Below are 113511 nucleotides of genomic sequence, written 5' to 3'. Positions count from 1 at the left end.
TGTCATACGACTACGTTACGCTTCAGATAAGGCACCATTAACATAAGAACTGGAATGAAGTATGAATCACTGCAGTATGGAGGTCTATGAGGTTTAACTTCGGGCGCTGATCGTTTGCTTCCTCGCTGTTAAGCTATGTTTAGCTGATCTACCGTCATGCAGAGTTTTTGGGGATGTCTATTTAATCATAGACAAGTTTACCAATTAGAGTCAACCGAAGATACTGTCGAATTGTTGGATATTAAGCAGATATAACCTTTTCTGTAGAAATTAAAATGGCATTTTATCCTACATCTAAAGCCTCCGTTAATAACGGAGGCTTCATCTTTATGCATAGGTATTTTCGGTTATCGGCCTGTCTGATTTGGCTTGATCTTGGATCGTCTCTTGCTCATGACAGCAAGTCTTCGTTTAAGCTCGCTCTCCCATTTATGATCTTCTATGCTCTTAGCAATGGATAGCAAATCCAAGGAAGTATCGATCTGACGCTGTATAATTTCTAGAGGATCTTCGTTCTCCCGGTTTACGCAATTTTCGTAAATCGTATCTTCATCTTCCATGACATAATCCTGAAAATCAATCTCAGATGCACCATCACCATGTGCATACTCAGCCAATATTTCATACTCATTCTCAACCTTATAGTGAACCTCTACCCGATTACATACCGGACAAAAGAGCAGGGGAACATTGTGGACCTGCGTTCGGTAATGCTTTAATGTTCCCTTTGTCCCGATCATACTTGCTCCACAACAAAAACTCATTTTGCTCACCCTCCTTGTAGACACAAAACCGGAAGCATTGTATACATTATGTTCAATAGCGTATTCTTTTACCCTATTCGTTATGACAATCCCAATTCCTCTTTCTTAATCGAATCTCCATAAAAAAAGGGCTATACTCGTTATAACACGAAAAAAACCGACTTAAAACGCCAATTAGTTAAGGATATTGAATATTCCTCGTGTAGACATAGCAATATAAGTCTATACGGTGAAAAAAGCCCTCTCAGCGGTAATTACCGCCTTGAGGGCTTACTTAACTTAGAAGCGATATAACGATTTACAGGTTGCTGTCGCCTGGCTTCCAGTTCATTGCGCACAATCCGCCGGATTGCAGAGCTTGAAGCACACGAAGTGTTTCTTCTACAGAACGACCCACATCGTTGTGGTTAACGACTTGATATTTCAACTCGCCTTCAGGGTCAATGATGAAGAGACCACGTAGTGCAACACCTTCTTCTTCAATCAATACGCCATAGTCACGAGCAACTTGCTTCGTAATGTCGGAAGCGAGCGGGAAGTTAATTTGACCCAAGCCGCCGCTGTCTTTTGGAGTGTTGATCCAAGCTTTGTGGCTATGGATCGAGTCTACACTCACACCAAGAATTTCTGTATCCAAAATTTTGAAATCATTATAAGCATCGCTGAGTGCTGTAATCTCAGTTGGGCATACAAATGTGAAGTCTAGCGGGTAGAAGAAAAATACCAGCCATTTACCACGATAGTCAGACAATTGAACCTTACCAAAATCTTTACCATCACCAGTTACGGTCTCCATTACAAAATCCGGAGCTGTTTTTCCAACCAAACGTTCTGCCATGATAAAAAGTCCTCCTTCTCCTATGTAACCAAAATCGTTTTCTCTTTAGATTGTGAAGAGTATGTGAAACTCTTAAAATTAATGAAGAGTTTATGAAACTCTCAAAAAAGAGCACATTTAAAATCCTATCACCGTCAAGTTTCAAAGTCAATATTATAAACCTTATTTGTTGATAATTATTATAATTAAGAAGAAAAGAAGCACAGTATGGCCGTTAACCTCTCCTACTGTACTCCTGACTTATCATTTTAAATTTAACTTCTCTTCATTCTACAAAGCTTCTATGCACTCTTATTTTACAATCGCCGCTACAATCAGATCTCCCATCTCGGAGGTGCTGATCGCAGTGCTCTTATCTACAGCAATATCACTTGTCCGATGTCCTGCATCCAGCACCTGGGCAACTGCTCTCTCAATCGCATCTGCTGCATCGCTGTATCCAAATGTCAAACGGAACATCAAGGCAACTGACAGAATCGTCGCAATCGGATTCGCTAATCCCTGACCTGCAATATCCGGAGCTGATCCGTGTACGGGTTCATATAGACCAAAGCTTCCTTCACCCATAGACGCCGATGCGAGCATTCCGATTGAGCCTGTAAGCATAGCCGCTTCGTCACTTAAAATATCACCAAACATATTTTCCGTAACAATGACATCAAAGCTTGATGGACGGCGCAGCAGCTGCATTGCACAGTTATCTACGAGCACATGCTCAACTTCAACATCTGGATATTCTGGAGCGACCCGGTTTACCACTTCACGCCATAAGCGGGAGGTTTCAAGCACATTTGCTTTATCGACCGATGCCAATTTTTTTCTACGTTTTTGTGCAATTTCAAAAGCTTGTCGAACAATCCGTTCTACTTCTGCTACATTATATACGCAGGTATCTACCGCTTCTTCGCCATGCTCTCCCTCTCTGCGGAACTTCTCTCCAAAGTAGATTCCGCCTGTCAGCTCTCGAACGACCATAAGATCTGTGCCTTCAAGCACTTCCGGCTTTAGTGTAGAAGCATCTTTGAGACAATCGAATACGACGGCAGGTCTCAGGTTGGAAAATAATCCGAGTGCTTTGCGGATCCCCAGCAATCCTGTTTCTGGACGAAGCTCCTTGGAATTGTTGTCCCATTTCGGACCTCCGACCGCTCCAAGCAGTACTGCATCCGCACTTTGACATACCTCCAGTGTTTCTTTCGGCAAAGGGGTTCCTGTCTCATCAATCGCAATTCCGCCAAATAAAGCGTGATTTGTTTCAAAAGTATATCCGAACACTTCTTCGGTTCGTTTCAACACTCTCTCCGCTTCTGCAACAACCTCTGGTCCAATGCCATCTCCAGCAATGACGGCGATTTTTTTGACTTCTGACATGACTGCACGCTCCATTCTAAATAATATCTGCTATATACCTTTGTAACATAATCACGGTACATTTGACCAAGATATAGAAGCTATCGCGTCTATAGGTATAGACTATAAGGCAGTACGAAGTTGAAAGAGATGGAAGAATCCGATTACAATAGACTTGTTTAGATGGTTCAATTTCCCTGATGAGAGGATGATAGTGGATGCAGTATACGTATTTAGGAAGATCAGGACTCAAGGTAAGCCGTCTGTGTCTGGGTACGATGAATTTTGGACCTGCAACGGATGAGAAGGAAGCCTTTCGCATTATGGATGCTGCCGTTGATGCAGGCCTCAATTTTTTCGACACAGCAAACATCTACGGATGGGGTGAAAATGCAGGACTGACAGAAACGATCATCGGTAAATGGTTTAAGCAAGGCGGCGGACGCAGAGAAAAAGTCGTACTTGCGACCAAAGTATACGGCTCCATGCATGACAGCAACGATGGACCCAATGATGAAGCAGGCTTGTCAGCCTACAAAATCCGCCGGCATCTCGAAGGCTCACTTCAACGACTTCAAACCGATCATATTGAGCTCTATCAAATGCACCATGTCGATCCTAATGTCTCCTGGGAAGAATTATGGGGAGCTTTTGAAGTTGGAATTCATCAGGGAAAAATCGGCTATGTCGGCTCAAGCAATTTTGCCGGATGGCAGATAGCGGTTGCTCAAATGGAAGCCAAGAATCGAAATTTCTTAGGGCTTGTGTCAGAACAGCACAAATACAGCCTGAATTGCCGGCTTCCTGAGCTCGAAGTGCTTCCTGCAGCACATAAGCTTGGACTTGGCATCATTCCTTGGAGTCCGCTTGATGGCGGTCTGCTCGGACGAAATGCACTCAAGAAGATCGAAGGAACTCGTAGTGGTGGAATTGCGGAGCGTGTCGAGCAGCATCGCACACAGTTGGAAGAGTTCGGTGCACTCTGCCGTGAGCTTGGAGAGCCGCAGGATAATGTCGCTTTGGCTTGGCTCCTTGCGAATCCTGCGGTTACCGCTCCAATTATTGGTCCTCGCACACTCGAACAATTCGAAAACACACTAGATGCACTGGAGATCAAGCTGGACGAGTCAGTCCTCAAGCGGCTGGATGAAATCTTCCCAGGTCCAGGCGGTCATGCGCCAAACGCTTACGCGTGGTAATGAAGCAGCAAAAAAAGCGGCCTAAGCTATTACAGCTTGGCCGCCTTTTGTCATTGTCATCACGATTCTCAGAGAATAGAGAGCTATGATCTTATTTATGAGTCCAGTGCATCATTTCACGCAATTGTGCGCCGACAACCTCGATTGGATGATTCGCTTCATTACGGCGAGTCGCTGTCAGGAATGCGCGTCCGGATTGATTTTCCAGGATGAAGTCGCGAGCGAATTTACCTTGCTGGATATCGCTAAGGACTGCTTTCATTGCTGCTTTGGTGTCTTCAGTTACAACGCGTGGTCCAGTTACATAGTCACCGTATTCCGCTGTGTTACTGATGGAATCACGCATGCTGGCAAGTCCACCTTCATACATTAGGTCAACGATCAGCTTCAGCTCATGCAAGCATTCGAAGTAAGCCATTTCTGGAGCATAGCCAGCTTCTGTTAATGTTTCAAAGCCTGCTTTTACAAGTGCGCTTACACCACCACACAGCACAGCTTGTTCACCGAACAAATCTGTTTCTGTTTCTTCACGGAAGGAAGTTTCAATAACACCAGCACGTGTACAACCGATCCCTTTTGCATAAGCCAGACCAATTTCTTTGGCTTGACCCGTAGCATCCTGCTCAATCGCAATTAGACCAGGTACACCAAAGCCCTCAACATATGTACGGCGAACCATATGCCCAGGAGATTTAGGAGCTACCAGCATAACATCACTGTCTTTAGGAGCAACAATTTGTCCAAAATGAACATTGAAGCCGTGGGAGAACATCAGAGTTGCACCTTTTTTCAGGTTAGGCTCAATTTCATTTTTGTAAACGGAAGCTTGTGTTTCATCCGGCATCAGGATTTGCACAACATCAGCACGGCGAGTTGCTTCTGCAACCGGCAATACTTCGAAGCCGTCATTTTTAGCTGTCTCAAATGATTTACCTTCGCGCAAACCGATAACTACGTTTAGACCACTGTCACGCAAGTTTTGTGCCTGAGCATGTCCTTGACTTCCATAACCGATAACGGCGATGGTTTTACCTTTCAATACACTAAGATCTGCATCCTGTTCATAATAAGTTGTAACTGCCATTGTTAAAGCCCTCCTTTGTATTGTAAAGAAAACCCTGCATGAATGAGCGGGTGTTTCAAGGGACTGCAGAACCGTCCGTTAATCTAAGCCTCTAGTCCCCTCAAGCCCCCGCTCATTCTTCAGGACTGCAAATTCCTGTCGCGGTAAATGACTAAAATATGATGTTAAGACAGGCTGGCTAATGAATACGAAAAGTATATTTATACGTTTCCTCGGATCATTGCCGTTACACCTGTTCTAGATAATTCCCTGATACCATATGGCTTAATGAGCTCGATCATCGCGTCAATCTTATCTGTATCTCCTACAACTTGAATCATCAGGCTGGAGTTGCCGATATCGACAACCGAGGCACGGAACGTTTCGACGAGACCCATAATTTCCGGACGAACCGAAGGCTCTGCTTTGATCTTGATCAGTGCGAGCTCGCGTGCAACCATCGGATTGGAGCTCAAATTAACAACCTTGATAACGTCAATTAATTTGTATAGCTGCTTCTCAATCTGCTCAAGAAGATGTTCATCCCCAAGTGTCACAATAACCATTCGGGATAATCCGGCTTCCTCAGACTGACCAACCGTGATACTTTCAATGTTAAAGCCGCGGCGACCGAACAGACCTGATACCCGTTGAAGTACTCCTGGCTGATCATTTACCAGTACGGCAATCGTATGTCTATTCATGATTTATGCATCCCCCATCAGCATTTGATCAATGGTCGATCCCTGCATTACCATCGGATATACGTTTTCTTCCTTGTTAACAACAAACTCTACAAGCACCGGACCGTCTGTTTCGAGCGCTTCTGACCAAATCTTCTGCGCTTCTTCCTTATTCGTGGCACGCAGACCCTTGACCCCATAAGCCTCTGCCAATTTGACAAAATCAGGACTTCCAGCTAGATCAATGTGACTATATCTGTTGTCGTAGATCAGCTCTTGCCATTGTCTTACCATCCCTAGTACCTGGTTGTTGATAACCACAATCTTAACTGGAATCTTGTTAATTGCACAGATGGCAAGCTCTTGAGAACACATCTGCATACCGCCGTCTCCATTAATAGAGATAACGAGACGATCCGGATGCGCCATCTGAGCACCGATGGCTGAAGGGAAGCCGAAGCCCATCGTTCCAAGTCCCCCGGAAGTTACCCATGAACGCGGTTGATTAAACTTGTAATACTGAGCTGCCCACATCTGATGCTGGCCTACGTCCGTAGTTACAATTGCGTTGCCTTCCGTCGTGTCATTCAGCATCTCAATAACCCATTGAGGTTTGAGGACTTCATCTGAATCCTTGTAGTTGTACAAACGGTCGCCTTTCCACTCCCGTATCTGGTTCCGCCACTCATCTGCCTGATCTGCACGCGCAGCTTCATGATTGAGCAATTCAAGTACGGTCTTCACATCCCCTACAATCGGAATGTCTGTCGGTACGTTTTTGCCGATCTCTGCAGGATCAATATCAATATGCACGATCTTCGCTCGTGGGGCAAAACCGTCCAGCTTGCCGGTTACCCGATCATCAAATCTTGCTCCAAAGTTGATCAATAGGTCAGACTGCTGAATAGCTTGATTCGCTGTATACGTACCGTGCATCCCAGGCATCCCCATCCATAGCTCATGACCGCTTGGGAATCCACCAAGACCAAGTAATGTTGTCGTAATTGGAATCTCTGTCTTCTTCACAAATTCGAACAGTGCTTCATGTGCTCCAGCGTATACGATTCCGCCGCCGGCCAGAATTACGGGTCGCTCTGCTTGCTTAATCGCTTGGTGCAGCTTATCAAGCTGCAGCTTGTTAGGCGTAACTGTTGGATTGTAACCTCGCATATTTACAGGCTCTGTCTGTGGAACAAACAGCGTCTTATTAGCGGATACGTCCTTAGGAATATCGATTAATACCGGACCTTTACGCCCTGTGTTCGCAATATGAAACGCCTCATGAATCACTCTCGGCAAATCCTCTACTGAGCGAACCAGATAGCTGTGCTTAGTGATCGGCATCGTAATCCCAGTAATATCTGCTTCTTGGAAAGCATCCGTACCAATCAAGCTGGAAACGACATTCCCCGTAATGACAACAAGTGGTACCGAATCCATGTAGGCCGTTGCAATGCCCGTTACCAGGTTAGTTGCTCCCGGACCGGAAGTAGCGATACATACGCCTACTTTGCCGCTTGCCCGAGCATATCCGTCGGCTGCGTGAATGGCGCCTTGCTCATGCCTTGTAAGCAAATGCTTGAAATCTTCAAATCCATACATTGCATCGTAGATGTATAGGACCGCGCCCCCCGGGTAGCCAAAGACGCATTCAACACCTTCTAACAGCAAGCTTCGAAGTAGAATTTCCGAGCCTGTAATGACTTCCGGTTTCATCCATTTCTCACGTAGTTGATCAGTTGATCGCATTTCAGGATTATGCGCATTCATGAAGATCTCCCCCTTCTTAAGGATTACATTAATCTGACATGTTGAAAAGAAATCAAGTAAGGGTTATCTGTAATTGATGACCCTTGATTCATCTTGCTTTTACAACAAAAAAACCTTCCATCCCTGCGGACATAAAATATGCCTCGCGAGGGACGAAAGGTTGCTGCTTCCGTGGTACCACCCAGATTTGTCAAATTCCTCACGGAATCTGACCTTAGCAAGTAGTAAGAAATGTTGGTCAGATAAGACCTACCCATTCTTCATACCTGTCGTCTGTAACGTAGACTTACGATTTTCCCTAATAGGCAAGAACCTTGCTTGCTTTTCAGGAAAACAGCTCCGAGGTGAGCTCGTACTTAAGGGATTATGGTGGTACTTTCAGCTAAAACTGTCCACTCTCTGCACATAAGTGCCCTTAAAACTTCGTCCTCATCATTGCCGATAAACTATAGCGGTTAAATGTTAGGAACATTATAAGATTCATTTGTAGAAATAGTCAACACTTTATTTTTCAAAATTCAGTCAATCCATGTACAAGCCTTGCTGTATCAGCTATTTTTTGTCCGAAATACCGAACATGACCAAGCTCCTTAGGCATATAATACCCCATCCATATTGTATGCCCCAAAAAGGAGGATTATCCATGATTCGCAATCGCAGACCTAAGCAAGATGATCCAGCTATCATGGAACTGATTCATAGCCAGCTCGTGCCTATCTCACATTTGAGCAAGCAAGAGATCAACCTGATTATTCAGGATATTCCAAGCCGTTTAGCCCGAGGCATTACATTGGTATCCTCTGCTAATTATGAATCCAGCATTTGTGGTTTTGTACATTTTATGATGCATGGTTCTTTACTATACATTGACATGATGGCCGTTTATCCAAAGGAACAGCGCAAACAGCATGGCAAAGAATTACTGAACAAAGCGGAGCAATTTGCGGCTTCACGAGGGTGTAAGAAGTCAAAAGTTATGGTGGATGAAGGAAACAAAAAGGGAATCAATTTTTATCAAAAGATGGGATATAAGATGCTTCGCTATGTTGATATCGGACGGTGCTACGAATTGGAAAAAGTATTAAGTGAAAGCTAGAATATCAAAAGAATGAACACAAAATATTATCAATGCGATAAAAATATTTAATAGAAAAATTTATTTTTGAAGCCATATCCTCCATAACCTTGCCCTGGTCCGTAACCTGGTCCCGGTCCATATCCAGGTCCAGGTCCATATCCAGGGAAGCCTCCATACCCGCCTCCAGGTCCTTTGCCTCCATATCCATACCCGCCGTATCCGCCTGGACCAAATCCGCCTCCGAAGCCTCCGCCGAATCCGCCTGCAAATGGCAAGGTTCCAATTGCCAACAGGTCAAATAGGACAAGCGGAATGAGTGCCCGTGTAGATGCATCTTTCCCTTCCGTCGGCTGGAGCATAATTTTATTCCCTGTCACATTAACAAGTGTACCCGTCACTTTTGTGCCATCTTTGCGAACAGCGACAATACGCTGCCCGACCATTTTTTTTGCGTCATTTAGACTAACAGAATTATTCATTCTTTTCCCTCCTTCTTTACGTAGGATTCAGAATCATCTTATTCGTATGTCGGCATAAATGTATGTTTCAATGTCCTGCATGTACAAAAAAAGTGATGCCTGCATCTTAGAGCAAGCATCACCTTTGTTGATAAATTAAATATTACGTTAACGTTTGCCTGGATCGTATGGCTGTCCCAGTGCAGCAGGTGCTGCTGAACGTCCGACCGCTGCTACGAGTACGATGACAGTAAGCAGATACGGCAGCATGAAAATAATTTCCTGGGGAATAGCCTGAGCCCATTCGAACATTTGAATATAGTTGCGGACAGCTTGGGACAACCCGAAGAAGAGAGCTGCACCAAATGCCCCGATCGGATTCCACTTACCAAAGATCATGGCAGCAATCGCAATATAACCTTGTCCGGAAATTGTGTTGTGTGCGAACACATTTGTAGTCGTCAGCGTAAGAACAGCACCGCCGATACCCGCAAGTGCACCACTGACCATAACAGCAAGATATCTGTACTTCGTCACATTAATCCCCATCGTATCCGCAGCACTTGGATGCTCCCCGACAGAGCGAAGACGCAGACCGAATGGCGTTTTGTACAGGAATAAGAATGTTAATATTACAAACAGCACAGCTAGGAATGTAGATGGATAATGATGAATAAATACATTACCGAAGAACGGAATTTCAGCTAGCTTCACACCGAATAATTCTGGATTCCATTTTTTGAATCCATTAATAAGCGGCGTTTCCCCTGACCCGTCAAACAGAAGCTTAACCATATACAATGTGCTTCCTGCTGCCAAGAAGTTAATGACAATACCACTTATGATCTGGTCCGCTTTAAAAGTGATAGAGGCTACAGCGTGAATCAAGGAAACAACCACACCTAACACGGCTGCTGTAACCAGACCAACCCAAGCCGCTTGCCCACCTGTCATCCCCGCTTCTTGAGCATAATGAGCGGATACCCCTGCAGCAAAAGCACCGAAGATCATAAATCCTTCAATCCCCAGATTCGTTACACCGGAACGCTCTGAGAATATACCACCAAGCGCAGCAAATACAAGAGCTGTTGCAAAGACAAGTGTCGTATTAATCAGCTGTCCGGAGAGCGTTATGAAATCCATAATTACAACACCTTCTCTTTCTTGCGCTTCGCATAGAAGGGCTTAAGCACCCAGCGCACGATACCTTGTGCAGCAATGAAGAATATGATGGAGCCAATTACGATACGTATCAATTCCGGTGGAACATCTGCTGCGAAGCTCATTCCGGCAGAACCGTATGTCAATCCTCCAAATAGGAAGGCTCCTAGAATTACACCAAACGGATGATTCATACCAATCAGTGCTACCGCAATACCATCGAATCCAGTACCCGGGGATCCTTGGAGGATCGTTTGATAGCCGAATACACCCAGAATTTGAAAGGCACCGCCAAGGCCTGCCAAAATACCACTGATAAACATGGCTTTGACAATGTTGCGATTCACCTTCATCCCTGCATATTCTGCAGCATGATGGTTATGGCCTACTGCACGAAGCTCGAAGCCTTGCTTTGTTTTCCACATGAATACATAGAACACTACCGCTGCGAGAATCGCAATCAGTGTGCCCCAGTGAACACGGGAGTTACTCATTAACTCAGACAACCAGCCAATCGCAATAGAGGCGGATGGTTGAATCTCTTCGGAACGATTCTCACCCGGCATCAGCATGAATTGTCTTACGACAAGATTGCCCAAATAAAGTGCAACCCAGTTCATCATAATACTGGTGATGACTTCATTCACCCCGCGTGCTGCCTTGAGATAACCTGCAATTGCTGCCCACAGACCACCCGCTAGAGCCCCTGCAATTAATGCAAGCGGTGCATGAATAATCATAGGCAATCCCGTCAGCTTAATTCCGACAAATGCGGAAGCCGTCATCCCTACGATAAATTGTCCTTCAGCCCCGATGTTAAATAGACCTGCACGGGAAGCAAACGCAAAGGCCAGCCCCGTCATAATGAGCGGAGTCATTTCACGCAAAGTTTCCCCAATATTATAGGTGTTTCCAAATACTTTCTCGACAAGTGCTCCGTATGCCGTTATCGGATTATATCCGCCAATAAGCATTACGACTGCTCCCAATAGAAGACCCAATATAATAGCAACAACTGGATATATAATTGAATCCTTAGTGAACCATTTTAATACGCTACTCACTAGATGCACCTCTCTTCACGGTGCTACCTGCCATCATCAGACCCAGCTCTTGATCATTGGTCTCTTCTGGAAGCACTTCACCAACAATATGTCCCTCATAAATAACCGCAATCCGGTCCGAGACATTCATAATTTCATCGAGTTCGAAGGAAATTAACAGCACAGCCTTACCTTGGTCACGTTGAGCGATCAATTGCTTCTGAACGAACTCAATAGCCCCTACATCAAGACCACGTGTAGGCTGAGCAGCAATAAGTAAATCCGGATTTTTGTTTACCTCTCTGGCGATGATCGCCTTCTGCTGGTTACCTCCGGATAAAGCTCGTGATAAAGTATCAATGCTTGGCGTTCTTACATCAAAGGCCTGTACCAGCTTCTTCGTATGCTCCTGAATTGCCTTGAAATTCAGGAACCCTTTTTTGGAATAAGGCTCCTTGTAATAGGATTCAAGCACCATGTTCTCGCTCACAGAGAAGTCCAGCACAAGACCATGCTTATGACGGTCCTCTGGAATATGCCCGACGCCCGCTTCCGAAACCTTACGAGGCGGCTCATTCGTAATATCCTTGTTATTCAGCGTAATTTTGCCTGAATTTACTTTACGTAAACCAGTAATGGCTTCAATCAGCTCACTCTGACCATTACCGTCAACTCCAGCGATTCCGACAATTTCTCCTGCACGTACTTGCAGATTCAGCTTGTCCAGTACGGCCATGCCTTCTTTATTTTTCGCGGTTAATTCATGGATATCGAGTACGGTTTCCTTAGGTGCAGCAGGCTTTTTGTCCACTTTAAAAGTAACGTTGCGCCCAACCATCTTCTCAGCCAGATCATTAGGAGTCGTCTCTGACGTCTTCACCGTATCGATGACTTTACCTCGGCGGATGATCGTTACCGTATCCGAAATTTCCATGATTTCTTTCAGTTTATGAGTAATAAGAATGATGGATTTGCCTTCAGCGACCAGCTTCTTCATGATCACCATCAATTCTGAAATCTCTTGAGGAGTTAATACCGCTGTCGGTTCATCAAAAATCAAGATTTCCGCGCCTCTGTAAAGGGTTTTTAAAATTTCGACGCGCTGCTGCATTCCTACAGAGATGTCTTCAATTTTTGCATTAGGGTCGACCTTAAGTCCATATAACTCGGATAACCGTTTAACTTCTGCCACTGCCTTTTTATAGTTAATATTGAGGCCCAGCATTCTTTTAGGCTCTGAACCCAATATAATATTCTCTGCTACTGTAAATGGCTGCACTAATTTAAAATGCTGATGCACCATTCCAATACCTAGCTCGATGGCTTTATTCGGACTGTCAATAATTACAGGCTGCCCGCCAACTTCAATTCCGCCCTCATCAGGCTGATATAGACCAAATACAATATTCATCAGCGTCGATTTTCCGGCGCCGTTCTCACCCAGCAGTGCATGAATCTCTCCCTTATGCAGCTGCAAGCTTATAGAGTCATTAGCGACAATGCCCGGGAAGCGTTTAGTAATTTGCTTCAACTCAACGACAGGAGTTGCTGCACCCATGAGATCACCCTTATAAATTTGATTTGATGGTATTAACCCTAGACGTAAGAACAAGGCTAGTTATATAAACCAGCCTTGTTTTACATCCATTACATGTAAAATTCAGTATTATTCTCACACGAAACAATCAATCGTAATTATTACTCTGCAGGAATTGTAATTTCACCGCTAATAATTTTTTCTTTGTATTCGTCAACCAGCTCAAGTACATCCGCTGGTACGTTTGCTGTAGAAGTCTCAGCTACGCCAACACCGTTAGCAGCCAGATCCAATACTTCTAATCCTGGTTCAAAAGTTCCGTTAATCACTTCTAGAGATACCTTCTTAACGGCTTCGTCTACTTTCTTGATCATAGAAGTCAGGGTAATCTCATCACCGAACTCAAGAGACTGGTCTTTGTCTACACCGATAACCCAAACATCTTGTCCGGAATCTTTACGTGACTTCGCTTCGTTAAATACGCCTGTTCCTGTTGCGCCTGATGCATGGAAGATAATATCTACACCTTCATTGTACATCGTTGCAGCGGCTGTTTTACCCAGGTCAGGCTTGTCAAATGCACCTGTATAGTTAGGAACGAACTGTGCATCCGGATTTACTGCCTTTACGCCTTCTCTAAATCCAATTTCGAACTTTTTGATCAGCGGGCTTTCCATTCCACCGACAAAACCAACCTTGTTTGTTTTCGTCATTTTACCTGCAATAACACCAACAAGGAAAGAACCTTGGTCTTCAGCGAACATTACAGATTTGACGTTTGGAGCATCGACTTCACTGTCAATAATTGCAAGCTTAGCTTCAGGGTTCTGTTCAGCGACTGTCTTGATTGCTTCAGCCAGCTGGAATCCAATTCCCCAAGTCAAAGAGTACTGGTCCTTAACAAATGTATTCAAGTTTGTGTTGTAATCTGCATCGGATTTACTTTGAAGATATTTAACATCTGCGCCTGTTTCTTCTTTAACTGCCTCAAGTGCTTCCCAAGCAGATTGGTTGAAAGATTTATCGTTTACACCGCCGACGTCAGTAACCATTCCGATTTTTGCAGAGGATTCAGCTGCGCTGCCGCCTCCCTCACCGCTGCCTTGAGAGCTGCTGTCATTGTCATTGCCGCATCCAGCTAGAGCAACGGAAGCTGCAAGAATCATGCTTAAAGACAAACTTAGTACTTTCTTCATCTTGGAATTGTTCCCCCTTAAAATATTCCCTATCTGATATCATACTTTGTTCTTCAGATTTACGGATTATACACTTGTCCGATCAATCATTATCTATAAGTACAAATCAATAGGACTGTCCTACTAGAGGTGATTATACAATCAACCCATGTTAAAATCCAGCACTTTCATGACTTAATTTTTAGTTTTTTTAAGAATGTTCATAATTGTAAGCGCTTTATCGTTTAAAATTGACATATTCAGGTTGATTATATGTCATATATTATAACATTAAATTCACATATGAATAAGAATTCCGCTTTTTCATTTGCATTATTTGTAATATGTAACTCTGATTTCATTACCCTTTTTTAAGGCTAGAGACCCAGCAAGCCCCTTAACTTTATTTATTCCCCATAAAAAAGCCGCCTATGCGGCGGCTCTTATCACTTAAAGAAATTAAGCATTAATCTTTTCTTTAGCTACAACAGCCAAAGAGTTAAATGCATTAATATCGTTTACTGCAAGATCAGCAAGCATTTTACGGTTCATGTCCACTCCAGCGAGTTTCAAACCGTGCATGAATTTGTTGTAAGACAATCCGTTCATGCGAGCTGCTGCGTTAATACGAACGATCCACAATTTGCGGAAGTTACGTTTTGTCTGACGACGGTCACGGTATGCATATACCATGGATTTCATAACTTGTTCGTTAGCTGTTTTGAAGATACGGTGTTTAGAACCGAAATAACCTTTAGCAAGTTTCAATACTTTTTTATGACGACGACGAACAACGAATCCGCCTTTTACTCTTGCCATATCAAAGACCTCCCAGAGAATATATGTTAGTAATCAGTGGACTATTTCAGGTTAGCCAAACCTTGTTTCAGACGCTTAACGTCACCAGGTGCCATAACCGGGCTGCCTGCAAGAACACGCTTAGTGCGTTTCGATTTATGGGAAAGCAAATGGTTTCTGTATGCTTTGTAACGTTTCACTTTACCAGTACCAGTAACTTTGAAACGACCCTTCAGGCTGCTGTGAGTTTTCATTTTAGGCATTGTGTATTTCCTCCTCCAAGTTTATCTGGCTCAAGATTTAGGAGCCAAAATCATAATCATGCTACGGCCTTCAAGTTTAGGTTGACGTTCGATGCTGCTGAGTTCAGCAACTTCCACTTTCACGCGTTCCAAGATCTTCTGACCGATATCCGCATGGGCGATTTCACGTCCACGGAAGCGGACGGAGCACTTCACTTTGTCGCCATCCTTCAAGAACTTGATGACATTGCGAAGCTTGGTTTGGTAGTCATGTTCCTCGATATTCGAACGGAACCACACTTCCTTGATGTCCACAACCTTTTGATTCTTACGTGCTTCTTTTTCTTTCTTTTGCTGTTCGTAACGGAACTTACCGTAATCCATAATACGGCACACTGGCGGTTTAGCCTGCGGAGCCACGTTAACCAGGTCAAGATTAAGATCTGCAGCCATCTGCAATGCTTCGCGAATAGGCTTGATGCCGATCTGCTCTCCTTCAGCTCCGACCAAACGAACTTCCTTCGACCGAATTTCATCATTAATCATGTGTTCTTTACTAATAACTGTCCACCTCCAGATCGTTATCGATAATCCCTATACAGATAAAAAATAAAGGGATGCCGGTACGCTACCGACATCCCTGAACAATCAACAATTCTTCATGAAATTCATTCACAAATCATTGGATCGTTACCAGTCAGCTTAATGCCGATCAGGTGAGAAGTCGGACCTTCTACTTTTGAATCCATATTCCAGAAACAATCACCTAAACAATAATACATGTTCATAACTGTTTTGTCAACAGCTACATAAAATTTATCCTTGTTTACTCTGAACCTCTTCCAATCGAACGACACGTGTATGCTTCGTGTGGCTCCATTGCTTATTGTTCTGGGTAAAGAAGGCGTACAGCGTAATTGGATACCACGATAATAGATAAATCGGGAACAAGATAAGTGAAGTGTACACTTTCTTGAAGCGCACCTTCTCCAGAGCTAGAGACAACAGGAACGTCACGACGTTCGCCGCAATAGCAAGGAATCCAACCCATAACGGCAGGTAACCGTAAATATTAGTAATGTTCGGTCCATTGAACAAAATAATATCTACGAAGCTGATTGCTGTCATGATGAAGGTCAGCAATACCACATAGACGTTAGCACTGTATACGGCAAGGTCAAATTTCACCAAGCTGCCTTGCTTGATACTTTTCCAGATCAATGGGAAGAAGTATCTTCTGGCTACCGTAAAGTGTCCCTGCATCCAGCGTAGACGTTGTCTTGCCGACGCTTTAAAAGATAAAGGCTTCTCATCAAACACCTTAGCATCATAGTTAAACACCGGATATACATCACGATCTACAGCACGCATCGTAAACTCCAGATCCTCAACCAGAGACGTAGCTCCCCAGCCCATGTCTTTGAGCAGCTTGCTCTCAAAACACATCCCTGTTCCGCCAAGGAAGTTAGCCATATTGAGATTATGACGGGAGAGCTGCCACAAGCGGTTAATGTACCAGTAGGAAATACCATAAGCCGCTGTGATCCAGGAATCCTCAGGATTCTTCGTATCGATATAGCCTTGAATGACTTTAGCTCCTCTGTTCAGGTCATTGTTCATTTCCTGAAGGAAGTTCTTCGCAGCCAGATTGTCAGCATCAAACATAACAACGGCATCATATTGCTTCGGCATGCTCCAGAGCTCTTTAAGCATCCATTCAATTGCATAACCTTTACCGCGCTGATCGGCATTTGTTCTTACACAAGCATTCATCCCATGTGCCCGAACGATCTCAGCCGTATTATCTGTACAATTATCACAAATGACAAATACGTCGTACAATTCTTTGGGATAATCCAGTTTCTTTAAATTTTCCAGCAAAGCTCCAATGACTTCTGCCTCATTATGAGCAGCAACCAATACAGCAAAAGACTTGTTCGGCGGAAACTGTTGTTTCTTCTTCTTCTTAATCAAGCCGAACAGAGAAAAACCAAACTGATACACAGCTAGGAACGCCAAGATCACTTGAAACGTTACAAATATCGCATTAAACATTTGTTCTCTGCTACCCCCTCTTTAAATGTGAGCATCTCTTTTTTTTAACACACATTTCTTTTTAAAAATTAATGACCCTTTTTTGTTTCGTTTTTATCTTTGCCACTTATTCTTTACTGCCTACTCGATTTTGTATGCTTTCTTTAATTTTGTCAAAATCGCCAAAAGTCATCTTCGAGCGAAGAAAACGTTCTTTTGGACTGATTTCCTGACAGAAACTACGGTAAGGCTTTCTTTCACAGCAGTTTGTTCTTATTTTCATCCATTTTCACGATTTTTATTTGGATGCTCTCTTTATTTCTTCTGTTTATTAGCAAGCATACACGTTGAAATTCCATAAAGAGGACAAACTTCTATATCTTAAACGGATCAAAGAACAAAAAAGTTTGAGTATTTAAAACTCAATTTTTTTTAAACCATCTCAAGCAGCTTGAATCATTTTATATTTTTTTGAACCTCAAAGTCAAAACTTCCGTTTTTTTGTATAATACACATGGGTTATTCTTGATAAGGACATGATTAAAAAATATGATAAACTTAGGTTTACACGGGGCATGTCGGTAAATTACCAGCCTGCTGACTCCTATGTGGACAGTAGTACATCAAGCAGGGGGACTTATAATGGACCGTCTTTTCGTACGACTTCAGGCGATGGAGCAAAAAATTTTCATATGGATTAACGGACGTCTACATAACCGTTTTCTCAATTTCTGGCTCTATTATCTAACTCACCTCGGTGGAGCCACCTTTACGATCACAGCTTCCTTGTTCATCGGCTTTATCGCACCCGAACCCTGGGGATCAGCCGGTTACATGGCATTCACCGCACTGGCTATAAGTCATATTCCAGTTGCTGCGGCGAAGAAGCTGTATCCGAGAATCAGACCCTATTTAGCCATGCCGGAAACGAATACGTTTCGCAATCCATTATCCGATCATTCATTTCCATCAGGTCATACAACGGCAATCTTTTCTGTAACGATGCCTTTTATGTTTACGTTTCCTGAAGTGACCATCTTGTTGCTTCCTGTCGCTTGCATCGTCGGTTTTTCCCGAATTTACTTAGGGCTGCATTATCCTTCTGATGTCCTAGCAGGGGCAATCATTGGTACTTCCGTCGCATTTGGCACAGTTGCATTGTGGCCCTAACCTAGAGTATCTTTGAATGACAGAAATCAGAGCAAGGAACAGGTGAACAGAGAGTGAGTAAAAAAAGAGTGTTGTTATTATCTGAAGGATTCGGAGCTGGACATACTCAAGCCGCATACGCACTCTCGAGCAGTTTAAGAAAACTCTCATCTGATGTGCAGACGAAAGTGCTTGAACTTGGGAGTTTTCTCAATCCCCATGTTGCTCCACTGATCATAAATGCATACAAAAAAACCGTAACTAATCAACCCAGGCTCGTCGCACTAATGTATAAGAGTCAGTACAAGAAACCGATCAACCGTTTTACGACTCTTGCTCTGCACAGGCTGTTCTATACACATACTCGAAGCATCATACGGCAGTTAAAACCGGATATCATCGTATGTACCCATCCCATTCCCAGCGCAGTCATAGCCAGATTGAAGAGATTGGGATTACAGGTGCCGTTATGTACCGTCATAACTGATTACGATGTACACGGAACCTGGATTAGTCCCGAGGTGAATCGGTATTTGGTTTCTACTACAGATGTAAAGGACAAGCTGACCCAGCGGGGTGTTACTCTCGAGAAGATCCAAGTAACCGGGATCCCGGTCCATCCTAATTTTTGGGAGCATCCAAGCCATGATGAAATTAGACAGAAGTTTAATCTGAAACCGATGCCAACTGTGCTCGTCATGGGCGGAGGCTGGGGACTGATGACGGACGAAATTGTTAACGAATACTTGGCCAAGTGGCATAAAGATATTCAATTCATTTATGTTCTGGGAAACAACGAGAAATCACGAATTGCCATGGAACAAAGCCCCATTTATCAGCAGCCGAATATTCATGTAATGGGGTTCACGCGAGAGGTCGACAAGCTAATGGAAGTATCGGATCTTCTTGTAACCAAACCAGGCGGCATGACCTGCTCAGAGGGTCTGGCCAAAGGCATTCCGATGCTCTTCCATAATCCGCTTCCAGGCCAAGAGCAAGAGAATTGTCAGTATTTCACTGATCTAGGACTCGGAGAGCCCATCAGCTCGCTTCAAGTGGTTGAAAAATGGATGAACAAGCTTTTGAATAATTATTCTGATATTGTCCAAAAGCGAGAAAAACATATTCGGGAAATTGAAAAGTTACATCCCATGCAGAGTGCTAGAAGCATTCTTGAATTGGTTGACTCAGAAAGGGTGCCCACATAAGGCACCTTTTTTATATTTATGAGGACAAGCTAAAAAAAATGCCACTATGAATTAATATTCCATTTCATATAACAATATCAAAAAACACCTTCTCTCAAGAAGAAAAGGTGTTTAGCAGTAGATCAACTTCATTATTTATGCAGTTGGTTCCTGATAACGATATTTTTTAAGACGAATCTCTTGATATTCCTTAAGAGCATCTTCACCAATCAATACTTCAACGCGGTGAATATTCATCCCTTTACCCATGAACTTCTGCTCATACTCCGTCATGACATGCTCCTCATTCAGCCCATCCCGGTGCAAGTTCAAGGAGATGTTTGTCATTTGGAGCCCATAATCCGCAAACGAATTTAGCGAGAACTCAAACAACGTCTCAGAGTCTGTTTTGAAATGAATTTGACCTTGACTGTTCAGCACTTCCTTATACTTGTCCAGGAAACGCGGATGCGTCAGACGTCTCCGAGCATGCTTAGACTTTGGCCACGGGTCACTAAAGTTAAGATAGATTCGTTCCACTTCTCCCTGCTCAAATACATCCAGGATGTTCTCAATATTAGCAAGAGCCAGCTTCAAATTAGGAGGCGTCTCGATCTCTTCCTCAGCCCAAGCTGTTCTAGCCTTATCGCTGGCACGACGAACAAGCTCATCGTACATATCAATACCGATATAATTCACATCTTGATTGCGGTAACTCATTTGACTAATGAACTGTCCTTTACCCATTCCAAACTCAACGTGGATCGGCTTTCCGTTTCCAAATAAGTCAGCCCATTTGCCTTTATATTCTTCTGGATTTAATATAACCAGATCCGTTTGACTTTCCAGACTTTCGCGAATCCCTTTTCTGCCGCGTAAACGCATGTCTCTCCCCCGATTTTTCAGTAAAATGTTCCGGCATTAATTGTGCCTAAATATCGTTCAAATGTAAAGCCTTTATATACGATTGAAATTGTAACCATTTGAAAAGGAAAAAGGAATCGCACGCTGCACATAGAGTGCACAGCACGATCCCTTCTTCAAATATATTTGGAATTGGGGTCCAACTACTTTAACAGTTCATAGTCTACCTTATCTTGGGTGGAAAAATCAAATGTCTTTTCAAAAGCATTTCTTATTTTTTTCTTAGCAATCGCTTCTACCTGTGGGTTTCCGTTAAATTTAACGCCAGTTAGCGCCAATGCTTCATCTGCAGTAAGCTCGACAGAGATTTTGTGCCCGCCTGATTTTAGACTTGAATTCATGTTAATCACCTCACGAATAGTATGGCCGAGACGAAAAAAATGTATGAATTCTGCGAAAAAATAGTGTGTTTTTCAAGGTCTGACCTCAGCTAAAATATAACATAACTGTGTAATGTTTTGCAAGAGGTAAGCGCTATCTTTTTTGCCCTTTTTATCGAAGTTTTCGCTGTTGTCCTCTACAGGAAAATTCCCAATTACCAGCGCTTTTTGTTACAATAGAAAAAGTGGAAAAAGGGTTGTGTATCCCTTAGTTTTCATTCACCTGTATTTAGTTTGATGAATCAACAAAGGAGTTTCCTAATGAATATGCCAGTTTCAACTCCTCCACTGCTATGGGGAGATAAGCGATTTCACACTTGGAATCATGAGATGCGTGAGCAGTTTGATAATAAAGTATTTAAAGTCATGCTGGATGCTGGATTTACCTGTCCCAATCGGGACGGCTCCATTGCCAAAGGCGGTTGTACTTTCTGCAGCGCACGTGGATCCGGTGATTTTGCCGGTTCGAGACGTGATGATCTAATTACCCAGTTCAATACGATAAGAGACCGACAGCATCAAAAATGGCCAAACGCCGAGTACATCGGATATTTTCAAGCTTATACCAATACTTATGCGCCGGTTGAGCAGCTTCGTGAATATTATGAAGTCATTCTCAAGCAGCCTGGTGTCGTTGGGTTGTCCATTGCAACAAGGCCGGACTGTCTGCCGGATGATGTGGTAGACTATCTGGCTGAGCTTAATGAGCGTACTTATCTATGGGTTGAAATGGGGCTTCAAACGATTCATGAATCCACCTCCCAGCTCATTAACCGTGCTCATGATACGAAGTGTTATGAGGATGCGGTGGAGAAACTGAGAAAACGAAACATTCGGGTATGCACTCATATCATTCACGGTCTCCCTCAAGAGACACATGAAATGATGCTGGAGACGACGCGTGCGGTGGCCCATATGGACGTACAGGGCATCAAGATCCATTTGCTCCATCTCATGAAGAAGACACCTATGGTTAAGCAGTACGAGGCTGGTTTGCTTCGGTTCATGGAACAGGAGGAGTACATTAAGCTGATCGTGGATTCCCTGGAGATTTTGCCTCCAGAAATGATCGTCCACCGGTTAACCGGGGATGCTCCTAGAAATCTGCTGATCGGACCCCTCTGGTCCATGAAAAAATGGGAAGTGTTAAACGGCATTGATGCTGAGCTCCGTGCACGTGATACATGGCAGGGTAAATATTGGAGGAGAGCTTGATATGGGATTTATTTCGGTACTCAGCTGTGCCCATCAATGGATCGCTGCCCGACTGCATTCCGGTGATTATGCAATAGATGCAACACTAGGGACAGGATCAGATGCCTTGTTCCTAGCTCAGACCGTAGGTGCAAAAGGCCACATCTATGGGTTCGATATTCAGGAGGAGGCCATCCGCTTGTCTTCTGCCAAGCTGAACAACGCAGCGAACATGAACAAGCTCGCTCCCTTCTCCCTCTTCTGCTGCAGCCATGCAGATATGAAAGAGATCATTCCGACGGATAAGCATGGACAGATTGGTGCCGTGATGTTCAATTTGGGCTATCTTCCCGTAGAGCATGCCGATCATAGCGTAATTACTGAGACCACGAGCACCATCACGGCTTTGACAGCCGCTCTGGAACTTCTCAGACCCAAAGGCATATTAACAGTAGTCCTTTACCCAGGACACCAAGGCGGAGATGAAGAAGCGACCAGCGTCTCTAAGTGGGCTTCTCAATTGCCTACAGACGTTGGACAAGCGGTCATTTATAGACAGCTGCAGCGAGAAACAGCCCCCTATCTTATCGCCATTGAGAAAAAGTAATCTCATGGTCCCCGGGTAAAATCATTATAAACTTCATATGTTAAGGAGAGGACAGTATGACAGCACCATACCCATTGCAATTTGAACCTGAATTTAAAGAGAGAGTCTGGGGAGGACGCGCTTTAGAGCAATTCGGTTTATCTCTTCCCGAGGGTCATATTGGCGAAGGCTGGATGATCGCCGACCATCCAAATGGAACAACCAAAGTCATGAATGGCGAGCTCGCTGGCACAGGACTTGACGAGATTCGAGAGCAATACGGTAAATCATGGCTAGGCACAAAAGGAGTTTCTGAAAAAGGCGGCCGATTCCCGCTGCTCATTAAACTGCTCGACTGTAATGATGATCTGTCGGTCCAGGTGCATCCGACTGATGATTATGAAGGACTTCCAAAGGGAGAGCTTGGAAAGACCGAAATGTGGTATGTACTTGATGCCAAGCCCGGTGCCAAGATCATATACGGGCTCAAAGAACAAGTAACCTACGATCAGCTCCGTTCTGCCCTGAATAACGGAACAGTAATGGATACACTCCAGGAAATATCCGTCGAGGCGGGCGATTCCTTCTTTATACCAGCAGGTACAGTCCATGCCCTATGCGCTGGAGTCGTCGTCGCCGAAATTCAGCAGAATTCAGACACCACTTACCGCATATTTGATTACAATCGACCAGGACTTGACGGAAAGCCTCGGGAACTACATATTGAAGATTCACTGAATGTAACGAAGTTTGAATCCACAGGGGCAACATCCATGAAGACGAATCATGCCGTTCCAGGAGAGTGGCTTACTCTAGCTTCATGTCCTTATTTTGTGGTGGAAAAAGGCATTGTCTCCGGCACATGGAATCTAAATACGACCGAGGACAGCTTCACTATACTCGTCGTATGTGACGGAACTGGCAGTCTTGCATGGAATGACGGAGCAAGTCTTGCCCTTACAGCGGGTCAGTGTTACTTGATTCCTTCCAGCCTGGGAAGCTACCAGTTATCTGGTGAAGCAACGGTGCTGCGCTCTTATCTTCCGTAAATAATGGCTTGGAACAAGCCAGACATCAAGGAGGGCTACTTGGTCATGCAGGAATCCACGTTTCAGATGCTGGATAGTGACGAAGTCAATATCTATGTATATCGCTGGACTCCGGAGGGTCATATACCGGTCAAAGGGATCGTACAAATTGCTCACGGTATGTGTGAAACAGCGAAGCGTTATGAAGAGCTGGCCAGTACATTGACGGACCATGGATATATCGTCTACGGTAATGATCATCGGGGTCACGGTCTAACAGGCATGGCACAAGGCATGCTGGGCGACGGCGGTCCGGATGTGTTCAACTGGATGGTAAAGGATGTTGCTGAGCTTGGTGAATATATACGCAAAGAACAGCCTGAATTGCCGCTATTTCTGTTAGGACACAGTATGGGGTCCTTTATTACTCAGAAGCTGATGTATGCATATCCTGATCTGTTTGATGGCTACATCCTGTCTGGAACGAATGGCAAACGCGGCCTTCTCAAATTTGGTCAACGGCTGGCTGCTCTGCAAGCCGGCCTACAGGGTCAAGAGCATCGCAGTCTTCTCTTGAACGCAATTATTTTTGGTGGATATAACCGCGCCTTTCGTCCTGCAGCCACTCCCTTTGACTGGTTATCCAATGATAAAGAGGAAGTTAGAAAATTTGTTGAGGATCCAATGTGCGGGGCGATATGCACCACTCGTTTTTTCCGGTGCTTCTTCGATCTGTTAATGGAGATTCATCTGCCTAAGCATATGAGCAAGATCCCCAAGGATAAGCCTGTGTATATCTTCTCGGGTGAGCGGGATCCGGTGGGCATGTATGGTAAAGGGGTCATGAGTCTGGTTGAGAATTATCGAGAACTGCAATTTACCGATCTGCAATATCGGCTCTATCCTGATGGAAGACACGAGATGCTGCACGAAGTGAACCGTAAGGAAGTCGAGCTGCATCTCGTAGATTGGCTGGAGCAGCATGTGCAGCAGTGACGCTAGCTTCTGTATCTTTGGATTGGGGTAAACAGCCCATCTGACGTGATGCCACAACAGACAATCTGATTCATCTATTAAAAAGAAAGCCTCAGATCGTATTCTTAGTATCAAAAAAGCCTTTCTGCCAATGCCGTCCAATCGTTGCATTGAGCAGAAGGGCTATTCTTCTTTACCAGTTCATACGTTCACGCAGAGAAGTGATGTGTGCCGTATGATGCAGACTATGCCAGGAGTACAGTCTCACACATTCTCCCAGAGTCAGCGTCTTCTGTAATCCAGGATGATAAAAGGTGCGATCATATTGTTCAGCACTCATGGACTCCAGCAGAGCGGTCCAACGCGAATGCAGGCCTTCTAGAATCGACAAGGAAGCGTTAATATGCACATTGGATACATCTGTTGTCTCTGCCCACAAAGACTCTTCATAGGGTTTGATAGCGGGTTCATTCTCGGTAAGCGCAAGTTTGAAACGAATAAAACTGTTCATATGACTGTCTGCAACATGATGAACGACTTGATGCACTGTCCAGCCTTCAGGCCGATAAGGCGTAGCGAGCTGTTCCTCCGATAGTCCTGATATTGCATCCTGCAGTCTCGCTGGCAGCCTCTTGATGTTGTCTATCCAAATCCTACGGTTCTCTTCAGTAGTGGGATCTTCAACTTCCAAGCCAATCGGATACCTCAGATCATTTTTCATTTCCAATCTCCCCCTTGAAATATTTCTCATTTAATTACTTCACAGTATAAAAAAGACAGGCGCAGCAAACGATGCGGCCTGTCCTTATTTATTCTAGAGAACCTTCGCTTTATCCTTCTAGCAGAAGAGATTCCGGGTCTTCAAGCAATTCTTTTACAGTAACCAGGAATCGAACTGCATCACTTCCATCAATGATTCGATGATCATAAGACAGCGCGATATACATCATAGGTCTGTTCTCCATACGCTCATCATCAATCGCTACAGGGCGTACCTGAATTTTGTGCATACCGAGTATACCAACCTGCGGTGAGTTCAATATCGGTGTAGAGAGCAATGATCCGAAGATTCCACCATTCGTAATTGTAAATGTTCCGCCTTGCAGCTCATTGAGAGACAACGAGTTACTACGTGCTTTGGAAGCCAGCTCTCCGATATTCCGTTCAATTTCAGCAAAGCTGAGGCGATCTGCATCGCGTACCACCGGTACGACAAGCCCTTCCTTCGCCGATACCGCAATACCGATATCATAGAACTTCTTCACGACAATGTCGTCCCCGTCGATCTCAGCATTAACAAGCGGGAATTGTTTAAGTGCTCCTACAACCGCTTTGGTAAAGAAAGACATAAAGCCAAGTCCGACATCATGCTTTTCTTTGAATTTGTCTTTACGCCGTTTACGAACATCCAGGATAGCTGTCATATCAACTTCGTTAAAAGTTGTAAGCATCGCCGCCGTCTGTTGAGCTGCAACCAAGCGTTTAGCGATGGTCGCACGTCGACGAGACATCTTGGAGCGTTCAACCGGTTTCCCAGGGTTTGCTTCTGCTGCTGGGGCAGGTGCACTAGCAGGCTTGCTTGGAGCTGCTGCAGGAGCAGCAGGTACAGACCCATGAGATTTTACGTCATCAGAATGGATGCGTCCGATCGGATCCCGCGTTTGTACTTGGTCGAGATCGATTCCGCGTTCACGCGCTAATTTACGAGCAGATGGCGTGGCTGTATAGCCATTGGCGCCTTCATCCTCTGCTTTGGGAGCGGACTCATTCTTCACAGGTGCCGAGACCGGCGCTGCTTCTGAAGCTTGTGGCGCAGGTACCGGTGCTGGTGGTGCAGAAGCCGCTGCTGATTCTTTGGCTCCTGCTCCTGCTTCTAACTGTGCAATCGTCTCACCAATCTGAACCGTATCCCCTTCTTGATGAAGGATGCTTGTAATGACTCCGCTCTCTTCCGCACTGATCTCAATGTTGACCTTATCCGTCTCGACCTCAAGCAGTACATCTCCTTGATTGACGGTATCCCCTTCTTTAACGATCCATCTGGATATTGTTCCCTCCGTGATGGATTCTCCCATAGCCGGTACTTTAATTTCGCTCACAGCAAGCTACCTCCCCAGTGGAATATTTTTCTTTGAACTTTGCTTCAATACTTTGGACAAAATTTGCTGTTGCTCTGCGACATGTACATGTTGGAAGCCAGTCGCCGGACTAGAACGCTCAGGCCGTCCTGCATAATCAAGCTTAACACCTGCAGGTAATAGCTCACGAAGTCTTGGCTCCATATATGTCCATGCTCCCATATTCTTAGGTTCTTCCTGTGCCCAGACGATTTCCTTCACATTACGGAATCTGGCGAGGAAGCGACGAATTTCTTGTTCAGGGAAAGGATACAATTGTTCCACACGCAAGATGTGCAGCCAGGACCAATCTTCACCTTTTTCCTTATCAATTGCCTCTTCAAGATCGATCGCGATCTTGCCGCTGCAAAGAAGGATACGCTCCACCTTATCAGGAGCTGCTCCAAGAATAGGCTCTTCGAGCACTGTTTGGAAGCTGCCTTCGCTAAACTCTTTAGCTGGAGAAGCTACACGCGGGTTACGAATCAGACTCTTCGGTGACATCAGTACGAGCGGTCTCGCATCATCTGTCTCCGTTAGTGCAGCCTGACGGCGAAGCAGATGGAAGTACTGCGCGCTGCTGGACAGATTGGCAACAATCCAGTTATCATCTGCACACATTTGCAGGAAGCGCTCTAGTCTTGCGCTCGTATGCTCAGGTCCCTGGCCTTCACTTGCGTGAGGCAAGAGCATCACCAGGCTCGAGTTCTGGGACCATTTTGAACGTCCAGAAGATACGAATTGGTCGAACAATACTTGAGCACAGTTGGCAAAATCACCGAATTGAGCTTCCCATATTACCAGTGTCTCTGGTGCATAAACGTTGTAGCCGTACTCAAAGCCTACTACAGATTCCTCTGACAGAGGGCTGTTATATAGGGCAAAAGAAGCCTTGGCTTGCGGCAAACGATGAAGTACATTGTAGGAATCTCCCGTCTCGGAATCATGCAGCACCAGGTTGCGATGAGCAAATGTAGCCCGCTGGGAATCCTGCCCCGACATCCGAATCGGTTTACCGTCAGCCAGAATTGTAGCAAAAGCGAGTGTTTCCGCCAAGCTCCAATCTACTTTTTCACCTTCGTTCAGAGCATTCTGGCGTCGCTGCAGAATACGCTGCAGCTTAGGATATACCTTGAAGCCTTCCGGCCACTTGAGCAGCTCAGCGTTAATCTCGCGCAGCTTCTCAATCGGAACTGCCGTTTGCGCATTTGTCAGCCGTTCCGGTCTTTGCAGTTCAGTGCTGCCGGCATCAACCTTGTCATGCACTTCCTCATGGCTTACCGTTCCTTGCTTCACTTCATCATAAGCCTGCTTGAGCTGATTCTGAGCCGCATTTCTCAGATTCGTAAGCAGATCCTTCTCACCAGCTCCAGACTGAACCAGAACATCCGCATACAATTCACATACGGTTGGATGATTCTTCACTTTACTGTACACGAGTGGTTGGGTTGTTTCCGGATCATCGGTCTCGTTATGTCCATAACGGCGATATCCGATCAAGTCGATCAGGAAATCTTTGTTGAATTTGTTACGATATTCACTCGCAAGGCGGATCGCTGCCATACACGCATCAGGGTTATCCGCGTTCACATGAATGATTGGGATTTCATATCCTTTGGCCAAGTCACTGGAGTACATCGTTGACCGAGATGCCTCACTGTTCGTTGTGAAGCCGATCCGATTGTTTACGATAATATGAATCGTACCGCCATTTTGATATCCCTTCAGAGATTTCAAGTTCAGCGATTCAGCAACGATCCCTTCTCCTGGGAATGCAGCATCTCCATGCATTAGAATCGTTGCTGCTTTAGTAACGTCCTGCTTCGGATATCCTGCCTGTCCTCGGTCATCCTGAGCTGCTCGTGCAAAGCCTTGAACCACTGGGTTCACATATTCAAGATGACTCGGGTTATTTGCCATCGTAATCTTAGCTTGAACGACCTCGCCTTTTTTCACATAGCGCGTTGCACCCAGATGGTACTTCACGTCTCCCGTCCATCCGTAATTAACGCCAGATGAGCTCTCAGACGGAACAAGATCTTTATTGTTCGTCTGGTGGAATTTCGAGAAGATCTTGCCATATGGTTTGCCGAGTACGTGCGCAAGCACATTCAGGCGTCCACGATGGGCCATCCCCATCAGAATATGGCTGGATCCTGCTTCGGCCATGATCTCAATAATTTTATCGAGCATCGGAACGAGCACATCGTTCCCTTCAATGGAGAACCACTTCTGCCCCACAAAATTTTTGTGAAGGAACTGTTCGAACTGTTCCACTTCCACAAGTCTGGCCAGGAGTGACTTCCGCTCATCTGCGGTCAGTTGAACAGCCGATGAACCTGACTCAATGCTCTGATACAGCCAGTTGCGTTCTTCTTCATCTTGAATATGATTAAACTCGTAAGCCAGCGGCCCTGTATATATATCACGCAATCGCTGGATTGCGTCTAATCCAGTCATGGTCTGTGAATCTGCATTCTCCCAAATGATTGAGGCAGGAATAGCTCGTAGATCTTGCTCGCTAAGCCCCAGTTTGGATGGTGTGAGCAGGCTCTCTTCTGTCTTGACATCCAGCTGGAGCGGATCAATATCAGCAGCCAAATGTCCGAATCTTCGGATATTTTGAACTAGCTTGCCCGCTGTAACCGCTTTCTGTAACAGCTGTAGATCTGCAACTCCCGAACTTGCATTACTCCCTGTAACTGATGAAGCAAGTCCTTGATTGTTCTCGGGGCCAATATCCATCGGAGGCGGTCCCCATTCTTTAAAAAGCGTGCGGAATTCAGCATCAACTGCCTCTGGGTCAGCACTATAAATCTCAAACTGTTGTTGTACGTAACCGAAGTTTGGTCCGTAGTATGTTTTCCATGGGCTTTGCATATTGCCATCTTCGTTAGCCATTTAACGTTCCCTCCGTCAAAATATTTGGTTTGTGCCAGGACGGAAAATCATTCTTAATTTCATTCTTAATTTCATAAAATTAAACTCAATCTCTAATTATAAATCAATTTCTCGAAGAAAACATCTATCGCTGCTTTCTCCAGAGTTTCCTCCGAGCTGGAGGATTTTGTGAATAATGCTTCTAAGCTGTAAGATTCTACCCTTATTCTATAAACTATTGCTCCTGAGAGCATTTCCAATTTTAAAGGTAATCAATGCATTTTTTAGATGAATCACTTCAAACCCCTGCTGTACCAGCAAATATTGATTCTATCAAAATGTCATGAGGATGACAAAAAAATAAAGCCCTTTCATTTAAGAAACAAATTTGTTTTGAAATGTGGGCTTTATTTTGTAAAATTTGTCTTCTATTCCATCTTAACTAACTTAAAAAGTTTTTATACTCAGCTAAGCTCCCTGAATTGTGCCGTATGCAGGCGGCTGTATACTCCGCTTCTCGATACCAGCTCCTCGTGACTTCCTTCCTCTTCAATTCCATTCGGCGTAACCACGATAATGCGATCTGCATTTTTGATCGTAGCCAGTCGATGGGCAATAACGAGTGTGGTTCTGCCTTGTGACAGCTCAGCAAGGGACTGCTGGATCGCCGCTTCTGTTTCTGTATCCAGCGCTGAGGTCGCTTCGTCGAGAATTAGGATCTTCGGATTTTTCAAGAACATTCGTGCGATGGCAATTCGCTGCTTCTGCCCTCCCGATAATTTAACGCCTCTTTCCCCGATCACAGTCTCCATTCCTTCCGGCATCGCTTCAATCGTTGGAGCAAGCTGTGCGAGTCTTGCTGCTGTCCATATCTCTTCATCACTTGCATCAAGCTTGCCATAGGCGATATTCTCCCGCACCGTACCCGCAAATAGAAACACATCCTGTTGGACGATGCCTATCTGTTTGCGAAGGGAGGCCAGCGTGATCTTGGACGTATCCACACCATCAATAGTGATCCTTCCTTCTGTAGCCTCATAGAATCTCGGAAGCAGACTGCAGATTGTCGTCTTGCCAGCGCCCGAAGGACCCACAAAAGCTACGGTCTCTCCTGCTTTAATGCTAAGATTGATCTTATTGAGCACTTTGGAGCCGTCGTCGTAACCGAACGAGACTTTCTCATAATGGATATTGCCTTCAAAATCCGGTGCTTCCCTGGCATCCTTACTGTCCTTAACATCCGGCTCTGTGTCCAGCAGTTCGATGTATCTCTGGAATCCGGCAATGCCTTTTGGATAGCTCTCAATAATCGCATTAATCTTGTCGATTGGACGGAAGAACACATTGGTCAGCAATAAGAAGGCAGCAAACTGTCCGTAGGTCAGCTCCCCTTGTAAAATAAACCATGTTCCGCAGATCAGCACAAATAAGTTGATGCTTCTGGTCAGCATGTAGCTGATCGTAATATTCTGGGCCATAATCTTGTAGCTGAACAGCTTGGTCAGCCTGAACTCACGATTATCCTGCTCAAAGCGCTTCTTTTCAAAGCCCTCGTTAGCAAATGCTTGTACAACACGAATTCCGCCAATTGTATTCTCTACACGGGAATTGAAGTTAGCAATGTTACCGTAAAGCTTGCGGAAGGCCTTGGTCATCTTGGTATTGAAGTACAGGGCCAGCCATATGACGATTGGTACAATAATGAAGGTAAGTACTGCAAGCTTCCAGTTGATCCCGAGCATGAGCAGAAATGCACCGATTAAAGTCATGACCGCGATAAATAAATCCTCTGGGCCATGATGCGCCATCTCGCCGATATCCATCAAATCATTGGTGATGCGTGACATAAGATGCCCTGTCTTGTTGTTGTCGAAGAATCGAAAGCCAAGCTTCTGGAGATGGTCAAACATCCGGCTTCTCATATCCGTCTCGATATTGATACCGAGCATGTGGCCCCAATAGGTCACTATAAAATGAAGAAACGCAGTAATAACATAGACTGCAAGCAAGCCGGTGCAGGCAACGATAATGCTCTCAAAATTACCTGAAGGGAGCAGCTCGTCCACTACATAATTGACCGCGAGAGGAAATCCGAGCTCCATTAGTCCAGCGATAACTGCGCACATAAAATCAATAGTAAATAGAAGCCGGTACGGCCTGTAGTAGGAGAAAAATCTGCGGAGCAAAACCATCACTCTTTTCAGTATTTATTAGGTGTGTCTTAATACTCACATAAAAGAGTTTTAAGACACGCCTTAGTTGACTCGAATATTACAAATTTTACTATAGCTTTTCACTTCATTAAAGAAAAATATGACACATCTCCATACGGCTAAGAATCTGCCTGCATATTTTGGATAGGTAAGCGGAGAATAATAACAACAATTTATTGACATCCGTTATTCACTGCAATTGAACACCAGCAGCTGATTAGCATGTTTTTTTATCGTATACGTTCAGATTAGGTTTCAATTCGCTTCGTGGTGGTAAGGAGCATAAAGGAGGAATGATGCTTGAATCGTATAATTAAAATAGGCATTATTGGCAGCGGCGGAATTGCCAGAGCCCACGCCGAGGCCTATAAACAACTTGATTATGTTGAAGTAGTAGCCGTAGCAGATATTATCCCCGGAAAAGCCGCGCTGTTTATTGAACAAACGAACCTTCCGACAGCGAAGGCTTTCGACGATCATCAGCATCTGCTCGAGCTGGATCTTGACGGAGTCAGCATATGTACACCTAATTTTTCGCATCACAGCATTACCATTGACGCATTGAATGCGGGTAAGCATGTCATGGTAGAGAAGCCCATGTCTGTTACATTAGACCAAGGTATTGAAATGGTGGAGACCGCACAGCGTACGGGGAAAATGCTGTCCGTCGGGTTCCAGCCTCGTTATGACCCTAATATGCAAGCGATTCGCAGCCTGATACAGGACGGTCAGCTCGGTAAAGTGTATTATGCAGAAGCAGGCGGCGGCAGAAGACGCGGGATGCCGGGCGGTACCTTCATACGAAAGGATCTGGCCGGAGCAGGAGCCATGGCCGATATTGGCTGCTATTCGCTTGATATGGTCCTTCATGCACTCGGGTACCCTAAGCCGCTGACCGTGTCTGCTTACACCTCCAATTATTTTGGCACGAACCCCAAATATCATCCAGAGTCCCACATCTTTAACGTTGAGGATTTTGGTGCAGCCATGGTTAGACTTGAAGGCGATATTCTGCTCAGCTACAAAATTTCCTGGGCTATGCATATGGACACTCTAGGCCCTACGATGTTTCTCGGGACAGACGCCGGGCTTAAAGTGACACCCGCCGGAAGCGGTCCCTGGAGTGGAGGCTGGGAAGGACGTGTCGGCAGCATGACCTTGTATCACGATATCGCCGGCCATCATACAGAGAGCCCGATACCAATACAGCATCACCAGATCAACCTGTTCCATGCCAAAGTGTTTGATTACGCCGAGGCGATCCAGAAACGACTGCCTGCGCCTATTCCTGGCGAGCAAATCCTATACAATCAGGCGATTATTGACGGGGTGCTGCGTTCTTCCGCTGCCAAAAAAGAAGTCGAGATCGTCATTCCGGATTTTTAATTCACGAAGCCTTGTTCTCATTTAGAGAAGGAGGCTTTTTTTCTTCCCAAGTCCTTCACTTTGTTATATTCTAATTAAATGATGATTTATTGACAACAAAGGAGCGACCTAATAATGACTTCATCCACAGCCTTAATGATCGTTGATGTCCAGAATGCCATGTTTGCTGATCCCGAACTACCCTTACATAATGGAAAAGAAGTGCTGAGCAATATCCAGCGCCTCCTTCAAAAAGCTCGTGAGGACGGATTGCCTGTCATCTATATACAGCATACGAGTACATCAGATGACGAATTTAGCGAAGGCAAACCAACCTGGCACATTCATCCAAGCATTGCCCCCCAGCCGAATGAAAGTGTGGTCAGAAAATCCAGCTGGGACGCCTTCTATCAAACAGAGCTGCTAGCCAAGCTGCAAGAGCTGAATATTCAAAAGCTCGTTATTTGTGGAATGCAGACTGAATTCTGTCTAGATACCACGTCACGTGGCGCATACAGTCTAGGATATCATCATAATGTGCTGATCTCCGATGCACACAGTACATTCGACAGCAAAGTATTGCCTGCCGCAGATATCATCAAGCACCATAATCAAATGCTCGGTGGACGTTTTGTTCAATTAATGAAGACAGAAGACATCCTTGCCAAAGGATTCAATTAATCCACATTAATATACAAACAAAAAAGAGTCATCCCAGCTGAAGGGATGACTCTTTTTTCGTTATCGGCTATTCAATATTAGTATCTAATGGATAAAAAAACTGACTACAGCTCCATCGCCAGCCGAATCATATCCACACAAGGAATGCCGTTCTCAACAATCTTCTCCTCATAATGCCTAGTGAAGTAATCCCTGTCAATACCAGTCATTCGAAAACCCATTCGCTGGTAAAGACCTAATTGTGTAAGACTCGAATTTCCAGTTCCGATCTCAAGCGTGCCTGTCCCTTGCTGCCTGCCTTCAAATATCGCATGTTGAATCAAAGCTGTGCCAATGCCCCGGCCCTGCCAGTCTTCTGCAACAGCAATATTCACAATCTCGATCGTACCCGGTCTGGTATCCAGCAGAACCATTACACCAACGATCTCCTGATCGATCACAGCAACGTATAATTTGCCGCGGTCAATATATTCATCCACCATAGTGCGTGAAGGATCGGCTAATAGCAGCATGGAATACGGCATCGACTCGTTATGTTGCAGTTCACGAATATTTATATCCAAGTTGCTCTTCAAAACGGTTCCCCCTTGATGTGAGCCGCCATCTTCCATATTATACTTGGTTCAGATTAACTCTCTGAAAATGCTCAACCACTGGAAACGGCTCGTAATAATGATGGAGCAGCTGCTTCCACTCTCCATATTCAGCCGACTCTCTGAATCCGATCGTATGATCCTCCAGCGTCTCCCATCTGACATGTAACAAGTACTGATGATCCGACTCCATACATTTATACAATTCATGCCCGAGATAACCCGACATGCTGGAAATAATAGCGGATGCTTTGGCAAAATCCTGTTCAAAATGGCTCTCTAATCCTGCTTTGATGTATAACATTGCACTTTCTAGAATCATAATTTTGTATCCCTCCGATGAATGTAACCTAGTCCTTGTTACGCCTCAAGCTGCTGCATCGCTTCAAGCTGCTTCATATGATGCCTGTCGTGCCAGATAAAATCCTCTACATAGCTCTGTAATGTAAAGGGGTTACCATCCAGCCCTTTATATGAGTAAGACCAATCTTCATCCACAAGCTCATATAAATTTCTAATAATCAGTTCTCTATATTTCAACGTTTCCTGCATGAGCTCTTCTATTGATATCTTACGGGCATACTCACGCGCAGCTTCATTAAACAGATCATAATCCAGATGCTGAATCTGAACCTGTTCCTTCTCCCCCGACGCGATGATAGATATGGCGCCCTCCCAAAAATAACGGTCCCATCTCATCATATGGCACACCATCTCACGAGCGGTCCACTTGCCTTCTGCAATTGGCTCATCCCAAGGTGCATTCTGCTGCATGCTCCATCTGCGAATCCAATCATGCCATTCATGAAATGAAGCGATCAACGAATTTTTCTGCACTCTATTCACGGCTTTCATCCCCTCTTCTAGAGAATTCAGTCATTAATCAATCTTGTAAGAGTGGATATTCGTCAAAAAGTGCGGGGTTCCTGCTTTTATTTTACTTCTGCCTGCTGAATCACCTTAATGATATTCGTCATCGCATCAGATGTACGATAAGTACGCATATTCTGAATGTATTTCTCTTGGTTCCGATCAAGATCATGGATGGCATGCAGCAAACTGGATGCCGTCAGATCCTCAGCAAGTAAGACACGGGCATAACCAGAAGCCTCAAACGACCGGGCGTTAATGATCTGATCTCCGCGGCTGACTTTATCCGAAAGAGGGATCAGCAGCATCGGCTTATGAAGCGCCAGAAATTCGAAGATAGAATTCGAACCGGCTCTCGAAATGACCAAATCCGCTGCGGCCATCAGATCAGGCAGTTCCTCCTGCACATATTCAAACACGTGATATCCATCAGTGACTGGAGCCCCCGTCTGCTGTCCTTTACCGCAAATATGAATAATTTGATAATCAGAAATTAAGTCCGGAATAATTTGATACAGGGCATCATTCAAGTTCTTGGCGCCCAAGCTCCCTCCCATAAAGAGCAGTACGGGTTTATCATCAGAGAAACCGAGCCGGCTTCTGCCACGCTGACGATTGCCATCTCTCAGCTCCTGCCTTATCATTGCCCCTACATGAACCACATTTGGTCTCCTAAGCTGCGCTGCTGCTTCCTGAAAGGTCGTGCATACATAATCTGCCCAGGGAAGTGCAATGCGGTTAGCAAGCCCCGGAGTAAGATCGGATTCGTGTATAACAATAGGAATACGCAGTATCCTCGCAGCAAGCACCACGGGTACGGATACGAATCCCCCTTTGGAGAACACAACACCTGGCTTGATTTTCTTCAAATATTGATAGGCTTCTCTTACACCCTTGAGCACACGCAGGGAATCTTTTGCATTTTCGACACTGAAGTATCGGCGAAGCTTCCCTGTTGCGATTCCCTTGTATTTCACACCTTCCATCCTGCCGATCAATTCAGCTTCAATCCCTTGTCTTGAACCAATATAATGAACACTGTAGCCTTGCTCCTGGTAATACGGAATCAACGCCAAATTAACCGTGACATGCCCCGTAGAGCCCCCGCCGGTAAATACAATTTTTTTAGACTTCATGAACACAACTCTCCTGTCACATTGCGTTAGCCCGCTGTTTATTAGATAATATTCACAACTGGACACCCATATCCTTTTATCGTTACATATACAATCAAACCGTTTTGGAGAAAGCAGGTACAACAGCATGCAAAACAAGGATACGAACCATCCGCTCGACCAAAGAATTGATCGTAAGAATTCAAGCTCTGTTAAATGGAACGGACTTCAGTCTCTGTTCAGCGCACCCGATGCCATCCCGCTATGGGTTGCCGATATGGACTTTACAGCACCTGAGCCCGTGCTCAAGGCGCTTCGTGATATCGTAGATCATGGCATACTGGGATATGCTATGCCTGCTCCATCATTCAATGAATCTATCGCTGCCTGGATGGACAAGCGACATGGCTGGAAAATCGAGCCGGAATGGCTCGTATATACACCAGGTATTGTCCCTGCATTGAATATAGCGATTGAAGCCTTTACTGAACCAGGTGACAAAATTATTATCCAACCTCCAGTATACGGTCCTTTCCATAAACTTGCCAAAACACATGGCAGAGAGCTGGTAGAGAATCCGCTGATTTACGAGCAGGGTGAGTATAGAATGGATCTTACACACCTAGACCAAATTGCCTCACAGGATGGAGTGAAGCTGATCGTTCTATGCAGCCCGCATAACCCTGTAGGCCGAGTATGGAGTCGTGAAGAATTAAATGCCGTGATGGAAATTGCTGTGAAGCACGATATGATCGTGATCTCGGATGAGATTCATTCTGATCTTGTATTTGATTCACGGAAGCACATTCCTTATGCTGTCTTATCTGAAGAAGCCAAGATGCACTCCATCATCTGCACTGCTGCCAGCAAGACGTTTAATATCGCAGGTCTGCATACGTCCAGTGTCGTAATCGCCAACAAAGAGCTGCGTTTGAAATTTAAGAATATGGTTGATAAGCGCTCGATGGGCTCCATGAATATCTTTGGAATCGCCGCTACGGAAGCAGCTTACCGGGAAGGCGAGCCCTGGCTTGAGAGCACACTTGAATATATTCATGGTAACCTCGAGTACGTGATCAACTTCTTCAAGACTAACATTCCAGAATGCCAGGTTTCCATGCCTGAAGCTACGTATTTGCTATGGATTGATTTCCGCAGCCTGGGAATGGAGCACAAGGAGCTGTTTGATTTCCTCGTGACCAAGGCGGGACTCGTGTTTAGCAGTGGAACAGACTTCGGCAAGGAAGGCGAAGGCTTTATGCGAATGAATGTGGCTTGTCCTCGAAGCATGCTGGAAGAGGCCATGCAGCAGCTGCACCAGGCCATGCTTAATCGATAATCAGCCAGTCAAGCGGCAGAGAGCGTCATGACCGACACAGGTCATCGGGCGCTCTCTTTTTTTATACATCCCTCTCGCTACCCCCTATGATCTGCGAAGAGATTATAGTCGTTATAAGAGCACATCATGCAACCATTTATTTTAAACAAGCATATATCGAACCTATTTTCCTAATTTGTGAGTTATGAAATTGATTCTGCAAGAACACAATTTTGCTCTTATATCACTTTTTTGCAGCCGTATTTCCTCTGAAAAACACCCCAATGCCATCAAGTAGTAGAATATTACGCTCTTTTTATGCACTTCCGCAAATATTTACATTAAGTTTGTTTAAAACAAAATATTGACAATGTAAGCGCTTGAATTTAGTATCTATTTACATCGGACCTGTTCATTAAGGTTCATTTGAGTTTAATGTCGTACATAACTAGGGGAGGAATTGAACCATGGGAATGAATAATCCCTTGGCGGTGAAACAAACCGTACAAACCAAGAGCAAGTTTCACTTTTTAAAAAGAGAGATTATACGTAATAAATATGTATATCTGATGCTTGTTCCCGTTCTCTTGTTCTACCTTATTTTCTGTTACGGACCGATGTACGGAATACTGCTGTCCTTCCAGAGCGGGTATAGTCCTGCTAAAGGGATCATGGGCGGCAATTGGATTGGATTTGAGAATTTCACGATGTTCTTTGAGAGCTATAATTTCTGGCGCTTGATGGGCAATACCCTAATTCTGAGCGTGCTAAGTCTCGTAATCGGTTTCCCTGCTCCGATTATTCTTGCACTATTACTGAATGAGGTTCGTAATCGCTACTTCAAGAATGCAGTGCAGACGGTCAGTTATTTACCTCACTTCATATCCGTTGTCGTTGTCGTTGGTATGCTCAAGACCTTCTCTTCTTTGGACGGCGGCTTATTTAACATCGTCCGCGGCTTCTTTGGCTTTGAACATATTATGTTCTTCACAGATAAGGACATGTTCAGACCGCTGTACATTCTGTCTAATGTGTGGCAGGGCGCAGGATGGGCATCCATTCTCTTCCTCGCAGCACTAGCCGGAATTAACTCTCAGCTGTATGAAGCAGCCAAAATGGACGGTGCCAACCGCTGGAGACAGCTCCTGCACATCACGCTGCCGGGTATTATGCCCACGATTGTCGTGCTCCTCATCCTGCGTATGGGCAGCATTATGAATGCAGACTTTCAAAAAATTCTATTAATGCAGACGGCAGCCACTTATGAGACCTCTGATGTCATATCGACTTTTGTGTACAGACAAGGGATGCTGCTTGGGGATCAAGCCTACTCCACTGCTATAGGTTTGTTTAATTCAATCATTAACTTTGCCCTCTTACTCGGCGCGAACTATATCAGCCGCAAAGCTAATGAAACCAGTCTGTGGTAGAGAGGTGTGCATAAGATGAAAAAATCATTTGGTGAACATATTTTTGACAGCATCAACTATATCTTGCTCATTCTGATTATGCTGCTGTGCGCGTATCCGATGCTCTACATCTTCAACTCTTCCATTAGTGATCCGGAACAGCTGCTGGCCAGCCGCTCACTCATGCTGATCCCTGAAGGTTTATCTTTTGAGGCCTACTCCAAAGTGTTCCAGAATCCAAAGATCTACAGTGGTTACTTAAACACATTGTTCTATGTGATTGTTGGTACTGCCCTCAACCTGGTGATGACTACACTAGCAGCTTATGCGCTGTCGAGACCTGACTTATACGGACGCAGCTTCTTCATGAAGCTGATTACATTCACTATGTTCTTTAGCGGAGGGATGATCCCAACCTTCCTGCTTATTCAAAATTTAGGTCTGCTGGATACAAGATGGGCAATGATCCTTCCGGCAGCAATTAATACGTTCAACTTTATCATCATGCGTACGAATTTCATGAACATTCCGCTTGGACTGATTGAATCCGCCAAAATTGACGGGGCCAATGACTTCAGAATTCTTCTGCAAATTGTCGTTCCATTATCTAAACCGATTCTTGCTGTAATGACCCTGTATTATGCGGTAGACCACTGGAATGATTTTATGGGTCCGCTTCTCTATCTAAGATCACAGGAGCTGTATCCGATTCAAATTGTGCTGAGGGATATTTTGCTCAGCAATAGCACAGAAGCCATGGGTTCTGCGAACGATACCGGATTTGCAATCGGTGAGAATATCAAATATGCAACGATTATTATCTCTACGCTTCCGATTCTGATGATCTATCCTTTCATACAGAAATATTTCGTTCAAGGAGCACTCATCGGAGCCATTAAAGAATAAAGCTGGCGCATACCCATCGCTTATTTGCTGCCGCTTTAATCTATAGATAATCAAGGAGGGTTCATATGAAAAAGTTCTTGTCCTTAATGTTAACCGCGGTGATGACTACGGGACTATTAGCCGGCTGCGGAGGGTCAGAGAGTGCAGATGGTCCTGCGCCTGAAGAAGGCGAGCAAGCCATTACGGAAATACCACTTCCGATCGTTGAAGAGCCGATGACGATCAACTATTGGCGTGCAAATGATGCCAAGATTGCTTCTGGCAACGGATTTACAGATGTGAAGGCTTATCAGGAGAAAGAAAAAAGAACCGGCATCAAAGTAAACTTCACGCATCCTCCCCTCGGACAGCAAAAGGACCAGTTCAACCTGCTCGTTACAGGAAATGAGCTGCCTGACGTAATCTATTACAACTGGGCTGACGTATCTGGAGGACCAGAGAAGCTGCTCGCAGACGGAAGAATTATCAAACTGAATGAATACATTGATCTCTATGCACCTAATTTGAAGAAGATTATTGAAGAGGATGAGGTTGTCCGCAAACAAATCTCACTAGATGATGGGACCATCTTCATGTTCCCCTATCTTCGTACGGATGCAGTAAAGCTGAATGCAACGACGGGTATAGTTCTTCGTAAGGACTGGCTTGAGAAACTGAATTTGAAAACGCCTACAACGATTGATGAATGGTACACGGTGCTGAAGGCTTTCCGGGAAGAGGATCCAAATGGCAATGGCAAGAAGGATGAGCTCCCCTTCACTGCGAATTGGGGTCCCGGCAATATGAGCAAATTGTATGACTTCGCACCTTCCTTTGGGGTTCTTGGCGGTTTCCAGCTTAACGGAGATACGGTGGAATACGGTCCCATTCAGCCAGGGTTCAAAGACTTCCTTGAGACCATGCAGAAATGGTATGCGGAAGGTCTAATCGATCCTGAAATTATGACCAATGACGGTAAAGCATTTGACTATAAAATAACCAACCATCAAGCTGGGGCGTATTACGGTGGTGTATTCAGCGGTATGGCGAAGTATCTTAATCTGATGGCAGATGATCCAGAATTCGATCTTGTTGGAGCTCCTTGGCCTAAGGATGCTGAAGGCATCTCTCGCAGTACCTTCCGTTTCGATACGAAAGTCCTCACGTATGGAGAAGCCATTACAACTTCTGCGGATGAAGACAAAATTAAAGCCATCGTACAGTGGATGGATTACAATTACAGTCCTGAAGGTCACGATCTGTTCAACTTCGGTATTGAAGGTGAAAGCTATACTGTCGAGGGTGACAGCATTAAATTTACCGATACCATTCTTAAAAATCCAGATGGCTTGACTTACGATCAAGCACTGGCTGGTTATGCGCTGTCCATTATGGATGGACCGATGAATCAGGATACACGTTATTTGGATGGTCTGATGGCATTTGAGCAGCAGCAAGAAGCCAATAAGGTCTGGATGGAGGCCGATTACTCCTTGGCACTTCCGACTCTGCGTAAAACGGAGGAAGAGGCGCGAAAAGAAGCCCAGATTATGGGTCAGGTAACCACTTATCTGGATGAAATGATGACCAAGTTCATCTTAGGCGACGAACCCCTCACGAACTTTGAACAGTTTGTAGAAACGATTAAGGGTATGGGAATTGAAGAGGTCATCAAGATCAATCAGGATGCCTACGAACGCTATCAAGCACGTTAATAAACAAAGGGTTATCAAAAGGGAGCAGCCGGAATTCCGGCTGCTCCCTCTTATAATTTGCTTCTATTTATGAATAAGCTGAATTCTTAATTGTATCAAAGAAATTGGTATAAGCTCCTGCCAGCTGACTTAAATGCGCTACAGATTTCTTAACGTCTGTTACCTCCAAGCCATGGCCAGCATCTGCAATTTTAATAATATCCAATTGAGTTGAGGCATATGCTTCCAGCTTAGCTCTGCTCTCCTCACTGAACAATGAATCCTTTGTTCCGTAAATAACGAGTCCTGAAGAACGTACAATATAATCCAGCGTACCGTCAAGCGGAGTAAGAAATAGATGCGAAATGTGCTGAGCTTCAATATGCTGTGAAGCATAACCTGCCAGTAATGTTCCCAAGCTCTTGCTTACGAATACCAGCTTGTCGTAACCTTCACTGTAGTGCTGCACGGTCTCTAATACTTCCTCCTCAAGAATTGATCGCTGCTCGCGCTCAAGAGCAACACGAGCGCTTTGAAACCCGTATTCCATTAACAATACATCCAATCCTTGTTCAATTGCGCTCTGAACAGCATAATGCAGAACGGGCAGTTCACAGGAGTAGTTCTGTCCAGGGAGAAAGATAACAAGTGTGTCTGAGCCCTGTGTCGTTTGTCTGATCCGTACATCTGTACCCCAATATGATTCTTCATAAAAAGTATGATGTTCCACGAACTACACCTCGCTTTCCACAATATCACAACCCATTATATCGCAATCTGGAAAATAATAGAATCCATTTTATTAAACAACATAAATGAATATAATCGAATGCAAGGAGGCATCTGCTTCGTGAGCAGATGCCTCCTTTTAGCCAATGCTATATTAGTTATAATTTCAAATACTCTTTAATTCCGTCTGCAATGCTTTGCGCAACTCTGTCCTGGAAGTCCTCATCAAACAAGATTGCTTCTTCTGCTTTATTCGATAAGAAACCGACCTCGAGAAGGGCTGCAGGCATATCTGTGTTCCGCAGTACAGATAAATTCGCTGATTTTACTTTCCGATCCTTAAGCCCTGTTGCCTTGATCATATGCTTATGAATAATATCCGCGAGTGCTTTATCTTCACTTTTCTTATAATAAGTCTCGGTGCCGCTGGCAGAAGGAGATCCCGCGACCGAATTTGCATGAACTGAAATGAAAACATCTGCATTTGCATTATTCGCTATCTCTGCCCGCTCCACAAGCTCCGGATACGTATCGCCATCTCTCGTCATGATGACTTCGATACTCGAAATATTCTGGAGCAGAGCTTCAATTTTCAAGGTGAGTGACAAGGTAAAATCTTTTTCAAGTTTACCTGTTATTCCAACTGCTCCTCCATCATGCGCTCCATGTCCCGCATCCAGAACGATGATTTTTTTGCCTGAACCTGTATTATTACCTGTTCCCGTTCCTGGTGTCTCAGGCAATGGCGTCTCCGGTATTACAGGGTCTGGATGATTCGTATCGTGATTCAAATCGACGATCAGAAGGCTCCCCTCTTGTGTCACCTTGTATCCGGTAACCTCGTTCATATCCAATACGATTCGAACGGTTGAAGGATCTGTACTGAATAGAGCGTATCGAATCTGTGATACCATCGGATAATCCGTGACTTGTATGGAACCCGATGCTTGTGCATTCAGGTCGTTACCAAAGTTTGCAGCAAATTCCGTATTCGGTAGATCAACGACAATGCGATCCGGTCCACTCATGGTAAACACTCTCGGGGTGACCGTACTGCTAGTTGCTACGAGCAGCCTGTTCTCGCTGAAACTAATCCCAGATATCTGTGCAAGCCCTTGATTGATCGTTCCCTCTTCGCCTTGTCCCGCATTGCCCGATCCTGCTGGAGGCTGACTTCCTCCTCCTGAACCGGTAATTTGTTTCAAGCTAGCTGTCTTCGTCTTGTTATCCCAGCCTACATGCAAGCCAAACTGCTCACCTACGAAGCGCAGCGGCACAAGCGTTGTCTTGCTCTTGATGACAGGCGCATTATCGAGAATAACCGACTGGTTGTCCACCAGAGCATTCTTATCATTGATGACCATCTTGATGACGGTGCCATTTTGCTGTATTGTGACCGTTCCTGTCTTCTGTTCCCAACCGACTGTGTATCCCATTTCTTCGGCAACCATACGGATTGGAATCATTACTGATTTATTAATGATCTCAACCTTGGAACTGTCTGAACCGCCGAGCTTCTTGTCATTCAGATAGATACTCGCTTGTCCATCCTCCGCATGACTTAAACCGGGAAGCACCCACAACCCTACAAAAAACAACATAAACAGCAAAATCCTCTTCAAACTCTCACACATCCTTTTGGTCGTCTTGTAAAATCACCAGCATCCTGCATCCTTTTACATCATCTACTATTAAAAACGCGATTTAGCATGATTTGTTGCATGATCCGTTCTTTATTTTTCGAAGTTTAGAAAGACGAAGTAAATACTACATTTATCGGTTAATTACCTTCATTTGTGAAGAAACGGTAGATTTCATAGCCGAGCAATCCGCCTATGACGTTCAAGAACAGATCATCAACGTCTCCTGTTCCGACTCTCAGCAGCATTTGAGCGGTCTCCAGCAAGATAATAAGTGCAGTAAATAGCAATAGAAATTTGGAGAAGCTCCACCTGCTCGGAAAGGCAGCGGGGATTAAATATCCAAAAGGAATGAACACGGCGACATTGCCGACTAAATTAATGAGTGTGTCTAATAGATTACGTGCTGACACATTCGCCAAATATTTTGATATCGTATGAAAAGGAACCATATTATAGCGGTAATCGAGGTGGACCGAGCGATTAAAGCCTGCAAACATGAAATATAGGAGCAGCAAACTGTATGTTATAAGAAGAATACGTACCATGGTTGTCCGTTGCACGATGCCGCACCTCTTGACAGTATAAGATTTAACGACAACATTCCCGAAAACTGCTGAATTTTCCTGCCTATGCTCTATCATAGACGAATTACAATATTTTGCCAATTGATTCAGACCATTTTTTCTATTTCTTTTCGAGAAAATTAGACATGAAACAAATACATGTATCATTTCTCGTCACCAGCACCATATTAAAACACGATTGAGAAAATATATGTGACACGGAGGAGGAAGCTTCTTAGATGAGCAGCTGCAAAGAAAGCGCAAACGATCAAGCCAAGAGCGGGCAAAACCTTAAATGGTGGCAGCTGTCTCTGCTTGGAGTAGCTTGTACCATTGGTACAGGATATTTTCTTGGTTCTGCACTTGCCATTAAAATAGGGGGACCTTCTGTTCTCCTGACTTTTCTGCTGGCTGCCGCAGGAACATATTGTGTATTCGATGTGCTCGCACAAATGACCGCTAATTCACCGGAACAGGGATCTTTCCGATCCTATGCCAAAAAAGCCTATGGGCGCTGGGCAGGCTTCAGCAGTGGTTGGGCTTATTGGTGCTCTGAGCTGCTCATTATGGGAAGTCAGTTGACTGCACTCTCCCTGTTCTCCCGTTTCTGGTTCCCCCAAATTCCTGTATGGATGTTTGCTTCTGGATTTGCAATATTGGGACTCATTGTAGTGATCATTGGAAATAAGCTGTTTGATCCACTGGAGAGTGTAGCAGCCGTTATCAAAATCGCCGCAATCCTCATGTTCATCGTTCTCGGAGCTGCAGCCTTATTCGGCTGGCTGTCGGGAGGCATAGAGCCGCAAATGCCGGTATCTGTCGGCACCTTATTCCCTAACGGTCTGACGGGCGCATGGGCAGCGCTTCTATTTTCGTTCTATGCTTTTGGAGGAATTGAGGTCATGGGGCTCATGGCACTCCGATTAAAGGAGCCGAAAGAAGCGCCAAAAGCCGGCAGAACGATGATCCTACTGCTGGCGATCATATACATTATCTCGTTGTTCCTGGTCGTATCCATCGCGCCATGGCGTGGTTTTGGTACGAAGGAAAGTCCTTTTATCCAAGCTTTGGACACATATCAACTTCCTTTTGTACCACATATTATGAATGGGGTCCTAATCGTTGCTGGGTTTTCTACGATGGTTGCATCCCTGTACGCGGTAACGACCATGCTCATCACGCTTGCACAAGACAAAGACGCCCCTCCTCTTTTTGCCAAAAAGGTGAAGAAGCGTTTCCCGGTTTACTCGTTTGGAATGACTGCAGCAGCACTATGTGCATCCATCGTTCTGGCACTGCTGCTTCCAGGCACACTGTACGAATATGTCACTACGGCCGCTGGCCTGATGCTTCTATTTAACTGGACTTTTATCCTTATCACCGCCGGCAAGCTTCTGAAGCTTACTACATTTGGACAGATCAAGAGATACGGTGGCATCCTTCTCATCCTGCTTGCCATAACAGGAACATTGTTTCATAGCACAAGCCGGCCCGGTTTCTGGATCAGTTTCTTGTTCATCGCCTGTATTGGGTTGATTACCTGGTTTATGCACAGCAAGATCTGGAGTGAAAAAGGAAACAATAATCAGAAACACAAGACGGATAAACATCTCATTGAACAGTTAAAGAAAGATCGGCATCGCTTCCCTGCCCGTGTCAGAAAAGCAAAACAAAATCGATAAAATGCGATAAGCCACAGTCAATCACGAACGACTCTATGCTTCAGATAGAACATCAAGGCTGCCCGGTCGATATCCGAAAACTGAAGAGGATTCTGTTCCATCATGGAGGCTATATTCTTTACGTTTATCCAGGCCGGGTTCAGCGATTCATCTCCTGCTTCGAGGAGCTTTCCTTCCGCCTTGCATATAAAATACATTCCTATCGAATCAATGGGGCCCTTCGTTGTTTGATGGGCACAAAAGGGCTCGACAACCTCTACTTCAAAGTCAGGATTAATACCGGTCGTGTCGATTCGCTTGGAAGCGCCCTCAATGCGAGTCACCTTAAGCCCGGTCTCCTCTTCCACTTCCCTGATCAGCGCTTGATAAATCGGTTCGTACAGCTCGATTCTGCCTCCAGGGAGTTCAAGACATTCCTGCCCGGGTTTGTTCCGGCTCTGAATAACAAGCTCAGTTCCTTGCTTGCTGTCCCGCTCAACAAAAGCTCTTGCGTTGACGTAGAACATGGTCATCCTCCTTCTCGAGATATTCTCTAATCATCCAGCTTCCATAACCTCGAGTCTTTATTTCGTATAAATACAGCGCTCTTCTGCTTGATGGCTCGCTCGTACAAGTCCATCTCAAAGTCGCCAGCTGAACGTGACAGCTCGATATAGCGTATTGCTGTGTTATTCTGGACAAAGACAAGCAGTGTTATGGAGTCTGAATATTGAACAGCATCAGGCACTTCATCCATATTGCGAACATCAATTGACGAAGGATCTAGATAAGGACCGAATATGTACAGCTCTTCCCAAGAAAATGGGGTTAGTTCTTCTAATTCAATACGATCTCCAGCTTGAGCTCCGGTTAACCTGCTTACCAACTCAGCATCGTCGAAGGGACGCGGACTTTCAATCCAATCCCATAGGAAGATGAATAAGGTTATCAACCATAATAACATATATATCCACTTTTTCATGTAATGGTTCTCCCCTTATATGTTAAATTTTTTAGTAAAAACGCAAACACACCTGCTACCTGCTGTCTTATTGTGATGAGAAATGGAGTTTACTTATAGGACTTGTGTAACCTGAAATAAATAGCATTCATAATTTTTTCACGAGTAAGAAAATACAAAAAAAGACGGATCCCTGTTCGGATCCATCTTCTCTCATCTCAACATATTGGGTTAGATTACAGCAAGCCTGCATACTCCAGTCCTCTACGGATGCCCTTCTCGTCTACCGAGCTTGTCACATGATTGGCATAGGATTTAACCTCATCGTTCGCATTCCCCATGGCAATTCCAAGTCCGACATAAGACAGCATTTCCACATCATTCAAGCCATCGCCAAAGGCAACAACCTCTTCCTTGGATCGTCCGATATGCTTAAGAACAGCCTCGATTCCCTTGGCCTTTGAGCCCCCCGCCGGAATGACATCCATTGCGTACTTATGCCATCTGACAAAATGAAGATCGTCATAACCTGCTTCCTTTGCTGTGTACAAATGCTCTTCATGCTCCTGGCAGTATAAGAGTGCTTGGTAGATTGGTGCTTCCTTCCAGTAACCTGTCTTGTACCCCGGTACTTCAACTTGAAGCGTTTGAAAGGAAGCGGCTATGAACTCGTGAAGCTCCATATTGGAGAATCCAGCCTCTGCTCCCTGCATGACAATGGGATGATTGTGCGACAGGGCACTGTTCTCTAGTCTCTCAAGCGTATTTGTGTGAATAGGGTGTGAATATATCATCTCACCTTTATAAACAACATAAGATCCATTAAGACTAATGAAGGAGTCAATACCCAGCTGGGACATGTATTTCGTAAAATAATAAGGTGCTCTTCCGGTCGCAATAAAGACATCTGTCCCTTTGGCCTTCAATTCGTTGATCGCCTCGATCGTATCTTGTGGTATTACCTTCTCATCATTAACTAATGTTCCATCGATATCAAAAAATACTACTTTATAGGTCATGATTGTAACATCCTCCATCGCTGTGCTAAATACAATTTTCTAATTATTGCTAGATGTAAGGCAAATGCACGGCTATTTCCTTCCGTAATCGGCCTTAATCTCTCCCCACGCTTTGGTTTCCCACTTCAGTATTTTATTATTGTAAGTATGAGTGGCAAGCCATTTCTCGGCCCGATCAATCATATCCCAAATCTGCTGGGTGGAAGTATCCCGCTTCAGTGTCGTTGCAGCCTTCTTCTGCCTGACCCACTTCATTGCATTCACAGAATCACTATAAATAGTCTTGCTGCTGCCCTGCTGCTGTAAATACGCCAGAGCATGTACAATGGCAAGGAACTCTCCAATATTATTCGTCCCATTCGGAATAGGACCCACACTAAACAAGACATCTCCTGTCCGGGTGTCTACACCCTTATACTCCATCGGTCCGGGATTGCCTCTTGTTCCTACGTCCACAGATATACTATCGTAATCGATTTCAGAGGCAATTGCCTCAGCAGATGCCCCCTTGCTGCTGACACTGCCTTGAGATTTGCCCGCGGTGTTACCCCATATGCCTTTCCATCCGCTTGTATAAGCTTTTTCAGCCTCTGCCTTGGATTCAAATGCTTTATATTTTGCACCGGTCACTCCGTTCACCTGCTGCTGGCATGCTGGCCAGCTGGTATAGATCCCGGGTGTTTTTCCTTCCCATACCACATAATACTTTTGCTTCGCCATATTTTCCTCCATATCATTCCCTAACGCGTTATTATCTACAATACCTTCTTACAGCCTTGGATGCAAAAAAAAGAACACCTAAGTTCCAGAAGTTATTGAACTCGAGTGTCCTTATATGACCTATCACCTAGATAATTTAAGCATTTGGTTCGCTCCACGCTGAAATTCGTAAGATACATTAACTAGCTCACTCGTCCATCCTTCTCTATCTACATATGAAAGGACTTCATCTAGTAATGGATATCTCCTGCCATCCAGCTGAATAATGGGATAAATCCGAATTTCCTCTTCAGCCACTCTCATCATCTCTTGTAATGTATCTAGATGAAATTGAAGAGACAAACGCTCACCATACATGAACAAAAAATGTGCACTTAATATCAGATCAAACTGCTTATCTTGAAAGGGTAACTGAGGAAGTGCCGCCTCTATGTAATTCTCTGGATTTGCTCGCCTATCTGTTGTACTTAAGCCAAGAGCATGGGTTCGATGGTCTAAGAGATCGGCCAAATTGGAAAAATAATTCCATTTGTACTGATCCTGAGCCTTAGACATTTGCTCCATCGCATGTTTGATATCTTCTTTGCCTTTGGCATACAGGATATCCCATGAATAAGCATAGGCAATGTCCACGGATTTCGCCTTACCTCCACGTTGATTCGCAACAGCCGTAAAGGAACAAGCTCCGCCTGGACAATCCAAAATACGCTTTGATGCAATGTCATCGTTAGAAATTTGAAACATGTGTTCATATTCTTCATATGAACGCCCAATAAATATAATACGATTCAAGTCTAGGCCACTGTTCTTCATACTTCGCTCAGCTCACGATATGTTTGATGCCATTGGCAGTATTAATATCTTTCAACTCAGGAACAACAAATTCAGGCACAACCCAATGCCGCTCTAATTCATCCAGCGGAATCCATTTGTACACGTAATCTTTGTTCGCTCCTGCAAACTCGCATGTCTTTTTGAAGATCGGATGCTTAAGGGGAAGCTCTAACAGGAAAAACATTCCTGACTCATGAATTTGTATCGTCGGAGAGATCGGCAATTCAATCACATTCTCGATCAGCCATACCTGCTGTTCACTGATGACAGGCACACCAAGCCATTCATATATCATCTTACCAATCGTGTACTCCGGAGAATCATCAGCCTCTACACTGCCTCCAGGCAAAAACCAATAAGGCTGGTTTCGTTCTCTTTGCAGCAGCACTTTGCCTTCGTGAATGATTATTCCCCCTGTTGTTGTGTGATATTGAATCGATTCATGTTCATAGGATATCATCATCACTATTCCTCCTTAAATACAAAGCGACTGAATGAAAATCGGGTCCTTTTGTCCCACACCATACATAGCTTCTCTCAAACCCGTTCTATCCATGCCTACAGTAAAAGACATTCGTAAATATAATAACAAGCCTGGTCAGGGAATAGTTTGATTTTTTCAAAATTTATTTTTATTTTTTTATGTAATTGCTTGAATCAATTTCATATTATGAAATTGATTCAATTGCTGAGATACTAAATAAAAAGAAGCAGTGCACTATTGCATCTGCTCCTTTATCTAGGTACCATTCATTCCGGCTGTCTCAGGGTAATGTGAAATATCCGCATGAAGCATGACTTCAGGCTTGTTCTCTTCATCAAATACAATCTTGCACAGGGAAACAGGGTGAATATAAGGCAAATCCCATAACGTATCAAGCGAGCGCTGCTCGATCCATGTCATCAGCAGCTTAACCACTACCGTATGGGTTACGATAAGAATCGTCTTTCCCTGATTTACGTTTAGAATATGCTTCAGTTCTTGCTGCGCTCTGGTCATCGTTTCGATGTAGGTTTCTCCACCGTCTGCAGCGAACACTTCCGGTTCCTCCCAATATTGCTGGTACTTCACCGGCTCCTCCACTTTCAGCTCGTCTCCGGTTCGGCCTTCCCATAGCCCCAGATTCATTTCCCTCAAGTTATCCGTTAGATTCATAGGTATCTCGCGGCCGCCGCGGATCAGCTCTGCAGTATGAACTGCTCTGCCGCTTGAGCTTGTGTAGATTGCATCAATAGGCTCCTCAACGAGCGCTTCACCGAGCCAGCGTGCTTGACGGATTCCGAGCTCCGTTAACGGCGAGTCTTGATGTCCCTGCATTTTGCCCAGCACGTTCCATTCTGTCTGTCCGTGCCTTACGATGTATATCGTCGTAACTGACATATTGTTCCTCCATTTAGTAGGTTCTATCTTCTAATTCCTTCAGTCTGCGTTCGACGACCACAAACAGGAGCAGATTGAACATCAGCATAAGTCCGACCAGAATGCCAAAGCCCTCCATACCGCGAACAAACCTGGATACAAACAAACCGATAATAATATAGAAGATACCTATTCCGACCATCCAGACTGCACTATAACGATTGGCTTCCTTCCACATGCGTTCACTTTTCATGGAACGATTCGTCCGATAACCATAAATGTGGTTCATTCGTTTAGGAGGTCTGATTCGCATGAATAGTCCTAGAATGATAAATATAACCCCAACAAAGCTAAACACCACAAGATTCTCCACATCCATAGGCACCCTCCTTTTCACTGCTTAAGTTAGAGGAGCTCTTTGCTGAACTTTGCCGTCAATTATCTACTGGATAACTGCATAGGCGATAACTCCATTTTAGCATGAAGCTGCCATTACCAGAACCTCTGTTAATCATTTATAACGCTTGTTATATCTATATCGGGCATGTGTATCCTAATCAAATCCAATGTTTCGTAAATGAGCTCCGACAGCAGCTCGATGGACTCTTCCATAGGCAGCTGCCACACCATATTCATCCGATGTTCCAAGTTAATTGGTTTGATGCTCATCTGCTCATAAATTTGCCGCACACTTTTCCATTTTCCCGGATGATACATTCGGTTTAATCCGCACAAAATGGACAGCAGCTTATCTTGGTTTCGAAGCTTCCCTTCTATTACGTATAAATGATCACTTCGTTCCATATAGGATGCTTTAAGCACGGGCTCGGGGAAAAAATCGAGATTTGATTTTATTAAAACAGTTGCAAGTTCCTCTGGATATTGACTCAGCCTAGCCTTCCAGCCTTTGATTAATCCCACAGGATCATATAATGTTCTAGCCTTAAGGAGGCCAGTCGCAACCGTATGAGTGTTCAAACTAATATCATAATCTTCTAGCAATGAATCCAGCTTACGACAGACAAATCTTTCAGAGAAATATACGACTTCACATTTGATCTGATGCACCCAATAATTGACGGCCAGAACTTCTTCCGTTACAGCTATGATCTTGCCCTGACAGATCTGAAGATCTTGATCTACATACTTTTTTAACTGATCAGAAATGGTGTTTTCTACATAGGCGATAATATCAATATCTGAGGAAGGATAGACAAACCCGGAAGCAACTGAACCTGTAACAGCAATCGCTTTAATATCAGGCACATGATTCTTTATGCTCTCTGACTTCTCTTGTGCTATGGCAAATAAATAACTATGCAAGTCCGATTGAATCATTCTGCACGCCTCCTGTTCAGCAGCATCATTCTACATCCGTGTCAGAAGAACGAAGAAGAACATCGTCACGCCCGGTCCAGCCCATACGAGACCAAAAAGCCTTTCCCGCCTCATTCGAGTCGAGCACCATAATATGCGCACGCTGTATGCCTGCTTCCCGCAGTAATGCTATAGCATGGCGAACTAAATTTTTGGCAATGGATTGTCCCCGAAATCCAGGCTCCACTGCTAAATGATACAGATATCCTCTTCTTCCGTCATGACCGGAGAGCAGTGTTCCAATGATCCTTCCATTGTTCACCGCTACCTGACTGAAGCCTTGATTCCGCTCGAGGTACAGCTGTATAGACTCCCTGGAATCCGCACTACTGAGTCCCATCCCTTCTGTCCTATTCCAAAGAGCGAAGCTCTCCTCATAGTCTTCTATTACCATCTTACGAAATTCAATCATATTAAGCTTCCTCCACTGTTATGCTGTCCAGGTCAACCATCTCTTTAAGTGCATACGGAAAAAGGGGTTCACATAAATTCAAAATGGCTTTGGCATACAGCTGTATTTCTTTTTGAGCATCATGCATCAGACGTTGGTTCAGGAAATGACACACGGATTGAAGAGATGCCGTCCAATACCAGCGGATGTACATTCCGTATGAAGGCAAGAACAGTCTGGCCTGCTCGGCACACACCCCTCTCTTAAGTGCTTCCTCATATTTTTGTACCCCCAGCTCTATGTAATCTATTAACTCCTGAGTCAGCTTCGTTCCTTCTTCGGTCGTTAGCGGTGCTCCGCTGCCTTGCTTAGAATTCTCCGGTGCACTCCTCCACTCATGATGTTGTGGAATGTAGAATTCCGGTTCTTCTGTTATGTACCTGCGGCTGGATTCATTCCAGGCCTCCATACTATCGCCTGTTCCTTCCATATGACTAGACCCAATAACATACTTCCACCACTGTCTGGCTACCATGAGCGGGGCATAAACCTCAAACTGAAGCATCACGTGCCGAAACGGAGAGGTATGTCCCTCCCTTGCCAGAAACTGAATAAGCCGGACATCTCGATCTGATAATGTGGTAGACTCCTTCGCATAGGATACTCTAGCCGCGTTGACAATGGTCAGGTCAGAGCCCATATGATTCACCAGCCTGACGTAGCCTTTGTCCAGCACTTGTTCAAATGACATGAATATACCTTCTTTCTCTGCTTTATCCTCACATTTTACTGGATTTCCCATTCTCGTTCCAGATCACTTTTTAAAATAAAAAAACACCTCCTTTGCTTGTACAAAAGAGGTGTTCATTCCTAGTTTTTAATCAGCACCATTTTTGATTGGAATGCTAAGCCGTTACGATATCGCGTTGTCTATAAGGGTAATCCATTTGCTTTCTGATCTGCTGGACCTGTTCATCTGGAACAAAGAGACCCAGCACATACAGACCAAGATCAATGGAAGCGGCTACCCCTCCGCCGGTAATGACATGTCCATCCCGTACCAGCCGGCATTTAACGACTTCTTTGCAATAAGGAGCAAGCAGATCATAATGGAAAGGATGTGTTGTCGCTCTCTTATCTGTCAGAAACCCAGCGGCACCGAGCAGTAACGAGCCTGTACAGGCGGATACCTTGAACTTCGTGTCTGCCGCTCCTTTAAACCAATTCATAAACTCATCATTGGATGGGAGGGTTCTTGTTCCTGATCCCCCGGGAACAAATACCATATCATAATCCTTTAAATCGGGTTTTACTTTCGTGACCTTCACCGTCATTCCATGCTCATCACTAACTTCCTGCTGAACTCCGCATATGTCCCATGTGGTGTCATTCGTTTCTGTACAAGATTTTAATCTGGAGATTACATCATAAAAACCGATAAAATCCAAAAAAGTCATGCCATTGAACACTACCATAGCTATCTTCACATCGAACACCTCTCTCAAATAATGATCTGGAAAAGGCACTACACCTTTATTATAGGTTAATTTGTATTATTTGCATCATTTCATAACTCAAAAGGTGGTTTTGAAACCTCATCAATGTACATTCACCAATGATGAGGGTCAAGAATCACCAATGGCAAAATGATCGAACCCAAGCATTCGTTGATGGAGCCTTCTACAGCAGGTCCAACTCAAAATAAAAAGGTCCGACCTCTGCTTCGCCAAGCAATGCAGTATCGGACCTATTTACTCTCCCCCACTTCCTCGGATAGGTGGGGGCACCCTTTCAAGCCGGCTCATATGCGAAGGAAACGAAATGCTCAGAGGAAGAAGCGCCAGCGTTCGTATTTGGCCTGGAATGATTACATCTTAAAATCCAATCCTATCATTCCAGGCCAAGAACGATCGTACTTGAGCATTCGTTGACGAAGCACCCAAGAGCCGGCCCTCGACGCTTCCCTTGGCCTGTATTTACCTCTCCCACTTAGGCTCAAACGGATAAGGACATGTCGCCTCCAGCACCTTCGCCTTCAATGGAATGAGACAGCCGCAATATCGGCAGGTCGTTCCATACATGAAGCCGTCACAGCTCCTGCATGCAGCAAGGCGCTCTCGGTATAGCTCGCGGCCGGCTTCCTCCTTGCCTGTATTGCTCTCGGTATAAGCCTCTTCCAGCTGCTCCAGTTCAGATGCACTGACATGAACGCTTGCGGTACAGCCCTTGCAGAGCTCCGTTTCAGATCTCGTCGCCATCTTGGAAGTCACCCTTTCTTAAGAAACGATCTTAATCACCGCCACGGAAGCGGCAGGAAGTGAGAATCGCACCGAGTTCTGTTCTACAGTGATTCCTTCCAATACTTTTGGCGCTACTTGCTCTGGGCTGCCAAAGGAATTGTGAGCATCAAGCTCGCTTGCTGTCAGTACTTGACCACTGATCTCTACTCCGCTTAAGCCTACCAGATCCAAATCTACCGTAAGGGAATCCGCATGGCTGAGATTACAAGCAGAGACATGAATATGTCCATTCGCATCTACCGATGAGGAGATGCTCAGCTGCGGAATCTCATCTGTTCCATTGGAATAGGAAGGGCTCACATAATGGGTTTGCAGCAGATGTGCGTCCTGATGCACCTTAAACATGTTAAACACATGATACGTCGGTGTAAGTACCATATTTGCACCTTCTGTCAGAATCATCGCCTGAAGCACGTTAACGATCTGCGCGATGTTCGTCATTTGGACACGATCAGAATGCTCATGGAACAGGTTAAGATTAATACCTGCTACAAGTGCATCGCGCAGTGTATTTTGCTGATACAGGAAGCCCGGATTGGTCCCTGGCTCAACCTCAAACCATGTGCCCCACTCATCAATGATGAGACCTACCTTTTTCTCAGGATCATATTTATCCATGATGGCAGAATGCTTAACAATGAGCTCTTCCATATATAATGTAGCTTTTAAAGTAGTAAACCAATCCTCTGCCGTAAATCCGGTTGCACTGCCCTTCTTCTCCCAGATGCCTGTGCCGGTTGTGTAATAATGAAGGCTCAGCCCATTCATAAATTTGCCCGCTTCCCGCATGAGCACTTCCGTCCAGTGGTAATCTGCTGTATTCGGTCCGCAAGCGATTTTGTAAACCGACTCGGAAGTGTAGTTACGTACATACGTCGCATAACGACGATACAGATCCGCGTAGTATTCCGGTCTCATATTACCGCCGCAGCCCCAGCTTTCATTGCCGACACCAAAGTACTTCACATTCCACGGCTCTTCTCTTCCGTTCTGTGCCCGCAGACTCGCCATCGGGGATTGACCCCCGTTATTCATGTATTCGACCCATTGCTGCATTTCATAAACGGTCCCGCTTCCCACATTGCCGCAGATGTAAGGCTCGGCTCCGATCAGCTCGCACAAACGCATAAACTCATGTGTGCCAAAATGATTATTCTCTTCTACTCCACCCCAATGTGTATTCAGCATCCGAGGACGGTTCTCATAAGGACCGATTCCGTCCTGCCAATGATATTCGTCGGCGAAGCAGCCACCCGGCCAGCGAAGCACAGGAACCCGCAATTCTTTAAGTGCTCCAATTACATCATTACGAATCCCATCCGTGTTCGGTATCGGTGAATCGTAACCCACCCAGATGCCCTCATATACGCAGCGTCCCAGATGCTCCGAGAATTGACCATAGATATTTTTGTTAATCTGACTCTTTCGAACATCCGTATGTACAACGACTTTAACCATGTAATTACCTCCAATTGAATTAATAAAATAATAAATCCATTGAATTGAATCATCAAACTATGTATCCATAATAAACCTAATTTTATTACTGTGTAAACGCTTATTTTAATGTTTATAGAAATTATATTTTCATTAATCCAATATATAGTGAGCCATACAACCTACTTGAAGACATATCCCCATTCTGAATCTGAATTTGCACAAAAGGATCCTGTTAATTAAAAACAGGAAAGAGTCAATTGACAAATAACGATATATCGTATAAGTTAACAGCAGTTCAGTATAATTAGAAAAAAATAACGATTTTAAAACACATTGAAAGGTGAATTTTATGTCCAGACTGCTTCCATTTTTGAGGCCTTATCTTGCGGCCAGCATCCTTGCTCCGCTTCTAATGCTGCTTGAAGTATGCATGGATCTTCTCCAGCCGCGACTAATGGCGAGCATCGTTGATGAAGGCATTATGAAAAACGATCTTGCCCATATCCGGGATACGGGACTGCTGATGATTGGAGTAGCACTGATCGGGCTGATTGGCGGCGCGGGGTGCAGCATATTTTCCAGTATCGCTTCCCAGAGCTTTGGCAAGGATCTGCGAATTAAACTGTTTGAACGTATTCAATCCTTCTCCTTTCTCAATCTGGATGTGCTGAAAACAGGATCACTTATTACCCGTCTGACGAATGACGTTGTTCAGCTCCAAACCTTTGTGCAGATGATCCTTCGTACTTTTGTCAGGACGCCGCTGCTGCTGGTAGGCAGCCTTGTAATGGCTATACTGCTCAGTCCAAGCTTGACCACGATATTGTTCGTATCCGTACCTGCACTCTTTCTCATCCTTTTTATATTGATGAAGCGTTCTTTCCCGCTCTTTACCAAAATGCAGGCCAAGCTGGATAGCGTTAATACGGTGCTTCAGGAGAATTTATCCGGCATTCGTGTAATCAAGGCATTTGTTCGTAAAGGTCATGAGCAGCAAAGATTCGGCAACGCAAATGAGGAATATACCGACGCGGCGATTCGCGCCAATCGACTGATGGCACTTAACATGCCGCTGATGACGCTCATTCTTAACTTCAGCATTGTTGCCGTATTATGGTTTGGCGGCTTGCAGCACTGGGGCGGCGGGCTCGAGATCGGTAAGCTGATTGCATTTATCAATTATGTGACCCAGCTGCTGATGTCCATGCTGATGCTAAGTAACATGCTCGCTTTTGTCTCGCGTGCCAAAGTATCGGCTGATCGGGTAAATGAAGTGCTGGAGACCCAATCCGAAATCATGAATCCTTCAGCTCCTGTCGATCCAGATCAAGCTAAGCGCGGCTGTGTTGAATTCAAAGATGTATCTTTTGCCTACAGCTCTAATGGCGGTGACCTTACATTAAGAAATATCAGCTTCACGGTTCAGCCAGGAGAGACTCTGGCCATACTCGGGGCTACAGGATCAGGAAAATCCTCGCTCGTCAGTCTGATTCCGCGTTTATATGAGGCTAGCAGTGGAGAAATTCTGGTGAACGGTGTGAATGTCCAGCAGCTTGATCTTAACTACCTCAGACAGGAAGTAGCCATGGTCATGCAGCAGGCTCTTCTCTTCAGCGGTACGATTCGGGATAATATCCGCTATGGAAATCCGGATGCTTCCGAAGATGATATCCTGCGGGCGGCAACGGCTGCTGAAGCTGATCCATTTATCCAGCAGCTGGAGCATGGATATGATACACAGCTTGGACAACGGGGGATCAATTTGTCCGGCGGACAAAAGCAGCGGATATCTATAGCCAGAGCACTCCTCACCAATCCTTCCATATTAATTCTGGATGACAGCACCAGTGCAGTAGATTTGAAGACGGAGGCTCGAATTCAGCAGGCTCTAGAGACCGAAATGAAGAATACGACAAGGCTGATTATTGCTCAGCGGATCTCATCCGTCATGCGGGCAGATCAGATTCTTGTGCTGGACCAAGGGGCCATCGCTGCCATGGGTACTCATGAAGAGCTGATGCTGACGAGCCAAGTCTATCAGGATATTTATCGCTCTCAGCGTAAGGAGGAATCATCTTATGTCTGATAAGCAGCCGTTGAACAAACCTGCTTTTGCCATGCCTGGGCCGGGACCCCGAGGGCCTGCAGGCGGACAGCCCGCCGGCTCCATCAAAGTAAGACCCAAAAATACAGCTGCAACCATCAAGCGAATATGGAATTATCTGAACAAGCAGCGGTCTGCCTTGCTTATCGTCTACCTGTTCACCATACTAAGCGCACTCATCGCTTTGGCTGGACCTTATTTAATCGGGGTGGCGATCGATGATTATATTGTTCCTGGAGATTATACAGGACTAATTCGTTTATGCATGATTATGCTGGCCTTATACTTGTTAGGCAGTATCGTTACCTGGATTCAGTCATATGTCATGACCAGTGTATCGCAAAAAACGGTACTTCATCTTAGAAATGATCTCTTCGGCAAATATCAGGACCTCCCGGTTCAATTCTTTGACACTCGGAACAATGGTGAGCTGATGAGCCGGGCGACGAATGATATCGAGAACGTGTCCAACACACTGAATCAAAGTGTCACTCAGCTGCTGAACAGTCTCGTTACCCTTATCGGGTCCTTAGTGATTATGCTCAGCCTGAACGTGCCGCTAACACTCGTCGCACTAATCAGCATTCCACTCGTCCTGATCTCAACCCGTCAGATTGTGAAGTACACCCGTATTTATTTTAAGGGACAACAGCAGCAGCTCGGCCAGTTAAACGGCATGATTGAAGAAACGATCAGCGGTCAAAAGGTCGTCAAGCTCTACCGGCGGGAAGAACAAGAAACCGTACGATTCAAGGACATTAGCGAACAGCTTAACAAGGTTGGAATTAAGGCTCAGATCGTATCAGGTATGATGGGCCCCTTCATGAATGTCATCAATAACTTAAGCTTTGCGCTTATTGCTGCTGTAGGCGGATGGATGGTGTTTCAGAATGAGATGGTGTCTGTCGGGATTGTTGTGAGCTTCCTGAACTATTCCAAGCAGTTTGGCCGACCGATCTCAGAGCTTGCCAATCAGTATAACCTGATACAATCTGCGGTAGCTGGGGCTGAGCGAGTATTTGAGATTATGGATCTGAAATCTGAGTATGAGGATGAGCAGGATCACGCCAAGACCCCTACAAATATCCAAGGCTCTGTTAAGTTTGATCAAGTAAGCTTCCATTACAAACCGGAGAAGCCGATTCTAACGGACATCAGCTTTGAAGCTCATCCCGGAGAGAAGATCGCCCTTGTTGGACCGACTGGAGCAGGCAAAACGACCATCGTCAATTTGCTTACCCGCTTTTACGAAACAGCGAGCGGGGATATCTTAGTGGATGGCAGATCAATTCGTTCGCTGGATAAGAAGAATCTTCGCAAGCAGCTCGGTATGGTGCTGCAGGATGCGCATGTGTTCTCCGGAACGATTCGAGATAACATCGCCTTTGGCAGATTGGATGCAACAGATGAAGAGATCCAGCAGGCAGCCGTAATGGCAAATGCCGATCCATTTATCCGCAGATTACCGGACGGCTACGATACGAAGCTTAGTGCAGAAGGCGGCAACCTAAGTCATGGTCAGCGTCAGCTGCTCACGATCGCTCGAGCTATACTTGCGAATCCGGCTATACTGATATTGGATGAGGCCACGAGCAGTGTCGATACTAGAACCGAGATGTATATTCAAGAAGCGATGAAGACGTTGATGCAAGGCAGAACCAGCTTTGTAATTGCTCACCGTCTCAGTACGATTCAAGATGCCGACCGTATTCTTTACATGGAGAATGGATGCCTTGTTGAGCAAGGAACTCATGAGGAGCTGCTCGCAATCGGACCGGAAGGCCGTTATTACAAGCTGTTCACCAGCCAATTCCATCAAGCCATCTGACATATAAGCTCTATAATTAAGTTAGATTCATAGCGCATCACATAAAAAAGCACACGCTCTGCAGATCTTCCTTGCAGAAACGTGTGCTTCTTTAATTATCAGTTTACATTGCAAAAACCAATTATATGGTTACAGAAACACCGGAGTGATCAGAGACGATCGGGCTGTCTTTGCCATCAAGAACAACCTTGGAGGACTTAACTGCAAGCTTACGATTACTGAATACATAATCAATACGCAGCTTCTGCTTATTATTCTCCCAGCCGGCGATGGCTTTGACAACGGTATAGCCCTCATCCTTCTCTTCTGCCAGCTCGTAGCAGTCATGCCACCCGCTCTGTGTAACATAATCGTAGCCTTCGCCTTCCAGATGGGCTGCATTATTAAAATCACCCATAATGAATGCCGGCTGACCCTTCACCTTCTGCTTGAGCACATCCAGTGAATTATCCCATTGTCCTCTGAAGGATTCGTCATCATGCCACCAGCCATAATGACCATTCACAAACCAGGTTTCTTCTCCCGAGATGACCGTTTTGATCCCTAATATTTTGCGGGTACGGTAATTCTCATAGTCCCTCATTTCGGAAACATAGGCTTCAAAAGCATCAAGGATCGGAGTCTTCGATAAGAAAGCTAGCCCTTCATCATACTTCTCAAATCCTACATGGATCGGAATATACGTCCAGTAATATGCTTGACCGATCTGTTCGCGCAGTACATGTGCATAATTGTCGGCCTTCACCAACGCTTGATCGTCTGTAACATAGAACGGAGACAGATCGTCATCAGATAACGGTGCCTCACGCTGTGACTGATTCACTTCTTGCAGCGCAACGATATCAAAATCCTCTGTGCGAATGAATTCGGCCAGCTGATCCATCTTGGTCAGCTGATCCTCCTCCATCCAGGCATGCGTGTTCAACGTTAGAATCTTCAAAATGTAATCACCCTAGTCTGTCTTGAATGTCGGACTTCAGAACGTCGGCTTTTGGACCATAGATCGCTTGAATTCCGTTATCCTTCTTGATCAATCCAAGAGCCCCGAGCTTCTTCCATTCCTCTTCATTACCCACTGCATTCACATCATTAACTGTAATTCGCAAACGAGTCATGCAGGCATCCACATCGACAATGTTAGATGGGCCGCCGAGCGTGGCAATGATTTGAGCAGGGAGATCATCTCCAGCGGTTGCAGCAGCAGGAATGTTCTCTCCCGCAGCTTCTGCAGTAGCAGCTGTTTTATCGGACTCTTCATCCGTATAATTCCCAAGCCGTCCTGGTGTAGCCATCTTAAATTTCCCAATCATGAAGTAAGCGATAAAGTAAGAACCTGCAAAGAATACAACCGTTGTAATGACAAAGTTAATAATATCGGCAACAAGGCCTGCATTGATCGACAGCGGAATTCTAGTCAGCAGCTCGATCATACCAAACGAATGAAGTCTCAGGTCAATAATATCAGCCATACCAAAGGCAAGGCCAGTGATGACCGCATATACACCGTAAAGTACAGGTGCAGCAAACATAAACATAAACTCAAGCGGCTCTGTAACTCCGGTCAGGAATACCGCAAGACCGGCAGACAAGAACATGGATTTGTATTTGGAACGCTTGTCCTTATCCACTCTGCGATACATTGCAAGTGCAATACCCATCAGAATACCAGCGCCTGCAATCATTTGTCCTACTTTGAAGCGTGCTGGTGTTACGGTGTCCATAAGCTGCTGATACGCCATTGGATCCGATCCATGCAGATTGGCAAGGTCACTTGCCCAAGCGAGCCATAGTGGATCTTGTCCAGCAACCGTACCGCCGGCATTGCCGCCAGTGAGTACCGTGTAAATTCCGCCAAGCTCTGTATAGTTGATTGGAATCGTCAGCATGTGGTGAAGCCCGAATGGCAGCAGCACACGCTCCAGCGTTCCGTACAGGAATGGGGCAATGAATGGAGCAGACTCACCTGAAGTCGCTAACCATTTACCGAAGCTGTTAATTCCGGTTTGAATAAACGGCCAAAATGCTGCCATCACTACCGCAACAATAACGGACCATAGAATGACAACAAACGGAACGAACCGTTTACCGTTAAAGAAGGCCAGCGCTTCTGGAAGCTTACGATAGTTATAATATTTATTGAACACAACGGCTCCAAGGAAACCAGAAATTATACCGACGAATACACCCATATTCAGTGCAGGAGCACCAAGTACAGAGGTGAAGTAACCATCTACCGTAATCATTTGACCAAACAGCGTCGTAGTGGTTGCACCTTCCTGGCTCAGCATATCATTGGATACGCCAAGTATGGTACCGGTTGTAATATTGATCAGAATGAAGGCGATAAGTGCCGCAAACGCCCCTCCTGCTCTTTCTTTAGCCCACGATCCACCGATCGCGACAGCGAACAAGATATGAAGGTTGTTAATAATCCCCCAGCCGAGGTTCTCCATGACACCACCGACAGTGACAAGGAATGCGATATTTTCCGCAAACATCGCGATCACTTTGCCAAGCGAAATCATGATCCCTGCAGCCGGCATAACGGCAACGACGACTAGCAAGGCTTTACCGAATTTTTGCCAAAACTCAAAAGACAGAAGTTTTTTCATATGCGTTACCTCTTGTGTTTTTTATTGTGCAGCATGGTCTGAACGCCTTGTTCTTTGTTGATATCGCATTCAGAAATCCCTTACAAAATCCTATGTTTATAAAGCCGGTGACACAGTGATTGATAAAAAAGCGATTACATCTTCCTTAAAAATGTGCCATGGCTTTTGAAAAGGAGTTATTGCAAGATCGTGCAACTTTAGTGCAATCGGTTGCAGTGCTATTATAAAATCATTCGCTTTCATTTTGCAACCCATTTTTTTAACTTGCCAATTTTTTTATTCCTCCTGCATTGTTTTATATGTCTAGGTGTGTGTATGATAAATACATCAGAATAACGCAAATTAAAAGGAGATTCAGCGATGGCAGTAACAATTAAAGATATTGCTAAACGAGCCAATGTTGCTACTTCCACCGTATCCCGGGTCATTCAGGACAGCCCCAAGATTAGTGAGGCTACCAAGGCACGGGTTCGCAAAGAGATGAAAGCGCTTGGATATGAACCCAATTATTCGGCGCAAAGCTTGGCCAACCGGATGACGCAGTCCCTAGGCATTATTATGCCTGAAGCGGATGTATCTATATTCCAAAATCCGTTTTTTCTTGAGAGCATTCGGGGCATCAGTGAACTATCGAATGAAAAAAACTTTACAATGGCCATTGTGACCGGCAGAGATGATACAGAGCTCTTGTCTCGTGTAAGAATGATGACGAGGGCTAACCGGGTGGACGGTTTTATCGTCCTGTACTCCAAGCCCGAAGACCCGGTTGTTGATTTTTTTCATCACGAAAAAATCCCCTACACGGTTATTGGTAAGCCTCAGCAATACGTCAGCGAAACAACCCATGTAGATAATGACAATTTCCAAGCAGGGAAAGATGTTGTTACATTCCTCTATGAGCTTGGCCATCGCCGGATAGCTTATGTTGGAGCGGATACAGCAAGGACTGTGCACAAGGAACGGGTTCGCGGATATCAAGCCGCACTTGGCGAACTGAATCTGGAGTGGGATTCCCGTTACTTGATCGGGACATCGTTCACCAATGACGATATTGCCTCTCTGTTCCAATTGGATACGCCACCTACGGCCATGATTGTCGGTGACGATATTATCGCGCTGCCATTGCAAAGGACGCTTCAGCAAATCGGGGTACGTCTTCCGGAGCAATGCTCCCTGATCAGCTTCAATAACCTAACTCTTGCCGATATGATGAATCCGCCTCTCACGTCTGTAGATATCGATATATTCAAGCTGGGTTACCAGGCCGCCAAGAGCCTCATCGAGAAGATTCAGGATCCGAAAGAAATGACCAAGCATATTATCGTGCCGCACCGAATTGTGGAGCGTGCATCATGTACAAGAATAAATGAATAGCTATCCTAAGCTGAAACACCATGAGCAAGCTGTTTGCATTCATTCATGCAGACAGCTTTTTTTCATACAGGCTGTTTTTTTAATTGACAGGGCAACCGGTTGCACTATATACTGTAATCGCAATCAAATGATAACACTTACATTTTGGGTATAAGCTTACGAACTCTGAAGTAAAATGAAGACTTACGACATATGCTGACAGAGAAGCGCCAAGTTTATAATTACCACTTAAGTGAATCAATTTCATAATGCCTTTGGCTGCTTCAATCAAGAGTATATATAGATCAAAACGATTTTGTTTATCTATATAGTTTCAAATTCACCTTTTTTATGATTTATGAAATTGATTCAAGTTTCATCTTATTATTTCTAAACCAACCAAATAGGTATAGCGTGCTTATACGCTGCCCAAGGAGGATTCAAATGTCATATAAACGAATTTTTGATATTGATGCCTGGAAGATCTCCACAACGGAGCTTCACAAAGAGGACCTGCGCTTGCAGGAGAGCATGACTTCCATCGGTAATGGCTATATGGGAATGCGTGGTAATTTTGAAGAAAAGTATTCCGGTGATCATCATCAAGGTACTTACATTTCCGGTGTATGGTTCCCGGATAAGACGAAGGTCGGCTGGTGGAAAAATGGCTATCCGCACTATTTCGGCAAAGTAATCAATGCCATGAATTTTATCGGGATCCGTGTTCTTATCAACGGTGCTGAAGTCGATCTGTATACAGATACAGTAACTGATTTCTATCAAGAGCTCGACATGAAGGAAGGTATTCTTCGTCGCTCATTTACGGTAAATGGACAGGTTCGAATTGAAACCGAGCGCTTCCTCAGCATATCGAAGCTGGAGCTGTGTCTGATTGATTATCGTGTCACCAATCTGACGGATCAAAACATGAATGTGGAGCTGATCCCTTATCTGGATGCAGATACAAAGAATGAAGACTCGAACTACGAGGAATCGTTCTGGGTTGAAGCGGATCGCAAAGTCGGCGAGCCCTATGTCAGCCTTGCAGCAACAACAAAAGAAAATCCATTTGGTGTAGAACGCTTCACCGTCAATTCAACCATGGGTATAGTCACAGATAACGTAACTTCCAAAAAGATAGAAGAAGCTGCCCTCTTCGCCGCAGTTCATTATGTCTATGACGTTGCTCCAAAGGCAGCAGCAGCGATTCAGAAATTTGTCATTGTCACGACTTCACGTGATATGAATACAGAGCAGCTGATCCCTACTGCAGAGAGCATGATGATGGAAGCGATGAATAAGGGCTATAACCTGCTCAAAGAGGAGCATGTCAATGCTTGGGCTGAGCGCTGGGACAAGGCGGATATCGAAATCTCTGGCGATATTGAGGCTCAGCAAGGAATTCGCTTCAACATCTTCCAGCTCTTCTCGACTTACTATGGTCATGATGAGCGTCTGAATATCGGTCCTAAAGGCTTCACAGGGGAGAAATACGGTGGTGCAACGTACTGGGATACCGAAGCTTATGCCGTACCTATGTACTTGGCGCTTGCTGACAAGCGCGTAACCGAGAACCTGCTGCGTTATCGCCACAACCAGCTGGCAGGTGCACATCACAATGCACGTCAGCAAGGACTGAAAGGCGCGCTGTATCCAATGGTAACCTTCACAGGGGTAGAGTGTCATAACGAGTGGGAGATTACGTTTGAAGAAATTCATCGTAACGGTGCTATTGCTTATGCAATCTATAATTATACAAACTATACCGGAGACACCAGCTATCTGGTGAATGAAGGTATCGAAGTACTTGTTGAAATCAGCCGCTTCTGGGCAGATCGCGTTCATTACTCCAAGCGTGCCGGCAAGTATATGATCCATGGCGTAACCGGACCAAATGAATATGAGAACAATGTTAACAACAACTGGTACACGAACAAGATGGCAGCTTGGGTACTGAAATATACAATGGACAGCTTGTCTAAAGTATCCGAAGCAAGATCACAAGAGCTTGGATTAACGGAGAGCGAACTGGCGAAATGGTCAGATATCGTAGAGCATATGTACTTCCCGTATGACGAAGAGCTGGGTGTATTTGTACAGCATGATACTTTCCTGGATAAGGACCTCCGTCCGGTATCCTCGCTTGCGAAGGAAGATTTGCCATTGAACCAGAAATGGTCTTGGGATAAAATTCTGCGTTCACCTTTCATTAAGCAGGCAGATGTACTTCAAGGAATTTATTTCTTCGGAGATCAGTTCACATTAGAAGAAAAAGAACAGAACTTTAGCTTCTATGAGCCGATGACAGTACACGAATCATCTCTGTCCCCTTCCATCCATGCCGTGCTTGCTGCCGAGCTGAAGATGGAAGAAAAAGCAGTAGAGATGTACAAACGCACCGCGCGTCTAGACCTGGATAACTACAATAATGATACAGAGGACGGTCTGCATATTACTTCGATGACAGGAAGCTGGCTTGCAATCGTTCAAGGATTTGCCGGGATGCGCACTTATAATGAAACACTCAGCTTCTCTCCGTTCCTTCCAAAAGGCTGGACGAAATACAAGTTCCATATTAACTACCGTGATCGTCTGCTGAATATTAGTGTAGAACAAGATGAAGTGAAGATTACACTGGTATCCGGTGAACCACTCACGATGGAATTGTATGGAGAGCAAGTTGAGATTACGAATGAATCTGCATTAGTAACAACAATCGCATCTTAAGCGAAGAAACGGGTGAATTGTAACATGAAAGCAGTTATTTTTGATCTTGATGGCGTGATCACCGATACGGCAGAGTACCACTACCTTGCCTGGAAGAGTCTTGCGGATGAGCTCGGCCTTCCTTTCGATAAAGAATATAACGAGAAACTCAAAGGCGTAAGCCGAATGGAGTCTCTTGAGCTGATCCTTGCACTTGGAAATGCTCAGTATACAGATGAACAGAAGTATCAGCTTGCCGATCAGAAGAATGAGCTGTACAAAGAAATGATCAAGAAGGTAACACCGGCAGATCTTCTGCCCGGCATTGAGAGCCTGCTCAAGGAATTAAAGGAAGCCGGCATCCTTATCGCGCTGGCCTCTGCGAGCAAGAACGCTCCATTTATTCTGGACCGGCTTGAAGTGACGCCTTACTTCGATCATGTCGTTGACGTAACACAAATTAAGAATGGCAAGCCTGACCCAGAAATCTTCTTGACTGGCGCAGCCAAGCTGGGCGTCCTCCCTTCGGATTGTGTGGGCGTAGAAGATGCTGAAGCAGGCATCGAATCTATTCGATCCGCTGGCATGTATGCCGTGGGTGTCGGTACACCTGCTCAAATGCAAAAAGCCGATCTTATTGTAGCTTCGACCTCAGAGCTAACTCTGGACTTACTGAAGTCTAGTCATGCAAATAGAGCTTAATATGGAAATAAAATAAGAGCCGCTTCCTTAATGAATTGCACCCTGTTTACTCGACAGGAAACACTCATTAGGGGAGCGGCTCTTTTTTGATCATTCAAGGGTACATTGGCTGTGCTTCAGCTTTTTGCAATTTGTTTATACTTCTTAAGCGCGTTTACAGACACATCTGGCTGAATCCCCGTCATTTTATATATTCGCTCGGCCCAATCCTCTATCTGATCAAGGGGAGATTCGGTGATGAGTTCCCGATTGTTGCTTATAAAGCTTCTTCCTCCTTCATACTCCCAGTGGACAATTTCATTCTCCATCGGAACTCTCATCTCTACAAGTGCATTATGCAGCAAGGACTGCGAATGCTCTCCTGCAGCGATCAAATCCTGAAGATCAACCGGTGTAAGATCAAAAACCTGACTGCTCGTCTTGCCATTCGGCCTAACCCAAGTGAAGGATAAGTGACTGCTTCCGTGATGATCAAGCTTTATTTTGCCCCCTGTAATATATCCGCTGAGCACCTCTCCACCGTATTCATCCGCCGTGAAGTCCATGAGAATCGGCTCAATCCATTGATCCCCCAAGTCGCAAAAATATTTACGCCCCTGCTCGTCAAGCGCACACACAGCTGCATGTGCCTCCTCTGTACCGAGGCCTTCTCCTATGGCATAAGCTTCAATCCCGGCCTGCTTGAACTCCTCAATGAGCCAGATCGCCAGATCAAAGCAATTTCCCGAGGTGCCGAATCTCTCGCGATGCTCCTTCATCTCTTCTACACTGCGCTGACGGACAGAGGACTGATCATAATACCATGCCTTGGTCAGCGTTTCCATGGGGAAAGAATCGAATTTATGCCAGACTTGAAGAATTTGAGTTGGTGCCTTCATCTTCATATACCCTCCTGGATTAAACGAGTTTAATTAGAATAAATTATGAATCTGTGCAGCTATTGTCCATACAATCAATCCAAAACATAACGCACAGCAAGTTCCTTCCCATTTGTAGGACTGGTTCATTACAATTTTCTTCATTGCCTCGAGCAAGGTAATAACAAAGAAGATCCCGAGAACCGGTATCAGGTAGAAGCTAAGGGATAACAGCACTGTCATTAACGGCTTCCTCCTATCTTAATAATAGGACACTCTTCTTCAAATCATTTTGAGTCATTTCAACGGAGGCATTGGATTGTCATAGTTCGAATACTGGGGGAGCAAAATCTCATTCGTAAGTGCCAGCCTATTATGCGACTTACCATAGCTGTCTAGTTCGGATATAGGTCTTCCCTTCAAATGGAAACTTCAACAAATACCAAAGATCCTTCTCGATATATTCCTTCACAGGTTCCACTTCTTTGATATCAGATGAACGATTGTAAAAATGATGATTTAGAAAGGAGTTGACAAAAGTGTAAAATTTCTCTCCCAGCTCCCTAGATTCTTCGGGAAGATGGCACTTCCATTCCACATCTCGAACTTCAACAGCTAGAAATGAAGGATCAGCATCGAAGTATTCATAATCCTCATCATCATCCCCGACAACGCTTGCTTCCAAGGCAGAAATGAGCGAAGGGTTTTCTTTTTTCACATCAAGCAAGGTGCATTTGAAGGTAAACTCGTCTTTGCCATGGATCGTCAGATGAGCTACATTCTCATTCCATCCTTGGGACACGAATATGGTATGGTCGTCTATATAACGCTGATAACTGTATTCGGCATTTGGACCAAAAATAGGATCGATATGATCCTTTGACGGTTTATAAGAATATACACGATTTTTTACAAAATCACTGATTCGGCAGATGATATTTGAATAACTCTCACCTGTCAGTCTAATTTCTTCATCAGACCAATTATCAAGCTCAAACAAAGATTCATACGGATCTCCGCTCAGATATAACAAAAAGGCAAAGGCTGCCTCTGTCTTCATACCCTGTCTCTTAAGGGATATCACTTGATTCGCAAAATCATCTCCTGCCAGTCTGAGAAACCGGTCTTCAATGAGCATATGCCGATAAGCATTTTGTTCAGAAGTAGGAATCGGCTGACCAAATACCTCAATACCCCAACCCTCTAATCTAAAACTGGCCTTCATTCGTTTGATGCCGTCTACGATTTTCTCGGATATTTTAAAGCCTTCGTATCCTCCAAATTGGTCTGTGAGCCGCTGATTAAATTCGGAGAAATCATGTACCTCGCAAATGATATCCAGATCGCTTCCCTCTATGTCAACTGCAATGGGAACAGTTCCTGTAAGAATGGGATCATAAACTTCCAATTTATCCATGACTTTGAACTGTGTTAGGACTCGATATACTTCCTGTTGCACTTCATTCCCTTCTATTAAATAACGTATGTCTTTATATAAATGTTTGTTTTGCATTGGTGGTTTAACTCCTTCCATTTATCTGTACAGCAACCGGACTACACGATCTACACAGGCCAGCAGCATAGGGGGCAATTCATCGTTGTGTATTTTAATTTGTCTGGTGAGCATCGGATGATTTGATCCACCACTCTCTATCTCTGCCACCAGCATTTTTCCTGAATTATGAACAAAACTTGTTTTGTCTAATAATTCTTTGGTATAAGTAAATTCCTCGTTCTTGTATGTAAAAATAAATCTAGGAGATAATTTGATTTTGGTGCGATCTTGTAGAATATTCTCTTCATCACCATCAGGACCAATATAACATATACTCCACTTATTACGTCCTAACCAAATCATCTTATCCTGGATGGATACGCGGAAACCTGTTTGAAGATCTTCTCCGTCAACACTAATCTCAAGACTATTTATAAACCAGTTCGCAGCATCCAATCCTTTATTACGATATACACGCCTTAACGAGCCCAAGTCTTGATTGACCTCGTTTTGCAGTATAGATGGGGCCTTAGAATGTGTCATAAATGGGATTTTATAAGAGTACTTCCTCTCCATTGACTCCGCTCCCTTTTTGAGATGAATATCACACATACATCTTATGTACTCCATTAGAAGTATAATGTTGCGCAGCCCGATCTACAAATCAAAAAAACCTGCACGGAGCGCTCCATACAGGTTTTCAGACAGGTTAATGTTTACGATTCGATTACTTGTTAAAGCTGACTTGCTCAGCACCATCTCCAAGAATAATGGATGCCTGCTCGGGCTTTGTTTCTGCAATTTTACGGCCTTCTTTGAAGGAATACAGAACAGCAGCCTGTTTGCGTACAGCCTCATATTCATTCTCCGCGGAGAGTACAATAAAGCTCGCCGGTTTGCCGGCTTCGATACCATATTTATCTTCAATGTGCAGTGTTTTTGCACTATTACTAGTAATAAGGTCAATCGAATTGACGATCTGATCGTAGCCAAGAAGCTGTGATGCATGAATTCCCATATGCAGCACTTGCAGCATATTGCCTGTTCCAAGCGGGTACCATGGATCAAAAATATCATCATGCCCGAAGCAGATATTGAGACCTGCCTCCTGAAGCTCCTTCACACGAGTCAGTCCTCTTCTCTTCGGATACGTATCAAAACGTCCTTGAAGGTGGATGTTCACGAGTGGATTGGACACAAAGTTCAGTCCGGCCATTTTTAACAATCTGAACAGCTTATAAGTATAAGCATCATTGTAGGAGCCCATTGCTGTCGTATGGCTCGCAGTTGTGCGTGCACCGTATCCGCGCTCATAGGCTTCCTTCGCCACAACCTCTACGAACCGGGACTGCTCATCATCGATCTCATCACAGTGGATATCTACGAGCCGGTCATATTTCTCGGCAAGATCAAACGCAATCTTCATCGACTCTACACCGTATTCTCTCGTAAATTCGAAGTGTGGAATGCCGCCAACCACATCAACGCCCATCTTCAGTGCCTCTTCCATCAGCTCGGTCCCATTCGGATACGAGAGAATGCCTTCCTGAGGGAAAGCCACCAGCTGGATATCTACATAAGGCGCCATCTCTTCCTTCACTTCGAGCATCGCTTTGACTGCAGTCAGGCTTGGATCCGTTACATCGACATGCGTACGAACATGCTGAATGCCTTGAGCAATCTGCCATTTGAGTGCAGTCTTGGAGCGTGTCTTCACATCCTCATGCGTCAAAGAAGCCTTGCGCTCCGACCAGCGCTGAATTCCTTCAAAGAGCGTACCGCTCAGGTTCCACTCCGGCTCACCTGCTGTCAAGGTTGTGTCAAGGTGAATATGCGGCTCAATAAATGGAGGCAGTAGAAGGGAACCGTTGACGTCGAGTACCTCATCGTTCGTGCTTGTTATGGATTCCTGTGTAATTTGTTCGAACTTTCCATCTGTCACGAGGATATTCCACAGGCCCTCTTTACCCCGCAATTTCGCGTTCTGTATGATCATTTGTCATCACCTTTTCATTAGATACTTTTGTTGAGAATACGGACATGAGTACGATGTATACGACGGCTGTGCCCAATAACGCATTAAGCGGCGTAATGCCTGGAGCGAGCTGTGCAAAAGCAACCCCGATCGCCCAAGCGAGCATTGCTAACCAGTTTACCTTTTTAAAGCTCATGCTGGCATATTCCTTGTATGTTCTGCGTTTGACGAAAAAGTAGTCAGCGATAATGATTGCACCGATGGATGGTACCGCAGCACCCAGCACATTCAGAAAGCCGACAAAATTGTTGTACATCCACATCGCAAACACCGTGCCGACAATACCATTTATAATAACAAAGAACTTCTTGGAAATCTTCGTAATGTTCGCAAAACCTAATCCTGATGCATACAAAGCATTGTCATTGGTCGTCCAGATATTTAAGCCAAGTACGATAATCGCTGGAATGAGCAGCCCTTGCAGGAACATGACTTCGGAAATATCGGCCAAGTTATAGGCCATGGCGCCAACCGCACCGAACAGGAACATTAACGAGTTGCCCAGGAAAAAGGCGATGACGGTTGCAATAACGGCTTGCTTGGATGATTTGGCGAAGCGGGTGAAGTCGGGTGTAAGCGTCCCTCCGCTAATAAAGGACCCGATACAGATCGTCATGGCCGCAGCCACAGACAAGGTTTGTGTTGGTGTGTAATCAAGCAAGCCTTGCATGCCGCCAAGTGTATCGACACCCTTAAGCATCGAGTAACTACCCAATATAGCGATCGCTGGAACCGCGATATATCCAAGGATTACCAACGATTTCATACCAAAGATTGCAGAAGCTGTCATCGCCAGACCGAAGATGAAGATGAGTAAATTCACATCCCAGTTCATCGCCTTAGCGACCGGAACTGCAAACATCGCTACACCTACGCCGAACCAGCCGACCTGTGTAAAGCCAAGCAGGAAGGAAGGCAGATAGGAGCCTTTTTCACCAAAAGAATATTTAGCCAGCAAGTGGGTTGAGAGCCCCGTCTTGGCGGCGATATGTGCGAGTGCGCCCGTGTAAATACCGAGCACCAAGTTCCCCGCCAGCACGATCAGCATAAACTCAGTGAAGCTCAGGCCAATGCCCAGCTCTCCGCCCGCCAGCATACTGGCAGAGAAGAATGTGAAACCCAGCATAACAGATAGTGTCTTCAAAAATTGATTTCTCTGCGTTTTCGGTACCGCCTGCAACGAAAACTCTTGATCGTTCTTACTCATCAGAATACCCCCAAATAAAAGTTTCCTGATACCAAAAAGAGCAGAAAAAAGAGGCTAATCGCCGTCGTTAAACTGACAATTAGCCTCATTTGTACATCATAAGCCGCGCGAATATAGAGAGCATCTCTAAATAGACTATGCCCTGCTTCACGCCGATTACGAAAATCCGCTGTCCTTGCCAGCCTCTCTGGACTGATTTAAAGGTACCAGTATTTAATTACGTTCTATTATTTTAGAAAATCAACCCTATGTCAATGTAATTATTATCCAAGTGCCAAAAAACAGGTGTCATTTATTCATTGGACAATACTACGGACGTCTCAATTTGCCTGTCAGGTACAGTCCAATAAGTCTTGAGCAATCTCATCTTATCCTCTTGAGAAACCCTATTAAACCCGTGTTTGTTGTAGAAGCGGATCGCCCATGAAGCATCTGCCCATGTGCCTATTAGAACAGGCTTATTCGTAAGCGCAAGCAGGTGGGTCAGCAGCATGGAACCGATACCTTTTTGGCGAGAATTCGTCTTGACGTATGCGTGCCGGATCAAACTAACATCCCCCCGGTCTTGTATCCCCATGACACCAATCAGATTGCCTTCAAGCTCATATCCCCAAAACACAACTCCGCTCTCGATCTCGCTCTGCAGCTCGTCCAGTGGCATATAAGGCTCGTGATAGCAATCCTCGGGTATGATTCCTTTATAAGCACGCGAAGCATCATTAACAATCTCATAGATTTCCTGCATTTCAACAGAACTACACAGCCTGATCATATATCATGCCTCCTATTTAATAAGCATCCTCTTTCTCCAGCCACTCCTTTAGCCGTTTATTCCGATGCTCCAAGAATCGCTTCATATACGACTCAAGTACCCAGCGTTCCGCCATTTTCCCTAATACTCCAAAATGAGCTTCAAATATTAATACATCCTTCATTTGGGTATACTCGTGGTCTATAGATGAGAAAAAATGCTGATGGGTCATGCTCCGAAATGCCCCCGATTGCATCTCGTCCGTAAAATAGATCGGGCGCTTGTAGGCTGTCACTTCGGAAGTCAATTTTTGTCTGACACCAAAATGAGTGGCCTCAAAGGTTACCGTTTGACCACATTCAATGAAACCGTCTGTAACGCCTGCCACAGCCTTTTCTTTGGTATGCTTCCATACCGTTACGGGATGAAGACGGATATTTCTGGCGGCATCAAAGCATTGCTCTATTGGAGCCCGGATGATGATACTCGTGTCCAAAGTAACCATGCTGGGTTCAGCTCCTTATTTCTTGAAATATAACAGGATATCAAAGGATTGAAGCATCGCATGATGATTAACCGACTGTTTGTACTGAGGCATCATCATCGGTTCATACAGCAGAATGAGGATAACGAATCCGATCCATAAAAGTGCATGGGATAAACGAAGCTTCAACTTTCTGATGAGCAATAGATTGGCTGGTATCCACGCGAACAGCATAAGGAGTAAGGAAGCAATAACCAGCAGTGGCGGCACATATCCTTCAATCAGCCAACTAAGTAAGCGGAGCCAATAATAAGTAAGTAATGTGAGCAAGAAATTATATAACAATAAAACCGCAATCCTGCTATAAGCTTTCATTCAGAGACTCTCTCCTCCGCCTAGAACGAATAGGCATAAGTAATTCATACCTATTAGACGTCATTCGTTAACGATTTGTTTTAGTCATCCTGAAATTTGAATACATATTCATGAGTCCTTGGACTGCTTAATCAAATTACCTCTTACAACAAGCCAGCTTATGAAAGAAGTTATAAACATGCCGACAAACAGCACATAAATGTTATAAAAAACAGTATTCGTATATTGATTCAGCCAACCAAACCGATAAATGACAGATCCCGGGTCATCCGCAAAACCTCCCAGCTGAGTTTTTAAATCTTCAATTTCCATAAATGCCATAAAACTAAAAATAAGAATAAAACAGATCAGCAGGATGGGAACCCTCATCGTAGCCACATATTTATCATGAACAGAAGCGAATAGCTTCTTCATAAAGAAGAAACTGTATATAAACAAGCCGATGGAGTACAGCAATGCCGGAACTAAGATTAATAGTCCTGGATTACCATTTCCTGAAGTGGAGCCGCCGGGCTCATATTTAAAAGTGAACAAATCAACAAGAAGCACTAGCACTAAACTGATCAGTACGTTTACGCTAAATACCACCATATCCCTATAGATCACTTCATCACCCTCTTATTGGCTTATATCTCGATTTGCTGCTAGATAGACACATGCCTCCTTGGAATCACACATCTCCTAAAAAATATATCACACTTATATATGGTTTTACTTCTAATCTATGGATGATATGGTTGGAGATACACTGTTGACGTTGTACTTTTGTGTGTTAGAATCAGAATACAAAGAAAGCATAGTAGTTTACTAGTATTTAGAATGAATGCTATGAAAAATAAGGAGAGTGAGCAAGTTGTTACAAATGGTCATTACAGGACTTTTGTGCGGCGCCTTGCTGGGATTCGTTATGCAGCGCGGCCGGTTCTGTCTGACAGGCGGATTCAGAGATATGTACATTGCCAAAGACAACCGCATGTTCTATGCGCTGCTTATCGCAATATCTGTACAAAGCATCGGGGTATTCGCATTAATTCAGACAGGTGTCCTTCAATATGATGCTGGGGAATTTTCATGGGTAGCCACCATTCTTGGTTCATTTATTTTTGGTATTGGCATTATTCTGGCTGGCGGCTGTGCGACAGGCACTTGGTATCGTGCAGGTGAAGGACTGATTGGCAGCTGGATTGCCCTGTTCGGTTACATGGCGATGGCCGCAATTATGAAATCCGGTCCACTGGCTCCGGTTAACTCCAGCTTAAGTGAGGTCGCTACGACCACAAACTCTATTCCGGCAACGTTTGGACTGTCCGTATGGCCGTTTATTGTATTACTGGTAGCCATTACGGTATTCTTGGTAGTAAGACATTTGCGCAAGCCTAAAGTGTTCATTCCAACATTGAAGCCTAAACGCAAGGGTCTTGCCCATCTACTGTTCGAGAAACGCTGGCATCCATTTGTCACTGCTATTCTGATCGGACTCATTGCCCTGCTTGCATGGCCGCTCAGCGCAGCTACAGGCAGAAACTTTGGCTTGGGTGTAACTACACCTTCCGCAAACATTTTGCAGTATCTCGTAACTGGCGATGACGGATTTATCAACTGGGGCGTATTCCTCGTGCTCGGTATCTTCGTTGGTTCCTTTGCTGCTGCGAAGGCAAGCAAGGAGTTCCGTTTCCGCGCTCCGGATGCGAAGACAGCTGTAACCAGCTTTGGCGGAGGACTGCTAATGGGCTTTGGCGCAAGCTGGGCTGGAGGCTGCTCCATCGGTAACGGTCTCGTCATGACGGCAATGATGACATGGCAGGGATGGATTTCTCTGGTCTTTATGATTCTGGGTACATGGACTGCATCCTATTTTGTATTCATACGTCCACGCAAAAAAGCGAGCGCAGGTGCCGCCGCTTCAACAACTGCAACTGCTTAGGAGGAATTTAACATGCAACAGAAACTACAAGTTCTCGGAATGGTTTGTCCATTCCCACTGATCGAAGCAAAAGAAGCAATTAAAACGATAAACAGCGGCGACGAGCTCGTCATTGATTTCGATTGTACACAAGCGACGGAGAGCATTCCGCGCTGGGCTGCTGAGGATGGACACTCCATTACCAACTATGAGCAGCTGGACGATGCTTCTTGGACTATCACTGTGAAGAAAAAATAAGCTGAGCTTATATGAAAAGCGATCCTTTCAGGTTAACTGATAAGGATCGCTTTTTTTGAGAGCAAAACCCTTGAATTATTGAAGATGGTCCTGATCGTTGTTAAAACCTTGATGCTTGTCGATATAAATATCCAAAGCTTGTATGCCCCGTCTGGCCAGCTTGACAAACAGCACAATCAAGTAAATGGCGACAACAATAGAAACCAGGTAAATGAGTATTCCAAACAAGCTAAATGCCGAGTAAAGAGCCATATCCATCACCTTCCTTTATATGCTTATTTTGTAAACTCCGATCTCCCTTAAGAAATCTCCTCTCGTGAGGCCTGACTCCCCAAGAAATTGCCGGTAGCTGTTAATGGTACCATCATGGGTGACGCAATATACATTGCCTTCAAATCTACTGATCCACTTTAAAAATTTATCTGCCTGAAATTCAAATTGCTCATTGGAGAGTGTATTAATTCCTTCCTTCCATAGCTCCTGCTCGGACGGCACAACTGTATAATCAGGATAGTCAGCAGATATCTCTTCCAAAGTATAAATCTTGTCGCAGCCAAGGGGCTCCCATGCTGGATTTTGCGGAAACATTCTTGGTCCGAGAAGCGGCGTAACATATTTCTGTATCGAGATGTCCTTGCTCCATATATTTACCGTTTCTATGGTTCTTCTTGCAGGACTTGTTACGACCACATCACCAGATACTAGCGGATACAGATGGCGTAATTGTTCTGCTTGCTGGTTCCCACTCTCTGTTAAAGCAGGATGCTGCATATGCAGCTGGTTGGGCCAGTTCAACGTATGCTCTCCTTGAGCATGTCGTATAAATACCAATTCCATGTACGATCACTCCTGCTCACAGCCTTCGTTCTCAATCCAGTACCTTTGAATTTGAATTCCCTCGATGATGACTTCTGACTCAAGGACTCCCCCATTCGAAATGATTGTCTTAGCCGAAGCGATGTTGTCTTTATCACAAGTAACCAGTACATTACGGATACCTAGTGTTTTGGCTTGTTCAAGCGCGAGTGAAAGGAGCATTGCTGCGTATCCTTTTTTTCGCTCACTTGGTCTGATGCCATACCCAATATGTCCGCCACGCCCTAATAGAAAGTCATTCAGTTCATGGCGAATATTTACAGCACCTAGCACTTTACGATCTGATCTTACAAGCCAAAAAGTGCTGCTGTTCACCGTTAAATGGTCCAGTTGGCTCCCATTTTCTAACTCGCTTAACTTAGCTAAAAAACAGTCAAAATCAGAAGGATCGTATCTCAGCACAAAAGGAATCATTCGCTCTCCGGCCTCTGTCCATTCGAGGATCATATCGAGATACTCTTCCCGATATTCGTACGAAGGCTCCACGAGAAAAACCTCCTCCACTCTCTCTCACCTCTCCTTTTACAGCCTTCGAAATAGCAGCCAATTCACCGCATCCAGCAGGTTCTCCGCTATATAATCCGGTACAACCTCCGCCCAGCTTGATCGATAGTCGGTTAGTGATCCCATTCCCCACCCTGTCTTGACAAGCACTTTCAGTGCCCTAACCGCATGTGCTGCTAGTATATCCGTATCGCCGACGTCACCAATGACAGCGCACTTTGCTAGATCGAGGTCATATACTGCTGCAGCCGTATGCAGCATGCCGGGCTTCGGCTTCCTGCAATTACAAATCTCCGTACTTCCATGCGGACAGATAAATGCATCATCAAACCCATACGATAGAAACTGCTCTCTGAACTCTTCTTCACTTGCTTGCTGCTTCGATATTCGATGCTGGTTCGTAAACGCAAACACCTTGATTCCCTTTCCCTTTAGCAAATGGATAGCATCAAGCGCTCCGTCATACAACACAAAATCGCGCGGATGGATAAAGTGCCCCGTCCCCCCAATGGTTCCATCTCGATCTATAAATACAGCCTGCAGTTCCAGTTCAAACACCTCTCACTTGATCCATCATCACAGAATCTATTTCAGTAATTCCATTCTTAATAGTCTCTCAGCAGCTGATCATAGATGATCTTGGCTATTCTTTGAATCACGGGATTGCCGATACGCTGAGCTTCTTCATATATTTCCGTTGTCATAACCTCTGTCATCACTGCCACGGCAAGCTCTCTACCTGGTATCAAGAAGTAACCTGCATCATGTGTAACATTACTCGCTTCTCCTGTCTTGTGTGCGATCAGCATGTCACCAAGCACAGCGCCAAATTTCGTATTCACCTCTTGCCTGGACATCCATAGAAGCAGCAGCCGTCGAGAATATTCAGAGAGCACCTCCCCTTGATATACAAGCTTGAGTAAATATGTGAGCTCTCGGGCATCCGCATAATTGTCCAGCTCCGGGGACTGAACAGGTGCAAACATCTTGCGTGCAAGCTGCGTCTGGTGTATCCCAAGTCCTTCCAGCATAGCTCTTACCCGCTCAAAGCCAATCATATCAATCAGGACATTCGTTGCCGTATTATCCGACTGCGCGATCATGAGTTTTGCCAGCCTTCCTATGTTAATACTAAGGGGCATAACTTCCAGCTGAAGCGATCCCGAGCCTCCTACTACATCCTTATCCCTCACGACAGCCTGATCTTCAAGACGAACTTCACCTCGATCAACCATTTGCAGCAGTGCACAGGCAATCGCCAGTTTGATCGTGCTTGCTGATCTGTACCGCTCTTCTGATCCGATCGAGAACCCTAAGTTACCAGCGGTAACGCTTAGATCAGCCACACTGACTGTTACGCGTACTCCGTTTAGATTGGCTTGTTCTATTAACGGACGAAGTGGTTTCATGATGTGATGAAGCGAACCTGCATACAGCTCCTCTGACGATAATTGCGGCATGAATAGCAGCTCCTTTACATGATCAAGTTACAGCAGCTTTCCACCATGTTACCATTGACGAAGATATTATTTCCATATTTTATTTAAAAAGGGATGAGATCCCTTCCCCCTCTATTTACATGTTCTTCTCATAAAGCTTCGTTCATCTGCACAAAATAAGTTATACTTTTAAATAGATAGTTTAGACAGCCGTTACTCTGAGAATGAACACACTGGAGAGGGAAGTAATGTACCAATTATCCGAAGCATTAGCACAAGATATTGTGAACCGCATGATGAAGGACATTCCGTACAATATCAACATTATGAATGATAAAGGCATTATTATAGGCAGCGGGAATCCAAGCCGTATTGGCACAGAGCATCGTGGAGCCATTAAAGCGCTTGAGAGCGGAAAAATGGTAGAGGTATGGGAGGATCAGCGTTATGAAAAAAAGGGCACGAATGAACCCATCGTTATTAATCAAGTCCGCGTAGGCGTTATCGGGATCTCGGGCAGCCCGGAGGAGGTACGTCCCTTCTGCAGCATTGTAAGAACAACCGTGGTGCTTCTAATAGAGCAAGGGATGGCACTAGAATCGATGCAAAATGAAGCTAATCGTAAGAAGGCATTTCTAGAGGTCCTGCTAAATCATCAAGGGATTTACTCACAGAAGCTGCAAAAAAAAGCGCTCGCCTACAACATTGACCTGTTATTACCGACAACAATTCTCTACATCCATCATTCTGGGATGAATGCTGAAATTTCCAATATTCTTCTTATATATCCTTCATTTATTATCGAGGAAGATATATGCATCGTTCTCATGCAGGATGTCAAGGAGATCAAGAAGGTAATCAAGCAGCTGCTGCAAAGTCAGCCCCTGCTTAAGATCAGTGTTTCGCGTCATGAAATCCATATTGCTGACAGCTATGATCAGGCCAAGTCTGCGATGAGGACAGCCCGGGCCCTGCATCTCCCCGAACGAATTATTCTGTATGATCAGATCGAGTTCCTTGTGAAATTAAGCGAGACAGTGCTTAACGGCTCCGAGCATCTCATCACCAAGTTGGAGGATAAAGAGTCCGTGGATCTGCTCGATACCCTGAGAGTATACATCAATAACAATTGCAGTGTATCCGACACTTCCGCAGAGCTGAGCATTCACCGGAATACACTGCAGTACCGGCTGAAGAGAATACACGATTTAACAGGCAAGGATCCGAGAAATACGCTTGATCTATTTGAGCTGACTTATGGATTGCTTTCGCTATATAAGTAAACAAGGCATTCTCCCAGCCTACAAAAAAAGCACACACCGTGCACTTTTACACGGTGTGTGCTTATCTTTATTTATTTTCACCTATCGTACTTTCTCTTGATTGTCACTTCCGGCTTAATGTTAAGCCAGCTTCAAGATCCGACCAATGTTCTCACAGGTTCTCTCCACATTTTGAGGTCCTTCAGCTAACAGCTTCTCAATGTCTGAAGCGCCTGGCACGATGCCAAAGATTGCGTCAATTCCTTCTTCGTACAACACCTCAACACCTTCGCCGATATACCCTGCCAGTGCAATCACTTTCTTACCTTCCAGCTTGGCCGCCTTCGCAACACCATATGGTGTCTTGCCAAATTTGGTCTGGAAGTCCATACCGCCTTCTCCGGTGAAACAGTAATCCGCCAATGCCAGCTTGCTGCGAAGCCCCGTGTACTCAATCACGATATCGATGCCACGCTGCAGGGTTGCCTGGGTAAAGATAAGCAATCCTGCTCCAAGACCGCCTGCTGCTCCTGCACCAGGGATATCACGAATATCTTTGCCGAGCTGTTCTTTGACCACAGCTGCATAATTCGCAAGATTCGCATCGAGTGTGAGTACCATTTCAGGTGTTGCTCCTTTTTGCGGTCCAAAGACATGAGAGGCTCCCGTTTCTCCACACAGTGGATTTGTCACATCACAAGCCACGATGATCTCTACATCTGCAAGGCGGGCATCAAGCTCACTTATATCGATCTTGGCAAGCTCACCAAGACTTCCTCCGCCGCGCGGCAGTGTGTGCCCCTCCGTATCCAGAAACTTCACACCAAGTGCCTCTGCCATACCTGCACCGCCATCATTGGTTGCACTGCCGCCAATACCAATAATGATCTTCTTGATGCCTTGATCCAGACATTCCTTAATCAGTTCACCTGTTCCATAGGTTGTTGTAATCAGAGGATTCTTTGTTTCCTTGGTCACAAGATGAATTCCACTCGCAGAAGCCATCTCAATCGCAGCGGTCACACCATCCCCCATGATTCCGTATTTGGCAGTAACAGCCTGGCCCAGCGGGCCTAGCACCTCTTTTTCAACAATTTTACCCCCTGTTGCATCAACGAGAGATTGAACCGTTCCTTCCCCACCGTCTGCCATAGGAACATGTATATAAGTCGCTTCTGGAAATGCTTTACGCAAACCAGCCTCCATTGCTACACAGACTTCCTTTGCCGTCATGCTTTCTTTGAAAGAATCGGGTGCAAGCAAAAATGTTGGTTGTTTCATCCCTCTCACCTCATAAATTCATTTAATAATATTCACTTCACCTTATAAGAAAAATCCGTAGAGCAATGTAGCTACAATCGTCATCGTTCCACCGACAATCGCTTCATATGGCACAAGTCCCATACGCTGCTTAATCGACATGTTCATACTTCCTGCAGTAACATGGAAATAGTTACCTTGTGGCAGGGAGTCAATAACAGTAGCACCTGTGTGGACCATTGCTGCCGCTGCGAGAGGTGCTGTACCCATATTCAGGATCGCTTCACCGAATGATCCGGTTGCCAGAATAACACCTGTTGAAGTTGAAGCGGTTGCTGCTGCCATCAAAATACCTGCAATCGGTGCAAGGAAGGTACCGGAAATACCGGAAGCTTCGATAATACTTACAACCTGTGTGGATAGATCCGAATTCGAGATCAGTCCTGCAATACCACCTGCACCCAGCAGGATAAGAACGGTTGCGGTCATTTTATTAAGCCCGGATGCGGAGTAGTCCAGAATTTTGTTTGCTTTTCCCATCGCCAGCATCCCGATGATCCCTGCGATCGGCAGGATAAACATAGCGTCTACTTTAAAGCTGGCAAGCAAATCGATGCCCAAGATGGAACCGATCGGGTTAATCATCAGCAGGATGACAGCTACGAGCGGTGCCACAATGGCCGTTTTGAGCGGTGGATATTTGGAAGCATCCACTTCTTCATCATTTACCGCTTCTTCAGCCGACACCATTGCCCCTTTGTTCTTCAGCAAGGACGCTACGATAACGGTTACAGCTAGTCCAAACAGAGCAGGAATGAACCCTGCGATCATGACTTGACTCAAATCTAAATTAAATCCGTTTGCTGCTGCAATCGTATTCGGATTAGGAGAAATGATATTCCCTGCTTTACCCCCGCCTGAGAGCGCAAGCAAGAGTGCAATCTTCGAAATGCCCATTTTGTTACCCACTGACAAGGCAATGGGTGCAACGATCAGTACTGCGACTGGAATAAATACACCTACGGCTGTAATAATCATTGTGGCAAGTGCAAGTGCGAGAATCGCCTTGCCGCCGCCAAATTTTCTCACGATCGCCTGCGCGATCGTTTCGGCAGCACCGGACTCCATCATCACGCCAGCCAGAACACCTGCGGCGAGTACCCGGAGAACCGTACCCATAACACTTTGTGTTCCACCAACAAGCACATCAATCGTTTCTTGCAGATTGGCTCCACCAATCAATGACCCAATGATGGCTCCCAGAAATAATGCATACACCGGATTTAGCTTTCTCAAGATGAGGATGATCGCAATGGCAAGTCCGACGAGCGCCCCGATCCAACTGATGGTTAATCCGTCCATCTTTGTATGCCCCCTTATGTTTATTTATGAAATCGCTTTCTTGTTGAATACGCTTTCAGTATAAGATGAATTGAAGTTAAGATATATTGATAAACGGACGATTTTTATTGTGCAATTGCACAATAACACCTTCATTTTTCTTCCAATTAAAAAACGGAGCACTGCGCTCCGTTCTGATCATTCCCTTATAAGTAGATAATTATCTACTTAGGGAAGAATGATATATTCTCCGTCACCTAGAAAAAGAATAGGATCCGGAATCTCTTTCATAGCCTTCTTCACGACAGTCTCATAGGAAGCTGTACGATATCGGTTGCTATGAGGCAGAATTGCCGCTTCAAGCACACCGAGTCCACTAAATTCGGTCAACAGGGTCTCGTTCCATTCAGGATGAAGAATATCGGCATGCTGAATAGTGCTTCCGAATATCGCAGCCCCTGCACTTTGCCCAGATACCAGCTTACCTTCTGACAGCAGAAATGCCAGAATTTCATGCGCACCGGAATCTTTAACTCGAGCCAGCAGATATAAAGGGTTCCCCCCATTAATATGTACAATATCATAATTTAGCAATAAATTTGCAGGGTCTGTATCCAAATCCACATAATCGACCTTCGCAAAACCAATGGCGTAGAACAAATCTTTTGTTCTGACCGCGTGCTTGCTTTTATTTTTATATTGAACATCCGCCGTTGTTATAATACAAGCAGTTAAACCTGTCTTCACCTGGGGAAGCAAACTTAGAAATTGTGCCATTGTGTGCTTCGAATACAGTCCGCTCGCCGTTAGAAATAGCGGCATTAGTATAATCCCCCTGTCTAGTCATATAGGCAGTCTTCATGTGGCTACTTCTAGAAAAAGCATAATTTTGTAGGATTACATTGTTCGAGGTTACTGTGACTAATTAGATATTAGAACGGTTATTAATGTGAATGTTAACGGAATGGAGCGGGAAGCTTAAGATGTGTGGCAGGACCGAAAGGTTATAAAAAAGGTCCGATCCCGCCATGGGGAATGATCTGCAAGGTGTGTTAGGAAGCAACTCTTACTTAACCTGCTCTGGCTGGCAATCGGTCTACACGGGAATTTAAACCCCTGCTTCCTTCATGCGCTGGAGAATTCCCACAATGCGTAATCCTTCTACATCGCTGATCGTAATTCCATACTTCTCTTGAATGCGTGTGATTTTTTTGAGAAGGGCAAATTTAGAGTCACAAAAATCAAACAAGGATGCATCATCTGAAATGAACATGCCGTAGTATTCCAAGCCAAAGATCTCTTTGAAAAAAATAATGCCTTCCGGCTCCAATTCATTAATCTGGTCTACGCTTGCATATACGATGCCCGCCTTGCTTCCCGGTCTAGGAAGTTCTCCACCGCGAGCTAGATAGGCTTCAAAATTTCGTTGCAGATTCGCGCAAGCCTCTTCCTTCGTATCTCCTTCCCCTCGCATCCAGTACCAATTAAGTACTCTGGCTTGCCAAGGATACTTTTTGGAGTAGGAGTCTGACTCAGGTTGAATTTCTTGATTTATAATTTCAATCGGATAGTCACGAAGAGACCAATTTGACTTAAAGAAGGAAGCCGCCATCTTATATGCTGTTTTCCATGATTCTGTCAGTAATTGTTGTTTCATCGTTCATAACTCCCTCATTTATATGCTTGGGTGATATTATCCTCTATTATAACAAGCTCATACCTAATCTTCGAATGTTTAGGCCTGAAGATGAAGCTTGTATAGGTATTAGACAAAAAACCATCACATTTAACGAGATATTTAGAACTTTTTAATCATTTCCATTAATTTCGTAATCTATAATTTAGATGTTTATTTCTGATCTTCTTCATGCATTTTTTGCAGTTCCGCTTCTATCTCTTCATCCGAGGGCGGTGTATCTTTATCCGCAATATTAAGCTTCCGTTTGATTGCCTCCATATCGGCTTCCATGTCTTTTAATCTGGAACGATTCGATAGCGCAACCAATAAAGTAATAAACAAAATGATGAGAATAATCACCATGTTAGCTCCCTTCAAATAAACAAAGAACGCACCTCTAACAAGTTTGAACAAGTATAGTCTGGCTGCACTTCATTTTTTCTCATTTTATTCAATCGATTCAACCACACGGCAGCAATACCTGCATTCTGAGCTCCCTGGATGTCACTCTTTAGCGAATCTCCAATATGGATGATTTCATCAGCGGCCAGACCGCTAAGCGCAAGTGCCTGATAAAACATTTCGGGCCGAGGCTTATATGCTCTTACGCTTTCGCTCGTTATGATTCCATCCACTTCAATCCCGTGATAAGACGCAGCAGATTGGACGTCATATGTGTCTATATTAGACAGAATATAAGAACGAATCCCTTCTCTTCTCAGCCATTCTAGAAAAGGCACGGTATCCTCATAAAGTACGGGTTTCACCCAATGTTCGAACTGGGATGTGATCAGATCCTTCGACTTCCCTATTCCTCTTCTACCTGAAAGATCGAATCAACGATAATAGGCAGATTATCACGCACCGAAACGGCTCCAAACACAGACCTTGCATGAACACCTTTTTCCCCAAATACGTCAGACATCAAATCGGAGTAACCGTTCAATACCTTGTGATGCTCCTCAAAGCTCGGCTCAGCATTAACGAAACCCTGAACTTTAACGACTCTCTTGACACGATCCAGTGTACCAAGCGCATCTCTCACAACCGATAGGACCTCAATCGCCGCATCGCGGGCAAAGGTATAACCCTCTTCTGTCGTAAAATCACTTCCAAGCTTCCCCTTCGGGCTGCCAGATGGACCTTTGCCTGAAACAAACATCAAACCATTGACGATAACAACATTCGTATATTGCGCAGCCGGATTACTCGCCGCAGGAAGCTCGATTCCGAGATCTTGTAAACGCTCTTCCGTAGTTTGTAGTTGTGACATATAGATCGCCAGCCCTTCGATATAATATAGATGCTTCATAGACTGCTTCTTTCGTTCGATTGGATTCCCATATTATAACTTGATTGAATTAAATCTTCATCCTGTATTTCAGCTGATACGCCAGTCAACTGCCAGCTAAAGCTGCTATTTCTGATACAATGAAAATCAATGTGTATGTATCTTGAGTTATTTAATGAACGGAGGAATATCATGTCCCATTCCGAAACCAAACCTATAAAAATCACCAAACCAAAGCTTCCTAAGCAGCTCTCATTGGTTAAGCTTGCAGATTCCACCATTCTGGATCGCGCTGAAATTGGCCAGGTCATGTGCCAGGAGGAAGAGATCATGGATGTCATCGCCGAGAAAGTAACATTTGATCAGATGGTATTCGAGAACATCACCTTTAGCAGCACCTCACTTCTGCATGCAGAATTAACAGATGTCGTCTTCAAGAACTGTGATTTATCCAATGTGAACTTCAGCGACTCTGTCCTGCATCGAGTTCAGTTTACGCATTGCAAAATTATTGGGATTGACCTTACCGCTGCAACTATGCGAAATGTATCTTTTCAAGAATGCGCCGGAGATTATGCAACGTTTCGTTTTGCCAACATGAAAAACATCTCATTTCAGGAGTGCTCGCTCATCAAGTCGGATTTCTATCATTCCGAATTTGCCGGCATTGAGCTCATCGGCTGTATGATTGACGGTACACAGTTCACGGGTGCGAAGCTAAAAGGCATTGATCTTAGCCAAACGGAATTTTATAACCTCGGTGTGACCATGGAGGATTTGCAGGGCTGCATTATTGCACCGGCACAGGCACTTCTGTTCTCCAAAATATTTGGTCTCGTCATTAAGGAATAACTTCACAGAAAAAATAATTTAAAAGGTTTTTTATCCCTGTCAGATATAGATCAATGTTATATTATTACAATCATGGTTTTTCGCGTTTGCAAGAAAAGGAGTTATTCATATGATAGAAGCTATAGGAAAATACAACACGGCTAAAATTTTTACAGATACGATCGATGAAACGGCTTATGCTCAAGTCCTTGAGCTGTGTAATCAGAAGGCCTTTGAAGGTGTACAGATCCGGATCATGCCAGATACCCATGCAGGAAAGGGCTGCGTCATCGGATTTACGGCTGAGCTTGCAGGACGCGTCGTCCCTAACCTCATCGGTGTAGATATTGGCTGTGGAATGGAAGTAACCTACCTCGGACCGATCGATATCAATTTTGAAGAGCTGAATCACTTTATACGTCATAAGGTCCCTCATGGTCATTCCATTCACCAAAAAATCGTGCACCCTATTCATAAGCCCGTACTGGAGCAAAAAATTGAGAACATCGCAAGCAAAACAGGTACGGTCTATGAGAAGCATCTAAGAAGTGTGGGAAGTCTGGGTGGAGGCAATCATTTTATTGAAATTAATGAGGATTCTTCAGGTAACAAAATCTTGGTGATCCATTCCGGAAGCCGCAATCTTGGACTTCAGGTCGCCAAATATCATCAGAAAAAAGCAGAGCTCTACTGCACAGACCGCATCAAAGACCTGACCTATCAGCAGAATGAGGAGATCGGACTCCTCAAAAAATCAGGCAATCTTGATGCGATTCCTGCCGTTATGGAGAAGTATAAAGCACTCATGGAAGTGTACCAGGTTCCAAAACCGCTTATGTACCTCGAAGGGGCTGGGGCTGACGAATATTTAGCGGACATGTACGCAGCACAGGAGTTCGCTCTCTTAAACCGCCAAGGGATGTCGAGAGCCATTGCCGAGTTCCTGAATCTGAACTACCGTCAGCTGGAGAAATTCACAACCATTCATAACTATATTAATCCAGAGGACAAAATTATCCGCAAAGGCGCGATCTCAGCCAAAGCAGGTGAAAAGGTCATCATACCGATCAATATGCGAGACGGTTCTATTATCGCCATTGGCAAAGGCAATCCTGATTGGAATCATTCCGCCCCTCATGGAGCAGGCCGCCTGATGAGCCGATCCAGAGCCAAGGATATTTTGCATATGAACGATTTCAAGGACACGATGCGCGGGGTATGGACCTCATCCGTAAGCACCGCTACGCTGGATGAAGCACCCATGGCCTACAAACCAATCGAAGAAATTCTGGAGAATACGGTGGATGCATTAGAGATTGTAGAGATTATCAAGCCGCTGTACAATTTCAAAGCGAGTAATTAATTTGTCATTTAGAACAAATAGTACAGCCACTATGCTTCCAGTCTTGAGAGAAACGGTGCACTGATTTTTGAGTAAAATTCGACCCACAAAATAGGAATGCCTCACTCTCGTGCAAACTTGATTCGAGGTGAGGCGATAAAATTATTGCATTATTTAATTGGTAATTATAGTGATGATGTTTCTTTCAAGTAATTTACTAGTTCAGTAGAAGGTGTGGCAACCATTTTTCGATATTCATCAGTACGTTTTCCATTCGTATCGTATGATATTTTGACATAAACATTTTTATAAATATTATTTATGTTTTTGGATAGTTCCCCTTCTTCTTTCAAGACGTATCCCCGATATAAACTTAAACCAAATGGTTTCTCGTTTGGTTTGAGTATATTCTTTTTAACATTATCAGGATTACTAATTGAGATTAAATCATAGCTTTCTAAGTTATTTATCATTTCTGGTTCAAGAGTGAATGATATTGTGATATTTTCCATTTCTTCTTTTACATTATTAACTAAGACATCGTAAACGATCATATTAGCATCTTCACCGCTTTTAAAAGTTGAAGTTACCGTCAGATCATAATTTACTGGTTTCGAAGATTCAGAAGCTTGATCTCTAATAAAATCATCAAGCTTTTCTAATTCTTCTATCTCATTGTAGCCATTAGAATAAAAGCTTGTGTTAGTATTGGAAGAACATGCTGTTAACGTAAATATTATTATACATACAAGTAAATAAAATCTCGGATGAAATCTACTCATCATTTTCCCCTCACACAATGTGTAAAACAAGTGATTATGCTGCTGGCTGTTTTTTATCTGCTTCTTCATTGAAAATATAGCTCTCATAAAGCTACTTGAGCGTAAATCCTTTGCCTATAACAGTTTCCTTATCCAAGTCAACATAGACTACGAGATCACCCGAAGTATTCGTACCGGTATGATTGAAAGTCACAGCATAAACTTGATCATTGCCAACATTACTATACATATAGGAGTTGTTCTCCTCATTAACTCTTACTTTCTCTACGCTTGAATCCTTCGGGCTGGCAGGTATTAAAGCTTGTTCTTCATCTGTAAGGCTACTGAATGCCACCATTTCGATCGGTGTCTGTTCATGAGTTGAAATCAAACTGCAGCCTGCTAAAGTTGGTAAGATCATTAATAACAACGAAATAAAAATGTGTTTTTTTATCATCAACACTCTCCTTTGACTTCCTCAAAAGTCGTTCTTCAACCATAGACCCACGCTAAATATAGCCTCGTTGATGAAGGAGCTTAAGGTAGGTTGCGTAATTTTCATTACCTAGATGGCATTCTTCTTCTCGGAGGCCTCTTAATATGTATAATTCCTGCAGTAGCTGCTGGCTCATCCCCTGAAGTGTAAATCCGGTAATGTATTGTTTATCTGCACTTTCTATAATAATGCGAAGCAATCTGCCCTGCCTGATCTTTCTCCACAGCCGTTCTGCACCCGTCAAGGAATCCTCATCGGAAGGGACCGTTGCATGAATTGCCTGCATTTCTTTTATCATTTCTTGCTCTTGAGATGTAAAGATGGAGGATAGAATTTGACTGTCGTTCACATGATAGATTTTTACGATATGATTGTAATGGATTAGAGGGTCTTTTTTCAGGTCGGATACTTCCAATGGGTTCACAACAACAACACCATATTTACTTTTCAATAGATGATCTGCTTCCTGAAGAGTATACCGCAGCGGCAAATTAGATGCCTTAAACCGCTCATGCAACTCGCTGATTTCGATATCCACGTTTTCTATATTCAAGTAAACTCCCCCTTTGAACTACTTTATTTCCTCAAAGTGTTGATCATAGCAGCTTCAATCCTCAGACTAGAGCCTCACTAACTCGGCAAAAACATCAGAGGTTGTTCAAGCTCACATACTACCGTATTCATTTAGAAAGCGGAAGATGCCTGGCTCAGCACTTCAATAGTTCATTGACAGTCTTAGTCCACTGTCCTGCCGAATCTGCCAAAATGGTCTCCCATCCCATCTCTCTAGCAGGAAGCAGATTACGCTCTTGATCATCTACAAAATAAATCTCATCGCTATGCTCCAGCCTGCCGTGCAAAGCGTTGTAGATAGCAGCACCCGGTTTACACATCCCAACCTCACTCGAAATGGTACAGGATGTGATGTAGGGCATGAGCGGTGCCAATACAGGTGATAACCATTCATGTCTATGATTACTTAGAATATGTATGTTTGCTTTTTCAGACCATTTTGCTACCCATTCCGCAGCAGGCAATAGCCTCAAATGGGTTTGCAGCATTCGCCTCATGACCTCATCACTGTGGTCTATGTCACTGATCTGCCTTCTTATCCAAACGTAGAATTCCGCTTCCGAAACACGCCCAGACCATAACGACTCCCTGAGCTCTTCTTTAAATTTGCGAACAACACTATTGCCAGAGACTATATCTGATAACATCAGTTCACTCCAGTAGCTGGGCGACAAATTTGCCGTGATGACGCCTCCGGCATCAAGCACAAGCTGTGGTTTAGGGTTCATTGGGGTGATCATCCTCCCAGATATGATTAGTCCTCTTCAATTACTTCGGATCCACTTCAAGCTTGACTACATAAGTACCCGTACCAGCCGGCCATTCTCCGTAGATCACGATGAAATAGGTCCCCGGCTCAGAAGGGGTTCGGATCGTATTATCCTTTACAGGAATTGTGCTCCGCTCCATATCTGTCACTTGCGCGACCGAATACTCGGAAGGCTGAATAGAGAATGAGAGGATCATGTCTGTGCTTGGAGCCACTTTATATCCCTCATATTGATTGGCTATTTCCGTTGGTTCCGGCGCATCTGCTATCCCACTCGTCCAGACATACGAGCCTTTATGAAAGAGAAGCTCCTGCTCATCCAAGCGCCCAATCAGATCCGGAGGCTCCGTTAGAAAGAAGGACCTGGATGTGATGTAAATGACGGCAAGGAACAACAACACTCCCACAGAAATAAGCAGCCTCTTCTTCATTTTATTTTTACTCTCTCATATTTGGATACAGATTCTATCAAATTCTCAATCGTCCCTACAAATCGTTTGACTTCAGGCAAATGATAGAACGTACTGGACTGCTCCGGTTCATAGACATGTTCTGATTCTGAGTATATCCATACTTCCTTTCCTGTACCCAGGGCAATACCCAGCTCAATATGACTTCCCTTGCCTGCAGGCATCATCATAATGAACACATCGGAACGGATGACTCCTTCCATTTCCGCTTCTCCAATTGCAGCGAGCTCTGCATGCGTAGTAGCTTTCCCATGTCTGGTCCAATCATAGGTATGTGTATGCCCTCTCAAGACAAGCTGTTCAGCAGTGTAATGAACATGCTCCATGTTTCTAAAGCTCGAAGCAATATAGAATCTCATAAGTTCCCCCTGATACGTTAATATCTAACCATTAGATTATATTGAAAATATTGGATTTTATATTATATTCTACACGATTGTCTACAACTCAAAAACCCCCGCATTCACACGCGAGGGCATTCAAGCTGAAGCTTATATTCTAAATCACTATCTTATACATCTACAGCGGTAAAGTTACCAAAATAATAGAGCAAAAATGAAGCTAACAATAGAACAGCAACAATAATTCCAACAGTAATCTTCTTCTTGCGTTTGGTTAGGTGTTCTCTATTTCCTGCCATATGAAGTCTCTCCCTTAATTGTTCATCTTGATAGATATATAAACGTTTGAAGAGAGTTATAAACGAAGGCAGGACCGAAATTCATTCCATTCTACTTTCTTTTTGGTATGGAAGCCGTAATGAAATCCTGATCTTTAAACATTTTGGCAAGGTATAGCATCTGCCCCAAATGTTCTGAAAAATGCGTTGCACACGTAAGCAGAACTTCCAGGTTACTCCGTTCCTTATTCCGAATCACCTGTGTTTTCATCCAATCTTCTTCACTCATTCGCTCAATGGTTTGTCTAACATCTTGGTAAGATTCCTTTGTGATCTCGATAAGCTCATCTCTTGTACGGGATAACACATCGAATTCGGCGTCTCTGTCTCTCGTTACATCGGATCCCCGAATGCCTCGACGAATGCGTTCATCAATATTGCCGCTGATATGCACAACCAAGTTGGCAATGCTGTTGGATGCTTCATTGTAGCGATAGTTCACCTCATCATCATTCAACTGATGAAGCACATGCAAGGTTCTTTTCTCGATATCATCGAGCTTTGTACATAGCAGTTCTTTAAACAAATGAATATCCATTTAGATCATCCTTTCCTGCTCATCGGTGAATTTACAAGAGATAATAGCATCCTCCCCTGTTGCAGTCCATTCCTGAGCTGAGTATATTTATCTTTAGTTATAGAAAACAACGCCATTTCCCTCTATTTGATATATAATTTCTTTTAGCAATAATCATAGGCCGCACGAATAAGATATATCAGGAAAGGAGAGCTTGCTATTCGAACCTTGGTCATCAGTGATATTCATGGCTGCTACGATGAATTTAACGCATTGCTGCATACAGCAAATTACATACCAGAGCAGGACAAGCTCATACTCCTCGGCGATTATGTAGATCGCGGACCGAACAGCAAGGAAGTACTTAACCAAATCATACAGCTTCATCAGGATTATGGTGTCGTTACACTAAGGGGGAACCACGATCAGCTGTTCCTTGAGGCGATGCTGCTGCAGGAGGATGATCGCTGGCTAAAAAACGGAGGATACCAGACGGTCGAGAGCTACATGGGCCCTTCCTACTTCGAAGATCATTACTTTAACAAAAATGCCTATGCAGAAGCAAAGGCCTATATTATGGAGCATTATCCTCATCACTTGGAATTTCTTCAAGCCTTGCCTTATTACTATGAAACGGATACCCACTTGTTCGTCCACGCAGGCATTAATCCATTCTATGCAGATTTTAGAGAGCAGCCGAAGGATGATTTTATATGGATACGCGATCTCTTTCATGATCAGCCCACCAGTCTCGATAAGCCGGTTGTATTCGGTCATACGCCGACGGTGCATCTGCATGAATCTCCAGGCGTGTGGTTCCAGAAGGACAAGATCGGTATTGACGGTGCGTGCGCCTATGGCAAACAGCTGAACTGTCTCGAAATTACAGAAGACGGAACGTATAAGACCTACGCGGTCTACAAGGGAACCAAGCTTCCTGCAAGTACATAAAGCCTTCTATCTTGTTTAATCCTACCGTATAAGGGTACTAAAATGTTGTATGTCTCATTTTGACCTTAATTAGGAGGTGGATGCAGGTGGAGGAAAAGAAGCTCTTGCCTAAAGAGGAAGGCCTGGATCACAGCTTAAGTGTGCTGCGTGAAGGCTACCTATACATAACGAATCGTACAATCGGATTCCAATCGGATATTTTTGAAACACGCCTTCTTGGTGAACGCGCAATCTGTATGCGGGGAGAGGAAGCTGCGAAGCTGTTCTATGATAATGATAAATTTGAAAGAATTGGTGCTGCACCGAAGCGGGTCATCAACACTCTTTTTGGTGAAGGCGGCGTTCAATCCTTGGACGGAGAAGAACATCATCATCGCAAAAACATGTTCATGTCCGTCATGTCCACAGAAGCCCTTGCCCAAATGCGGACGATCACTCGCAAGCATTGGGCCCTTGCCGCTCAGCGGTGGGAGACTATGCCGAAGGTACAGCTCTATGAGGAGGCACAGGGGCTCCTGTGCCGAGCTGCCTGCGAATGGGCAGGCGTGCCTTTGCGAGAAGGCGAAGCACAAGAAAAAGCAGCCTGGTTTGGCGCCATGATTGAAGCCACCGCTGCGATCGGTATCAAGCACATGAAGGGGAAGAACGCCCGCTCTAAGACGGAGAAATGGATTAGTGACCTAGTTGAGCAAGTCCGTACAGGTGAAATAGAAGCACCCGAACAGAGCACACTGCACACGTTCGCCATGCACCGTGATCTGAAGGGAGAGCTTCTCGATTCACAAACAGTTGCCGTAGAAATCATCAACATCCTGCGCCCGATCGTCGCGATCGCTATATATATCTGCTTCACGGCACTGGCGGTCATTCAGCAGCCTGAGGAGCGCAAGAAGCTGGCGACGGCAGAAGAAGACTATCTTCAGAATTTTGTGCAGGAGGTACGCCGTTTCTATCCCTTCTTCCCATTCCTGCCTGCACGCCCAATCAAGGATTTTACTTGGCAAGGGTACGGATTCGAGAAGGGTGTTCTTACTCTCCTTGATCTGTACGGTACGAACCATCACCCGGATCTGTGGGATAATCCTGAGAAGTTCAGACCGGATCGCTTCCGGAATTGGAATGGAAGTCCATTCAATTTTATTCCGCAAGGCGGCGGAGATCACTATACAGGACACCGCTGTGCCGGTGAATGGATCACTATCGAAATCATGAAGGAAAGTCTCGATTATCTTGCGAACAAGATGGAGTATGACATCCCTCAGCAGGATTTGAGCTTCAGCTTTCATGAGATGCCCTCTCTGCCGCACAGCCGCATCGTCATGATCAATGTGAAGGCAGTGTAGGGGATATTTTAAGCAGTAAGGTTACTGTAGAAAATAAAAAGATGGACGTAAACTTTTCTACGTCCATCTTTTATTTTCTGGCTTAATTCAACTTAATGTTGATTTAGGCTCAAAAATGGGAGTTACACTCCCGAAGTTACTTTTTTCTTTAATTTTGACTCAACTATAAGAACGAAAGGGTATGCAACTATTAAAATGAGGGTGCAAAAAGTAGATTTTTCAAAAATGTCTCGAAACTTATCCTGAGACCAGCCGTCATCACCAATAATTGAGTACGCCACTTGATTTGATATTCCAATTCCATCGTTTGCTTCTGGAATTTGGCTTTGAGTGTAGTTTTGAGCAAGACAAACAACAGCTACTATGGATAAAACAATAGCTAGGGCGAAACCTTTAGAATATGGATTTGAAATCCTGACTTTTCTAAACGTAAATATTGAGACAATAATAAAAATGAGAGATACAAACATAAATAACATCCTCACACCTCCGTTCTTACAATGACTGAAATGAGAAGATCCCTGCAATGACAGCAATCACATACCCTAGAAAAATCAGTAAACCGATGATGAATAGAATTCTAAACTTTCTGGTTCTTCCATCTAATATTGCTCTGTTTTTCATCAAATTATTGCTCCTCTTCCCTTGATCTCCACAAGCCTCCTCTACATCGCTTAAATCCACCTTCTATGTAAAATGATTCATGCTGATCTGCAAAAGTTACAGTTACTATAGGTATTCGTGCATCCTCTGCCGCATGCAGCAAGGCCTGAACCAACTGCTTGCCCAGGCCCTGTCTCTGAAAATCCGGATGAATCATAATATCCTCCATATAACCATGCTCGAGTCCTGTCCCGGTAATATAACCAAATGCAATAAGCCTGCCGTTCATATCTCGTGCACTTCCCCATAACAAACATCGCTTGAACAAAATCGGATAATCCTGCTCTCTCCTGTCCCATCCGACAGACTGCCGCAAATCAGGCACTTCATGATCTTGAATCGAATTATTAATTAAAATTGTAACTACAACAGAATCCATAGCTGCTTCCTCCCTTTTCGCTAATCCTAAAATATGAGGGGGTCCTTCAGTTCCGACCATTGCATTAAGGGTTTTCCCAGCTTATTTAGGGTAATCGTCCCCACCATAATGTGCTGACTGGAAGGACTGGTGAGGTAGTGCTCCAGCATGAAGCTATTAATTCTGGACATTGTGAGATGAGGCAGTTCCTTTTTCGGTACCCAGATCAGCTCTCCTTCATCACAAGCTGCTAGATCTACCATATCCGTTTTACCAAAGTACACATACTGGAGTCGTATCTCGCTATTCTTGATTCGATGTAAAATATACTTCAGCTCTAAATCTATGATATCCTTGCTCTTGATGCCGGACTCCTCATACACTTCACGAATACACGCCTCTTTGGGATGAGACAGCTCCTCCGGTTCGAGATGACCCCCGAGTCCGGTCCAGAAGGCCTCGTCATGAAGCCGGCTTCCTAATCTTTTTAGCATAAGCACTTTATCCTCGTTAAACAGGTACGCTGTTGCCATCTGCCGAACTTCCATAGATCTTCCTCCTAACTACTTCAACAATTTCGCAATACTGCCGTTAACACCTAATCTGCTGGCAGCTTCTATGTATACATCCGGCGCAGGCTTTCCTTTGGGCACTTCCTCTCCATAACATACTCCCTTTTGAGAATAGAATATAGCGCAGCATCTACCGCTGACTTATTCTTCATCAAGCCTTCGCGTAGAACCCCCTCTTGCTTAAATCCGGATTTATCTAGCAATTGTCTTGAAGCGCTATTATCAACATGGACTAGGGCCTCTACTCTATTTAAAGCCATCTGTTTAAAGCCATAAGTCAATATTGCAGAGACGGCTTCTTTCATGAAGCCCTGACCCCAGTATTCTGGGTGAAGATCATATCCAATCTCCGCCTTTAGATGCTTCTTCTTCAAGTTATGATAACCGCATGTACCGATCAGTAGATCAGATGATTTCAACGTTATGCCCCAGCGAACCACCTCTTGCCGTTCATATCTGTCCTTCCAATTCTGAATTAATGCAAGAGCCTGATCTCGATCATCGAAGCTCTCCAGATCATAATATCTCGTTACTTCATCACGGCTGAAATAGGCAAATAAAGCTTCTACATCGGTATACTCAATCGACCTAAGAATAAGTCTATCTGTTTCAATCACAGGTAAGGTAAAAACCATAGATTTAATCCTCCCTTGCATATGGGCATGGTTATTTCAATAGCGGCTGATACATCATCAATGCGTGATTCTCGGTAATATACTGGTCGTCTACAAGCTCCTCATGAAGATTAAAGACCCGCCTGTGCAGAACATTATGGCGCATGTAACCTCCCCAATATTCTTGAGTGATTTTATGCTCCTTCTCATAGACTTCATATTTAAATTGTTGTGGAATTACACTGTTCCAGCTGCCGACGAGCTGTTCTTCTGTCATATATAGCTTTAGCTGATAAGGAAATGTAGTGGGGTTATATATTCGCAGGTCCAAATAATTATAGGCACAGGTAGCTCCGCTTCCGAATGGCTGACTTCGGTTAGAATCCGGAAATACATCATAGCTGTGTCTGTGACGCTCGGTGACCACCAGTGGCGTGTGAAGAGTGATCCAGTAGATGAGGTTAGACAGCTGACACAGTCCGCCGCCTAGACCGGGCTTAAATCCCCCGTAGAAGAGAACCATGCCCTCTACATATCCTTTTCTACGGGATGGGTTGCCAATCCGCTTCCAATAGGACAAGGTCTCTCCTGGATGAATAATGATCCCATCGAGCTTAGGAATCGCAATCTCCAGATTCTTAATCTTGTTGAATTGAAGCCACATCTCTACATTCTTCAGGCGGCGAAGGAGCGGGGTCTGGTGTCTCGCCAGTTCATGAGGATAAATCGTGCTGCTCTGTTCTTTAGCAAAATTAGTCCTGCCAAAGTACCACTCTGTATATCGTTTTGATCGATAATAGGCTGTACCCAGCTTGATGCGAAGCTTCGATCTTGGAACAGGTTTCAAATGATCCCCTCCTCTAACCTCATTTAGACATCTCTTGATACAACAGAATGACAACCCTAGAAAATCGTATTCAAAAATCCTACAGTATTTACTTTATACACCGTGCCATCTTCTAAGAGCTTATATTTTATCTCACGCTTGGTGAAAATCATGCCGCTAAAGGTAGTCCCAGAATCGAGAATCATTTGTCCGTCTTTCACACAGCCAAGTCCATCCAGGTAATTATATTGATCACATGAAATACCGTGTTCCTCATGCAGCCAAGCATAATAATCTTCTTGTGTTGGGCAGGTATAGGCTAGAATAAGTAACAGCATTAGGACGGCAATGATGACATTCCTGACTCGATTTGTTTTCACTTTGATTCGTTTATTCATGGTGACTTCGCTCCTCGATGATGATGATATAGTATAGACGCTTGCAATATGAGGAGAGTTGCGAAAAAAAAGCTCATCCCGCTTCTAGAGTTCTTCGTACGAAACCCTTAGCGTTTTGAGCTATCCCTTTTTTAGTTACGTACGACTTCGGTTCCTGCAATAAAATCATGAAGGGAGCGCTTATCCTCTCGGATCGCTACCATCAGCACACTGACAATCGTTCCGATTCCAAACGTGATTGCATAGACCAGACCGGAAACAACGTCTCGCAGCAGCATTGTACCAATCCCGGGAGGTCCTTCGTCCGATACCTTGCGAATCTTAATTCCGCAAATGTATTTCCCTATGGTATACCCTCTCCAAAATACAGGCAGAAGCAAGGAATACAGAAAGCTAACCGTATCATTCAGCCAATTCTCTTCTACGTCCCCAACAATGAAAGAGGTCACAAATGCCAACGGAATACCCACAATAATTGCATCTAGCAAAATAGCTCCAAAGCGAATCCAAAACCCAGCCTGCTCGTTTACCATGCCATCACTCCATTCGTAAGCATCTTCTAAGATTGTATTCAGAATGATCATTCTTAATTTACAATAACGATGCGGCAGAGGTATAAGTTTCGTTTGAATAAAAAAAAGCATCATCCGAATCAGATGAGCTTTTCTCATAATGATGGAGCAATCATTGTTAACCCCAACGACGGTTGGCGTACTTCTCCACGAATTGTCTAAATTCCGTTTGCTGCGCAGTGTTAGCAAATCCTCTTTTCGGAACACCAATGCCCTGCGTATCATTCACAAACACATAGAAGTATTGAGGATCTTCACGAAGATGCGCTACCTTGCTCCATGGGTAATTCGTTTGGTTAATCGAGGTTGTTTCCGTAAAGCCCTGATCGTTTACTTCAATCGTATGCTCACCGATAAGGCCTTTGTTCGTCTTCACATGTCGCTGCACCTTTAGCTTCACAGAAAAAACAACATAGAGATCCGCAAGTATCCCAATAAGCAGACCTAGTATTATCGAGACCTCCCAAGATCTGCCGAGCACTTTTAATGCAGCGCACATCAGGATCGGCAATAGGATCATGACCAGGAGGATCATATTCTTAAATTGAGGCATATGAAACATCACATACTTATTGAGCTTCCAATAATCGTCTTTTGTAAAATCTATGCTAATCTTCATCTACAGTACTCCTCTTGCCTATTCAAGATTCAAACCAGTGACAGCTCGCTTCTGCCAACTCTTACAATGATACTCTATTGTAACTGGGTAGCACCAGTATTTTAAGAGATTGCTGTGGCAATAAATTTTTCCTATGTGATCATTGGTCTATAGAGTCCTGACGAGGTGCCCGCATTTCTTCATCTCTTTTTCTCAGATATTCATTCATCTCTCTTAATTCTCTTAAGATGAGCTTGTTATATCTGGTGTTCTTGGAATCATCAATTGCCAGCTTAATGATGAAAAAAGTAATAATAACCCCTATAATCCAAATAATAATACTCAACTTAATCCCCTTTCCCTGGTACCCTTGTTAGTTTTGATCACTTGGCATTGTACTTTTGAACTCTTCCCAAGCTTCAGTGGGCCCAAATGCATATCCGTCCATTATACTGTATTTGGTATCAAAATCATCGGATTTAATCCATATCGTGCTGAAATCCTTCGAAATATGAATGGCCCCTGCCGTCCGTGGCACTTTGTCTTCACCCCATTGCACTATGTGATGAATATAATCCGTACCATCCAGGTCTGCCGTGATGGGATATGTCAAATCCTGATCTACTGTGACACTACCGACAATTCGATGCTCGCCGGAGAGCCGTTTATACCGCACACCTTCTATATGGATCGTTGTATTCTGCTTATATGAATCTTCTGTGGAATAAATTAAGCTATCGAATGTCCGCTCATACGGAGTTCCCCGATGATACAGGACAAGGCCAAGGATAACTAGGGCAAGACAGGCGAAGATAACATATTTCTTATGTGGGGTGACTTGATTTGCAGTAGAAATGTTTGACCCTCCTCTTTAGAATTGCACACTAAAATGGCCAAAATGATGTACCCCGGTTCCGAATTTAACAAGATCGTTCTCTTTCATGTACGTTGTCGCTCTCGTTACTTCCTCTAAAATGCTAGGGTCAAGTCCTAATGTATTATGAGAACCACACACCATCTTGACACCTCATCGTAGAAGCTTCCTTTTAAAAATAAACACCCGTACTAATCGCTCAACATGCTGTTGTTATATAAAAATATAGACCTCTTATCAATGGCAAGTATAAGATTATCACTAACCTAACCTTTGGCTTAATATAAAAAGGAACAGCTACCAACTGGCAACTGCTCCTGACTGTTTTAACTAACGTTTGCCATTAGATGAACTAAGGCATCCATCCTTTTCGCCAGCTGCCTTCGTGAAATCTATCTCATAGATAAATCTTTTCAGTATTGAAATTCCTCTTTCAATAACCCCAGCACAACAGTATCATAGTACTTTCCATCAACAAAAGAATGGTTCCGCATCCTTCCCTCGACAACAAAACCGCATTTTTCATAGGAACGAATAGCTCGCTCGTTTCCACTCCAAGTATCAAGCTGCACACGGTTTAAGTTCATCGTTTGAAATAAATAATGGATCAGTGTCTTAAGAGCATCAGATCCAAATCCTTTGCTCCAATACTCTTTGTCACCAATCCCCATACCAATCGTGCACCGCCGTGCAACAATATTCATTTCACGGTAGACAATGAAACCAATATGCTTTGGATTTTCCTCCTGCGTATAAATGGAAAATTCACCTTTTTCCCGTCGATCAAGTGTTCTAATTTCCTTTTCATACGTGGACTCGATCTGGTCCAATGTAACATGACTATATCGGAATAAGTCTGTGCCTGCACTCATTTTCGCAAACTCTTCGTCGTTCCGCCATTCGAACGTCCTTTTAAAATCCTCTATCGAAACAGGGCGTAGCTGGACTTTTCTTCCCGTAATCAAGAGTGTGATCATCCTTCCATTTGTTCTTTTCAATTCTTGTAGCAAAATCAATAAAATGATTACTTAACGATTATAGCAAAAGTTGGTGAGAGTTCCATTATAACTAAACCTGCTCGTTCGATATAAATGAAAAAGAGCAGCAGCGTTCAGGAGAAGAATTGGTAAATGTAAACAAAAAAGCCGCTAAATTAGCGACTTTCAATAGGATTATGTCTTAATCCTCCGGACATACTTTTCATACCATTTCTTCTACCCTAACAGCTTGCTGTATCCCATTGATTGAACGAATACTTCTTGTGTCAGAACCCAGCCCCATCTCGCCTTCTTTCAATGTGTCCGTTAGAGGGTAAGACAATCCGGCCAAGAGATAGGGCTTATCCAATATTTTAGCTTTTAAACGATGTAGCCCCGAGTATAAACGGCTTTTTACTGTACTAGGTGTAAGATCCAGGAGCTCTGCAATATCTTTAAGCTTCATATCTTCATAGAAACGAAGCATAACGACCTGCTGCTGTGTATAGGTAAGCTCATAGAGCAATATCCGCATTTCATTTGATGTCTCCCACTGAAGAAACTGTTCCTCTGCATTCACATGGGGGTCGACCTGTTCAGGCAGTTGCTCTCTTACTAGTGCCTCAAGTACGGCAGATTCGCTTACCCAGTAATCACGGCATTGATTTATCAGCACACGGTAAAGCCAAGCTTTTACATGCTTGAGCTCCCCTTTATCGCGTAAATGCCTGATCAGCTTGATGAAGGTTTCCTGGACCGCATCCTTGGCTCTTTCTCGATCTCTTAGCAGCCTAAAGGCATATTGAAGAAGAGGTCCATGAAACCGGACAACCATCACTTCAAAAGCCTCCTGATCTCCTTCGCTTATTTTCCGTGCCAATTGTTCGTCGGTCACCATGCCATTCTCTCCTTCTCCTTCAAAGTCCTCTGGCGATGAAGCGTATTTCATTCCAAAAGAAATATCAGAAAAAAACCGGAAACAGCAATAACTGCTCCCGGTTCCTTGATTCTAGATGAACTAATTTTTGATCTCGAGCGTGTGGGTAAACTTATGAGACTGGCCGTTTGCATCCTTGATGATGATCGACCCACCTTGCTGGGTATACTCTTCCACGGTCAGCTTTTGTGGTTTGCCATCCACATTCACTGTCAGCTCATATTGTACGCTATCCACTTTCTCATCGAGAGAAAAACAGATACAGGTACTCGTCTATACCGAGCACAGTTGCAAACATGATACATACGGCTATAACAGCCATTGCAATACATGCGTACAACAGACTATTAAAAAATCGCATCGTTAGCTCCTTTAAATCTTCTTACTTTGAATATAAAAAAACAGCCAGGTCCCTCATGGAAGTGGCTGTTCATATCGTTGAAGTATATTATATTAACAAATTAAGAGCTTATATTTGCTGCTCGGTTAGCCTGACTTGCATGAATCTTCTTCATTGCAAATCTTGCGATGGGCTGTGCGACAAGCAGTTCAATCCAAAAGGCAACACCAAAATTTCGAAACCATGTCGGAAAGAAGTTGTGGAAAGCTTCTAGAGATATTTGTCTCATCCCCACCCAGGTACCGATAATCGTTAACAGAACCGATAGAACCGTCACGTTCATTACAATGTTCAATAACACTCTGGCGTTAAAACCATCTGTTTGACCCACAAATTTGGGTAATACCTTGCGAACCAAAGGTCCTGCCACCAGCTTCACTAACAGAATAACGATAACCCACATGAACGGGATGACCTTCAATGTTTCTAAGTAATTGGCTACGCTAAAGCCTCGTTCCAACCCCAATATGATGGGCCCAATGGTGTTTACCGAAATAATGGACACGATCAACATAAAAATAATGCCTTCTCTAGCATTTTGCGGAAGTCTGTCTTCCTTGAACAAAATAATCCCCTCCGAAATTAAAATTAAAATTTCAGATGGTAGACGTATCTTGCGACATATATTTTTGGCGATCAAATAGTGCCAATATCTCTACACACCCTGAATCAATTTCATATCGCGTTATAACGAACGAAATTGGTTCAACAACTGAACAATTATAACATTTTACCTTAAGTTTAGGTAAGAGCGAATTTTGAATAACTCTTAATAATGATTCATTTCTCTTCCCACTCTGCTACACTGAGCTTAGAACTAGAACTCAAAATCTTGAAGAAGGTGCCTCCATGCAGCTCGAATTTGCTTATCTCCCCCCGACCTATTATGCTAATCTGCCTAATCCAGGTGGATATTTTCCGTTCACTTTTAATCAGGAGCATGTTCCATATGTTATGGATTTCATAAGTACGAACTCAGTCTGGTTCAATGAATCCAGTGCTCCGCTATTATTGGAGTGGATGCACAATCTGAATGCTTATCCGATCTGCTTCTGTCTGAATGTCTCACGTGTTTGGCAGGAGGATATTACTCAGCTATGCACGCAGCGTTCGATAGAACACGTGGTGCTTAATAAATGGTTTTCTTTATTACATGTTACAACCACGGTACAGCTTGCCAGTGCCCTGCCGCTACTTCTAAATATGGCAAGCTGTAATGAACTGGTGATCTGGTCTATTGGCACTAGCGAGCCTCCCTTTACCATTGAACCAATATTAGTGGCAAATCATGGCGGTAGTCAGACCCAGCATATGGTTGTCATTGACATGACGAAAGCCAAAACGATTTTCTGGCCGGGATACGATGGTGCTTTTATCTCTGTTCTATCGAATGAACCGCGTTTCACTAATATATCGAAGGTCAAAGCGACCTTTCCTCCAGGTGTTGAACTGATCGAGATTGAATTGTCATCTTAGCTGAAGTACCGGGATAACAATCACAGCACCCTTTGCGATGCAGCAGTGCCTCTATTTGAGCAGTGTGATGTCTATTATGCCAAACGAATCTTTGCAGTGCCGTATCAAGTGTGATCTTCCCCAGCACTTCGGTACGGAGCATTCGGCTAAAATCCTCATCGGACAGGCTGCTTACCAGAATATAGAAACATTTATGCAGAATGGCTAGCAAGTGTTATTGACTCATCCACTTCTGCTCTCCTATAATCTTCGAGCTCAGCCCACAGGTCCTCCCTGTAAGAGCTGGCGATCGGCACATCCTCGGTCAGAGCACGTTTAAACCGAATATAGGCATTCATATCATTATCCGCCATATGATGGACGACCTGCTGAATGCTCCATCCACCTTCTCGATAAGGGGTAAGCAGCTGTTCTGTATTTAAAGGTTCAGTGAGTCTCTTAAGATGACGCGTTATATCTAGTAATCCATCCATTCCATTCATTCTTGCTTCTGCCGACAATAGCCCAACAGGTACAAATCGACCTATAGGATAACGTAGTGGATCCATGAAATCACCAACTCCCTCTCAACATGTTATATAAAAAATAACCCAGCCTTAAACCACGTGGATTACAGGCTGAGTTATTTTCTGAGAATATCCTTTATCGTTATTGTATCTGTTATTCACTGCTCATGTAGAGTTGAAACATCCTTGGTCCGTTCCATATACCACATGTAAAAATGATCTGCTGCTTGCACCGGCACATCCTGAGCCTTATGATGAAGAACAGGCTTTGCACGATTGGTGGTTTGGATGGAAGCCAGGTCAAGACGGCGCTGGAGTATGCCTTGCGTTACTTTGACTTCAGTGATCTTGGCTCTCTTGGAAATAAACAGACTTGTAGCAAATCCTCCGCTCTTAAACTGGACAAAATGCTCTCCAATGCTGTATCTGCAGTTGAGATAATCCAGTACTCTCCATAGCACGACACAGACAAGCAAGCCAGCGGATAATACCCACCAAGCTTCATTCCAGCCAAATAGATTCGGCTTAAAATAAACGAGCAGCGCTGTTGCAACGATCCAGATCCAGCTTGGCCTCACAAGACGCAGCCATAACGATGTACGAGGCAAACGCTGCATATCGAGAGATACTTCATAGGCCGGCAGCATCTTGGGGATCAAGGCGTGAACTTTACTCACTGGTAAAAAAGGATACAGGCTGTTCACCTCATGCTCCGCTTCCCCCACACTGCCTGCCGTGACCAGCTTGACCTCTGCCAGTCCGAGCAGCCTCTTGATGAAGGATTGCGAAATTTCAATTGCCTGCACCTTTTCTTTTGCAATGGAAAACGCAGTTTGCTCCATGACTCCTTTGGCAATATAGATCCGTTCCTCGTCTGAAGAAATCTCGAAATTTCCGTATTTAAGAAATGTAGTCACAATCCCAAGAATGACAGCCAGCACGATGATTCCGGCTATGACCAATGAGGTCATCCACCAAGAGGATAACACCGTGGACATTATCCCCTCGGCCTGCTCCTCGATATCGATAAATTCCTGCACATTAGAGTACAGTGTCCCCACAATGGGAATAAGGACCAGGAAGCTGAGCGATGTAAAAGAAGCCTTTAATACTTCCTTCCTGGTCGGCTTGAAATGGAGCGTGCGCTGCTGTGCTTCAGGAGCTTGTTCAGACGTAGCAGCATGGACCGTGTCGCGGATCTCCTCCGATGATTCTTGTATCTGATCTGCTGTCAATTCGATCTCGTTCTCATCATTTGGAGCGCTGTCCATTTCGTTAGATGTGTTCTTGGAATGCATAGCAGAAGCGACACGCTCTTTATTCACTTGGTCAGCGATGTACTTCTCAATGCGATCTGCTTCGGCACGAGATATCACTTGAAACTCCACAGCCGCTTCGTCCCCCGTCATCCCTGTCTCGAACCTGATGGAGGTCACCTTAAAAATTCGATGAAACAATGAAGCATGACGGTTTACATTTTGAATTTTTCTGAATGGAATCGTTCGCTTCGATTTGACGAATACCCCTTGCGCAAGATGAAAGGAGGTATCATCGAGGCGGTAACGCTCGGTGATCCAGCGCCACACAATAGTAATAAGACAACCCACGATAACCAGATAAAAAATCCATCTTCCGTATATGACCCACTTCGCTTCGGAACCCATTTGGATGACAAACAACAAAATAATAATGGAGAAAGTATTTTTGATCAGCTTCCATACCTCAAACAGAATTAGCAGTGGATGATAGCGTTTATCTTCGGTCATTCATCCACCTCTTTTATTTTGGCATAATAAGCGATTTGATCTCTCAGGTCCAGCGCAACCTGCTCAGGCAGAACTGGAATACTGTGTGAAGATCCCATCGTATCTACCGATAAAGCGTACAAATTATATTTGCGAAGCAGCGGACCCTGACGGGTAGCCACCGATTGAATCTTGGTCATGGGAATTAGCTGATGGACCTCAGTCAGCGTACCGAACTTCAGCTGGAGAAACTGCTCTGTTACATCATAGCGCCAGTGTGCGTATAGCAGCTTGGGACGGATCAAGATATCCCAGACTGCATAGAGCACCGAGATGATCGTGAGTCCAATGAGAACCCAGCCGATCCAAGCATACCAGGAGAAATAATAGTCGAGAAATAACAACACTCCGAGTACTACAAACCCGATTACATTACTGATTACTGCACTAATCCACCATATTTTGACCGCATTGTCTGCTAATCGCTGCTGCGGCTCTTTCGTTTGCGAGTACAATGTACCACCTCTTATTCCGACCACCCTTATGTCTTGGTCTTCGTTTCGTCTGAATGATCATCTAATGACAATTTTTCATATATTCCTTCATCTAATGTAACAGGAGAATACTCATTTGAAAATAATAGCTACCTCATTAATTGGTATGACTTGTTTCTACATGCTCTTCTTTGAGCCATTCATTTTTGAACTGTTCCAGCAACTCACCAAACAAAGAATTAATCGTAGAATGAAACGAATTCACATTCATATACTCACCCCTATCAGAGCTTGAGTCATCAGAGCAAACACTCTCAACCCTTAACAAGTGCTCTTCCTGTCATAATGGCATAAGCATAGTCGTTACGCCCGTTCTGGTTGGCAATGTCAGCCGCACGTTCCCAGTCATAGGCGATTTGGAGATGTGCAATATCCCAAGAACCTCGATCGTTTCGCGTTAGTATGACATACTTGGCGTGAGGACTACCCGATTCCATTACATGTGGAACAGGCAGGTCATCTTCATAGGCGGGCAGCCCGACACTCCCTGCGTTAATAACGATTTTATCGTCCGTAAGGAACTGAGTCCTGCTCACGTGACTATGCCCGCATATGATATATTGCTCCTGTATAGAGCGAAGCTCGTCCGAAAGCAATTCAGCACTTTTATAGACAATACCTGATTCAGTTGCCTGCTCCAATAAATAGGTACGATTAGATCCTGGCGTTCCATGGCAAAACAAGAGGTCTTCATACTTCCACGTTGACCTGAAGCTATGGATCCACCTGAGCAGCTCTGAATCCAGCAACAGTTTGACAAATTGATATGTAAGAGAATCGCTATGATCCTGCAATAATTCCTCGTCACAATTGCCCATGATATGAATCATCTGGTCGTGATCCATCAAGCGCTGAGCAGTTCCTATTGGATCGATTGGTCCGAACAACGAATCTCCCAGATTCACTGTAATATCTATATCTCTCGTTTCAATATCCTTCAGCACCGCATTTAAAGCATATACATTACTATGAATATCTGAAATGACTGCGATCTTGTTGTACAGCATTTTGGCTATCCCCCTGCTTTTTTCAATTCAGGATGAGATTTAATTCTTCGTGGGCTTCCCTAAGCCAAGGATGAATGACCTTGAGTGAGGATCGTCTTTCCCACAAATAATGAAGATAACAAAATGACGCGTGAGGCAGAGAAATTTCCAATGCCTCTTTCAATTGTTGCAGATATGGAGGTTCTCCGTTCTGATCCCAAGCTATCTTATCTGCTACAAACAATACCTGATCCAGCTGTGTAGAATGGGACCTCAATGTCGTATGACAGCCCACTGCCTCCAGTATTGCTAAATCATTGATTTGAAAAATACGCTCCGCCATCACCTTAGAGAGCTTCTGATGAACAATCATCGGAAAAACTTCTTCCTCGGGCAAAACATCAATACCTAGCTCTCTAGCTGCATCTATTCTTTGATCATTTGGAAAAACCGCACTGATGTCATGCAGCCAGCCTGCAATCTCCGCCTGTTCTTGATCAGCTCCAACTATTCCTGCTACTCGGCGTGACTCTGCTCCAACTTCCATACAATGCTCTGCTGTCTTTGGACAATGATTGGAGAGCAGGAATTGATAGACATCTGACTTTAAATCTCCTGTCGCCGTCATATTTGAGGTAAGCTTCTCTAAAATAGAACTCAACACTCATGCCTCCTCGCTACTTCTTCCTTTTATATTTGTGCTTTAGTGATCTAATCACCAGCAGCACGCTATAGATTGCAGCAACATTAATTATGAATGGCAGTATATCAATTGAGGCATTGTCGAGAATCCAAGAACCATTATTAGGTGCGTGATCATACCGTGTTATATACTTGAACGGAACTCCAAATTCTGTGCTTTGGTTACCGTCAAATACCTGTCTTCCTGGTATGAATAAGACCAATAACACGGTCAGCCAAGCGGATAGATTCAATAATCGGAAATGGATATACATCGCAGAACACTCACCATCCTTACAGAGATTACTTTTCAAGACATCTTCTCAATGAACGGGTAACACCTGCTCGGTTGTGATTTTAAAATTTTGAATATCGAGGTCCTCATCAATGATTTGTTGCTTAGACATCCCATCCGTATTTAGATTAAAAAGACCTTCAATATACACAGAAGCTTCAGACTCTATCGTTTGGTTCAGCTCAATCCGGATGTCTTGACCTTCCAATCGCTCCATTGCTGCTTTCGACAGAACGGGTTCAATAGATGAATCAGGGGCTCCTCGCTCAAGTTCCATAGTGTAAAATTGTAGGAAACGATGGTGCCATTAGCTCCCCCGCCGAACGCAACCATAAGAGATCTGACTTCAAGACCTTCTTGCTCTTGTTCACCCACCAAAGAACAGCCTGAAATAATTACACCAAAGAGTAACAAAATTAATGTGAAAGTTATTCCTCTCTGTCTCATTTATCCTCCTTGCTTTTCAAGTGGATTCTTCGCTGTTCTTCCAGCTTTAATTTGATCTGATCGATGTACGAATCAAGCACATGGATCTGGTGACAGGCACATATAGTACGGTGAGTAAGTCTCCGTTTCCCCTAAGCTTCTCACTGCTGGAATGTACTAGCCTTTCCATATCCGCCTGCCTCCTACATTACTTCATCTCTCGGTCATGAATGACGCCGAACATGCCGGTCATGCCCTGATGCACATTAAATCCATATTTCTGATAAAAGCTTTCTTTGCCATGAGCGGAAAATAGCCCGACAAATGCCTTCTCAGCCGCATGCTCACTTAAATATTGCTGGATCGCCCTCATGATCAGCTCTCCCAGCCCCCTACTCTGATGCTCCGGCTTCACGACAATATCCTGGACGTAGAAATACATGATGCCATCGCCCACGACTCTTCCCATGCCGACAGCCTCTCCATTATATTCTATAACAACGCCATAGCAGGAATGCTGCAGTGATTGTTCAGCTGCATCAAAATTCATGACCTCTTGCCAGCCGACTGAACTGCATAAATCAATATATTCCTTCACATTCGGCATTCTGTGAATCGTTTGATATTTATGTTCGGACATTGTCGTTCGATCTCCTATTCATTGTCTTGTTGTCTGATCACTCGTCTTAATTTGGATCTCTGTAAAGAATAGCTCTCACTGCAAATCTTGGCAAGATCAGCTGCCTTCTCCACCTTGAAGGCTGATTTATAAGTCTGTACATCCACTCCAGATTCATCCTCTGCCAGATGCGGGGTGCTCTTTTTACTCTTCCAGCTATAATATCAAGCGTGCCACCAACACCGATAGCGATTCGTGCATTCAGTTGGTCCCTGTGCTTATGTATCCACTCTTCCGCATAAGGCGCGCCGAGTGCAACGACAAGGATATCCGGATTCGCTGAACTGATCTCCTCAATAATTCTGCCTTCCTCGGAAGCATCAAAGAAACCATGATGCCTCCCCTTTATGATGGCACCAGGGTAGGATGTTCGTATATTCGCTTCCGCAGCATGGCTCGTCTCCTCATCCGCTCCTAGCAGATAGAAAGACCAATTCTTCTGATGCCCGGCGGCAAGAAGATGATAGAGAAGATCACAACCCGTTACCCGCTCAGGAAGGGGATCTCTTTTGACCCTTGAGACCATCACAATTCCTGCACCATCGGCGGTAAGCAGCCCGGCACGATCTACAATCTGACGAAGCGCAGCATTATGCTGACAGGACATCGCGATCTCCGGGTTCAAGGTAACTACATGATACAGCTCTTCTTGCCTTTTCTCTATGACCTCACTCAAGATTTGGACCGTCTCTGTCATCGTGAGCTTTGGAACTGGAATGCCCATAATTTTCGAATAGTTCTCCATGATGATAACCTCGCTTCTATACTTTATGTCCTTCGTTCGATGCATTATTTAATCCTAACGCGTTCTCATACTAACGATATTGTTTATTCCAATGGGTATCTGTATAGCCGCGATGAATATTCCACTCTGCCAGCAATGCTCTTTGACGCTCTTCTAAATCTGGATACGGTGCGGCGTTGAACTCAATCTGATTAAACAAATTATCATATACTGGGAGTGGACTGCCCGCATTTTTAAATCTTCTGAACGCACCAATCTCTTCATCATTGGCTGCCCACACCACTTTTCGAATCAACGACAGCACGATTGTACCTGTACACATCGGACAAGGCTCACAAGTAGTGTATAACGTCAGACCATTGTTGGGTATGAATTTACGGGTTGCTGGGTTTACGATAACCTGTCCTGCTTGTCTAATTGCGTCCACTTCAGCATGAGCTGTTGAATCAGAATCCGAAAATACCCGATTTCTTCCCCTACTGATGACTTCACCGTTCGCATCCACAATGACTGCTCCAATGGGGAAGGTTCCTTCATCTCTTGCTTTCATCGCTTCTTCAAATGCCATCAGCAAGTATGTATAATCCTTGTCCATCACTACACTCCTCTGTTTTAAAGATCGGCTTTGCTGTGTGCTTGCATTGTTATGTAAAAAAAGACCCGGGCCTCAGATATCTTCTATCTTGGGCCGGGCCTCGGAAGTCATTACGAGCTTATGTACATAAAGCTCAGCATTCCATTATTATACAATTGTTGAATACAGCTTGGAAACCTAATCTTGATATTCCTCTATTTCTACTGATGCTTGAATCCATTTCTTAACTTATCTTGTGACATTATCAAATGAATTCTGTTGAATAAAATATCCAATCTCCACCGCATGATGAATCAGCTTATTAAAGTACGCCGCGTCTGGCTCGGCACACTGTACCCCGGTGCCTGCAAGGAACTCCATCGTTTGGGGACATGTGTACCGGAACATGGAATTCTTCGCTCCATCCCCTTCCAGCTGGGCCATCGCGAGTTCAACTCCCGCCGAATCCTTCGGTTCGTTCGGATTAAGCAGCCAGCCTTCGAACTCACTCAAGTCCATTAACGTGATGTCATAGCCTGCAGCTGTAAAGTATTCAACCATACGCTCATATGGAATCGTAACCGGATTACATATGTGAAAGACTCTTCCTACGGTCTCATCCTGAAGCGCAAGCGCGGTAACGGCTTGTCCTGCGTAGTCGATCGGAGTCATATCCACTTCCCATCGAACCCGAGGGGCTCTTCTCAGCAGCAGCATCGCCTTCAGCATGCGATAAAAGGCGTTATTATCGATATTATTTTGGAATACCCCATTATCTGAGCGGCAGGATAAATTACCCACTCGATAAACATTCACCGGTACTCCTTCTTCACCCGCCTGTATTACCAGCTTCTCCGCTTCAAGCTTGCTATTCGTATATACATTCTCGACATATGATGTCATATAGCCGTTCCCTTGAACGATGTCGGCCCATTGCCCATTCTCAGCAAGCTCTTCCGGAATACCCAGTGTGGAAATAAAGTGGAACCGGATGCCGCTTCCTTCTTTCGCGAGAGACAGCAGGCGATTCGTGCTCTCTACATTCACATTAGCAAAATGCTTGGCATCTCCAAAGTGTCTCACATCCGCACCGCAGTGGATGATAGAATCAATCTGCTTAGCCACCAGCATTTGGTCTGCCTCACTAAGCCCCAGGTTCTCCTTCTCCAGATCTCCTTCCAATACAACAACCCGGTTCTCGATCCATTCTACAGATTCACTGCCGAAGTAGCCCTGCATAATGTGAAC

General features: G+C 44.4%; 128 protein-coding genes (1 of these 128 running past the window's edge). 28 read left to right on the top strand and 100 right to left on the bottom strand.

From position 1 onward, the window contains the following. Window positions 1–347: 347 nt before the first annotated feature. The 3 genes from ACFSVM_RS04640 to leuB all read right to left on the bottom strand — a co-directional run bounded on the left by ACFSVM_RS04640 (window position 348) and on the right by leuB (window position 2973). Complete coding sequence (locus ACFSVM_RS04640) at window positions 348–764, bottom strand: hypothetical protein (RefSeq protein WP_047910026.1); 417 nt, start codon at window positions 762–764, stop codon at window positions 348–350. A 298-nt stretch (window positions 765–1062) separates the two neighbouring features. After that, window positions 1063–1602 carry a peroxiredoxin gene (locus ACFSVM_RS04635; protein ID WP_076311707.1) on the bottom strand — a complete coding sequence of 180 codons (540 nt, stop codon included), beginning with the start codon at window positions 1600–1602 and terminating at the stop codon, window positions 1063–1065. Between the two features lie 291 nt (window positions 1603–1893). Beyond that, window positions 1894–2973 (bottom strand): 3-isopropylmalate dehydrogenase, encoded by a 1080-nt coding sequence (leuB, locus tag ACFSVM_RS04630; protein ID WP_090723846.1) that lies wholly within the window; start codon window positions 2971–2973, stop codon window positions 1894–1896. Window positions 2974–3170: 197 nt separating this feature from the next. Between leuB and ACFSVM_RS04625 the strand changes: the two genes are divergently transcribed. Next, window positions 3171–4151, top strand: a complete 981-nt coding sequence (locus tag ACFSVM_RS04625) for an aldo/keto reductase (protein ID WP_076311709.1) — start codon at window positions 3171–3173, stop codon at window positions 4149–4151. A 91-nt stretch (window positions 4152–4242) separates the two neighbouring features. Here ACFSVM_RS04625 and ilvC read toward each other — a convergent pair whose 3' ends face one another. From ilvC to ilvB, 3 genes are all read right to left on the bottom strand, one after another. Then, window positions 4243–5235, bottom strand: a complete 993-nt coding sequence (ilvC, locus tag ACFSVM_RS04620) for a ketol-acid reductoisomerase (protein ID WP_076311710.1) — start codon at window positions 5233–5235, stop codon at window positions 4243–4245. 200 nt (window positions 5236–5435) lie between these two features. Beyond that, window positions 5436–5918 carry an acetolactate synthase small subunit gene (gene ilvN / locus ACFSVM_RS04615; RefSeq protein ID WP_047910030.1) on the bottom strand — a complete coding sequence of 161 codons (483 nt, stop codon included), beginning with the start codon at window positions 5916–5918 and terminating at the stop codon, window positions 5436–5438. A 3-nt stretch (window positions 5919–5921) separates the two neighbouring features. Next, window positions 5922–7667, bottom strand: a complete 1746-nt coding sequence (gene ilvB, locus ACFSVM_RS04610) for a biosynthetic-type acetolactate synthase large subunit (protein WP_076311711.1) — start codon at window positions 7665–7667, stop codon at window positions 5922–5924. A gap of 643 nt (window positions 7668–8310) precedes the next feature. Between ilvB and ACFSVM_RS04605 the strand changes: the two genes are divergently transcribed. After that, entirely contained in the window at window positions 8311–8763 is a 453-nt protein-coding gene (locus ACFSVM_RS04605) for a GNAT family N-acetyltransferase (RefSeq protein WP_076311712.1), read from the top strand. Window positions 8764–8810: 47 nt separating this feature from the next. On the opposite strand, the gene ACFSVM_RS04600 is transcribed toward ACFSVM_RS04605, so the two are convergent. The 9 genes from ACFSVM_RS04600 to ACFSVM_RS04560 all read right to left on the bottom strand — a co-directional run bounded on the left by ACFSVM_RS04600 (window position 8811) and on the right by ACFSVM_RS04560 (window position 17214). After that, entirely contained in the window at window positions 8811–9224 is a 414-nt protein-coding gene (locus ACFSVM_RS04600) for a hypothetical protein (protein WP_076311713.1), read from the bottom strand. 147 nt (window positions 9225–9371) lie between these two features. Further along, window positions 9372–10346 (bottom strand): ABC transporter permease, encoded by a 975-nt coding sequence (locus ACFSVM_RS04595; protein WP_076311714.1) that lies wholly within the window; start codon window positions 10344–10346, stop codon window positions 9372–9374. Between the two features lie 2 nt (window positions 10347–10348). Further along, complete coding sequence (locus tag ACFSVM_RS04590; protein ID WP_076311715.1) at window positions 10349–11428, bottom strand: ABC transporter permease; 1080 nt, start codon at window positions 11426–11428, stop codon at window positions 10349–10351. Further along, window positions 11421–12965 (bottom strand): ABC transporter ATP-binding protein, encoded by a 1545-nt coding sequence (locus tag ACFSVM_RS04585; RefSeq protein ID WP_076311716.1) that lies wholly within the window; start codon window positions 12963–12965, stop codon window positions 11421–11423. The genes ACFSVM_RS04590 and ACFSVM_RS04585 overlap by 8 nt, the downstream gene beginning before the upstream one ends. Before the next feature lie 140 nt (window positions 12966–13105). After that, complete coding sequence (locus ACFSVM_RS04580) at window positions 13106–14140, bottom strand: BMP family lipoprotein (RefSeq protein WP_076311717.1); 1035 nt, start codon at window positions 14138–14140, stop codon at window positions 13106–13108. A gap of 438 nt (window positions 14141–14578) precedes the next feature. After that, window positions 14579–14938: a 50S ribosomal protein L20 gene (gene rplT / locus ACFSVM_RS04575; RefSeq protein ID WP_076311718.1), complete on the bottom strand. Its 360-nt coding sequence runs from the start codon at window positions 14936–14938 to the stop codon at window positions 14579–14581. Between the two features lie 41 nt (window positions 14939–14979). After that, window positions 14980–15180, bottom strand: coding sequence for a 50S ribosomal protein L35 (gene rpmI, locus ACFSVM_RS04570; protein ID WP_047910039.1), 201 nt, complete (start codon window positions 15178–15180; stop codon window positions 14980–14982). A 30-nt stretch (window positions 15181–15210) separates the two neighbouring features. Next, entirely contained in the window at window positions 15211–15705 is a 495-nt protein-coding gene (gene infC, locus ACFSVM_RS04565; protein WP_090723442.1) for a translation initiation factor IF-3, read from the bottom strand. Window positions 15706–15975: 270 nt separating this feature from the next. Further along, window positions 15976–17214: a glycosyltransferase family 2 protein gene (locus ACFSVM_RS04560; RefSeq protein WP_076311720.1), complete on the bottom strand. Its 1239-nt coding sequence runs from the start codon at window positions 17212–17214 to the stop codon at window positions 15976–15978. Between the two features lie 621 nt (window positions 17215–17835). On the opposite strand from ACFSVM_RS04560, the gene ACFSVM_RS04555 reads away from it, so the two are divergent. Together ACFSVM_RS04555 and ACFSVM_RS04550 are read left to right on the top strand one after the other, a co-directional pair. Continuing rightward, on the top strand, window positions 17836–18363 hold the full coding sequence (locus ACFSVM_RS04555; RefSeq protein WP_076311721.1) for a phosphatase PAP2 family protein: 528 nt from the start codon (window positions 17836–17838) through the stop codon (window positions 18361–18363). A 53-nt stretch (window positions 18364–18416) separates the two neighbouring features. Continuing rightward, the gene (locus tag ACFSVM_RS04550; RefSeq protein ID WP_090723443.1) at window positions 18417–19550 is read left to right on the top strand and encodes an MGDG synthase family glycosyltransferase; all 1134 of its coding nucleotides are present in this window, start codon (window positions 18417–18419) and stop codon (window positions 19548–19550) included. A gap of 135 nt (window positions 19551–19685) precedes the next feature. Here ACFSVM_RS04550 and trmB read toward each other — a convergent pair whose 3' ends face one another. Further along, entirely contained in the window at window positions 19686–20414 is a 729-nt protein-coding gene (gene trmB / locus ACFSVM_RS04545) for a tRNA (guanosine(46)-N7)-methyltransferase TrmB (protein WP_076311723.1), read from the bottom strand. A gap of 182 nt (window positions 20415–20596) precedes the next feature. Continuing rightward, on the bottom strand, window positions 20597–20794 hold the full coding sequence (locus ACFSVM_RS04540; RefSeq protein ID WP_076311724.1) for a hypothetical protein: 198 nt from the start codon (window positions 20792–20794) through the stop codon (window positions 20597–20599). A 300-nt stretch (window positions 20795–21094) separates the two neighbouring features. Here ACFSVM_RS04540 and ACFSVM_RS04535 point away from each other — a divergent pair, with 300 nt between their 5' ends. The 4 genes from ACFSVM_RS04535 to ACFSVM_RS04520 are packed head-to-tail and all read left to right on the top strand — an operon-like array spanning window position 21095 to window position 24637. Further along, window positions 21095–22048, top strand: coding sequence for a TIGR01212 family radical SAM protein (locus ACFSVM_RS04535; RefSeq protein WP_076311725.1), 954 nt, complete (start codon window positions 21095–21097; stop codon window positions 22046–22048). A gap of 1 nt (window position 22049) precedes the next feature. Further along, window positions 22050–22634 carry a class I SAM-dependent methyltransferase gene (locus ACFSVM_RS04530; RefSeq protein WP_076311726.1) on the top strand — a complete coding sequence of 195 codons (585 nt, stop codon included), beginning with the start codon at window positions 22050–22052 and terminating at the stop codon, window positions 22632–22634. 56 nt (window positions 22635–22690) lie between these two features. Next, window positions 22691–23662: a type I phosphomannose isomerase catalytic subunit gene (locus ACFSVM_RS04525; protein ID WP_090723445.1), complete on the top strand. Its 972-nt coding sequence runs from the start codon at window positions 22691–22693 to the stop codon at window positions 23660–23662. A gap of 45 nt (window positions 23663–23707) precedes the next feature. Continuing rightward, the gene (locus tag ACFSVM_RS04520; protein ID WP_090723447.1) at window positions 23708–24637 is read left to right on the top strand and encodes an alpha/beta hydrolase; all 930 of its coding nucleotides are present in this window, start codon (window positions 23708–23710) and stop codon (window positions 24635–24637) included. Window positions 24638–24809: 172 nt separating this feature from the next. Here the strand turns inward: ACFSVM_RS04520 and ACFSVM_RS04515 are convergent, their stop codons facing one another. From ACFSVM_RS04515 to ACFSVM_RS04500, 4 genes are all read right to left on the bottom strand, one after another. Next, on the bottom strand, window positions 24810–25337 hold the full coding sequence (locus ACFSVM_RS04515; protein ID WP_076311729.1) for a YfiT family bacillithiol transferase: 528 nt from the start codon (window positions 25335–25337) through the stop codon (window positions 24810–24812). A gap of 109 nt (window positions 25338–25446) precedes the next feature. Continuing rightward, entirely contained in the window at window positions 25447–26715 is a 1269-nt protein-coding gene (odhB, locus tag ACFSVM_RS04510) for a 2-oxoglutarate dehydrogenase complex dihydrolipoyllysine-residue succinyltransferase (protein ID WP_076311730.1), read from the bottom strand. Between the two features lie 6 nt (window positions 26716–26721). Beyond that, window positions 26722–29634, bottom strand: a complete 2913-nt coding sequence (locus ACFSVM_RS04505) for a 2-oxoglutarate dehydrogenase E1 component (protein WP_076311731.1) — start codon at window positions 29632–29634, stop codon at window positions 26722–26724. Between the two features lie 443 nt (window positions 29635–30077). Beyond that, on the bottom strand, window positions 30078–31799 hold the full coding sequence (locus tag ACFSVM_RS04500) for an ABC transporter ATP-binding protein (RefSeq protein ID WP_076311732.1): 1722 nt from the start codon (window positions 31797–31799) through the stop codon (window positions 30078–30080). Between the two features lie 327 nt (window positions 31800–32126). On the opposite strand from ACFSVM_RS04500, the gene ACFSVM_RS04495 reads away from it, so the two are divergent. Continuing rightward, window positions 32127–33212: a Gfo/Idh/MocA family protein gene (locus tag ACFSVM_RS04495; RefSeq protein ID WP_047910054.1), complete on the top strand. Its 1086-nt coding sequence runs from the start codon at window positions 32127–32129 to the stop codon at window positions 33210–33212. Between the two features lie 114 nt (window positions 33213–33326). Continuing rightward, a complete protein-coding gene (locus ACFSVM_RS04490) occupies window positions 33327–33872 on the top strand; it encodes a cysteine hydrolase family protein (protein ID WP_076311734.1) in 546 nt (181 codons plus the stop codon). A 104-nt stretch (window positions 33873–33976) separates the two neighbouring features. Here ACFSVM_RS04490 and ACFSVM_RS04485 read toward each other — a convergent pair whose 3' ends face one another. The 4 genes from ACFSVM_RS04485 to ACFSVM_RS04470 form a co-directional block, all read right to left on the bottom strand. Next, the gene (locus tag ACFSVM_RS04485; protein WP_090723847.1) at window positions 33977–34429 is read right to left on the bottom strand and encodes a GNAT family N-acetyltransferase; all 453 of its coding nucleotides are present in this window, start codon (window positions 34427–34429) and stop codon (window positions 33977–33979) included. Window positions 34430–34484: 55 nt separating this feature from the next. Next, window positions 34485–34787 (bottom strand): antibiotic biosynthesis monooxygenase family protein, encoded by a 303-nt coding sequence (locus tag ACFSVM_RS04480; protein ID WP_076311735.1) that lies wholly within the window; start codon window positions 34785–34787, stop codon window positions 34485–34487. A 38-nt stretch (window positions 34788–34825) separates the two neighbouring features. Beyond that, window positions 34826–35311, bottom strand: a complete 486-nt coding sequence (locus ACFSVM_RS04475; protein ID WP_177178645.1) for a DinB family protein — start codon at window positions 35309–35311, stop codon at window positions 34826–34828. An 86-nt stretch (window positions 35312–35397) separates the two neighbouring features. Further along, window positions 35398–36471: an undecaprenyldiphospho-muramoylpentapeptide beta-N-acetylglucosaminyltransferase gene (locus tag ACFSVM_RS04470; protein ID WP_076311737.1), complete on the bottom strand. Its 1074-nt coding sequence runs from the start codon at window positions 36469–36471 to the stop codon at window positions 35398–35400. A 127-nt stretch (window positions 36472–36598) separates the two neighbouring features. Here ACFSVM_RS04470 and ACFSVM_RS04465 point away from each other — a divergent pair, with 127 nt between their 5' ends. From ACFSVM_RS04465 to ACFSVM_RS04450, 4 genes are all read left to right on the top strand, one after another. Next, a complete protein-coding gene (locus ACFSVM_RS04465; protein WP_076311738.1) occupies window positions 36599–37789 on the top strand; it encodes a MalY/PatB family protein in 1191 nt (396 codons plus the stop codon). Window positions 37790–38235: 446 nt separating this feature from the next. Beyond that, window positions 38236–39198, top strand: a complete 963-nt coding sequence (locus ACFSVM_RS04460; protein ID WP_090723450.1) for an ABC transporter permease — start codon at window positions 38236–38238, stop codon at window positions 39196–39198. A 15-nt stretch (window positions 39199–39213) separates the two neighbouring features. Then, a complete protein-coding gene (locus ACFSVM_RS04455; RefSeq protein WP_076311740.1) occupies window positions 39214–40083 on the top strand; it encodes a carbohydrate ABC transporter permease in 870 nt (289 codons plus the stop codon). 65 nt (window positions 40084–40148) lie between these two features. After that, entirely contained in the window at window positions 40149–41777 is a 1629-nt protein-coding gene (locus ACFSVM_RS04450; protein WP_076311741.1) for an extracellular solute-binding protein, read from the top strand. 67 nt (window positions 41778–41844) lie between these two features. Here the strand turns inward: ACFSVM_RS04450 and ACFSVM_RS04445 are convergent, their stop codons facing one another. From ACFSVM_RS04445 to ACFSVM_RS04435, 3 genes are all read right to left on the bottom strand, one after another. Continuing rightward, window positions 41845–42486, bottom strand: coding sequence for a hypothetical protein (locus ACFSVM_RS04445; RefSeq protein ID WP_076311742.1), 642 nt, complete (start codon window positions 42484–42486; stop codon window positions 41845–41847). Between the two features lie 157 nt (window positions 42487–42643). Beyond that, window positions 42644–44107: an N-acetylmuramoyl-L-alanine amidase family protein gene (locus tag ACFSVM_RS04440; RefSeq protein WP_256209576.1), complete on the bottom strand. Its 1464-nt coding sequence runs from the start codon at window positions 44105–44107 to the stop codon at window positions 42644–42646. 158 nt (window positions 44108–44265) lie between these two features. Continuing rightward, window positions 44266–44688, bottom strand: coding sequence for a VanZ family protein (locus ACFSVM_RS04435; RefSeq protein ID WP_256209577.1), 423 nt, complete (start codon window positions 44686–44688; stop codon window positions 44266–44268). Window positions 44689–44930: 242 nt separating this feature from the next. Between ACFSVM_RS04435 and ACFSVM_RS04430 the strand changes: the two genes are divergently transcribed. Continuing rightward, a complete protein-coding gene (locus tag ACFSVM_RS04430; protein ID WP_090723453.1) occupies window positions 44931–46373 on the top strand; it encodes an amino acid permease in 1443 nt (480 codons plus the stop codon). A 17-nt stretch (window positions 46374–46390) separates the two neighbouring features. Here the strand turns inward: ACFSVM_RS04430 and ACFSVM_RS04425 are convergent, their stop codons facing one another. The 14 genes from ACFSVM_RS04425 to ACFSVM_RS04360 all read right to left on the bottom strand — a co-directional run bounded on the left by ACFSVM_RS04425 (window position 46391) and on the right by ACFSVM_RS04360 (window position 56772). Continuing rightward, the gene (locus ACFSVM_RS04425) at window positions 46391–46879 is read right to left on the bottom strand and encodes an NUDIX hydrolase (RefSeq protein WP_076311745.1); all 489 of its coding nucleotides are present in this window, start codon (window positions 46877–46879) and stop codon (window positions 46391–46393) included. 26 nt (window positions 46880–46905) lie between these two features. Further along, on the bottom strand, window positions 46906–47334 hold the full coding sequence (locus ACFSVM_RS04420) for a hypothetical protein (RefSeq protein WP_090723454.1): 429 nt from the start codon (window positions 47332–47334) through the stop codon (window positions 46906–46908). 215 nt (window positions 47335–47549) lie between these two features. Continuing rightward, on the bottom strand, window positions 47550–48332 hold the full coding sequence (locus ACFSVM_RS04415) for a Cof-type HAD-IIB family hydrolase (RefSeq protein WP_090723456.1): 783 nt from the start codon (window positions 48330–48332) through the stop codon (window positions 47550–47552). A 72-nt stretch (window positions 48333–48404) separates the two neighbouring features. Then, on the bottom strand, window positions 48405–49052 hold the full coding sequence (rnhA, locus tag ACFSVM_RS04410) for a ribonuclease H (protein WP_090723458.1): 648 nt from the start codon (window positions 49050–49052) through the stop codon (window positions 48405–48407). Between the two features lie 123 nt (window positions 49053–49175). Beyond that, a complete protein-coding gene (locus ACFSVM_RS04405) occupies window positions 49176–49796 on the bottom strand; it encodes a methyltransferase domain-containing protein (protein ID WP_379260650.1) in 621 nt (206 codons plus the stop codon). Between the two features lie 76 nt (window positions 49797–49872). After that, window positions 49873–50349, bottom strand: coding sequence for an NUDIX domain-containing protein (locus ACFSVM_RS04400; protein ID WP_076311750.1), 477 nt, complete (start codon window positions 50347–50349; stop codon window positions 49873–49875). A 276-nt stretch (window positions 50350–50625) separates the two neighbouring features. Further along, entirely contained in the window at window positions 50626–51267 is a 642-nt protein-coding gene (locus ACFSVM_RS04395; RefSeq protein WP_090723460.1) for a histidine phosphatase family protein, read from the bottom strand. A 13-nt stretch (window positions 51268–51280) separates the two neighbouring features. Beyond that, complete coding sequence (locus ACFSVM_RS04390) at window positions 51281–51625, bottom strand: SdpI family protein (protein WP_076311752.1); 345 nt, start codon at window positions 51623–51625, stop codon at window positions 51281–51283. Between the two features lie 128 nt (window positions 51626–51753). Further along, on the bottom strand, window positions 51754–52584 hold the full coding sequence (locus tag ACFSVM_RS04385) for a nucleotidyltransferase domain-containing protein (protein WP_090723462.1): 831 nt from the start codon (window positions 52582–52584) through the stop codon (window positions 51754–51756). A 25-nt stretch (window positions 52585–52609) separates the two neighbouring features. Then, window positions 52610–53035, bottom strand: a complete 426-nt coding sequence (locus ACFSVM_RS04380) for a GNAT family N-acetyltransferase (RefSeq protein WP_076311754.1) — start codon at window positions 53033–53035, stop codon at window positions 52610–52612. Window position 53036: 1 nt separating this feature from the next. After that, on the bottom strand, window positions 53037–53765 hold the full coding sequence (gene thyX / locus ACFSVM_RS04375; RefSeq protein WP_090723850.1) for an FAD-dependent thymidylate synthase: 729 nt from the start codon (window positions 53763–53765) through the stop codon (window positions 53037–53039). Between the two features lie 154 nt (window positions 53766–53919). Beyond that, on the bottom strand, window positions 53920–54501 hold the full coding sequence (locus tag ACFSVM_RS04370) for a DJ-1/PfpI family protein (protein WP_090723464.1): 582 nt from the start codon (window positions 54499–54501) through the stop codon (window positions 53920–53922). Between the two features lie 489 nt (window positions 54502–54990). Then, complete coding sequence (locus tag ACFSVM_RS04365) at window positions 54991–55272, bottom strand: DUF6171 family protein (RefSeq protein ID WP_090723465.1); 282 nt, start codon at window positions 55270–55272, stop codon at window positions 54991–54993. A gap of 18 nt (window positions 55273–55290) precedes the next feature. After that, window positions 55291–56772: an alpha-N-arabinofuranosidase gene (locus ACFSVM_RS04360; RefSeq protein WP_090723467.1), complete on the bottom strand. Its 1482-nt coding sequence runs from the start codon at window positions 56770–56772 to the stop codon at window positions 55291–55293. A gap of 331 nt (window positions 56773–57103) precedes the next feature. On the opposite strand from ACFSVM_RS04360, the gene ACFSVM_RS04355 reads away from it, so the two are divergent. After that, entirely contained in the window at window positions 57104–58840 is a 1737-nt protein-coding gene (locus tag ACFSVM_RS04355; RefSeq protein WP_090723469.1) for an ABC transporter ATP-binding protein, read from the top strand. Further along, on the top strand, window positions 58833–60686 hold the full coding sequence (locus ACFSVM_RS04350) for an ABC transporter ATP-binding protein (protein ID WP_090723471.1): 1854 nt from the start codon (window positions 58833–58835) through the stop codon (window positions 60684–60686). The genes ACFSVM_RS04355 and ACFSVM_RS04350 overlap by 8 nt, the downstream gene beginning before the upstream one ends. Before the next feature lie 121 nt (window positions 60687–60807). On the opposite strand, the gene ACFSVM_RS04345 is transcribed toward ACFSVM_RS04350, so the two are convergent. Both ACFSVM_RS04345 and ACFSVM_RS04340 read right to left on the bottom strand, forming a co-directional pair. After that, the gene (locus ACFSVM_RS04345) at window positions 60808–61626 is read right to left on the bottom strand and encodes an endonuclease/exonuclease/phosphatase family protein (protein ID WP_379260644.1); all 819 of its coding nucleotides are present in this window, start codon (window positions 61624–61626) and stop codon (window positions 60808–60810) included. A gap of 7 nt (window positions 61627–61633) precedes the next feature. Next, a complete protein-coding gene (locus ACFSVM_RS04340; RefSeq protein ID WP_090723474.1) occupies window positions 61634–63298 on the bottom strand; it encodes a PTS transporter subunit IIBC in 1665 nt (554 codons plus the stop codon). 360 nt (window positions 63299–63658) lie between these two features. Here ACFSVM_RS04340 and ACFSVM_RS04335 point away from each other — a divergent pair, with 360 nt between their 5' ends. From ACFSVM_RS04335 to pgmB, 3 genes are all read left to right on the top strand, one after another. Beyond that, window positions 63659–64672, top strand: coding sequence for a LacI family DNA-binding transcriptional regulator (locus tag ACFSVM_RS04335; protein WP_090723476.1), 1014 nt, complete (start codon window positions 63659–63661; stop codon window positions 64670–64672). A gap of 423 nt (window positions 64673–65095) precedes the next feature. Then, a complete protein-coding gene (locus tag ACFSVM_RS04330; protein ID WP_090723478.1) occupies window positions 65096–67378 on the top strand; it encodes a glycoside hydrolase family 65 protein in 2283 nt (760 codons plus the stop codon). A 24-nt stretch (window positions 67379–67402) separates the two neighbouring features. After that, a complete protein-coding gene (gene pgmB / locus ACFSVM_RS04325) occupies window positions 67403–68059 on the top strand; it encodes a beta-phosphoglucomutase (protein ID WP_076311764.1) in 657 nt (218 codons plus the stop codon). Between the two features lie 116 nt (window positions 68060–68175). Here the strand turns inward: pgmB and ACFSVM_RS04320 are convergent, their stop codons facing one another. The 10 genes from ACFSVM_RS04320 to ACFSVM_RS04275 form a co-directional block, all read right to left on the bottom strand. Next, complete coding sequence (locus tag ACFSVM_RS04320) at window positions 68176–68937, bottom strand: hypothetical protein (protein ID WP_090723480.1); 762 nt, start codon at window positions 68935–68937, stop codon at window positions 68176–68178. A 33-nt stretch (window positions 68938–68970) separates the two neighbouring features. Then, window positions 68971–69159 (bottom strand): hypothetical protein, encoded by a 189-nt coding sequence (locus ACFSVM_RS04315; protein ID WP_090723481.1) that lies wholly within the window; start codon window positions 69157–69159, stop codon window positions 68971–68973. 139 nt (window positions 69160–69298) lie between these two features. Continuing rightward, a complete protein-coding gene (locus ACFSVM_RS04310; protein ID WP_177178646.1) occupies window positions 69299–70429 on the bottom strand; it encodes a DUF4269 domain-containing protein in 1131 nt (376 codons plus the stop codon). Window positions 70430–70450: 21 nt separating this feature from the next. Further along, entirely contained in the window at window positions 70451–70987 is a 537-nt protein-coding gene (locus ACFSVM_RS04305) for a tubby C-terminal domain-like protein (RefSeq protein ID WP_143042066.1), read from the bottom strand. Window positions 70988–71138: 151 nt separating this feature from the next. Then, window positions 71139–72407 (bottom strand): cytosine deaminase, encoded by a 1269-nt coding sequence (locus ACFSVM_RS04300; RefSeq protein WP_090723486.1) that lies wholly within the window; start codon window positions 72405–72407, stop codon window positions 71139–71141. Further along, entirely contained in the window at window positions 72376–73653 is a 1278-nt protein-coding gene (gene codB, locus ACFSVM_RS04295; RefSeq protein WP_076311769.1) for a cytosine permease, read from the bottom strand. The genes ACFSVM_RS04300 and codB overlap by 32 nt, the downstream gene beginning before the upstream one ends. 292 nt (window positions 73654–73945) lie before the next feature. Beyond that, a complete protein-coding gene (locus tag ACFSVM_RS04290; RefSeq protein ID WP_047910092.1) occupies window positions 73946–74425 on the bottom strand; it encodes a GNAT family N-acetyltransferase in 480 nt (159 codons plus the stop codon). A gap of 16 nt (window positions 74426–74441) precedes the next feature. Further along, window positions 74442–74909 carry an SRPBCC family protein gene (locus ACFSVM_RS04285; RefSeq protein WP_090723488.1) on the bottom strand — a complete coding sequence of 156 codons (468 nt, stop codon included), beginning with the start codon at window positions 74907–74909 and terminating at the stop codon, window positions 74442–74444. Between the two features lie 15 nt (window positions 74910–74924). Then, entirely contained in the window at window positions 74925–75263 is a 339-nt protein-coding gene (locus ACFSVM_RS04280) for a hypothetical protein (RefSeq protein ID WP_076311771.1), read from the bottom strand. A gap of 108 nt (window positions 75264–75371) precedes the next feature. After that, window positions 75372–75869, bottom strand: a complete 498-nt coding sequence (locus ACFSVM_RS04275; RefSeq protein ID WP_090723490.1) for a hypothetical protein — start codon at window positions 75867–75869, stop codon at window positions 75372–75374. Window positions 75870–76125: 256 nt separating this feature from the next. Here ACFSVM_RS04275 and ACFSVM_RS04270 point away from each other — a divergent pair, with 256 nt between their 5' ends. Both ACFSVM_RS04270 and ACFSVM_RS04265 read left to right on the top strand, forming a co-directional pair. Beyond that, complete coding sequence (locus ACFSVM_RS04270; RefSeq protein ID WP_047910250.1) at window positions 76126–77187, top strand: YeeE/YedE family protein; 1062 nt, start codon at window positions 76126–76128, stop codon at window positions 77185–77187. A 12-nt stretch (window positions 77188–77199) separates the two neighbouring features. Continuing rightward, complete coding sequence (locus tag ACFSVM_RS04265; RefSeq protein ID WP_047910094.1) at window positions 77200–77424, top strand: sulfurtransferase TusA family protein; 225 nt, start codon at window positions 77200–77202, stop codon at window positions 77422–77424. A 75-nt stretch (window positions 77425–77499) separates the two neighbouring features. Here the strand turns inward: ACFSVM_RS04265 and ACFSVM_RS04260 are convergent, their stop codons facing one another. From ACFSVM_RS04260 to ACFSVM_RS04240, 5 genes are read right to left on the bottom strand one after another with little or no spacing between them, the layout of a single operon-like run. Further along, complete coding sequence (locus ACFSVM_RS04260) at window positions 77500–77676, bottom strand: hypothetical protein (protein WP_177178647.1); 177 nt, start codon at window positions 77674–77676, stop codon at window positions 77500–77502. A gap of 15 nt (window positions 77677–77691) precedes the next feature. Continuing rightward, window positions 77692–78261, bottom strand: coding sequence for a histidine phosphatase family protein (locus ACFSVM_RS04255; protein ID WP_090723493.1), 570 nt, complete (start codon window positions 78259–78261; stop codon window positions 77692–77694). 6 nt (window positions 78262–78267) lie between these two features. Next, window positions 78268–78786: a GNAT family N-acetyltransferase gene (locus ACFSVM_RS04250; RefSeq protein ID WP_256209580.1), complete on the bottom strand. Its 519-nt coding sequence runs from the start codon at window positions 78784–78786 to the stop codon at window positions 78268–78270. Between the two features lie 36 nt (window positions 78787–78822). Beyond that, window positions 78823–79362, bottom strand: a complete 540-nt coding sequence (locus ACFSVM_RS04245) for an HAD-IIIA family hydrolase (protein ID WP_083655736.1) — start codon at window positions 79360–79362, stop codon at window positions 78823–78825. Between the two features lie 47 nt (window positions 79363–79409). Then, window positions 79410–80264, bottom strand: a complete 855-nt coding sequence (locus ACFSVM_RS04240) for a serine hydrolase (RefSeq protein ID WP_076311774.1) — start codon at window positions 80262–80264, stop codon at window positions 79410–79412. 227 nt (window positions 80265–80491) lie between these two features. Between ACFSVM_RS04240 and ACFSVM_RS04235 the strand changes: the two genes are divergently transcribed. Then, window positions 80492–81526, top strand: coding sequence for a CdaR family transcriptional regulator (locus tag ACFSVM_RS04235; RefSeq protein WP_379260635.1), 1035 nt, complete (start codon window positions 80492–80494; stop codon window positions 81524–81526). A 120-nt stretch (window positions 81527–81646) separates the two neighbouring features. On the opposite strand, the gene ACFSVM_RS04230 is transcribed toward ACFSVM_RS04235, so the two are convergent. The 7 genes from ACFSVM_RS04230 to ACFSVM_RS04200 all read right to left on the bottom strand — a co-directional run bounded on the left by ACFSVM_RS04230 (window position 81647) and on the right by ACFSVM_RS04200 (window position 87096). Next, complete coding sequence (locus ACFSVM_RS04230; protein ID WP_379260633.1) at window positions 81647–82786, bottom strand: glycerate kinase family protein; 1140 nt, start codon at window positions 82784–82786, stop codon at window positions 81647–81649. 42 nt (window positions 82787–82828) lie between these two features. Further along, the gene (locus ACFSVM_RS04225) at window positions 82829–84127 is read right to left on the bottom strand and encodes a GntP family permease (protein WP_076311785.1); all 1299 of its coding nucleotides are present in this window, start codon (window positions 84125–84127) and stop codon (window positions 82829–82831) included. A 207-nt stretch (window positions 84128–84334) separates the two neighbouring features. Next, window positions 84335–84928, bottom strand: a complete 594-nt coding sequence (locus ACFSVM_RS04220; RefSeq protein WP_090723508.1) for a Type 1 glutamine amidotransferase-like domain-containing protein — start codon at window positions 84926–84928, stop codon at window positions 84335–84337. 286 nt (window positions 84929–85214) lie between these two features. Continuing rightward, window positions 85215–85763 carry a hypothetical protein gene (locus ACFSVM_RS04215; RefSeq protein ID WP_047910109.1) on the bottom strand — a complete coding sequence of 183 codons (549 nt, stop codon included), beginning with the start codon at window positions 85761–85763 and terminating at the stop codon, window positions 85215–85217. Window positions 85764–85955: 192 nt separating this feature from the next. Next, complete coding sequence (locus ACFSVM_RS04210) at window positions 85956–86147, bottom strand: hypothetical protein (protein WP_076311787.1); 192 nt, start codon at window positions 86145–86147, stop codon at window positions 85956–85958. A gap of 11 nt (window positions 86148–86158) precedes the next feature. Then, window positions 86159–86551 (bottom strand): HAD family hydrolase, encoded by a 393-nt coding sequence (locus tag ACFSVM_RS04205; RefSeq protein WP_256209581.1) that lies wholly within the window; start codon window positions 86549–86551, stop codon window positions 86159–86161. Window positions 86552–86592: 41 nt separating this feature from the next. After that, window positions 86593–87096, bottom strand: a complete 504-nt coding sequence (locus tag ACFSVM_RS04200) for a RidA family protein (RefSeq protein ID WP_256209582.1) — start codon at window positions 87094–87096, stop codon at window positions 86593–86595. 171 nt (window positions 87097–87267) lie between these two features. On the opposite strand from ACFSVM_RS04200, the gene ACFSVM_RS04195 reads away from it, so the two are divergent. Next, window positions 87268–87927, top strand: a complete 660-nt coding sequence (locus tag ACFSVM_RS04195; protein WP_090723511.1) for a pentapeptide repeat-containing protein — start codon at window positions 87268–87270, stop codon at window positions 87925–87927. A 109-nt stretch (window positions 87928–88036) separates the two neighbouring features. Continuing rightward, window positions 88037–89269 carry an RtcB family protein gene (locus ACFSVM_RS04190; RefSeq protein WP_090723513.1) on the top strand — a complete coding sequence of 411 codons (1233 nt, stop codon included), beginning with the start codon at window positions 88037–88039 and terminating at the stop codon, window positions 89267–89269. A gap of 164 nt (window positions 89270–89433) precedes the next feature. Here ACFSVM_RS04190 and ACFSVM_RS04185 read toward each other — a convergent pair whose 3' ends face one another. The 8 genes from ACFSVM_RS04185 to ACFSVM_RS04150 form a co-directional block, all read right to left on the bottom strand. After that, window positions 89434–90099 carry a hypothetical protein gene (locus tag ACFSVM_RS04185; protein WP_090723514.1) on the bottom strand — a complete coding sequence of 222 codons (666 nt, stop codon included), beginning with the start codon at window positions 90097–90099 and terminating at the stop codon, window positions 89434–89436. 22 nt (window positions 90100–90121) lie between these two features. Further along, window positions 90122–90466, bottom strand: a complete 345-nt coding sequence (locus ACFSVM_RS04180; RefSeq protein WP_379260627.1) for a hypothetical protein — start codon at window positions 90464–90466, stop codon at window positions 90122–90124. 52 nt (window positions 90467–90518) lie between these two features. Continuing rightward, a complete protein-coding gene (locus ACFSVM_RS04175) occupies window positions 90519–91058 on the bottom strand; it encodes a hypothetical protein (RefSeq protein WP_090723516.1) in 540 nt (179 codons plus the stop codon). A 154-nt stretch (window positions 91059–91212) separates the two neighbouring features. After that, window positions 91213–91806, bottom strand: a complete 594-nt coding sequence (locus ACFSVM_RS04170; RefSeq protein WP_090723519.1) for an HAD-IA family hydrolase — start codon at window positions 91804–91806, stop codon at window positions 91213–91215. 40 nt (window positions 91807–91846) lie between these two features. Then, a complete protein-coding gene (locus ACFSVM_RS04165) occupies window positions 91847–92278 on the bottom strand; it encodes a hypothetical protein (protein ID WP_090723521.1) in 432 nt (143 codons plus the stop codon). Next, window positions 92275–92676, bottom strand: coding sequence for a nucleoside 2-deoxyribosyltransferase (locus tag ACFSVM_RS04160; protein WP_090723523.1), 402 nt, complete (start codon window positions 92674–92676; stop codon window positions 92275–92277). Before ACFSVM_RS04160 ends, ACFSVM_RS04165 begins: the two co-directional genes overlap by 4 nt. A gap of 152 nt (window positions 92677–92828) precedes the next feature. Further along, on the bottom strand, window positions 92829–92957 hold the full coding sequence (locus tag ACFSVM_RS04155; RefSeq protein ID WP_256209584.1) for a hypothetical protein: 129 nt from the start codon (window positions 92955–92957) through the stop codon (window positions 92829–92831). Window positions 92958–93048: 91 nt separating this feature from the next. Beyond that, a complete protein-coding gene (locus ACFSVM_RS04150) occupies window positions 93049–93534 on the bottom strand; it encodes a DinB family protein (RefSeq protein ID WP_379260623.1) in 486 nt (161 codons plus the stop codon). Between the two features lie 207 nt (window positions 93535–93741). On the opposite strand from ACFSVM_RS04150, the gene ACFSVM_RS04145 reads away from it, so the two are divergent. Further along, window positions 93742–94464 (top strand): metallophosphoesterase family protein, encoded by a 723-nt coding sequence (locus ACFSVM_RS04145; RefSeq protein ID WP_379260621.1) that lies wholly within the window; start codon window positions 93742–93744, stop codon window positions 94462–94464. 80 nt (window positions 94465–94544) lie between these two features. Further along, complete coding sequence (locus ACFSVM_RS04140; protein WP_379260619.1) at window positions 94545–95807, top strand: cytochrome P450; 1263 nt, start codon at window positions 94545–94547, stop codon at window positions 95805–95807. 122 nt (window positions 95808–95929) lie between these two features. On the opposite strand, the gene ACFSVM_RS04135 is transcribed toward ACFSVM_RS04140, so the two are convergent. The 15 genes from ACFSVM_RS04135 to ACFSVM_RS04065 form a co-directional block, all read right to left on the bottom strand. Then, a complete protein-coding gene (locus ACFSVM_RS04135) occupies window positions 95930–96286 on the bottom strand; it encodes a hypothetical protein (RefSeq protein WP_256209587.1) in 357 nt (118 codons plus the stop codon). Window positions 96287–96302: 16 nt separating this feature from the next. Beyond that, on the bottom strand, window positions 96303–96431 hold the full coding sequence (locus ACFSVM_RS04130; protein ID WP_379260617.1) for a hypothetical protein: 129 nt from the start codon (window positions 96429–96431) through the stop codon (window positions 96303–96305). A gap of 4 nt (window positions 96432–96435) precedes the next feature. Then, a complete protein-coding gene (locus tag ACFSVM_RS04125) occupies window positions 96436–96849 on the bottom strand; it encodes a GNAT family N-acetyltransferase (RefSeq protein WP_090723529.1) in 414 nt (137 codons plus the stop codon). Between the two features lie 26 nt (window positions 96850–96875). Continuing rightward, the gene (locus ACFSVM_RS04120; RefSeq protein WP_090723530.1) at window positions 96876–97376 is read right to left on the bottom strand and encodes an NUDIX domain-containing protein; all 501 of its coding nucleotides are present in this window, start codon (window positions 97374–97376) and stop codon (window positions 96876–96878) included. A gap of 68 nt (window positions 97377–97444) precedes the next feature. Continuing rightward, a complete protein-coding gene (locus ACFSVM_RS04115; RefSeq protein ID WP_090723532.1) occupies window positions 97445–98035 on the bottom strand; it encodes a GNAT family N-acetyltransferase in 591 nt (196 codons plus the stop codon). A gap of 31 nt (window positions 98036–98066) precedes the next feature. Next, complete coding sequence (locus ACFSVM_RS04110) at window positions 98067–98861, bottom strand: VanW family protein (protein WP_090723533.1); 795 nt, start codon at window positions 98859–98861, stop codon at window positions 98067–98069. A gap of 56 nt (window positions 98862–98917) precedes the next feature. After that, entirely contained in the window at window positions 98918–99238 is a 321-nt protein-coding gene (locus ACFSVM_RS04105) for a hypothetical protein (RefSeq protein ID WP_379260613.1), read from the bottom strand. Between the two features lie 131 nt (window positions 99239–99369). Further along, window positions 99370–99771 carry an RDD family protein gene (locus ACFSVM_RS04100; RefSeq protein WP_379260611.1) on the bottom strand — a complete coding sequence of 134 codons (402 nt, stop codon included), beginning with the start codon at window positions 99769–99771 and terminating at the stop codon, window positions 99370–99372. A 157-nt stretch (window positions 99772–99928) separates the two neighbouring features. Then, window positions 99929–100429, bottom strand: a complete 501-nt coding sequence (locus ACFSVM_RS04095) for a YcxB family protein (protein WP_379260610.1) — start codon at window positions 100427–100429, stop codon at window positions 99929–99931. A gap of 139 nt (window positions 100430–100568) precedes the next feature. Then, the gene (locus tag ACFSVM_RS04090; protein WP_090723536.1) at window positions 100569–100754 is read right to left on the bottom strand and encodes a hypothetical protein; all 186 of its coding nucleotides are present in this window, start codon (window positions 100752–100754) and stop codon (window positions 100569–100571) included. Window positions 100755–100781: 27 nt separating this feature from the next. After that, a complete protein-coding gene (locus ACFSVM_RS04085; RefSeq protein ID WP_076311799.1) occupies window positions 100782–101084 on the bottom strand; it encodes a hypothetical protein in 303 nt (100 codons plus the stop codon). 611 nt (window positions 101085–101695) lie between these two features. Next, window positions 101696–102247 (bottom strand): GNAT family N-acetyltransferase, encoded by a 552-nt coding sequence (locus ACFSVM_RS04080; RefSeq protein ID WP_090723539.1) that lies wholly within the window; start codon window positions 102245–102247, stop codon window positions 101696–101698. Window positions 102248–102482: 235 nt separating this feature from the next. Further along, window positions 102483–103157 carry an RNA polymerase sigma factor gene (locus ACFSVM_RS04075; protein WP_177178650.1) on the bottom strand — a complete coding sequence of 225 codons (675 nt, stop codon included), beginning with the start codon at window positions 103155–103157 and terminating at the stop codon, window positions 102483–102485. A gap of 120 nt (window positions 103158–103277) precedes the next feature. Then, entirely contained in the window at window positions 103278–103433 is a 156-nt protein-coding gene (locus ACFSVM_RS04070; RefSeq protein ID WP_379260606.1) for a hypothetical protein, read from the bottom strand. Window positions 103434–103657: 224 nt separating this feature from the next. After that, the gene (locus ACFSVM_RS04065) at window positions 103658–104161 is read right to left on the bottom strand and encodes a hypothetical protein (RefSeq protein ID WP_379260604.1); all 504 of its coding nucleotides are present in this window, start codon (window positions 104159–104161) and stop codon (window positions 103658–103660) included. A gap of 284 nt (window positions 104162–104445) precedes the next feature. Here ACFSVM_RS04065 and ACFSVM_RS04060 point away from each other — a divergent pair, with 284 nt between their 5' ends. After that, a complete protein-coding gene (locus ACFSVM_RS04060; protein WP_090723575.1) occupies window positions 104446–105072 on the top strand; it encodes a hypothetical protein in 627 nt (208 codons plus the stop codon). A gap of 191 nt (window positions 105073–105263) precedes the next feature. On the opposite strand, the gene ACFSVM_RS04055 is transcribed toward ACFSVM_RS04060, so the two are convergent. The 11 genes from ACFSVM_RS04055 to ACFSVM_RS04005 form a co-directional block, all read right to left on the bottom strand. Beyond that, a complete protein-coding gene (locus ACFSVM_RS04055) occupies window positions 105264–105620 on the bottom strand; it encodes a DinB family protein (protein WP_379260602.1) in 357 nt (118 codons plus the stop codon). 116 nt (window positions 105621–105736) lie between these two features. Further along, on the bottom strand, window positions 105737–107344 hold the full coding sequence (locus tag ACFSVM_RS04050) for a PH domain-containing protein (protein WP_379260600.1): 1608 nt from the start codon (window positions 107342–107344) through the stop codon (window positions 105737–105739). Further along, window positions 107341–107838 (bottom strand): PH domain-containing protein, encoded by a 498-nt coding sequence (locus ACFSVM_RS04045; RefSeq protein ID WP_379260598.1) that lies wholly within the window; start codon window positions 107836–107838, stop codon window positions 107341–107343. The genes ACFSVM_RS04050 and ACFSVM_RS04045 overlap by 4 nt, the downstream gene beginning before the upstream one ends. 293 nt (window positions 107839–108131) lie before the next feature. Continuing rightward, window positions 108132–108884, bottom strand: coding sequence for a metallophosphoesterase family protein (locus tag ACFSVM_RS04040; protein WP_379260596.1), 753 nt, complete (start codon window positions 108882–108884; stop codon window positions 108132–108134). 22 nt (window positions 108885–108906) lie between these two features. Beyond that, window positions 108907–109524 (bottom strand): HD domain-containing protein, encoded by a 618-nt coding sequence (locus ACFSVM_RS04035; RefSeq protein WP_379260594.1) that lies wholly within the window; start codon window positions 109522–109524, stop codon window positions 108907–108909. A gap of 492 nt (window positions 109525–110016) precedes the next feature. Next, window positions 110017–110286: a hypothetical protein gene (locus ACFSVM_RS04030; RefSeq protein ID WP_379260593.1), complete on the bottom strand. Its 270-nt coding sequence runs from the start codon at window positions 110284–110286 to the stop codon at window positions 110017–110019. Window positions 110287–110332: 46 nt separating this feature from the next. After that, the gene (locus ACFSVM_RS04025; RefSeq protein WP_379260591.1) at window positions 110333–110455 is read right to left on the bottom strand and encodes a hypothetical protein; all 123 of its coding nucleotides are present in this window, start codon (window positions 110453–110455) and stop codon (window positions 110333–110335) included. An 18-nt stretch (window positions 110456–110473) separates the two neighbouring features. Continuing rightward, on the bottom strand, window positions 110474–110905 hold the full coding sequence (locus ACFSVM_RS04020; RefSeq protein WP_379260589.1) for a GNAT family N-acetyltransferase: 432 nt from the start codon (window positions 110903–110905) through the stop codon (window positions 110474–110476). 46 nt (window positions 110906–110951) lie between these two features. Beyond that, window positions 110952–111689 (bottom strand): WecB/TagA/CpsF family glycosyltransferase, encoded by a 738-nt coding sequence (locus ACFSVM_RS04015; protein ID WP_379260587.1) that lies wholly within the window; start codon window positions 111687–111689, stop codon window positions 110952–110954. Window positions 111690–111759: 70 nt separating this feature from the next. Next, window positions 111760–112284: a nucleoside deaminase gene (locus tag ACFSVM_RS04010; RefSeq protein WP_379260585.1), complete on the bottom strand. Its 525-nt coding sequence runs from the start codon at window positions 112282–112284 to the stop codon at window positions 111760–111762. A gap of 228 nt (window positions 112285–112512) precedes the next feature. Next, on the bottom strand, window positions 112513–113511 hold the 3' end of the coding sequence (locus tag ACFSVM_RS04005) for a non-ribosomal peptide synthetase family protein (protein ID WP_379260583.1). Its footprint extends 2736 nt past the window's final position; the window shows 999 of its 3735 coding nt (coding positions 2737–3735); its start codon lies beyond the right edge, outside the window; it ends in the stop codon at window positions 112513–112515.

The sequence above is a fragment of the Paenibacillus shunpengii genome, from assembly GCF_042684905.1.
Classification (GTDB): Bacteria; Bacillota; Bacilli; order Paenibacillales; family Paenibacillaceae; genus Paenibacillus; species Paenibacillus shunpengii.
Note: the sequence above shows the minus strand (reverse complement) of the source record. Positions and strands in the feature narration are given on the sequence as shown.

What these genes read in the sequence shown, in the direction of transcription:
- ACFSVM_RS04640 (WP_047910026.1), bottom strand. Translation starts at nt 764, where the DNA reads ATGAGTTTTTGTTGTGGAGCAAGTATGATCGGGACAAAGGGAACATTA.
- ACFSVM_RS04635 (WP_076311707.1), bottom strand. Translation starts at nt 1,602, where the DNA reads ATGGCAGAACGTTTGGTTGGAAAAACAGCTCCGGATTTTGTAATGGAG.
- leuB (WP_090723846.1), bottom strand. Translation starts at nt 2,973, where the DNA reads ATGTCAGAAGTCAAAAAAATCGCCGTCATTGCTGGAGATGGCATTGGA.
- ACFSVM_RS04625 (WP_076311709.1), top strand. Translation starts at nt 3,171, where the DNA reads ATGCAGTATACGTATTTAGGAAGATCAGGACTCAAGGTAAGCCGTCTG.
- ilvC (WP_076311710.1), bottom strand. Translation starts at nt 5,235, where the DNA reads ATGGCAGTTACAACTTATTATGAACAGGATGCAGATCTTAGTGTATTG.
- ilvN (WP_047910030.1), bottom strand. Translation starts at nt 5,918, where the DNA reads ATGAATAGACATACGATTGCCGTACTGGTAAATGATCAGCCAGGAGTA.
- ilvB (WP_076311711.1), bottom strand. Translation starts at nt 7,667, where the DNA reads ATGAATGCGCATAATCCTGAAATGCGATCAACTGATCAACTACGTGAG.
- ACFSVM_RS04605 (WP_076311712.1), top strand. Translation starts at nt 8,311, where the DNA reads ATGATTCGCAATCGCAGACCTAAGCAAGATGATCCAGCTATCATGGAA.
- ACFSVM_RS04600 (WP_076311713.1), bottom strand. Translation starts at nt 9,224, where the DNA reads ATGAATAATTCTGTTAGTCTAAATGACGCAAAAAAAATGGTCGGGCAG.
- ACFSVM_RS04595 (WP_076311714.1), bottom strand. Translation starts at nt 10,346, where the DNA reads ATGGATTTCATAACGCTCTCCGGACAGCTGATTAATACGACACTTGTC.
- ACFSVM_RS04585 (WP_076311716.1), bottom strand. Translation starts at nt 12,965, where the DNA reads ATGGGTGCAGCAACTCCTGTCGTTGAGTTGAAGCAAATTACTAAACGC.
- ACFSVM_RS04580 (WP_076311717.1), bottom strand. Translation starts at nt 14,140, where the DNA reads ATGAAGAAAGTACTAAGTTTGTCTTTAAGCATGATTCTTGCAGCTTCC.
- rplT (WP_076311718.1), bottom strand. Translation starts at nt 14,938, where the DNA reads ATGGCAAGAGTAAAAGGCGGATTCGTTGTTCGTCGTCGTCATAAAAAA.
- rpmI (WP_047910039.1), bottom strand. Translation starts at nt 15,180, where the DNA reads ATGCCTAAAATGAAAACTCACAGCAGCCTGAAGGGTCGTTTCAAAGTT.
- infC (WP_090723442.1), bottom strand. Translation starts at nt 15,705, where the DNA reads ATGATTAATGATGAAATTCGGTCGAAGGAAGTTCGTTTGGTCGGAGCT.
- ACFSVM_RS04560 (WP_076311720.1), bottom strand. Translation starts at nt 17,214, where the DNA reads ATGTTTAATGCGATATTTGTAACGTTTCAAGTGATCTTGGCGTTCCTA.
- ACFSVM_RS04555 (WP_076311721.1), top strand. Translation starts at nt 17,836, where the DNA reads ATGGACCGTCTTTTCGTACGACTTCAGGCGATGGAGCAAAAAATTTTC.
- trmB (WP_076311723.1), bottom strand. Translation starts at nt 20,414, where the DNA reads ATGCGTTTACGCGGCAGAAAAGGGATTCGCGAAAGTCTGGAAAGTCAA.
- ACFSVM_RS04540 (WP_076311724.1), bottom strand. Translation starts at nt 20,794, where the DNA reads ATGAATTCAAGTCTAAAATCAGGCGGGCACAAAATCTCTGTCGAGCTT.
- ACFSVM_RS04535 (WP_076311725.1), top strand. Translation starts at nt 21,095, where the DNA reads ATGAATATGCCAGTTTCAACTCCTCCACTGCTATGGGGAGATAAGCGA.
- ACFSVM_RS04530 (WP_076311726.1), top strand. Translation starts at nt 22,050, where the DNA reads ATGGGATTTATTTCGGTACTCAGCTGTGCCCATCAATGGATCGCTGCC.
- ACFSVM_RS04525 (WP_090723445.1), top strand. Translation starts at nt 22,691, where the DNA reads ATGACAGCACCATACCCATTGCAATTTGAACCTGAATTTAAAGAGAGA.
- ACFSVM_RS04520 (WP_090723447.1), top strand. Translation starts at nt 23,708, where the DNA reads ATGCAGGAATCCACGTTTCAGATGCTGGATAGTGACGAAGTCAATATC.
- ACFSVM_RS04515 (WP_076311729.1), bottom strand. Translation starts at nt 25,337, where the DNA reads ATGAAAAATGATCTGAGGTATCCGATTGGCTTGGAAGTTGAAGATCCC.
- ACFSVM_RS04505 (WP_076311731.1), bottom strand. Translation starts at nt 29,634, where the DNA reads ATGGCTAACGAAGATGGCAATATGCAAAGCCCATGGAAAACATACTAC.
- ACFSVM_RS04490 (WP_076311734.1), top strand. Translation starts at nt 33,327, where the DNA reads ATGACTTCATCCACAGCCTTAATGATCGTTGATGTCCAGAATGCCATG.
- ACFSVM_RS04480 (WP_076311735.1), bottom strand. Translation starts at nt 34,787, where the DNA reads ATGATTCTAGAAAGTGCAATGTTATACATCAAAGCAGGATTAGAGAGC.
- ACFSVM_RS04470 (WP_076311737.1), bottom strand. Translation starts at nt 36,471, where the DNA reads ATGAAGTCTAAAAAAATTGTATTTACCGGCGGGGGCTCTACGGGGCAT.
- ACFSVM_RS04465 (WP_076311738.1), top strand. Translation starts at nt 36,599, where the DNA reads ATGCAAAACAAGGATACGAACCATCCGCTCGACCAAAGAATTGATCGT.
- ACFSVM_RS04460 (WP_090723450.1), top strand. Translation starts at nt 38,236, where the DNA reads ATGGGAATGAATAATCCCTTGGCGGTGAAACAAACCGTACAAACCAAG.
- ACFSVM_RS04455 (WP_076311740.1), top strand. Translation starts at nt 39,214, where the DNA reads ATGAAAAAATCATTTGGTGAACATATTTTTGACAGCATCAACTATATC.
- ACFSVM_RS04450 (WP_076311741.1), top strand. Translation starts at nt 40,149, where the DNA reads ATGAAAAAGTTCTTGTCCTTAATGTTAACCGCGGTGATGACTACGGGA.
- ACFSVM_RS04430 (WP_090723453.1), top strand. Translation starts at nt 44,931, where the DNA reads ATGAGCAGCTGCAAAGAAAGCGCAAACGATCAAGCCAAGAGCGGGCAA.
- ACFSVM_RS04425 (WP_076311745.1), bottom strand. Translation starts at nt 46,879, where the DNA reads ATGTTCTACGTCAACGCAAGAGCTTTTGTTGAGCGGGACAGCAAGCAA.
- ACFSVM_RS04420 (WP_090723454.1), bottom strand. Translation starts at nt 47,334, where the DNA reads ATGAAAAAGTGGATATATATGTTATTATGGTTGATAACCTTATTCATC.
- ACFSVM_RS04415 (WP_090723456.1), bottom strand. Translation starts at nt 48,332, where the DNA reads ATGACCTATAAAGTAGTATTTTTTGATATCGATGGAACATTAGTTAAT.
- rnhA (WP_090723458.1), bottom strand. Translation starts at nt 49,052, where the DNA reads ATGGCGAAGCAAAAGTATTATGTGGTATGGGAAGGAAAAACACCCGGG.
- ACFSVM_RS04405 (WP_379260650.1), bottom strand. Translation starts at nt 49,796, where the DNA reads ATGTTTCAAATTTCTAACGATGACATTGCATCAAAGCGTATTTTGGAT.
- ACFSVM_RS04400 (WP_076311750.1), bottom strand. Translation starts at nt 50,349, where the DNA reads ATGATGATATCCTATGAACATGAATCGATTCAATATCACACAACAACA.
- ACFSVM_RS04395 (WP_090723460.1), bottom strand. Translation starts at nt 51,267, where the DNA reads ATGTCAGTTACGACGATATACATCGTAAGGCACGGACAGACAGAATGG.
- ACFSVM_RS04390 (WP_076311752.1), bottom strand. Translation starts at nt 51,625, where the DNA reads ATGGATGTGGAGAATCTTGTGGTGTTTAGCTTTGTTGGGGTTATATTT.
- ACFSVM_RS04385 (WP_090723462.1), bottom strand. Translation starts at nt 52,584, where the DNA reads ATGATTCAATCGGACTTGCATAGTTATTTATTTGCCATAGCACAAGAG.
- ACFSVM_RS04380 (WP_076311754.1), bottom strand. Translation starts at nt 53,035, where the DNA reads ATGATTGAATTTCGTAAGATGGTAATAGAAGACTATGAGGAGAGCTTC.
- thyX (WP_090723850.1), bottom strand. Translation starts at nt 53,765, where the DNA reads ATGTCATTTGAACAAGTGCTGGACAAAGGCTACGTCAGGCTGGTGAAT.
- ACFSVM_RS04365 (WP_090723465.1), bottom strand. Translation starts at nt 55,272, where the DNA reads ATGGCGACGAGATCTGAAACGGAGCTCTGCAAGGGCTGTACCGCAAGC.
- ACFSVM_RS04360 (WP_090723467.1), bottom strand. Translation starts at nt 56,772, where the DNA reads ATGGTTAAAGTCGTTGTACATACGGATGTTCGAAAGAGTCAGATTAAC.
- ACFSVM_RS04355 (WP_090723469.1), top strand. Translation starts at nt 57,104, where the DNA reads ATGTCCAGACTGCTTCCATTTTTGAGGCCTTATCTTGCGGCCAGCATC.
- ACFSVM_RS04350 (WP_090723471.1), top strand. Translation starts at nt 58,833, where the DNA reads ATGTCTGATAAGCAGCCGTTGAACAAACCTGCTTTTGCCATGCCTGGG.
- ACFSVM_RS04340 (WP_090723474.1), bottom strand. Translation starts at nt 63,298, where the DNA reads ATGAAAAAACTTCTGTCTTTTGAGTTTTGGCAAAAATTCGGTAAAGCC.
- ACFSVM_RS04335 (WP_090723476.1), top strand. Translation starts at nt 63,659, where the DNA reads ATGGCAGTAACAATTAAAGATATTGCTAAACGAGCCAATGTTGCTACT.
- ACFSVM_RS04330 (WP_090723478.1), top strand. Translation starts at nt 65,096, where the DNA reads ATGTCATATAAACGAATTTTTGATATTGATGCCTGGAAGATCTCCACA.
- pgmB (WP_076311764.1), top strand. Translation starts at nt 67,403, where the DNA reads ATGAAAGCAGTTATTTTTGATCTTGATGGCGTGATCACCGATACGGCA.
- ACFSVM_RS04320 (WP_090723480.1), bottom strand. Translation starts at nt 68,937, where the DNA reads ATGAAGGCACCAACTCAAATTCTTCAAGTCTGGCATAAATTCGATTCT.
- ACFSVM_RS04315 (WP_090723481.1), bottom strand. Translation starts at nt 69,159, where the DNA reads ATGACAGTGCTGTTATCCCTTAGCTTCTACCTGATACCGGTTCTCGGG.
- ACFSVM_RS04310 (WP_177178646.1), bottom strand. Translation starts at nt 70,429, where the DNA reads ATGCAAAACAAACATTTATATAAAGACATACGTTATTTAATAGAAGGG.
- ACFSVM_RS04305 (WP_143042066.1), bottom strand. Translation starts at nt 70,987, where the DNA reads ATGGAGAGGAAGTACTCTTATAAAATCCCATTTATGACACATTCTAAG.
- ACFSVM_RS04300 (WP_090723486.1), bottom strand. Translation starts at nt 72,407, where the DNA reads ATGATCATACAGAACGCGAAATTGCGGGGTAAAGAGGGCCTGTGGAAT.
- codB (WP_076311769.1), bottom strand. Translation starts at nt 73,653, where the DNA reads ATGAGTAAGAACGATCAAGAGTTTTCGTTGCAGGCGGTACCGAAAACG.
- ACFSVM_RS04290 (WP_047910092.1), bottom strand. Translation starts at nt 74,425, where the DNA reads ATGATCAGGCTGTGTAGTTCTGTTGAAATGCAGGAAATCTATGAGATT.
- ACFSVM_RS04285 (WP_090723488.1), bottom strand. Translation starts at nt 74,909, where the DNA reads ATGGTTACTTTGGACACGAGTATCATCATCCGGGCTCCAATAGAGCAA.
- ACFSVM_RS04280 (WP_076311771.1), bottom strand. Translation starts at nt 75,263, where the DNA reads ATGAAAGCTTATAGCAGGATTGCGGTTTTATTGTTATATAATTTCTTG.
- ACFSVM_RS04270 (WP_047910250.1), top strand. Translation starts at nt 76,126, where the DNA reads ATGGTCATTACAGGACTTTTGTGCGGCGCCTTGCTGGGATTCGTTATG.
- ACFSVM_RS04265 (WP_047910094.1), top strand. Translation starts at nt 77,200, where the DNA reads ATGCAACAGAAACTACAAGTTCTCGGAATGGTTTGTCCATTCCCACTG.
- ACFSVM_RS04260 (WP_177178647.1), bottom strand. Translation starts at nt 77,676, where the DNA reads ATGGCTCTTTACTCGGCATTTAGCTTGTTTGGAATACTCATTTACCTG.
- ACFSVM_RS04255 (WP_090723493.1), bottom strand. Translation starts at nt 78,261, where the DNA reads ATGGAATTGGTATTTATACGACATGCTCAAGGAGAGCATACGTTGAAC.
- ACFSVM_RS04240 (WP_076311774.1), bottom strand. Translation starts at nt 80,264, where the DNA reads ATGCCGCAATTATCGTCAGAGGAGCTGTATGCAGGTTCGCTTCATCAC.
- ACFSVM_RS04235 (WP_379260635.1), top strand. Translation starts at nt 80,492, where the DNA reads ATGTACCAATTATCCGAAGCATTAGCACAAGATATTGTGAACCGCATG.
- ACFSVM_RS04230 (WP_379260633.1), bottom strand. Translation starts at nt 82,786, where the DNA reads ATGAAACAACCAACATTTTTGCTTGCACCCGATTCTTTCAAAGAAAGC.
- ACFSVM_RS04225 (WP_076311785.1), bottom strand. Translation starts at nt 84,127, where the DNA reads ATGGACGGATTAACCATCAGTTGGATCGGGGCGCTCGTCGGACTTGCC.
- ACFSVM_RS04220 (WP_090723508.1), bottom strand. Translation starts at nt 84,928, where the DNA reads ATGCCGCTATTTCTAACGGCGAGCGGACTGTATTCGAAGCACACAATG.
- ACFSVM_RS04215 (WP_047910109.1), bottom strand. Translation starts at nt 85,763, where the DNA reads ATGAAACAACAATTACTGACAGAATCATGGAAAACAGCATATAAGATG.
- ACFSVM_RS04210 (WP_076311787.1), bottom strand. Translation starts at nt 86,147, where the DNA reads ATGGTGATTATTCTCATCATTTTGTTTATTACTTTATTGGTTGCGCTA.
- ACFSVM_RS04200 (WP_256209582.1), bottom strand. Translation starts at nt 87,096, where the DNA reads ATGAAGCATCTATATTATATCGAAGGGCTGGCGATCTATATGTCACAA.
- ACFSVM_RS04195 (WP_090723511.1), top strand. Translation starts at nt 87,268, where the DNA reads ATGTCCCATTCCGAAACCAAACCTATAAAAATCACCAAACCAAAGCTT.
- ACFSVM_RS04190 (WP_090723513.1), top strand. Translation starts at nt 88,037, where the DNA reads ATGATAGAAGCTATAGGAAAATACAACACGGCTAAAATTTTTACAGAT.
- ACFSVM_RS04185 (WP_090723514.1), bottom strand. Translation starts at nt 90,099, where the DNA reads ATGAAGAAGCAGATAAAAAACAGCCAGCAGCATAATCACTTGTTTTAC.
- ACFSVM_RS04180 (WP_379260627.1), bottom strand. Translation starts at nt 90,466, where the DNA reads ATGATAAAAAAACACATTTTTATTTCGTTGTTATTAATGATCTTACCA.
- ACFSVM_RS04170 (WP_090723519.1), bottom strand. Translation starts at nt 91,806, where the DNA reads ATGAACCCTAAACCACAGCTTGTGCTTGATGCCGGAGGCGTCATCACG.
- ACFSVM_RS04165 (WP_090723521.1), bottom strand. Translation starts at nt 92,278, where the DNA reads ATGAAGAAGAGGCTGCTTATTTCTGTGGGAGTGTTGTTGTTCCTTGCC.
- ACFSVM_RS04160 (WP_090723523.1), bottom strand. Translation starts at nt 92,676, where the DNA reads ATGAGATTCTATATTGCTTCGAGCTTTAGAAACATGGAGCATGTTCAT.
- ACFSVM_RS04155 (WP_256209584.1), bottom strand. Translation starts at nt 92,957, where the DNA reads ATGGCAGGAAATAGAGAACACCTAACCAAACGCAAGAAGAAGATTACT.
- ACFSVM_RS04150 (WP_379260623.1), bottom strand. Translation starts at nt 93,534, where the DNA reads ATGGATATTCATTTGTTTAAAGAACTGCTATGTACAAAGCTCGATGAT.
- ACFSVM_RS04140 (WP_379260619.1), top strand. Translation starts at nt 94,545, where the DNA reads ATGCAGGTGGAGGAAAAGAAGCTCTTGCCTAAAGAGGAAGGCCTGGAT.
- ACFSVM_RS04135 (WP_256209587.1), bottom strand. Translation starts at nt 96,286, where the DNA reads ATGTTATTTATGTTTGTATCTCTCATTTTTATTATTGTCTCAATATTT.
- ACFSVM_RS04130 (WP_379260617.1), bottom strand. Translation starts at nt 96,431, where the DNA reads ATGAAAAACAGAGCAATATTAGATGGAAGAACCAGAAAGTTTAGAATT.
- ACFSVM_RS04125 (WP_090723529.1), bottom strand. Translation starts at nt 96,849, where the DNA reads ATGGATTCTGTTGTAGTTACAATTTTAATTAATAATTCGATTCAAGAT.
- ACFSVM_RS04120 (WP_090723530.1), bottom strand. Translation starts at nt 97,376, where the DNA reads ATGGAAGTTCGGCAGATGGCAACAGCGTACCTGTTTAACGAGGATAAA.
- ACFSVM_RS04115 (WP_090723532.1), bottom strand. Translation starts at nt 98,035, where the DNA reads ATGGTTTTTACCTTACCTGTGATTGAAACAGATAGACTTATTCTTAGG.
- ACFSVM_RS04105 (WP_379260613.1), bottom strand. Translation starts at nt 99,238, where the DNA reads ATGAATAAACGAATCAAAGTGAAAACAAATCGAGTCAGGAATGTCATC.
- ACFSVM_RS04100 (WP_379260611.1), bottom strand. Translation starts at nt 99,771, where the DNA reads ATGGTAAACGAGCAGGCTGGGTTTTGGATTCGCTTTGGAGCTATTTTG.
- ACFSVM_RS04095 (WP_379260610.1), bottom strand. Translation starts at nt 100,429, where the DNA reads ATGAAGATTAGCATAGATTTTACAAAAGACGATTATTGGAAGCTCAAT.
- ACFSVM_RS04075 (WP_177178650.1), bottom strand. Translation starts at nt 103,157, where the DNA reads ATGGTGACCGACGAACAATTGGCACGGAAAATAAGCGAAGGAGATCAG.
- ACFSVM_RS04060 (WP_090723575.1), top strand. Translation starts at nt 104,446, where the DNA reads ATGCAGCTCGAATTTGCTTATCTCCCCCCGACCTATTATGCTAATCTG.
- ACFSVM_RS04055 (WP_379260602.1), bottom strand. Translation starts at nt 105,620, where the DNA reads ATGGATCCACTACGTTATCCTATAGGTCGATTTGTACCTGTTGGGCTA.
- ACFSVM_RS04050 (WP_379260600.1), bottom strand. Translation starts at nt 107,344, where the DNA reads ATGACCGAAGATAAACGCTATCATCCACTGCTAATTCTGTTTGAGGTA.
- ACFSVM_RS04040 (WP_379260596.1), bottom strand. Translation starts at nt 108,884, where the DNA reads ATGCTGTACAACAAGATCGCAGTCATTTCAGATATTCATAGTAATGTA.
- ACFSVM_RS04030 (WP_379260593.1), bottom strand. Translation starts at nt 110,286, where the DNA reads ATGAGACAGAGAGGAATAACTTTCACATTAATTTTGTTACTCTTTGGT.
- ACFSVM_RS04025 (WP_379260591.1), bottom strand. Translation starts at nt 110,455, where the DNA reads ATGGAAAGGCTAGTACATTCCAGCAGTGAGAAGCTTAGGGGAAACGGA.
- ACFSVM_RS04020 (WP_379260589.1), bottom strand. Translation starts at nt 110,905, where the DNA reads ATGTCCGAACATAAATATCAAACGATTCACAGAATGCCGAATGTGAAG.
- ACFSVM_RS04015 (WP_379260587.1), bottom strand. Translation starts at nt 111,689, where the DNA reads ATGGAGAACTATTCGAAAATTATGGGCATTCCAGTTCCAAAGCTCACG.
- ACFSVM_RS04010 (WP_379260585.1), bottom strand. Translation starts at nt 112,284, where the DNA reads ATGGACAAGGATTATACATACTTGCTGATGGCATTTGAAGAAGCGATG.